We start from the raw sequence: 115,343 nt of genomic DNA, 5'->3' as shown, positions 1-115,343 counted from the left end.
CAGGGCCAGCTGGATGGCCCGCTGGCCGAGCGGCGAGTCGTCGCTGAAGTTGCGGTAATGCCTTGCCTCCCACACCTTGGTTGCCTTGCCATGCCGGCCCTCGCCTCCCATGCGGATCCCCTCGGGGTGGAAGCCGCCATGGCCGAACGGACTGCTGCCCCCGGTCCCCACCCACTTGTTACCGCCGGCGTGGCGCGCCTTCTGTTCACGCAGGCGCTGGTTGAGGGTCTCCAGCAGCTTGTCGAGCCCGCCGAGGGATCCGAGCAAGGCTTTCTCCTCAGAGCTCAGCAGCCGCTCGAACTCCTGGCGCAGCCAGTCATCCGGCAGCGTCTCGGGCAGCAAGGGGATGGCCTCCAGCCCCTGGTAGTACTCGGCGAAGGCGCGATCGAAACGATCATAGTGAGCCTCGTCCTTCACCAGCAGGCTGCGGGACAAGCGATAGAAGTCGTCCATGTCCACGCTGGCGAGTCCGGCCGCCAGGGCCCCGTGGAGATCCAGCAGCTCGCGCAGGCTGCAGGGCAGCTTGTGACGGCGCAGGTGAAGGAAGAAGTCGATCAGCATTCAGCCGCCGCGACGCGCCAGGAAGGCGAGCTTCTCGAAGAGGTGCAAGTCCTGCTCCGTCTTGAGCAGGGCGCCATAGAGGGCTGGCACCAGCTTGCCGGGCTCCCGGCTGCGCAGCGCCTCGGGGGCGATCTCATCGGCCAGCAGCAGGCGGATCCAGTCCAGCAGCTCGGAGGTGGAGGGCTTCTTGCGCAGCCCCTCCACGTTACGCAGCTCGAAGAAGAGATCCATCGCCTCGCCGAGCAGGCTCTCCTTGAGGTCGGGATGGTGCAGCTGGACTATGGCCTGCATCTCGGCCTTGTCGGGGAAACGGATGTAATGGAAGAAGCAGCGGCGCAGGAAGGCGTCCGGCAGCTCTTTTTCATTGTTGGAGGTGATGATGACCACGGGACGCTGGCGCGCCTTGACGCGCTCCCCTGTCTCATAGACGTCGAACTCCATCCGATCCAGCTCCAGCAACAGATCGTTGGGAAACTCGATGTCCGCCTTGTCGATTTCGTCGATGAGCAGCACCGGCCTCTGCGAGGCAGCGAAGGCCTGCCACAGCTTGCCACGGCGGATGTAGTGATTGATGTCCCCGACCCGCGGATCCCCGAGCTGGGAGTCCCGCAGCCTGGCCACCGCATCATACTCATAGAGCCCCTGCTGGGCCCTGGTGGTGGACTTGATGTGCCAGCTGATGAGGTCGGCACCGAGCGACTCGGCAACCGCCTCCGCCAGCACCGTCTTGCCGGTGCCCGGCTCACCTTTTATCAGCAGCGGCTTCTCCAGCACGATGGCGGCATTGACGGCCATACTCAGTGACTTTGATGCGAGATAGCGATCGCTTCCTGCAAATCCCATGGCGTCCGTTTCCTTGGTAACACAAGGCCCGCCCTGGGCCTAGGTAATAAAGAATAAGTTCTATATGTTGTAATAACATATTGTTATAACGATTCGTCACTTCTCATTCAGAAACCACAGGGTAATCTTGTTTCATCGCCTTAACAAACACAGGGATAGCACCATGAGCAAAATTTTTGAGGACAACAGCCAGACCATAGGCAACACCCCGCTGGTTCGTCTCAACCGTGTTACCAAGGGCCGCGTGCTGGCCAAGATCGAGAGCCGCAACCCGAGCTTCAGCGTCAAGTGCCGGATCGGCGCCAATCTCATCTGGGATGCCGAGAAACGCGGCGTGCTGACCAAGGGCAAGGAGATCATCGAGCCTACCAGCGGTAACACGGGCATTGCCCTGGCGTTCGTGGCTGCGGCCCGTGGCTATCCCATCACCCTGACCATGCCTGCCACCATGAGCCTGGAGCGCCGCAAGCTGCTCAAGGCGCTCGGTGCCAACCTGGTGCTGACCGAAGGCCCGCTGGGCATGAAAGGCGCCATCGCCAAGGCCAACGAGATCCTCGAATCCGAGCCGGGCAAGTATGTGCTGCTGCAGCAGTTCGAAAACCCCGCCAACCCGGAGATCCATGAGCAGACCACAGGCCCCGAGATCTGGGACGCCACCGACGGCGAAGTGGATGTGTTTGTGGCAGGCGTCGGCACCGGCGGCACCATCACAGGGGTCTCCCGCTACATCAAGCAGACCAAGGGCAAGGCCATCGTCTCCGTGGCGGTCGAACCCTCCGAGTCCCCCGTCATCAGCCAGAAACTGGCGGGTGAAGAGATCAAACCTGGTCCCCACAAGATCCAGGGCATAGGCGCCGGCTTCATTCCGGGCAACCTGGACCTGACCCTGCTGGACCGCGTCGAACAGGTGAGCAGCGAGGAGTCCATCGAGATGGCTCGCCGCCTGATGGAAGAGGAAGGCATACTGGCCGGTATCAGCTCAGGCGCCGCCGTGGTGGCTGCCGCCCGTCTGGCCGAGCTGCCGGAGTTCGAGGGCAAGACCATAGTCGTCGTGCTGCCGAGCGCCGCCGAGCGCTATCTCTCCAGCGCCCTCTTCGCCGGTGTGTTCAGCGAGCAGGAACTGCAGCAGTAATTGATCGTCTTACATCAAAACAGCGGCGCCCCAGGGGCGCCGTTTTCATTATGCGCTAAACTCAGTAGCCATCAGTGTCAGTCGACCCCTTATTTTTTGGGGTAAAATAACAAACTTGGGTCTGACAAAAAAAGCAGACATTCTGTGATAAATCTCATATCCTGTGCCGCGTCACGAGGTGTTTGCTGGCTAGGTATCACAAGGTAACAAAGTGTTATTTTTCGTTATAAATTAATTTCAGGCCAGTCCTGACGCGGCTTGCAGCCCGATAACGAAAAGACTTAGCCTGGACGCCGAATACTGCACAGAAAATTGACCTGGATTAAACCATTGCAGGTCTGATTTCGTTACTTTACAACATATCCATACTGACACGGTGAGACAGGAAGCCTCATTAGCGACCATCTCTCCACACAATATCAATAATATGGGGTGAAACCATGTACGAGAAGTCTGTTGTTATTACTGCTGAAAACGGCCTGCACACCCGTCCCGCAGCTCAGTTCGTGAAAGAAGCCAAAGAATTCCAAAGCGAGATCACTGTGGTCTCCGGTGGCAAATCCGCCAGCGCCAAGAGCCTGTTCAAGCTGCAGACCCTGGGCCTGACCAAAGGCACCAACGTGACCATCCAGGCCGACGGCCCGGACGCTCAGAAAGCCGTTGAGAAGCTGGTTGCCCTGATGGACGAGCTGGAGTAATCCAGCTTTATTCCTCCCCCACAGTCGTTTTAATAGGAAGGATTATGATATCTGGCATTCTTGCGTCCCCCGGTATCGCATTCGGTAAGGCGCTTCTTCTGAAAGAAGATGAAATCGTTATCAATCAGGGCAAGATTTCTGCTGACCAGATTGACGTCGAGATCAACCGCTTCCTCGAAGCCCGCACCAAGTCAGCCGCACAGCTGGAAGCCATCAAAGAGATGGCCGGTCGTACCTTCGGTGAAGAAAAAGAGGCCATCTTCGAAGGCCACATCATGCTGCTCGAAGATGAGGAGCTGGAAGGGGATATCAGATCCTTCATCAAAGACAACAAGGCGTCCGCCGACAAAGCCATCTATGAGGTGATCGAACAGTACGCCAAGATGATGGCCGAGCTGGACGACCCTTACTTGCGCGAGCGCGCCACCGACTTCCGTGACATCGGTACCCGTCTGGTGAAGAACGTGCTGGGCATCGCCGTTGTCAACCTGAGCACCATAGACGAAGAGGTCATCCTGGTCGCCAAAGACCTGACCCCGTCCGAAACCGCTCAGATCAACCTGAAATACGTGCTGGGTTTTGTTACCGACATCGGTGGCCGTACCTCCCACACCTCCATCATGGCCCGCTCCCTGGAGCTGCCGGCCATCGTGGGCACCAACGACATCACTGCGCGCGTCAACAACGGTGACATGCTGGTACTGGATGGCATCAACAACCAGATCATCATCAACCCGACCGCCGAGCAGCTGGCTGAAGCCAAGAAATTCCAGGCCCAGTTCCAGGCCGAGAAGGACGAACTGGCCAAGCTGAAAGACCTGCCCGCCATCACCCTGGATGGTCATCAGGTCGAAGTCTGCGCCAACATAGGTACCGTCAAGGATACCGAGGGTGCCATCCGCAATGGCGCCGAAGGCGTGGGTCTGTACCGCACCGAGTTCCTGTTCATGGATCGTGATGCGCTGCCGACCGAAGAGGAGCAGTTCAAGGCCTACAAAGAAGTGGCAGAGGCCATGCCGGATCAGCCGATCATCGTCCGCACCATGGACATCGGCGGCGACAAAGAACTGCCCTACATGAATTTCCCGAAAGAGATGAACCCCTTCCTGGGCTGGCGTGCAGTGCGTATTTTCTTCGATCGCGAAGACATCATGCACGCCCAGCTGAAGGCCATACTGCGCGCCTCTGCCTTCGGCAAACTGCGCATCATGTTCCCGATGATCATCTCCGTCGAAGAGTTCCGCAGCCTCAAGGCAACCGTGGAACAGCTGAAGGCCGAACTGCGTGCCGACGGCAAAGCCTTTGATGAATCCATCGAAGTGGGTATCATGATCGAGACCCCGGCTGCTGCCGTGATGGCTCATCATCTGGCCAAGGAAGTGGATTTCTTCAGTATCGGTACCAATGACCTGACCCAGTACACCCTGGCCGTCGATCGTGGTAACGAGATGATTTCCGCCATGTACAACCCGCTGTCACCCTCCGTCCTGACCCTGATCAAGATGGTAATCGACGCTTCCCATGACAATGGCAAGTGGACCGGTATGTGCGGTGAACTGGCTGGTGACGAACGCGCCACCCTGCTGCTGCTGGGTATGGGTCTGGATGAGTTCTCCATGAGCGCCATCTCTGTACCGCGTATCAAGAAGCTTATCCGCAACACCAACTTCGAAGATGTGAAGGCAATGGCAGACCAGGCACTGAGCTATGCGACCGCCGCCGAAATCGAAGCCTGTGTAGATAACTTTATTAAGCAGAAGGCAGTCTGCTAAGATCGGCTGCAAATAGCGACAATCATCTCTAGGAGCTTTTACTATGGGTCTGTTTGATAAACTGAAGAAACTGGTCTCCGATGACAGTTCTGACACCGGCGGCATCGAAATCTTTGCTCCGCTGTCTGGCGAAATCGTGCCGATCGAAGATGTGCCTGACGTTGTCTTCGCCGAGAAGATCGTCGGTGACGGCATCGCCATCAAGCCGGCTGGCAACAAGATGGTTGCACCGTGCGACGGCACCATCGGCAAGATCTTCGAGACCAACCACGCGTTCTCTCTGGAATCCGACTCTGGTATCGAGCTGTTCGTTCACTTCGGTATCGACACCGTCGAGCTGAAAGGCGAAGGCTTCACCCGCATCGCCCAGGAAGGTCAGAAGGTCAAGCGCGGTGATACCATCATCGAGTTCGATCTGGCCGTACTGGAAGCCAAGGCGAAGTCTACCCTGACTCCGGTCGTCATCTCCAACATGGACGAGATCAAAGAGCTGATCAAGATGACTGGCGCCGTGACCGTGGGTGAGACCCCGGTTATCCGCATCAAGAAATAATGCGCCGCTGGCTGGTGCCAGCTGCCGCAACAAAAAACCGAAGCCCCAGGCTTCGGTTTTTTTATGGGCGGCGCTCGGCGCTCGCCCCTCTCCCAACAAAAGGCCCCGGTGACAGGGGCCTTTTGCCATGGACGCACATCATCCTCAGGGCAATACCACCCGGCTCTCCCCCCCACCGAGGGCCTCGACCCTGATTTGCACGCCGATCCGCTCCACCAGAGTCTGAACGTGGGAGATGACCCCGATCTGGCGGCCCGCTGCCTGCAGGGAGTCCAGGCTGGAGAGCGCCAGATCCAGGCTGTCCGGATCCAGGGTGCCAAACCCCTCGTCGATGAACAGCGACTCGACCTGGGTCTGGCGCGACGACAGGCTGGAGAGTGCCAGCGCCAGGGCCAGCGACACCAGGAAGCTCTCGCCGCCGGAGAGGGAGTCCACAGAGCGCACCTCGTCCCCCATGTCCAGATCCACCACCTGCAGCGCCAGATCCGTACCGGGCACCCGCTCCAGCCGATAGCGCGGCGACAGCTCGCCGAGCTGGGCATTGGCCTCCAACAATAGACGTTCGAGCGTGAGGCTCTGGGCGAAGGTGCGCAGCTTGGCGCCGCTGGCGGAGCCGATAAGCTCGGACAACTGCAGCCAGTGATCCGCCACCGCCTGCTGGGCCGCCAGCGCCTCCTGCAGGCTGCCCGCCTTCAGTGCCGCCGCCTCGGCCTGGGCCAGGGTGCTCTTGCACTGGAACAGCTGCTCTTCCAGCTCGCGGCAATGGGCCTCGCAGGCCCCCAGACGCTCGGCAAGGGCCTCGGCCGTGAGGGCGGTCAGCTCCCCATGATGCTCCCTATAGCGCGCCAGCTTGGCCTCCTCCTGGGCCAGCGCCCGCTGACGCTCGGTCAGCCGGGTGCGGGCCTCGGCCAGGGCATCGTCCAGGCGCTGCAAAGCGGTGCGGCGAGACCTGAGCTCATCCGGCGTGATGGCCAGCAGTCGACGCAGATCATATTCGGCGATGCCGAGGGTGCCGGCATGGGCCGCCCAACGCCCCAGCGCCTCACGGCGACGACGGCTGCTCACCTGCTTGTCCTGCTCGAGATGGGCCAGCCTGGCCTTGAGCTCGGTCTGCTTCTCCCGGGCTACCCGCAGCGCCGTCACCGCCTCCTCGAGCTGACTGGCCGCCAGCTGCAGCCGCTGCTGCCACTCCTGCTCGATCAGGGCGATGGCACGACCACCGAGGCAGGCCTCCCGGCTGGCGAGCAGCCCCTGACGCTGCTGCTCATGCTCCTTGTAGTCGCGCTCCAGCTTGTGCAGCAGCTCGTTCTGGCTCTGCACCCTCGCCTCCTGGGCGCTCAGGGCCGGGGTCAGAGTGGCCAGCTCGCCGCCCAGCTGCTCCCACTCACTCTGCCCGCGCAGATACGCCTCGCAGGTCTGCTGCCACTCCTGCCATTGCCGGCTGCCAAGCCACTGGCGCCAGGGCTCGGCCCCCATCTGTTCATCGAGGCGGGCCTCCCCCAGTGCCAGGCGCTGGCGCAGTGACGCCTCCTGCTCGGCCAACGCCTTCAGCTCGGCCTCCCACTCAATCCTTTGCCGCTCGGCCTCCTGCCACTGCTGCTCAAACTGCTGATAGCGGGCGGTCAGCTCGGTCAGCTGGTTGCGCAGCCCCAGCAGCCTCTGCTGCCCCTGCAGGGCCTGCTGCAGTTTCTGCTGCCCGGCCACGAGATCCGACTCCAGAGCCTCCCCCTGTGCCAGCAGGCGAGCCAGCAGCTCGGTCCACTGCGCCGGGCTTTGCCGCAAGTGCAGCTCCTGCCCCGGCAGGGCATCCCCTCCCAGTTGCAGCCAGCGCTGGGCAAACTGCTCGGACCGTGCCTCCAGCTCGGGTTGATGCTGCTGGCGGACGGCCAGCTGACGCGCCAGTTCGACCCGTTCGCTCTCCCCCTGAATATGCTGATGGTTGAGCTGCTCCCACTCCAGATCCAGCTGGCGGACACGCTCGGCCAGTTGCGCCAGTATGCCGGCCACCTGGGGCTGGCTTCGGGTGTAGGGATGCTCCTCGGCACCGCAGAGCGGGCAGGGCGTCCCGTCGCTCAACACGTGACGATACTGCTCGAAGCTCGCCACGGCGCGGGCCTGCTCCAGGGCATGGCGTGCCTCCCCGCGCTGGGTGGCGAGCCGCGCCAGCGCCGGCGCCAGCTCTTCGTGCTGGGCCCTCAGCCGGGCAAGATGCAGCTCGAGCTGCGCCATCTCCTGCTGCAAGCGCTCCTGCTGTTCGCTGTGGTTGCGGCCCGCCTGGGCCAGCTCCAGCAGTTGGCGAACCCGGGCCAGTTGCTCGGTCCGGGCCTGACGCTGCTCCTGCGCCCTGGCCACCTCGGCGTCCCACTCCTGCCCCTGCAGCTCATCGTGCTGCTGTTGCAATCGGGTACGCTCCTGCTGCCAGTAGTCACGCTCCTGCTGCCCCAGCGCCAGCCGGCTGACGAGATCCCGCAGGGCATGGCCCTTGTGCTCGCGGCTTTGCAGCACGCGCTGCAACTGCTCTCTGTCCGCCGCCCAGTCCTGGATGGCCGCGAGCAAGGGTTGCCACTGACGCGCCAGCGGGGCCAGGGCCTTGCGCTCCTCAAGCCAGAGAGCCCACTGCTGACGACGCACCGTCAGGGCCTCGACCCGGCTCGCCTGCTGCTGCCACTCCTGCTGCAGCGCCTGTTGCAGGGCGCGTGCCTGGGTCCCCTGCTGCCGGGTCTCCTGCAACTGCTGGCTCTTCTCCTTGAGCCGGGTATCGAGCTCCTGCGCCCGCTTGAGCTCGGGTTGCAGGGCGCCCCACTCCCGCTCTGCGGCAATCTTGTCGGCCAGCAGCTGCTGCTCGCGCAGCGCGGCCTGCTGCAATACGGGTTCAACCTGCTCCAGCTGGGACGCAAGCTGGCCTATCTGCTGCTCCTGCTGCTGCACCTCCAGGGTGAGGCGGGCAAGTTCGTCGTGATCGGCGCGGGCCACCTGGGCCTGCTCGGCGCGGGCAAACTCTTCCCGCCCGGGCGCCGCCTCGCCGTGGGCCGCCTCGGCGGCGGCCAGCGCCTCCTGCCCCTCCCGGCAGGCCTGCAACTGGGCAGCAATCCGTCCGTTGAGATCCCGCAAGTCCTGCAACAGCTGACGCTGCTGCTGCTCGTGCTTGAGGCTGGTGGAGAGACTCAGCTGCTGGGCGACCCAGTGCTCGCGTGTCTCATCATCCATCAGGGCCACGTCGCCGAGCCGCTGCTGTATGGTCGCCAGCGCCTGCTGCTCGGCCCGCGCCCGCTCATGGGTCTGGATGGAGATGGCGGAGTAGAGCTCGGTGCCCGTCATCCGCTCGAGCAGGGCGGAGCGCTCATCGGCGCTCGACTTGAGGAAGGCGGCGAACTCCCCTTGGGGCAGGATGACGGCGCGGCGGAACTGCTCCCAGGAGAGGCCCACCAGCTCGTCGATGCGATCCTGCAGCTCCCGCTTGCTGCCACTGAACACCTGCCCCGACTCGACGTCGGTCAGGCTGCGCTCCTGGGCCTGGAAGCGTCCCTCCGAGCGATTGCGGGCACGGCGCACCGCCCAGCGCGCCAGCCAGATGCGGCCGTCGCAGCCGCGAAACTGCACCTCGGCACAGCCACTGGCGTGGCCACGGCTCAAGATGCCGCGCACGTCGTTCGCCTTGAGCTTCTCTTCGTCATCCGCCCTGCCCACTTCGGCCACATGCTTGCGATTGGCGATAAAGCGCGGCATCTCGTCATAGAGGGCGAGGCAGATGGCGTCGAGCAAGGTGCTCTTGCCCGCACCTGTATTGCCGGTGATGGCAAAGAGCCCGGCGGCGCCCAGCGCCCCCTTGGTGAAGTCGATGGTGAAAGCCCCGGTCAGGCTGGCCAGGTTCTCCCCTGCCAGAGACAAGATTTTCATGAATGGCACTCCTTCATCCGCATCTCTTTATGCTCAGGGCGGCTTGCTCCCGCCTGGCCCTCACCGGAGCGCAACAAGATTTTCATGGGTTGGACTCCTTCACCTGCTCCAGGATCTCTTCAAACGACGCCACCAACTCGGCCGCCGGCTCCCCCTCGAACTGCCGCTGATAGCAGAGGCGAAACACCTCCGTGGGAGCGAGCTCATCCAGCCTGCGCCGCTCGCGTCCATCGGCCAGCCCCGCCCCCGAGCCCTGATACTGGGTGCTGATGCGGGCCAGACGCACCGGCTTGCCCGCCATGGCCGCCAGAATGCGCTCGCGGATGCGCGCCTCGGGTTTGGGCAGCAGCAGCCGCACCTCGAGGAAGGGCTGCGCCTCCTGGGGACAGTCGGGCAGGGAGAGCGCCTCTATGGCGTTCAGCGCCTCCTCGAGTGTGCCCTGGGGCAGGCGGATCATCTCCACCGCACGGGGCACGGGGATCCGCTCCAGCCCCGCCAGTGTGCCCCCCTCAAACCTGACCTCCAGCACCTGGTGGTTGTAGTTGGCCTCGGCCAGGGAGAGCGGCAGCGGCGAGCCGCTGTAGTGCACCCCCTCGGCCGGGCTCTGGGCCAGATGGAGGTGGCCAAGGGCCGTGTAGTCGGCGGCGGCGAAGATGTCGGCAGGCAGGGCGTGCTGGTTGCCCCCCAGCACCCGCCGTTCGGAGAGCTCCGAGAGCTGGCCCGCCGCCAGGTAAGCGTGGCCCATGGCGATCAGGGCCTGGCCGGGCTCGCAGCGCGCGCGGCCTTGCGCCAGCACGTCCTGGTAGATCTGGCGAACCCCCTCGATCAGCCGATCCTGCCCCTCCTCGAGCGGCTCCACCCGCAGATCGCTGCTGCGAAGAAAAGGCACGGCGGCGCACCAGGCGGCCACCTTGCCCTCCCTGTCTTGCAGCGGCACCAGCAGGCGATCGGTTTCGAGCTTGCCCTCCCCGTCCCGGCTGATGCTGCCCACCAGATGCAGGTCGAAGGCCCGCAGCAGTTCGTGGGGGGCGTCCAGCTTGGAGGGGGAGTCGTGGTTGCCACCGATCAGCACCATGTTGAGGCGGGGCATCTCGGCGCGCAGCCTGGCCAGGAAGCGATAGAGCTGCTGCCAGGCGCTGGCGGGAGGATTGGCGGTATCGAACAGATCCCCTGCAACCAGCAGGGCGTCGATCTGCCGCGTCTTGATGGTGTCGGTCAGCCAGTCGAGAAAGGCATCGTGTTCGAAACGGCGCTCATGGCCATGGAGTTGATGGCCAAGGTGCCAGTCGGCTGTGTGCAGGATCTTCATGAAAAACGGCTCGAAAGATAAGAGGGGAGGTGCCAGTGGTACCCGATGAGGACAAGATGAGGATACGCCCCTCTTTTTTCAAGCAAAACAGGCCGCTGACGTCAGATTCAGACGGGCTGGCAATGCATCTCATACTGGGGATGACCGGTCAGGGGATCCGAGACTTCATTCCCGATCCTGAATCCGTGGCGGCGATAGAAGCGCACCGCCGGCTCGTTTTCCACGAAGACCCGGGTATGGAGCGCCCCCCCCTGCTGCTTGGCCTCCTGCAGCAGGGCATGGCCGACCCCGCGCCCCTGGCGGTCGGGTCGCACGAAGAGGGCGGCCAGGTAGTCATCCACCAGGGCCATGAAACCGAGCAGCTCGCCGCGCTCCTCGAACACCCAGATGCGGGCATGGTCGAGGTAGCGGGTACGCAGCTCCTCCTGAGCCTGCCACCAGCAGGAAGCATCAACGAAATCATGGGCCTGCAAGGATGCCAGCAGCCAGATTTCGACGATCTCTTCCATGTCTTCCGGCCGGCTCGCTCTCAACATATTCGCATCCTTGTTAACAATTTGAACACTCGCAGTCTAGGGGAGTTCGATGACAAGACGGGCGGTCAAGATGAGGCCATGTGAAGTCGATCGCCCTTTATTTAGCGAGAATGATTGGCTGATCACAAAGCGCCTCTCTAGTACAATGCCCGCCGGACAATCTATGAGACCGAGGACGCCATGTGGTTTAAAAACCTGCAGATTTATCGCTTTACCCGCCCCTTTGACCTGACCGTGGATCAGCTGGAAACCCAGCTCGAGGCCTGTGCCTTCACCCCGTGCGGCAGTCAGGACATCTCCCGGTTCGGGTGGGTCAAGCCCCTCGGTAAATTCGGCTCCACCCTGACCCATTCAGCCTCCGGTCACATCCTGCTCTGCGCCCGCAAGGAAGAGAAGATGCTGCCGGGCACAGTAGTCAAGGAGATGCTGGCGGAGAAGGTGGAAGCGATCGAATTCGAGCAGGGCCGCGCCCTCAAGAAGAAGGAGAAGGAGGCTCTGAAGGAGGAGATCATGCATACCCTGCTGCCCCGCGCCTTCAGCCGCACCAGCCAGACCTTCGCCTGGATAAGTCCCGCCGACAACCTGATGGTGGTGGACGCCGGCTCCGCCAAGAAGGCGGACGATCTGCTGGCACTGCTGCGCAAGAGCATAGGCACCCTGCCGGTGGTGCCGGTGGCCCTCAAGAACCCGCCCGAGATCACCATGACCGAGTGGCTCAACGAGGGCAATCTGCCCGCCAGCTTCACCCTGGAAGACGAGGCCGAGCTGCGCAGTGCCATGGAGCACGGCGGCATCATCCGCTGCAAGCAGCAGGATCTCATGAGCGAGGAGATCAAGAATCACCTGGCCAATGACAAGCTGGTGACCAAGCTGGCCCTGAACTGGGGCGAGACCCTGAGCTTCGTGCTGGGGGACGATCTCTCCATCAAGCGCCTCAAGTTCAGCGAAGAGCTGCGCGAGCAGAACGACGACGTCACCAGCGAGGATCCCGCCGCCCGTCTGGATGCGGACTTCGCTCTGGTGACCGCCGAGCTGGCCCAGTTCATCCCGGCGCTGTTTGCCGCCCTGGGTGGCGAAGAGCAGTCCCTCTGAGTTGTCCCTTGCCTGTAAAAAAACCGCCTGATGGCGGTTTTTTTTTATTCCGGGCGGCCCCGCCGGCGGGGCAGGAACACCGCCCTCATAGCGCGCCGCGGGCCTGCAACAGCCGGTGCAGCCGCTCGGCCAGGGCGCCATATCCCTGCGCGTTCAAGTGCACGGCGTCGGACTTGAGCCCGGGAGTACGCAGCAGCTCGCCAAGGCTGTCGTTGTCCAGCACCAGCCCGTACTGCTCTGCCAGCTCCCCGTACAGGGGGGCGCCGTCGGCAAACAGGGACTTGCGAGGCACGGCCACCAGCAGCACCTGGGCACCGCTGCCCTGCACCGCCTCTATCATGGCGGCGAGATTGGCCTTGAGCGCCCCCTCCCCGCTGCCGTGCAGTATGTCGTTGCCTCCCTCCAGCAGTATGACCAGAGCGGGCCTGTGCTCGGCCAGCAACCCGGGCAGGCGGGCCCGCCCGGCACGGCTCAACTCCCCCGAGACCCCGCCATTGATGACGGGGTGACCGCTCAGGCTAGCCAGTACGCTGGGGTAGCTCTGGGCCGGGTTGACCCCGCGCCCCTCGGTCAGGCTGTCTCCGAACGCCAATATGGTCTCCCCCGCCGCCAGGGGTCTGAACCCTGGCTCCCCGCAGGCGGCCAGCAGCAGGCAGAGCAGCCCCGTCACGCAACGTCTCACCAGCCCCTCTCTGTGCATCCTGGGCTCCTCCTTGATATTTTTGTAACCATATGAGTATAAAGACAATCTTTCAATCGGGCTCCAACTGTGCCACATTTCGACGGGTGTACAAGAAACCGACAAGGAGCCTGTCATGTCCCTCAAACCCCTCGCCCTGCTGGTCGCCTTCGGCCTGCTCACCGGCTGCGCCCCCCAGAGTGCCTTTCATTATGTCCCCCCTCCCCAGACACTGATCGCCCCGGAGGCGGCCAGCGGCTGGACCGACAAGCCGGGCTGGCAGGGGCGCGACTTCATGGTGGCCGCGGCCAACCCGCTGGCGGTGGATGCGGGCTACCAGATCGTCAAGGCGGGAGGCAGTGCCGTCGATGCGGCCATCGCCGTCCAGCTGGTACTGACCCTGGTGGAGCCGCAATCCTCCGGGATCGGCGGCGGCTCCCTCATGCTGGTGTGGGATGGCAAGCAGGTGGCGGCCGTGGATGGCCGTGAGACGGCCCCGGCGGCGGCCACGGATCAGCTGTTCATGAAGGATGGCAAGCCGATGGCGTTCTACGACGGCGTGGTAGGCGGTCGCTCGGTCGGCGCCCCCGGCACGGTGCGCGCCCTGGCCCTGGCCCACGAGCGCTATGGCAAGCTGCCCTGGGCCAGCCTGTTCGAACCCGCCATCACCCTGGCAGAGCAGGGCTTTGTGATAAGCCCACGCCTGACCACCCTGCTCGCCAAGGATCCCTATCTGGCCAAAGACCCCGAGGCCAGGACCTACTTCTACCAGGCGGACGGCAGCCCCAAGGCGGCGGGCACCCGCCTCACCAACCCGGCACTGGCCGGGGTACTCAGGACGCTGGCACGGGATGGTGCCGATGCCTTCTATCGAGGACCCATCGCCGAGGCCATGGTAGCCAAGGTGCACGCCCATCCCACCAACCCCGGGGTGCTGAGCGCCGCGGATCTGGCCAGCTACAGCGCCAGGTTGCGGGACGGCCTCTGCTTTGACTATCGCCAGAGCGAGGTGTGCGGCTTCCCGACCCCCTCCTCGGGCACCCTGGCCCTCGGCCAGATCTTCGGCATGCTGGAGAGCCGGGACATGGCAGCGCTCAAACCCGTGCCCGGGCCGGACGACCGGCTGGCCGCCTCGAGCGAGGCAATCCACCTTTACAGCGAGGCGGCGCGGCTCGCCTTCGCCGATCGCAACCAGTACGTGGCCGACGGCGACTTCGTCGCCGTGCCGGTGCGCGGCATGCTCGACAAGGGCTATCTCGCCGAGCGGGGTCGACTCATCGGCGCCAGGTCCATGGGCGTCGCCCAACCGGGCACCCCGCCGCAGGCACTGGCCCGTGGCCAGGATGCCACCCCCGAGCTGCCCTCCACCAGCCACGTCTCCATCGTGGATCGAGACGGCATGGCGGTCTCCATGACCAGCTCCATCGAGGACGGCTTCGGCTCCCGGCTGATGGTCAACGGCTACCTGCTCAACAACCAGCTCACCGACTTCTCCTTCACCTCGGTGGATGCCACCGGCCTGCCGGTGGCCAACCGGGTGGAGCCGGGCAAGCGCCCGCGATCCTCCATGTCGCCCCTGCTGGTGTTCGACAAGCAGAGCAAGCAGCTGGAGATGAGCCTGGGCTCCCCGGGTGGCTCGGCCATCATCAACTACGTGGGCAAGGCGCTGCTCGGCACCCAGGACTGGGGGCTGAACCTGCAGCAGGCCATCAACCTGCCCAACTTCGGCAGCCGCAACGGCCCCACCGAGCTGGAGCAGGGGCGCACGCCCGAGGTCGTAATCCAGGGACTCAAGGCCAGGGGTCACGAAATCGTGCTCAGCGAGCAGACCTCGGGCTTGCAGGGGGTACAGCGCAATGCCGGCGGCTGGTTTGGCGCCGCAGATCCGCGCCGGGAGGGGATTGCCAGGGGCGAGTGATCCCCTGGCGCACATCAACGGGGGCGGCGCGCTCTGTGTCAGCTGGCAAGGCCCCTGGCAGCCCCTAGCTCGCATCCACCGCCCCACCGGTTTGCGCACATTTTCACCAATAAAAACCCGGGCCTGTGGCCCGGGATCTGGCACTGAACGGCGTGGGGCAAGGACCGCCATGCACGCAATGACGGGGACTACAGCAGATCGTGCTTGTCCAGCAGCCGGTAGAGGGTGGCGCGCGAGATGTCGAGGGTGCGCGCCACCTCCTCCAGCTGGTCCGGGAAACGGGCCAGCGTCCGTTGCAGCGCCTGGCGCTCCGCCGCCTCACGCACGGCCTTGAGCGATCCATCGAGCAGCAGGGAGTCCATGTTGGTCAGCTCCATGTCATCGGCCTCGATGAAGGGGCCAGAACACATCACGGCTGCCCGCTGCACCCGGTTGCGCAGCTCCCTGACATTGCCGGGCCAGCCATAGGACTGCATGGCCTGACGCGCCTTGTGGGTAAAGCTCAGCATTCTCCCTCCCCGCACTTCTGCCAGGATGTCATCGGCAAGCAGCTGGATGTCCTCGGCCCGTTCGCACAAGGCAGGGGTGCGCAGCCGCACCACATTGAGCCGATAGTAGAGGTCCATGCGAAATCCGCCGCTGGCCACCGCCTGCTCCACATCGATATTGGTGGCGGCAATGACCCTCACATCCACATTACGAGTCAGATGACTGCCCACGGCCTCTATGCTCTGCTCCTGCAAGAAGCGCAGCAGGGTCGCCTGATCCTCCAGTGGCAACTCCCCGATTTCGTCGAGGAACAGGGTGCCGCCATCGGCCGCCTCAATCTTGCCTATCTTGCGGCTCTGGGCACCGGTGAAGGCGCCCTTGACGTGGCCGAACAGCTCGGACTGGATCAGCTGATGGGGCATGGCGCCGCAGTTGACGGCCACAAAGGGACTGTCTTCGCCGAAGGTGCTGTAGTGCAGCTCACGAGCCACCAGCTCCTTGCCGGTGCCGCTGGGCCCGGTCACCAGCACGGGCAGGCGACAATGTTGCAGCCGCATGATCTGCTCGCGCAACTGGCGAATGGCGCTGCTCTCCCCCTGGATGAAGCGCAGCTGAGCCGGCATCTTGGGGCGATGGCGCCGGATGAGCTGTGCCATCCCCAGCGCATGACCCAGGCTGTGGGAGAGTCTGTCCTGATCGAGCGGGAAGGTGTGAAAATCATGAAAACAGGCTGCAAGCAGGTTGCGCAGGGCCTCGCTGGCCAGGCAATCACGCTCGATCAGGCCAATCCACAGGCTGCTGGAGTGTTGGCCAATCAGGGAATACAAGGCGTCATGCTGCTCCGGCTTGATCACCACCAGCACCAGGGGATAAGCCTTTTCCTGCAATTTCTGTTCTGCCACCGCCAGGGAACTCGCCTGCTCCACTTGCCACTCGCTTTTTACCAGCAGGCTTTCCAGTACGGCACATGAATTGATGAGTAACAATGCCGTTTCTGTCATAGGGAAACTCCTTGTTATCGCCTCTGCACGAGAGAGTCTGACCATTGCTCTTTGAGGCTCACTCCTTCATCTGGACAAAGCATGACGTTCATCAAATGACGCCAACTCAAGGTAGCCAGACGATGATAACTATAAACCATCCCGCATTTAGACTGATGACACCACAATAATGAGACAGCAAAATTAACGGTGAGAAAAAATAAAGTCATTGATAAACAATGTGTTGATGAATCATATAAAAGTTCATTATCAAACCTGAGACTTAAACACAAATAACTCAAATACAAAAACAATACATATCAATAAGTTACCAATTGGCACACTCATTGCTCTCTCTAATAAGCCCTCCTGGCATATGGAGACAGAGAATGAAAACATATATTGCACTGGCAATTATTCCTCTTTCCGCATTCGCACCTCAGTCACAAGCAGAGAATCGGGTTGATCTCGGCTCGCAAGCACTCAGCAACATTCGTGGCGCCATGGGTGTCAATATGGTTGCCGGTAATAACAACCAGCAGGGCAACCTCGCCGCCATCGCCCTATCAGGGCCGGCCATCGTTCAGTTTAGCCAGCAGAATCAATCCACTACCAATCTCAATGGCAACCAGAGCGTTGCCATTCTGGGCTCGGCGCTGAGCCAGAGCCAGGGGCTGGTCGGGATCAATCAGGGCGCAGGTGAAGCCAACCAGCAGCTGAATGCCTTTGCCTTGTCGCTGGATGACAGCGGCATCGGCGTGGTGACCGACATCAACCTCAGCACCAGTGTGGCAAAGACACCTTCAGGCAAGGTGCCCTCCAACACCACCACCAGCATCTATCTGGATGACAACGCCCTGACGGGCAGCAAAGGCGTCATCCAGGTGAACCAGGTCACGGGACAGGGAAACCAGGCAGTCAACATGGTCTCCCTGCCTCTGGCTGGCGCAGTAACGACATCCCCATGATGTCGCAGGGATCGGAAGCCGAGTCCGGGGGCTTAGATTCAGCCGATGGGCAAATCTTCCACAGAAAGTTCAATGGAGAGACTCATTATGCGTGGACTTATTTATAGCTCATTAGCCGCTGCGGTTGTCATGGCCATGTCGGGCACCGCCTCCGCCGATTACCGCGGTGACAGGGATGAGACAGGGGCAACCTTGACCAAGAAGGTCAAGGCAGAGGTCGATGTGGAATACGAAGGCAGAGTCAATGTCGGCGGCTACATCAACGTCAACAAACTCGGCATGGCGGTGGTGGACAACCAGCAATCCAGCTCCATGATCGGCACTGCTAACTCAAGAACAGAAAACACGAGCAAAATTGACGGCTCGTTCAAGGGTGCATCCGGTAACGTCGGCGCCAACGTGGCAGCCGGTGACTCCAACGTACAAGGCAACAGCGCTTCTCTGGCAGCCTATGACGAAGTCGATGCCGAGTTCATCATGGGTCGTGGCCAACAACATGGCATGGCCGGTGGTTCTTCGGATGCCGAGATCTTCTCCTCCCAAAGCGCCAGCCAGAACTGGACTACCAACCACGGTCATCAGAACAAGGCCGGGATCGGCGATGGGGCATTCAAGGATGCCGCGGGCAACATAGGTGCCAACGTGACGTCTGGCTCGGGTAACGTTCAGGCCAACAACATGGCGGCCTCGGTGTCCACCGGCAACATGGCCGTGGCCACGGTGGCAAACAGCCAGAGCGTGACCCAGAACATGACCGAAAACAAGAGCCTGAGCGCCACCAAGACCGTGGACTACAACCCCATCTTCCTCAAGCTCAAAGCCGAGGGTGAGTACGAAGGGACGAGCAAGCAGACCAACAACGTCTATCCGGAAATCTGGAAGGATGGTGATCATCCCAATGGCGGCAGTCTCTGGGGCCACATCGACTATGACAATCAGGACGATGATGGCAGCAAGGACTCCAAGTTCAAGTTCGAGGAAGAGGGTGATATCAAGCTGAGCGGTTATGCCACTGGCTTCATACCCGTGGTCAATACCTACACCAGCCGCGAAACCTTCAACCGGGCAACCATCGATGGCGGCGCCTTCAACGGTGCCGTGGGCAACATCGGGGTGAACGTGTCGTCGGGCACCAACAACCTGCAAGCGAACAACCTCTCGCTGGCCGCAGGCTTTGCCAAGTAATGCACTTCAGAGGGGGCCTTTGCGCCCCCTTTTTTCAGGACATGGAGGTCTCAATGCGCTGGCTACTGCTGTTGTTATTCTGCCCTGCTGCCTGGTCGGCCAATATGCCATTGGGAGAACATCTCCCGGCACTGGGGGATCTCAACAAACCGGTACAGAGCATTCTGGAGCGCCGTTATGCCAATATCGAGCGCCAACATACAGATTTCAGCTGTGGGGCCGCCGCAGTCGCCACCATACTGCGCTACTCCTACGGCCATGCAACGAATGAACGCTGGGTGATGGATGGCATGCTGGCCATGGCTGACCCTGAACAGGTCAAGAATTTCGGCTTTTCCATGCTCGACATGAAGCAATATTTGCAGATGCTCGGCATGCGTGTCAGAGGCTATCGCCTGGGAGATGAAAAATTGCGGCAGGTGAGAGTCCCCACCATAGTGCTGCTCAATATTCGCGGCTACCAGCACTTTGCCGTGCTGCGCGCCATCGATCGCCACGACCGTGTCTATCTGGCAGACCCCGCCCTCGGCAATCGAGTGATCACCTTCAAGGAGTTCAAGGAGAGCTGGAACGGCATACTGCTTGCCGTGATCGGCGCTGGCTATCGGCCTGATGCGCCCCTTGCCAATCCTGCACCTCCCCTGTCTGCCAGAGGAAAAGATGGGCTGTTCGCCCCCCTCAATGAAACATCCCTGCTGGAATTTGGTTTTCAGCACAAAGAGCTAATGTGAGGTCATCATGAATACCCGACCCGCCATATGCCTCATCTGCAGTCTGGGTGGCTTTGCCTCTCCGCTGCTGGCCGCCTCGGATCCTCTGGCGCTGCTGTCAGACAGCTTTGCCCCCGAACTGGCCGATGGGGAACTGGCCCATCTGCGTGGCCGCTACGTCAGCAGCCACGGGATCAGCTACTTCGGCATCGAGTTCATCTCATCCCTGACCACGGCCCAGGCCCAACAAACGGCCGCCATGAACCTGGCGCTGAGCGTGGTGCAAAACAAGCCCAAGCTGGATGTCCGCATCAAGGATGAGGTCAAGGCTGTCACAACGACGCCCCAGAGTGCCTCCGTACAAGGCGCAGGCCTGGTGCAGGTAGTGCAACTGGAGGGGAGCGGCAACAGCTCGGTGAACCAGGCGGGTATTACACTGACGCCCCCCGCAATGACGGGGCAGATCGTCTCCGCGGGCAATTACGAGCACCAGGGGGATCTTGGCACAGCCAGTTACCGGGTCTCGGGCAATTACGCCGGGTTGCAACTAAACTCCTCCGACGGACGAGTCCTGCTGGAACAGAGCCTGAGAGGCACCGACTTCAGCCGCGGTCTGCTGCAGTTCAACAAGGTCAGGGGAGACGGATTGCAGACCCTGAATCAGACCCGGATCTGGTTCTCTCGCTAACAGCAGGTGAATCCCATGGGTTGAACTATAAAAAAGGATAATAAACAACAAGGACGTATCTCGATGAAACAGTCGACCATGCTGTTGATTGCACTGACCCCCTTCACCTGCTGGGGCGCAACTGCAGAAGAAGAGGCCCTGCAACAACAGCTGGATCAGTTGCGTCAGCAATTGATCCAGCAAAATCAGGCCCTCCATCAGTTACAGGCTCGCCTGGAGGCCGTCAAGGCCTCGGGGGCCACGCCTGCCGCCACAGCAGGAGGAGCAAGCGGGGCCGCCGTCGCAGCCTCCTCCCAACCCGATACGACACGGCGCACACCGGAAGTCGGTCGCAGTACCGAAGACCTGATGATCGAGCAACACAACGTGTTCGATCGTGCGCTGACCCTCGACTTCGGCCTCTCTTACCAGCACTACAACCGCAAGGATCTCGCCCTGCGCGGTTTCCTGGCGCTGGACGCCATCTTCCTGGGCGAAATCAACCTGGACAGGGTCCGCTCGGATCAATGGACCGCAGACCTGGTGACCCGCTACACCCTCAATGATCGCTGGCAGCTGGAACTTGCGGTGCCCTATATGTATCGCAACACCAACTATCAGAGCACCGGCAAGGAGAACTCCAGCCGCGACTTTGAGGAGCAGAGCGTCAGCGATGGCGGGCTCGGCGATCTCAGTCTCGCCATCTACTACAGGGTCCTGGCCGAGGATGAAGATTGGCCGGATCTGGTCTGGAACCTGCGGGCCAAGGCGCCGACCGGCAAGGATCCCTACGGGATAGAGCTCATTACCTCAGAATCTGGCAACCTGATGGTCCCCAAGGAGCTCGCCACCGGCAACGGGCTCTGGCAGCTGTCCACCGGCTTCTCCCTGGTCAAGACCCTGGATCCCGCCATCCTGTTCGCCAACCTCAACTATGGCCACAGCCTCAAGCAAGACTTTGACGATGTCTCCTACCAGCCCGGCGATCAACCCGGCAGCATCCAGCTCGGTGACTGGTATGAATATGGATTGGGGGTCGCGTTTGCACTGAACGAGCGCTTCAGCCTCTCCTTCAATATCAACCAGCGCATCACCCTCGAATCCAGCCAGGGAGCCGAAGGCTTTGACATGGAGAAGGTGACCGGCTCCGATGCCAATGCGGCCAGTTTCGGTATGGGGTCCACCTGGGCCATCACGGACAAGCTCTCCATGGCAGTCAACTGGTCGGCAGGGCTCACCACGGATGCGCCTGACTACAGCATAGGGCTGCGTTTCCCCTATAGGTTCTGAGAGCGGCGAGTCGATGCAGCCTGAGCGGGCAGATGATAGTCCCATGCCATTGAAGCGGATCCAGGTTGTTCACCCATCACAGAGGGAGGCACTATGCCTCCCTCTGTCGTTCTGCCTCCTGGCTGCCAGCGACCACCTGAGGGCAGCCACGTCCCCTGAGAGGAGTGCCGGGACGCCCTCGCTGCGATACAGGGAATCGCTTATCCCCCCCTTTTCGACAGCCGAATCACCAGAAGCTCACGTCCTTCACCACTCGGCCATCATGACGCGATAACTCAGTCGCCGTTTATGGGCATCACACCCCCAGCCTGTCTCGCAGGGTATACCAGGCGGCTCCTGCGGCGGTGAAGGGGATGCGCAGCAGGCGGCCGCCCGGGAAGGGGTAGTGTGGCAGCCTGGCGAAGGCGTCGAAGCGCTCCGCCTGACCGCTCAGCACCTCGGAGAGCAGCTTGCCCGCCAGATGGGTACAGGTAACGCCGTGGCCGCTGTAACCCTGCATGTAGTAGATGTTGGGGCCGATACGACCAAACTGCGGCAGACGCGACAGGGTGAGCAGGAAGTTGCCGGTCCAGGTGTACTCCACCTTGACGTCTTTGAGCTGGGGGAAGGTCTTGAGCATCTTGGGGATGATCAGCCGCTCTATGTCCGCCGGATCCCGCGCCCCATAGACAACGCCGCCGCCGTAGATCAGCCGGTGATCCCCTGTGGTTCTGTAGTAGTCGAGCAGGTAGTTGCAATCTTCCAGGCAGTAGTTCTGCGGCAGCAGGGCGCGGGCCCGCTCCTCCCCCAGCACCTCGGTGGCGATGACCTGGGTGCCGCACGGCATGCTCTTGCTCGCCAGCTCGGGCACCAGGTTGCCGAGGTAGGCGTTGCCAGCCACCACCACGAAGCGCGCCTTCACCGCCCCCTTGGCGGTCTTGACCAGAGCCGGTTGACCGGGAGTGATGCTGGTGACGGCGGACTGCTCGAAGATCTGCCCCCCCTGCATGCGGATGGCTTCTGCCTCTCCCAGCGCCAGGTTGAGGGGGTGAATATGACCGCCGCGCTTGTCCAGCAGGGCACCGACGTAGCGATCGCTTGCCACCACCTCGCGCACCCCGTCGGCATCGAGCAGCTCCAGCTGATCGTTGCCCCACTTCTGCCAGCGGGCATGTTGTGCCTTGAGCTCGTGGAGCTGCTTCTCGGTCTCGGCGGCAAAGACGCCCCCCTGCTGCAGATCGCACTGGATGTTGTAGCGCTGGATCCGCTCGCGGATGATCTCTCCCCCCTCAAACAACATGGAGCCGAGCAGCCTGGCCTGATCCGGCGGGCAGTTCGCTTCTATGGTGTCGATGTCGCGGCTGTAGGAGTTGACGATCTGGCCGCCATTGCGACCGCTGGCGCCGAAGCCGACTCGCGCCGCCTCCAGCACCACCACCTTGTAGCCCTTCTCCACCAGATGCAGGGCACTGGAGAGGCCGGTATACCCGGCCCCGATGACGCAGACGTCGCACTCAAGCTGCTCGGTGAGCGTGGGATAGGGGGCGTGTTTGTTGGCACTGGCTGCGTAGTAACTCTTTACATGTTCGGTCATGATCCCTGTTTCCTTACCGGTTCGTTTCCAATATTCGCGCTGTTCAATGTCAAAAGCTGGCGGGGGTGTGGGCGCTGACGATGCGGCAGACCTGCCCCGACGGATTGCTGAAGCTGTGGGGCTCGCCGGTGTCGATCACATAGCTGTCCCCGGCGCTGAGCTGATAGGTCTGCCCCGCCAGGCTCAGCACGACAGAACCTTCCAGCACAGTGCCCACCTCCTCCCCCAGGTGCTTGACCTGGCCCCCGGTGTCCGTGCCGGGGGCATAGGTCTCCAGCATGAAGCCGAGCTGGCGACGATTGTTGCCGTTGTGCACCAGCTTCATGGATACCCCCTGGCTGCCCAGCTCGATGAGCTGCTCCGCCTTGATCACCACGCTCGGCGCCCGCGCCTCCTCCTCGGCGAAGAAGCGGGAGAGCGGCAGCTCGTAGACGCAGAGCAATTTTTGCAACGAGGCGACCGAGGGGCTCACCTTGTTCTGCTCTATCATGCAGATGGCGCCGTGGGTCAGCCCGCTCAGCTCGGCGGCCCGGCGCTGGGAGAGCCCGAGACTACGGCGAAGGAGGGCGAGCCGCTCCCCCATGGTTTTATCCATCCCTTTGTCAGACAAGGGGTTATCCGTCATGGTCTGCCACTGGACCTCACCTTGTGGTTGCTGCATCCCCACCTCCTTGTATGGCCATTCGAATACCTTGTGGCGGCTGGTTAATATAATGCGTCAATCCCGGCACCCTGTTCGCTATCCTGCACAGCTGAGAGCGTTCATTATTTTGCACACCCAACACAATGAGAAACGCTAGAATCGTCCTGAGAGCCCCATTTTTAGCATGCAGCGCCCCGTTCACTCAAATATATTTAACACTTGAAAAACATTTCGGCTCACTTTATGGTCGTTAGGTGCTTATTATTCTATACGGTGGCACCACGGGATGAGTCGGCCACCCAGACCCACAATCGAGGCTTCCTATCTATGTCAGCATCACAACCCGCTCTCTCCCTGATCAAGTCCCTTGCCTATATAGATGGCCGCTGGTGCGAGGCCCATGGCGGACAACGCTTCGAGGTCCTGAACCCGGCGACCGGCCAGCTCATCACCCAGGTACCCGACATGGACGAGACGGACACCCGGCTCGCCATCGCGGCGGCTCACAATGCCCAGCCCGCCTGGGCCGCCCTCACCGCCAAGGAGCGCGGCAGCCGGCTCCACGCCTGGTTCGAGCTCATCATGGCCAGTCAGGATGAACTGGCCCGCATCATGACCTGCGAGCAGGGCAAACCGCTGGCGGAAGCCAAGGGCGAGGTGGCCTACGGCGCCAGCTTCATCCAGTGGTTCGCGGAAGAGGGCAAACGCGCCTATGGCCGCACCATCCCGGGTTTCAGCGGTGACCGGCGCCTGGCCACCATCAAGCAGCCGGTGGGCGTGGTGGCCGCCATCACCCCCTGGAACTTCCCCATCGCCATGATCACCCGCAAGGCGGGCCCGGCACTCGCCGCCGGTTGCACCATCGTCATCAAGCCCGCCGCCGAGACCCCCCTGTGCGCGCTGGCGCTGGCGGCCCTGGCCGAGCAGGCGGGCATCCCCGCCGGGGTCATCAACATAGTCACCTCCCATCAGGCGGCGGCCGTGGGTAATGAGCTGTGCAGCAACAAGACGGTGCGCAAGCTCTCCTTCACCGGCTCCACCCGCATCGGCAAGCTCCTGATGCGCCAGTGCGCCGACACCATGAAGCGGCTCTCCCTGGAGCTGGGTGGCAACGCCCCCTTCATCGTGTTCGACGATGCGGATCTGGACGCCGCCGTGGCCGGGGCCCTCGCCTCCAAATACCGCAACGCCGGCCAGACCTGCGTCTGCGCCAACCGCATCCTGGTGCAGGCCAGCGTCCATGACGCCTTCGCCGAGAAGCTGGCCGCCGCGGTGCGCGCCTTCAAGGTAGGAGATGGCATGGGGGAAGGCACCCAGATAGGCCCCCTCATCAATGCCGCCGCCGCCGACAAGGTCGCCTCCCTGGTCAACCAGGCCGAGGCCGCCGGTGCCAGGGTTCTGGTGGGGGGGCAAGCCCACCCCGCCGGCCCGCTCTTCTACCACCCCACCATCCTGACCGGCGTGACCCCGGACAACCCCATACTGCAGGAGGAGATCTTCGGGCCGGTGGCGCCGCTGGTGCGCTTCGAAACCGAGGCCGAGGCCATCGCCATCGCCAACGACACCCCCTATGGCCTGGCCGCCTACTTCTATGGCCGCGACATCGCCCGGGTGTGGCGGGTGGCCGAGCAGCTGGAGTACGGCATGGTGGGGATCAACGAGGGGATCATCTCGACCGAACTGGCCCCCTTTGGCGGCATCAAGGAGTCGGGGCTGGGTCGGGAAGGGGCGGCAGAGGGACTGGAGGAGTACCTCGAGACCAAATACCTCTGCTTCGGCGGCATCCGCTGATACCCATGACCCGCAGAGGCCTCGCCAAAAAAGATGCCTCTGACACCCGTCCATCGTTTTTATAGATAGACATGGGCGCCCGCCCGGCCTCACGAGAGCGTCGACGGCGCCCTGCGGCACGCCACCCGTGCACCGCACCGGACCTGCCGCCCTGCCAGATGGCAGCGCGGTTCAATCGATGAGCAGATTGCACAGGAATATCAGGGGCCCATGCCCCTCAGGGAGGAAAGATGAGTCAATCAGAACAGCATTCAAACCAGGCGTGGCAAGCCCGCCGTGAAGCGGCCGTGGTACAGGGGGTCGGCACCCTGCTGCCGGTCTTCATCGACCGGGCGCAAAACGCCGAGCTGTGGGACGTGGAGGGCAACCGCTACATCGACTTTGCCTCCGGCATCGCCGTGCTCAACACAGGTCACAACCACCCCAGGGTGGTCGCCGCCGTGCGCGAGCAGCTCGAGAAGTTCAGCCACACCTGCTTCCAGGTCACCCCCTACCCGGGCTATATCGAGCTGGCCGAGAAGCTCAACGCCCTGGTGCCGGGCCCGACCCCCAAGCGCACCCTCTTCCTCTCCACCGGCGCCGAGGCGGTGGAGAACGCCATCAAGATCGCCCGCGCCCACACCGGTCGCAGCGGCACCATCGCCTTCAAGGGCGGCTTCCATGGCCGCACCATGATGGGGATGGCGCTCACCGGCAAGGTGGTGCCCTACAAGACCGGCTTCGGCCCCTTCCCGGGGGAGGTCTATCACCTGCCCTTCCCGGCCGACTACCTGGGGGTGAGCGAGGCCGATGCCCTGGCTGCGCTGGATCTCTGCTTCAGCGCCGACATCGAGCCGGCCCGGGTGGCCGCCATCATCATAGAGCCGGTGCAGGGTGAGGGGGGCTTCTATGTCGCCTCCCCGAGCTTCCTGCAAGCCCTGCGCAAGATCTGCGATCAGCACGGCATCCTGCTCATCTGCGACGAGATTCAGACAGGTTTCTGTCGCACCGGCAAGACCTTCGCCACCGAATACAGCGGCGTCGAGCCGGACATCATGACGCTGGCCAAGAGCCTGGCGGGCGGCTTCCCGCTCTCCGCCGTGGTGGGCAAGAGCGAGGTGATGAACGCCGCCAAGCCCGGTGGCCTGGGGGGTACCTATGCGGGATCCCCCATCGCCTGCGCCGCCGCCCTGGCGGTGCTGGAGGTCATCGAGGAGGAGCGCCTGAACCAGCAGGCCCTGGTGCAAGGAGAGCAGATCAAGGGGCGCCTGCACCAGCTGGCGGAGCGGTTTGACAGCATAGGCAACATCCGCGGCCCCGGCGCCATGGTGGCCATGGAGCTGGTCAAGGGGCGCGATGCCACCCAACCGGACCCGGATCTCACCAGGCGGCTGGTGGCAGAGGCAGGCAAGCGCGGCCTGGTGCTGCTGGCCTGCGGCGTGCGGGCCAACGTCATCCGCTTCCTCGCCCCCCTCACCGCCTCCCCGGCGCTGATCGACGAGGGACTCGACCTGCTGGAGCAGGCGCTGGCCGCCGCCAGTCAGGGTTAGTGCCCGCGGTTCTCGCTGGCACGAACAATATCGTCAGATAACGACAGGCCGTCCATCGCGGATGGCCTGCTTATACGGTATCATCTCGCCCCCAAAAAATGATGGCAGGAGCACTTGGCTCCCTCTGTGACCAGTCACCCTGTCATGGGGCCCTGTCCCTGCTCGGCAGGCGGGCCCTTCACCACTGCATTCTTAGGAGACAGGCCCCATGGCCCCACGCCCTGCGCGACTGAAACAAACCCTGACCCTGTGGCAAGTGGTCGTGATGGGCCTGGCCTACATGACCCCCATGGTGGTGTTCGATACCTTCGGCATCGTCACCGACATCACCCAGGGTCATGTCACCACCGCCTACCTGCTGGCCCTGGTCGGGGTGCTGTTCACCGCCTCCAGCTACAGCAAGATGGTGCGTCACTACCCGATCGCGGGCTCGGCCTACACCTATGCCCAGCGGGAGTTCTCCCCCGTGGTGGGCTTCATGGTGGGCTGGTCCTCCCTGCTCGACTACATCTTCCTGCCGATGATCAACATGCTGCTGGCCAAGATCTATCTGAGCGCCCTCTTCCCCGGCGTCGAGCCCTGGATCTTCATCCTCGGCATGACGGTGCTGATGACCGCCATCAACCTGCGCGGCATCGATCTGGTGGCTAACCTCAACGGCCTCATCATCTTCATCCAGGTGGCCATCATGCTGGTCTTCCTCGGCCTGATCGCTCATGGGGTCTACCAGGGGGAAGGGCTCGGCACCCTCAGCCTGCAGCCCATCTACAGCGGCAGCACAGAGATCTTGCCGCTGCTGACCGGGGCCACCATCCTCTGCTTCTCCTTCCTCGGCTTCGACAGCCTGAGCGCCCTCTCCGAGGAGACCCCGGAGGCCGGCAAGGTGATCCCCAGAGCCATCATCCTGACCGCCCTGCTTGGCGGCCTCATCTTCGTGGTGGTGGCCTATGCCCTGCAGCTCTACTTCCCGGACGCCTCCCGCTTCAAGGCGCCGGACGCCGTGCTGCCGGAGATCGCCCTCTATGTCGGCGGCAAGCTGTTCCAGAGCGTGGTGCTGGTCTGTGCCTGCGTGGCGGTGCTGGCCTCGGGGCTCTCCTCCCACGCCGGGGTCTCCCGCATCCTCTACGTGATGGGGCGGGACAAGGTGCTGCCCCAGCGCACCTTCGGCTACATCCATCCCAAGTGGCGTACCCCGGTGTTCAACATACTGCTGGTGGGCCTGCTGGCCCTGTCGGCCGTCAGCTTCGATCTGGAGATAGCCCTGGCGCTGATCAACTTCGGCGCCCTGGTGGCCTTCACCGTGGTCAATCTGTCGGTGATCTCCTGCTACTACGTGCGTCAGGGCCGCAACAAGACCTGGCAGGATCGCCTGCAATACCTGGTGCTGCCCCTGCTCGGGGCCGGAACCGTGACCATACTCTGGCTCAACCTGGAGCAGACCTCCCTGGTGCTGGGGCTGATCTGGGCCGCCATCGGCGGGATTTATCTGTTTTTGCGCACCACGGTCTGGCGGGTCTCGCTGCCGAGCCAGCAGGCGGCAAGCCTTGCCAGCAGCGGGCTGACCCCCCTGTCGTCGACACCTGAATAGGCGCGGTTTATTGATGTAAACCCTGTCCTTGTGCATTCTCTTGCCGGGAATGCCGATCCTGGCTTGTCATCCCCCCCCATCTGGGGCAAAATGCGCGCCGATTTGAATAACCGATGTGATCCTCACATCGGTTATTTTTCATTTTGAAAACAAGTGTCTACTTCGAGGCCGGAACCATTCCGGAAATGATATCTAGGTTCAGATGAACCTAATGCCGCAATGAGGAAAAACATGGGGCTCTTATTGGCTTTGTCTCCGGTTGCCACCGGAACCTGCTTTGGTCGCCGCGCGACCAACGTCTGTGGTTTGCATACCGCTTCGCTGCGGATGCGAGAAACCAGTCCCATGGCCTCACGCCATTCCACCTCCTGCCAGCCGTGCAAGGAGGGAGCCTGAGTGAGCCAGCAACCCGTTCGTCTGATAAAAACCCTCAGCATGTGGCAAGTGGTGGTGATGGGCCTGGCCTATCTGACCCCCATGGCCGTGTTCGACACCTTCGCCATCGTCGGTGACATCACCGAGGGCCGGGTCGCCACCGCCTACCTGCTGGCGCTCGGCGGCATTCTGCTGACCGCCTTCAGCTACGGCCACCTGGTGCGCCGCTTCCCCTCGGCGGGCTCCGCCTACACCTACGCCCAGAAGGTGTTCCACCCCTATGTGGGCTTCATGGTGGGCTGGTCCTCCCTGCTCGACTACATGTTCATGCCGATGATCAACATCCTCCTGGCCAAGATCTACCTGACCGCCATGTTCCCCGGCGTCGATCCCTGGATCTTCATCTTCGGCCTGGTGACCGTGATGACCTTCCTGAACCTGCGTGGCATCAAGCTGGTGGCGAACCTCAACGGCTTCATCGTGTTCATCCAGATCGCCATCATCCTCACCTTCCTCGGCCTCATCGCCTGGGGCCTGAGTCACGGTGAAGGGGCCGGCACCCTGATGAGCAGCCGGCCATTCCACGTGGAGTCCGCCAGCATGCTGCCGCTGTTCACCGGCGCCACCATCCTCTGCTTCTCCTTCCTCGGCTTCGACGGCCTGAGTTCGCTCTCCGAGGAGACCCCGAACGCCGGCAAGGTGATCCCCCGCGCCATCGTGCTGACGGCCCTGATCGGCGGCATCATCTTCGTCACCGTCTCCTACAGCCTGCAGCTGTTCTTCCCGGATCTGGCTCGCTTCAAGGAGCCGGACGCCGTGCTGCCGGAAATAGCCCTCTACGTCGGCGGCACCCTGTTCCAGAGCGTGGTACTGGTGTGCACCACGGCGGCCGTGCTCGCCTCCGGCATGGCGGCCCATGCCGGCGTGTCGCGCATCCTCTATGTGATGGGGCGCGATCGCATGATCCCGGAGCGGGTGTTCGGCTACATCCACCCCACCTGGCGCACCCCGGCCATCAACGTGCTGCTGGTGGGGGCCCTGGCCCTCTCCGCCGTGTCGTTCGATCTGGACATGGCGCTGGCGCTGGTGAACTTCGGCGCCCTGGTGGCCTTCACCTTCGTCAACCTGTCGGTCATCGGCCAGTTCTGGGTACGTGAGAAGCGCAACAAGAGCCTCAAGGAACACCTGCTGTTCCTGGTGTTGCCGCTGCTGGGCGCCGCCACCATAGGGGCGCTCTGGATCAACCTGGAGCAGAGTTCCCTGGAGCTCGGTCTCATCTGGGCGGGGATCGGGGTCACCTACCTCTTCCTTCGCCTGGCGGTGTTCCGCATTCCCTTCCGTCAGTACGAGGAAGTGGCCGACAGCCAGTAAGCACGGCCGGACGACAACCAAACAGAAGGGGAGCCATGGGCTCCCCTTCTTGCATGCAGACCTGTGGCGGGCTATCCCTCAGCCCTGGTTGATCACCGCGGTGGCGGCCGCCTTGACCGGGTCCCTGGCCACGGCGTTGACATCCTTGCGGGTCTGATTGACCTTGTCTTGCGCCTGTTTCAGCTCGGCACTCTGCTTGCCCAGGGTCGCATTGGTGTTCTGCTTTGCCTCTTTCAGACCCGCCGTCTTCTTGTCCAGCACGTCCGTGGTGTTCTTCTTCACCTCGGCCCTGGCCTTCTCCTTCTGCTGGTGCACCAGCTTGTCGGCATCGCAGTTGCCCTTGACCCCCAGGGTCGCATTCATCGCCTCGTTTCTGGCCGCCTTGTCGAGGTTGCACTCGGACTTGAACACGCTGGCCTGCGCACCGGCAGACAACAACCCCAGGGAGAGACACAAAACCCATGCACGCATCATCGCTTCCTCATTTTGAAGACAGGAAAGCGAGGCAGCATATAACCCTGGGATCCCAGTGCAAGACGGGATGCCGGTTATGAGCCGGATGACACCATATCGGCGTTTGCTCCGACACTTTTTGTCTGCGGCGCCCCCTGCCGCCCTGTCACCAAAACATCATAAAAGTGTCACGTTGTCATATTTCTGTCATGGAGCGCTGCTGTAATGCGCCCGTCCATTTCAACGCAGAACGACCCCAAGAGGCCATATGCACAGCACCGTATCTTCCGCACCCCAGCAGACCCGCCGTCCCGGCCCCCTGTTCAACTGGCTCGCGGTGATCACGCTGATCTACCTGATCCTGGTCGCCGTTGGTGCCGTCTCCCACGGCTTCAAGGGCTTCTCCGGCGGCGCCGAGGGCGCGGCCCAGATCTTCGCCTTCGCGAACAACCCCTTCGTCGCCCTGCTGCTCGGCATCCTGGCCACCGCCCTGGTGCAGTCCTCCAGCACGGTCACCTCGGTCATCGTCGGCCTGGTGGCGGGGGGCCTGCCCATGGAGATGGCCATCCCCATGGTGATGGGAGCCAACCTCGGCACCACCATCACCAACACCATCGTCTCCCTCGGTCACATCCGGGACAGAGAGGAGTTTCGCCGCGCCTTCGCCGCCGCCACCGTGCACGACTTCTTCAACCTGCTGGCGGTCTTCATCTTCCTGCCGCTGGAGTTGATGTTCGGCCTGCTGCAGCAGAGCGCTGAGTGGGTCTCCGGCCTGCTGATGGGCTCCGCCGACATGTCGATGAAAGGCATGGACTTCATGAAGCCCATCATCTCGCCGGCACTGGATCTCATCGATGGGGCCGTCGCCTTCCTGCCGGGCAAGGGCGCCGCCATCGCCACCATCTGCATCGGCATCCTGCTGATCCTGGGTTGCGTCACCACCCTCGGCAAGGTGCTGCAACGGGTCATGGTGGGCCGCGCCAAGGAGCTGTTGCACAAGGCTCTGGGCCGTGGTCCGCTGACCGGTATCGCCTCCGGCACCCTGGTGACCGTCATGGTGCAGTCCTCCTCCACCACCACCAGCCTGATGATCCCCCTGGCCGGCGGCGGTGTGTTCAACACCCGTCAGCTCTACCCCTTCACCCTGGGGGCCAACATCGGCACCACCATTACCGCCCTGCTGGCCGCCACCGCCATCAGCGGTGCGGGTGCCCAGCTGGCACTGACCATCGCCCTGGTCCACGTGCTGTTCAACCTGTTTGCAGTGGTGCTCATCTACGGGGTCCCCTTCCTGCGCGAGCTGCCCATCAAGGCCGCCGAGACCCTGGCCCGGGTCGGCAGCGAGAACAAGCTGCTGGCGCTGGGTTACGTGGGCGGGCTCTTCTTCGCCCTGCCCGCCCTGATGATGGTGGCGGTGAAGTAATCCGCCCTCATGAGACGAGGGGGCAGATCCTGGCCCCTCGTCGTCTGTCTGCCCCATCACATCCTCCTGCGTCCCGACTCGCCCTCCCTCCCCGACTGGGATAAGATGCCGCCTTCATTGCATTTAAGGAAAACCCGATGAAGTTCATTCTGATCGCCCTGCTGATCGCCGGCGCCGCCTACTACTTCTACTCCAGCAGCAATAACAAAAAACTGGCCGAAGAGAACGTGCGCAAGGGCGCCGAGTTCCTCGCCAGCAACAAGGAGAAACCGCTGGTCACCACCACGGCCTCCGGCCTCCAGTACGAGGTGCTGACCCCGGGCAGCGGCACGGTTCACCCCACAGCCACCAGCAAGGTGAAGGTGCACTACGAGGGCAAGCTGCTGGACGGCACCGTGTTTGACAGCTCCATCGCCCGCGGCGAGCCCATCGAGTTTGGCCTCAACCAGGTGATCAAGGGCTGGACCGAAGGGGTGCAACTGATGGTGGAAGGGGAGAAGACCCGCTTCTACATTCCCGCCAATCTCGCCTATGGCGACCGCGCGGCCGGTAAAATCCCACCTGGCTCGGTGCTGATCTTCGACGTGGAGCTGCTGGGTATCCAGTAAGGTTTCTGGCTCGAGCACCAGCAGACGAGCTCCCGCCGGGCATCCTGCAATACCCGGCACATGAAGAAAGCAGGGCCAGCATGGTGATGCTGGCCCTGCTGTTTTAGGGTCATCTCCCGCCTTCATCTATCAACTCATAGTGAACAGTGCTTATACATATAGCCGCATTGTTAACTTCCTAGCCGAGGCAGATAATGACCCCATCGTCAGTGGCCCCTTGCCCTGACCCGGCCATGCGCTGCGTGCCGGCATCATTGATAGGAGTCTCGCTATGGCTATCGCCCCCGTCTGGTTTATCTCCCACGGCGCCCCGGATCTGGTCCTGCGGGATCAGCCTGCTACCCGGTTCCTGAAACAGCTGCGCCTTGAGGGCAGCAGGGGGCTGGTGGTTCTCTCGGCACACTGGTTCAGCCGCAGCGAGCTGCAGCTCAACGTCGAGCCGAGCCCGGCATTGATGTACGACTTCTATGGCTTCCCCGAGCCCCTCTATCAGATCCGCTGGCCAGCGAGGAGCCCCCAGTGGCTGCAGGAGGCGGTGGACGATCAGCTGCTGCTGGCCGGCCTGCCCGCCACCCCGGTGCATCGCGAGCTGGATCACGGAGTCTGGTCACCCCTCTCCCTGATGGATCCCCAAAGCGAGATCCCCCTGGTGCAGCTCTCCATTCCGGCCGGCTTCACCCCGGCCCAGCTGTGGCAACTGGGGGAGGCGTTGCAGGGCCTGCGCGCACAGGGCATAGGCATCCTCGCCTCCGGCGCCATCACCCACAACCTGCGGGCACTCGGGCCGGACGACAGCCCGGTGCCGGGCTGGGCGAGCAGCTTCGTCAGCTGGCTGGAGCAGACCATGGAGCAGGGGGACAGAACGGCGCTGGAAGATTATCGGGCCCGGGCTCCGGGCGCGGTGGAATCCCATCCGCACGACGATCACCTGCGTCCGCTGTTCGTGGCACTCGGGGCGGCGGGAAGCGACAGGCCAACTCGACTGCACCAGAGCTGGGACTATGGCAGCCTCTACATGGGGGCCTACCGGTTCGGCTGATCCCGGCACCGCCCAGGGCGGCAGATCCTGGGCACAGATGGCGGATCAGGCCGCCATTTTTGTGCCTTTCATGCCTGCTGCGTCCAAACAGGGGACTCGTTATAGCCATTTTCCGGTAGAATGACCGCCTTTGGGTGAAATGCGGCAAGGATGGCTGCCCCGTTCCTGGTGGCATGATGAATCTCTATCGATCACTGATCCTGCTCTGTCTGCTGATCATCCAGCCTGCGCTGGCGTTGACGCTGCACAGCCGTCACGACTCCGAGATAGCCCCTCCCGGCTGGTCCAAGGCCGAGCAAGACTGGCTGCGGCAAGCCAAGTTGCTGCGAGTCGGCCTCCTCGAGCAGGACTATCGCCCCTTCAGCATGATCGTCTCCCAGAGTCGATTCGAGGGGATCTCCGCCGATTACCTCGGCATCCTCGCCAAGATGCTGCACAAGCCACTGGCGCTGTGCCCCTTCGCCGACAAGGAGAGCGCCCTGCTCGCCCTGCGCCGGGGAGAGATCGATCTGGTCAACCTCGGCAACCTGACCCTGGCGGACACGGAGGCCTCCGGGATCCGGCTCAGCAGGCCCTACTTCAGCAGCCCCCTGGTCTTCTCGGCCCCCAAGCCGCACCAGGGCCCCCTGCTGACACCGGGCCAGCGCGTCGCCGCCGTAAAGGGCCAGATAGACGCGCAGCGATTCAGGCTCTACTACCCCACTCTCACCCTGGTAACCCATCCCTCCAATGCGGAGGCTTTCGACGCCGTCTTCTTCGGCCGCCAGGAGATACTGCTCAGCGACGCCCACGCCATGCACTACCTCAACAGCGAGCGCTTCGACCACCTCAGGCAACGTGGCGAGGCACAGCCCAGTCTGGCTCCGGCCGACTTTCGCTTCGCGCTCGCCACCCGCTCCCCGGCCCTGCTCGGCCTCATCAACCACGGCCTGGACGCCATCGACGAGGGAACCCGCAATGCCATCTTCAGTCAGTGGAACGGGCCCATTCGTGACATGAATGACGGCGCGAGCGAGCGCTATGACGCCGTGGAGCTTGCCTGGATGCGCCAGTCGCCCCCCATCAGGGTGTGGCTGATGGACAACCTCTACCCCTATGGCGCCCTGGATCACGACGGCCAGCTCACCGGCATGACGGTCGACATGCTGGCCAAGGTGAGCAAGCGCACCGGCCTCTCCTTCGAGTTCATCCGCTTCGACTCCGACCGGCAGCGGGACGAGGCCATCCGCTCGGGGCGCCTCGATCTCATCGGTGCCATCTCCCGGCCCGTGGCCGAGCGCTATGGCCTGCGCCCCTCGGTCCCCTATGCCACGGACGACATCTACGTGATCCTCACCCATCAGGGCGAGGAGAGCATGGGCTCGCTGCAGGGTCTGGCGGGCAGGCGCGTAGGGATGACCCGCTACAATCCACTCGCCGATGAGCTCGAGGGCAGCAGGCTCATCACCATGGAGAGCGCCGAGGAGGCAATGCAGGCCGTCGAGGGAGGCAGACTGGACGCCGCCATAGTCCCGCTCTATTTTGCCCGCCATGCCCTGGACAACGATCCGCAAACCCGGCTGCGCATCGCCGGCCCCGCCGATGAGGAATCCATCCTGATGGGCTTTGCCAGCCTGCCCGGCAACGAGATGCTGATGGGGATCCTCGACAAGACTCTGCTCGCCATCCCGCCCAACGAGCTGGCCATGGTGAGCTACGAGTGGCGCAACCGCAAACTGCCGAAGCCCGGCTTCATGGAGCGCCACGCCCACGCCTTCTACCTGTTGTTTGCGGTGCTCTTCGCCCTGGCGCTGGTGCTGTTCTATCGCAACCTCATGCTCAAGGGGCTGGCCCGCGCCGAGCAAGCCTCCCGCCAGCAGTTGGAGGCCCAGGTGAGATTCATCCGGGCGCTGGGGGAGAGCCAGCCCCACCCCATAGTGGTGCGGGACAAGGTCGGCAAGGTATTGCTGTGCAACAGCAAATACCTGGCCCAGCTCGGTGCCCGTCCGGAAGACGTCATGGGGCACCCCTTCGTCCAGGGACTGGAAGGGCGGATCGACCCCCAGAGCATCGCCGCCCTGGAGCGGGACTTCGCCAAGGTGCTGCAGCAAGGCCAGCCCATCTTCGCCGATCGGATTTTCAACCGCGAAGGGAGGCAGATCGACATCTATCACTGGATGGTGCCCTACTTCGATGCCGAGGGCACCATCAGCGGGGTGATCGACGGCTGGATCGACATCACGGACCGCAAGCAGCTGGAAGAAGCCCTGCGCCAGGCGAAGCTGCAGGCCGACAGCGCCAGCCGGGCCAAGAGCGACTTCCTCGCCACCATGAGCCACGAGATCCGTACCCCCATGAACGCCATCCTCGGCATGCTGGAGCTGGCCACCGAGGATCCCGCCCTCAGTCGTCACAGCGCCGAGCTGCTGCGCATCGCCGCGGACTCGGCCCACGGTCTGCTGGATCTGCTGGGGGATACCCTGGATATCGCCAGCATAGAGGCGGGCCAGATGATCCTGACCCCGACCCCCTGCGAACTCACGCCGCTGCTGGAATCGGTCACCCGGGTATTCCGGGGCATGGCCGGGCAGAAAGGAGTGCGCTATCGCGTCGAGTTGCCCGACGCCCCCCTGCCGACCGTGATGATCGATGCCCTTCGGCTGCGCCAGATCCTTTTCAACCTGATCGGCAACGCCATCAAGTTCACGGAGCAGGGCGAGGTGAGCATCAGCGCCACCCTGGCGGGAGACACCCTGCCCGCCCCCGTGCTGCACCTCGTCATTGCAGATACCGGGGTCGGCATTGCGGCGGACAAGCTGCCCCGGTTGTTCACCCCCTTCTACCGGGCGCACTCCCCCGAGCAGTACCCGGGCAGCGGCCTCGGTCTGAACATCGCCCGGATCCTGTGCCAGATGATGGGGGGAGAGATAGGTGTCGACAGCGAGCCGGAACGGGGGACCCGCCTCGAGATAAGGCTGCCCCTGACGCTGGCGGCGCCGGGTCTCCCGCTGGTGATGGCTCCCCTCCCCCCCCGGGAGCCTGGGCCCCGGCTGCGGATACTGGTGGTGGATGACAACCATGCCAACCAGATCCTGCTGCGCCAGCAGCTCAAGCACCTGGGACACGACGTCTGCGTGCGCAGCAACGGGCTGGAGGCCCTGCGCGCCGTCGGCAGCCACCCCTTCGATCTCGTTATCACCGACTGCCAGATGCCGGTGATGGATGGTTTCGACCTGACGCGCAACCTGCGTGCCCGTGGCCATGAGTTGCCAGTCTGGGGCTTTACCGCCCACGCCTTGCCCCGGGAGCGGGAGCTCTGCCTGGCCGCCGGCATGAACGACTGCCTGTTCAAACCCATAGGTCTCGCCCGCCTGCGCGCGGCGCTGGCCGAACTCGGCCGGGAGGCATAGGCGCCATTTCGCAAGAGAAGCGGTTGTCCGGCGGGGCAAGGAGCACGACCCGCCCTGAAGACAGGGCTGCGCCTTGGGCGGTGCATGAACCAGAGCTGGCTCAGGCACGGCTGACGGTACAGCTGAAACAACCCGGGCTGGCATTGTGTACCTGCATGTACGCGACCGCCCCATTCGACAGCTGCTGACGAATGGCTCGCTCGAATTCACTGCCTTGAATGGTCTGGGCGTGGATCATCATGTGCGCCCTGTCATAGGACCTGACCGAGAGCAGGCGCCCAGGCAGGATCTCCGGTATCTCATTGACACCCAGCACCGCAGTGTCGGCGTGTTCGCGCACAAAGATGGGTCCCCCTGCCCGATAGGGAGAGTCGACGTCATGGTGCAGGAAGTGGATCAGCAGTACCCTCTCCCCCGGCATGGCATCCTGCAGGGAAACCCGGCACGGGTAACCGGGTCTGGCATCGGCCGTCACCCATCTTGCGTTGATGCCCTGCAGCTCCTCCTCGCTCATCGCCATGAAGCGTGCAAACAGACCCTTCTCTAACCCCTGAATCCTGAAATCGGTGTTCATCGCGGCACTCCCTCTGATCAAAGACACCATGTTAGCCATGGCGTGGCCCTATGCTGGCCATTTCCGGTCAGGCAATCCTATTTCTGCCGGCACCCGAATGGCGCGGGCTCTGCTGTGCGGTACTTGGCGGCCCCTTCTGAGGGGTGGAGTGAAGAGAGCGAAGATGGGATGAGATGGGAGCCAGCGCCGGGCCTGCGACCAGCCGCAAGGCGTACTGTGGCTGTTCGATACCCATAAAAAAACCGACACCAGTGGTGTCGGTTTTTTGTATCGGGAGGTGCGTCCTGCCTTCCTTTTGCGCCGGCATAGGCCGGGCGAGGCAGGTCACGCGACGGGGATCAGTAGAAGATCCGCTCACCCCGTTCGCTCATCTTGAGCCACACCGGCTTGGTGCTGGTCTTGTTCCAGATCCGGTGCAGGTAGCTGTAGAAGCGGGCGCGATCGCGGCGAAACAGCATCACAGGGAAGGCGAGCAGACCCACCATCAGTACGAAGATGCGGCGAAGGATTATCTGAGTCAGGGAGAAGGGATGAAACATGATTTAACGCCTCGCTGGTAAGACCACTGAGCAAAGATTACTCCACAATCTGTAGGATTACTACACCAACAAGCCCACTTTTTTATAAAAAAACCGCCTAAAAACCAGAAAGTGAAACTGGGTTACATTATTTAACCAAAGAGTAACAAGGCTGGCAAAAACCACGCCTTGGGCAAGAGTTAGAACATGGGTAGGTTAATGGGGGGAGAAGCGCATGAAACTGGCAGACATTGCTGTCCTGAGCGTACTGGGTCTGCTCGCCTGGTCACAGTGGCAGGAGTGGCGGCTCAACCAGAACGACGCCATCACGCTGGCGTATCAGGGGGTGCCTGTCGTCAGCCTGTGGCAATGCGGTCAACTGAAGCAGAAGATGGCCGATCTGACCGACCACGCCGCCGAGCTGCAACTTCAGTATCGGGGGCAATCCCTCGACGAGATAAGTCACTATCTGCAAAGAGAGTGGCGCCATCAGGGCTGCGAGCTGTTATTGACCCAGCAAGGATATTGAACGCAAGGGGATATGCCGAAAGAGGTTCTTGGGATGAAACCTGGCATGGAACAAGAATGAAACCGAGGAAGAAGATGGAGGCACGTTCCGGAGTCGAACCGGACTAAACGGATTTGCAATCCGCTGCATAACCGCTTTGCTAACGCGCCATGCTGACAAGACTGATTGTCTTGAAAGTGAGTTCCATCGTTGGTGCGATGGAAAATTGGAGCGGGAAACGAGACTCGAACTCGCGACCCCGACCTTGGCAAGGTCGTGCTCTACCAACTGAGCTATTCCCGCCTGACTGCATGATGCCAGTTGCCTGACAACGAGGCGCATTATACGTACCCCGAGCCCGGGCACAACCCTTTTTTATGACTTTGAGCGCTTTTTTGGAGCGTTTGCTCAGGCTTTAAACGCCTTGGTCGAAATTCCCGCCATTCCCTGTGACCCGACGAGCGAATTTAAGATAAAGCCATTGAAATAGTTAGTCTTTAGTCAGAAACTCAAGCCGCTTAGTAACTGGATTCTCAATTGAAATTCACACCATGAAATGGATCTTCAGGCCTCGTGGGCTCAGACCGCAGCTGATGCTGGCTTTCTTCATGTTGGGCCTGGTGCCTTTCCTGGTCGTCACCCTGTTTTTCCTCTACAGCCACGGCAAGGATCTCACCACCCAGACGTCCAACCATCTGGTGTCGGTGCGCAACATCAAGAAGAGCCAGCTGGAAGACTACTTCGGCAACCTCAAGGAGCAGATCATCAACTTCTCCCAGCAGGACTTTGCCGGCAACAGTATCGGTCGCTTCTACGGTTTCACCGGGGCCTTCGAAAAGCTCGGCACCACGCCGCAGGAGGCCCGCGCCCGCGCCCAGGCCCGCTATGTGCCCGGCTCCTGGGACAAGCTGCAACAGCCGGACAGCCAGGTGGACATAGAGCCGTCCATCAGCGCCCTGATCCTCGCTGACGAGATGTATGGCCGGGTGCACCAGCGCTTTCACCGCGGCTACGCCGACATGGTGCGCAAGTCCAACTACAGCGACATCTTCCTGGTGGATCTCAACGGTGACGTAGTCTACTCGGTCACCAAGCACCCCAACTTCGCCACCAACCTGCTCTCCGGCCCCTATCAGGCCAGCGGTCTTGGCAACACCTTCGCCAAGATCAAGCGTCGCCTCGACGGCGGCCAGAAGCCCCAGCAGATCTTCGAGTTCACCGACTTTGGCCGCAACGAGCTGACCGGCCAGGTGGTCGCCTATCTGGCCGCCCCCGTGATGCAGTACGACTATGTGCGCGGCGTGGTGATCTTCGAGCTGCTGCCGGACAAGCTCAACCAGATCATGGCGGAGCGGGAGGGGCTCGGCGAGACCGGCGAGACCATCCTCATAGGCCCGGACAAGCGGATGCGCGCCAACGCCTGGCTGGCCCCCGAATTCAGTGTGGAGAACAGCTTCAGCCCCAACTTCCGGCCGCTGCAGACCCCGCTCGTCATCAAGGCCCTCTCCGGCGAGCAGGGGGTCGGCCCCTTCCTCTCCTATCACGACGACGAGGTGCTGGCCGCCTACACCCAGGTCAAGGTATTCGACACCGAGTGGGCCTTCATCGCCGAGATCTCCACCAGCGAGGCCTATGCCCCCATACGCCAGCTTGAGACGCTGGTGATCCTGCTGGGGGCGGGCTCATTGCTGCTGCTGATCCTCTTCTCCCGCTGGCTCTCCCACTCCATCACGGCGCCCCTTCGCTCCCTCACCGCCGCCGCCGAGCAGGTGGCGGATGGCGCCCTGGAGCACCCCATCACCATACCGCGCACCGACGACGACATAGACCGCCTGGCCCAGGCGTTCCGCCACATGCAGCGCTCGGTGAAGGACAAGATAGAGCTCATCGAACGCCAGACCCAGGAGCTGCAACAGCAGGTCAAGCTGACCCACAAGCAGAACCTCAGCCTGCAACAGGCGGACAAGCTCAAAGACGAGCTCCTGGCCAACACCTCCCACGAGCTGCGCACCCCCATCCACGGTATCAAGGGGATGGCCGAGTCCATGCTCGCCAGCCAGCAGGATCTGACCGAGGGGCAGCAGAAGCAGCTCGGCCTCATCATCAAGAGCGCCGACGGCCTGGCCCGGCTGGTGGACGATCTGCTCGACTACCACCAGATGCGCTACGGCCAGCTGGAGATCCACCCCCAGCCCGTCTCCTCCAAGGGGGTGATCCGGCTGGTGCTGGATCTCTGCCAGCACCTGGTGCAGGCCAAGCCCCTCACCCTGGTGGACATAAGCCCGGCGGAGCTGCCTCCGGTGCTGGCGGACGAACAGCGCCTCGAGCAGGTGCTCTACAACCTGGTGGGCAACGCCATCAAGTACACCCCCCAGGGCAAGGTGGTGCTGAGCGCCCTGGTGGAGGGCAACTTCCTGCGCATCAGGGTGACAGACACCGGCATCGGCATCGCCAAAGATCATCTGGAACACATCTTCGAACCCCTGGTGCAGATGAGCCCGGAAGTGAGCAAGCAGGGGGCGGGCCTTGGCCTCTCCATCACCCGTCAGCTGGTGCACCTGATGGGGGGTGAGCTGTTCGTCGAGAGCGAGCCGAGCGTCGGCTCCACCTTCGCCTTCACCCTGCCGCTGGCCAGCGGCAAGGCGGGCAGCCTGACGCTCGACAGCCGCCAGATAGAGCATCAGCTGATGCGCCAGCAGCCCCTGATACTGCCGGACTGGGAGAGCGACGATCTGCCCCCGCCCCCACCTGGCGCGCCCCTCATCCTGGTGGTGGATGACGAGCCCATCAACCTGCATATCCTCCGCCACCTGCTGCAACCCTGCGGCTACCGCATACTGCCGAGCAGCGACGGCCACGACGCCCTGGCCAAGCTGGCCCAGGAGCCGGTGGACCTCATCCTGCTGGACGTGATGATGCCGACCCTGTCGGGCTTCGACGTCTGCCGCCGCCTGCGCCAGCAGCATCCCAAGGACAAGCTGCCGGTGCTGCTGCTCACCGCCCTCAACCAGCCCAAGGAGATCGAAGAGGGCTTCAACGCCGGGGCCAACGACTACCTGGTGAAACCCTTCTGCAAGGAGGAGCTGTTTGCCCGGGTCAGGGCCCTGCTGGAGGCCAGCGCCGGCCGCGCCTCCCTGGTGGAGAATCACCTGCTCAAGCAGGAGATAGAGCACCGCCTGCGGCTGCAGGCCCAGCTGCATCAGGATCAGGAGCGGCTGCTTGCGCTGCTCGGGGAAGGGGCCGACCCCATGGTCTTCATCGACGAGCAAGGGGTGGTGCTGTTTGCCTCCCGGGCCCTGGCCCGCCTGCTGGGCCAGGAGCCGGAAGCCATGGAGGGGCTGCCGCTGGACGAGTGGCTGGCGACCCCGCTGGCGAGCCAGTGGCCCGACATGGCGGCGCGGCCGGAGCAGGATCTGAGCTTCCTGGTGGCGGGCCAGAAGGACGGGCTCAATGCCCGTGCCCTGCCCATCAGCCTGGGGGGTCAGCACGCCTTCGCCCTCACCCTCAGCACCGAGCAGCGCCAGGACGACAACAGGGTGATGGCTCTGGAGAACGCCCTCAAGAGCCTGTCGCGCCAGGCCATCATCGAAGACGGCCAGTTGCTGGGAGAGCTGAGCCGACTGGGCGGCGAATTCCGATCGCTGGCGGACAACCTCATTCGCCAGCAGGATGACGAGCCCCTGCGCCGGGCTCTGGTGGACACCATGCGCCTCACCCTGGAGACCTGGCAGCAGAGCACCGGCAAGGGCAAGATAGTGCTGGCGGAGAAGAGCAAGCTGTGGCGAGTCTACATGGACAGATCCAGTCCCCAGACCCGCACCCTCGACAAATACCTGAGCCTGGACACCCTGCCCAAGGCGCCCCGCTGGAAGACGGTGGTGGCCAGCGCCGAATACGTGCTCAAGCAGTGCCCCTTGAGCGAAGTGCAGCAGCAGAGCCTGCACCAGAGCACCCAGCTGCTGCGCCAGCTCGCCAGCCGCAAGGGCTGAGGTTCTGCTGCTATCTCGGGTGGCCTCTCTTCCGTTGACGACATGAGCCCGAGATATCGAGCAGATGACATGCCAAAAACACCACACCCGCGAATGACGCGGGTGTGGTGTTTTAGACGTTGTGCCATTGGGGCTAAGGGGCTGCTCCGGCGCTGCGACTCAGCAAGCGGTCCGGCACATCCCGAACGAGGGCATACAGCCTACCCGATGTCAGCCAACGCTCACCTCCCCCCAAGGGTGCCGGTAGCCCAACGCCCATGGGATGAGGCTGTTCACTCAGGCCTATCCCCTGTCACCCGGCTTATGGCTTATGGCTTCAATTCTCTATTCACCTGGGCGAAGGATTTGGGCCAGGGCTGTGCCTTCCGCAGAGCTGGCGACAGCTGGCGAACGGCTGCCTGCGCCTGGCTCAGGCCGACATAATCCCCTTTCAGCACCACATACCAGGGACTGCCATGGTAGTTGGTGCGATAGATCCACACCTGGTCGGCGAGCCGATTGACGCGCACAAACTGCGCTACGGCATCCAGACTGCTCGCTCCCATCAGCTGGATGCTGAGGTGGGTGATGTTCTTCTGGTGCAGGACGCTGGCGGGCGTCAGGTTGACCTTGCCGGGCGCCTTGCCTTGCGGCTCGGGCACGGTGGCTGGTTTAGACTGCGATTTCGCTGCCGGCTTGGACACAGGCTCCGGGGCAGGCGTGGACACGGGCTCGGGGATTGCGGCAGGCTCGACCTCAACCAGAGGCGCCGAGGGGGCAGCTATTGGCGGCTCAGGCTGCACGACCTCTTCGGCCACGATCGGCAGGGCGCCGCTGGCCGGCATACCCAGCATGGGGGTCGGCTTGCCAGCCGCACCGTCGACCTGCCGTTCGATCGACTCGGGAGCAGAAGGCAGGAACCCGGTTTCAGCCGGCGGGATCAACGTCGCTCTGGCGCCACTGACCTGATCCGTAGCGGCCTCCCCCACCTCGGGCTCGTCCTGCCGAGCCGTGGGGCTCACATAGCTCAACATCAGCAAGCAGAGGGCGCCTGCCGCCAGACCTATCCCTATCTGGCGAATGAGGGAGGCAGGGTTGCACTTGCGCAGATGGCCTTCGGTCATATGTCCTCCTGGACGGCATGAGAATGAGGGGCGCCGGTGCGGCAGAAAAAGGTCGTGGACCGGCATGGGGGCGGCCGCTCGGCGCGGCAGAAAATGGGTGTAGTCCGTGAGAGCAGGCCCGGATCAGGATGTCACCCCATAGCCGTTCCCCCGCGCCCTGGCGGGCTTGAAGAGAAACGGGCAGGGCTCGGCTTGCAGCCACCTCGCTTGCCATTCGTTGCCTCCCATCGACGCCGAGCACCATACCGGAGTCGCGCTGAACTTGGCCTGAATCCTCCCCCCATCCGGGGGCCTTGGCCCTGTCCAGGGGCTTGTTTCCTCTGGCATTTACCCCAGACGCTCTCCTCTGCTCCATGCGCCTTGAGAAGGCGCCAGCGAGCCGTTCGGGAGCCAAGGTGTCGGCCCTGCAAGCGGACGGCAAAAGGCCGCCAGCAGCCTCTTCGCCACGACCTCGTCACCGCCTGCGTTGACGAGATCACGGCCAGGTTTCCATTTAGCGCTTGATGGTCCTGGCGCTTAGTGATAGTTAAATAACCAGAAAAATCAGTCATGTCGGACACATGACCACGCCAGCGACCTCGATGCCGAGCGGCAGGGGAGCACCATCCCGGACACTGGCAAGCAGCCAGATCCGGGGTGATACAGGATCAAGGAGCGATCAGTGAGGGAGAGGCGTAATCAGGGCGGGTTGCCGCGCAGGGTCATGACAGTCTTGTTATCCGCCCTCTGGGGGGGGATCTGGTGTATCGCCACCCTGGCCCATGCCGTAGCGGAGCCAACCAGCCCAGGTCAGCTCCCTCGGCTGGCCGCCAAGGCCGAGGGTTATGCCGCCGAGGCGAGCTGCCTCGGTTGTCACGACAGCCAGGTGGCCCAGTGGAAGGGGTCCGACCATGCCTGGGCCATGCGCCACGCCACCCCTGACAACGTGCTGGGGGATTTCAACGACGCCCATTTCGACGAGGCTGGCGTCAAGGCCCGCTTCTTTCGCAAGGGAGAGGACTATTTCGCCAATCTCGAGGGGGAAGACGGCAAGCCGGTAGACGTCAAGATCCTCTACACCTTCGGCCATGATCCGCTGCAGCAATACCTGGTCGCCCTCTCCCGCGGTCGGCTGCAGGCCCTGACCCTGGCCTGGGATAGCCGTCCGAAAGAGGAAGGCGGGCAGCGCTGGTTCTCCCTCTATCCCGGTCAGCGCTTTGCCACCAGCGATCCCCTGCACTGGACCGGGCGTTACCAGAACTGGAACGCCATGTGCGCGGATTGCCACTCCACCGCCCTCGACAAGGGCTACGACGACAAGCACGACAGCTTCACCACCATCTGGCACGAGCAGACCGTCGGCTGCCAGGCCTGTCACGGCCCGAGCCAGAGCCATGTGACCTGGGCCAATCAGCACAAGGCGGGCGGCAGCGCCAAGGCACCGGATGATCACTATGGTCTCGGCGTCGATACCAGAGCGCTCGACAGCAAGGGACAGGTGGAGCAGTGCGCCTTCTGCCACAGCCGGCGGCAAGGGCTGGGAACCGGTCAGCAGCCGGGTCATCCGCAGCTGGATCAGAGCCTGCCCACCACGCTGCGGGCCTCCCTCTATCATGCGGATGGCCAGATAGATGGCGAGGTTTACGAGTTTGACTCCTTCGTCCAGAGCAAGATGTCCGCCGCCGGGGTGGGCTGCACCGATTGCCACAACCCCCACACCACCAAGGTCAAGCTGGAGGGCAACGGCCTCTGCCTCCAGTGCCACAATCCCCAGCCCCCGACCAGCCGCTTCCCGAGCCTGCAGTCCAGGGAGTACGACAGCAAGGCCCACCATCACCATGAGCCGGGCAGCGCCGGAGCCCAGTGCGTCAACTGCCACATGCCGACCAAGACCTACATGGTGGTCGACCCGCGCCGTGACCACAGCCTGCGCATCCCGCGCCCTGATCTCGCAGCCAGGACCGGCAGCCCGGATGCCTGTACCGCCTGTCATCAGGACAAGGAGCCCGCCTGGGCGGCCAAGGCCATCGACACCTGGTATGGCAAACCCAAACGGCCCCCCCACTACGGGGAGAGCTTCCACGCCGTGCAAAGCGGCCAGGGCTCTCCCCTTGCCCTGCTCCCCCCCTTGCTGGCGGACAAGAACAAGCCCGCCATAGTGCGGGCCACCGCGGCCGAGCAGCTGGCCGACCTCGGCTTGCCTGCCATCCCTGAGCTGCGTCTCGCCCTCAAGGACGAGAGTGCCCTAGTGCGGGCCTATGCCGTCTCCGGCTTTGCCAACACGCCCCCCATGGCGCGACTCGACGACCTCCTCCCCTTGCTGCGGGACCCGACCCTGGCGGTGCGGGACGAGGCCATCAGGGCTCTCGCCGACATACCGCCGGAGCGCTTGCCCGAGGCCGAGCGGGCAGGATTCCAGCACCAGCTAGCCGACTATGAGCGGCGCCTGCGTGGCAATGCGGATCTGCCGGGCGGGCGCCTCAATCTGGCGGTGCTGCTCTCGCGCCAGGGGCGCCAGCAGGAGGCGATGGACGAGTATCGCCAGGCCCTGCGGATGGATCCCTACTTCGTGCCTGCCCGGGTCAACCTGGTGACCCTCGCCAGCGCGGCCCAGCAGCTGGATGAGGCGGAAACCCTGCTGCGCGGCGGCGTCGCCCTGGACAAGATGCCCATCGCCGACCATGGCAATCTCGCCTACATGCTGGCGCTGCTGCTGGTGGAGCGGGGCAAGACCGAAGAGGCGGTCGACTGGCTGGACAAGGCCGCCACCGAACTGCCGGGCAACGTGCGGATCCGCTACAACCAGGGTCTGCTGCTCTCCCAGCTGAACCGGCGCGAGGAGGCGCTGGCCGCCCTGCGGGCAGGGCTGGCGCAGGCGCCGGACGATCCCGACTTGCTCTACACCCTGATCTACCTGCATGCCATTGCCGGTGAACAGGAGGAAGCCTTCGGATACGTCAAGCGGATGCGCAAGGCCGCCCCGCAGGATCCCAGGCTGCTGGCCATCGAGCCCTACTGGACCAAGTGATCCTCGGAATGGGGAGCATTCATACCCCATTCTGCGTCCCCCTGGCGACCTGGCCTGGCGCGAACCTGGCGTCTGCGTCAGTACTCGGCGTCACAAATGGGTAATTGAGAAACAGTAATGTTCTCACTACGATAGCGCCGAGATGCTGTGTTATGGTTGTTCAGTTGTTAACAAAAAGCTTGTTAGTCTGGATCTGACGGCTCATCGCGCCGTCCCATGGGGATGCCGTCGATGAGCGAACCTCACTCTGCCAAGGAATGGAATGGTGACGACACGCGAACAGATTGCCCAGCTGGAGGCCAATGTCGCCGAGCTGGTATTCGGTCAGGCCGATACCATACGCCACGTGCTGCTTGGGCTCCTGGCCAACGGCCATGTGTTGCTGGAGAGCCTGCCCGGGCTCGCCAAGACTCGCACCGTCAAGGCACTGGCGACCCACCTCGATGCGCAGATGAGCCGCATCCAGTTCACCCCGGATCTGCTGCCCTCCGACATCACCGGGGGCGAAATCCTCCAGCAGACCCCCAGCGGCAACAGGATCAGCTTCCAGCAGGGCCCCTTGTTTGGCAACGTCATCCTGGCCGACGAGATCAACCGCGCCCCCGCCAAGGTGCAGGCCGCCCTGCTCGAAGCCATGGAGGAGCGCCAGATCACGGTGGCGGGGCAGAGCTACCCCATGCCTTCTCTGTTCATGGTGCTGGCCACCCAGAACCCCATAGAGCAGGAGGGCACCTATCCGCTGCCGGAAGCCCAGATGGATCGCTTCCTGATGAAGCTGCAACTGGACTACCCGAAGGTGGAGGACGAGATCCGCATCCTGCGCCTGATCCGGGGCGAGGATCGGCAGCAGGCGGGGGAACATCCCCAACCGAGCCACCTGCCCCAGGAGGTCATCTTCGCGGCGAGGCGCGAGGTGGCGGCCATCCATGTCTCCGAGGCCATCGACACCTACCTGATGGCCCTCATCAATGCCACTCGCCACCCGGCCGAGGTGGATGCCGATCTCGCCCGCTGGATCGCCATCGGCGCCAGCCCGCGGGGCGGGATCAGCCTGGACAGGGTCGCCCGGGCGCAAGCCTGGCTGTCAGGGCGCGAGTTCGTCTCGCCCGATGACGTTCGCGCCGTGGTGCACCCGGTGCTGCGCCACCGGCTGCAGCTCTCCTACGATGCCATCGCCGACGGGGTCAATGGGGATGATGTCATCGACCGGCTGCTCGACAAGGTGGCCATTCCGGCCTAGGGAGCACCATGACAGCAGAGACGGGTCTGCCCCCGCCAGATGGCTTCGTATATGCCTCCCTTCCCCAGCTTATGGCGCTGGAGCACCACAGCCGCGGGCTCAGCTTCCTCTCCCGCCAGCCCCTGTCGAGCATTCTCTCGGGCGCCCATGCCTCCCGCCTGCGGGGGCGCGGCCTGAGCTTCGACGAGCTGCGCAACTACACCCCCGGGGATGACCTTCGTCACCTGGACGCACGCGCCACCCTGCGTTACGGCAAACCCTTCGTGCGCACCTTTACCGAGGAGCGCGACCGCCCGGCCCTGCTGCTGGTGGATCAGCGGATGAACATGTATTTCGGCTCCCGCCACTGCTTCAAGTCGGTGGCGGCGGCCCAGCTGGCCTCCCTCTGCGCCTGGATGGCATTTCATGCCGGCGACAGGGTCGGTGGCCTGGTCTTTGGCGATGAGACGCTGGAACATATCCGCCCCCAGCGCAGCCGCGCCCGCATCGAAGCCCTGTGCGCCGCCGTGATCCGCGCCAATCACGCCCTCCATGCCGCCCTGCCGGAGGCCGGCCAGCCGGACAGGCTAGACACGGTATTGCGCCACTGCCTCGCCAGTGCCGGCCACGACCACCTCATCTGCATCATCAGCGACTTCGCCGGTGCCGGCGATCAGACCTTGCAGCTGCTGCGCCAGCTCAGCGCCCACAACGACGTGATCGCCATGCAGGTCTATGACCCCATCGCCCTGCAATTCCCCGACAAGGGCAGGATCACCATCACCCAGGGCTCGGTGCAACGGGAGCTGCAGGTGGACAAGCGCCAGGTGCACGGGCCGCTCGGCGACTTCCTCTCAGGTCGTTTGCGGGACGTGGCCGAGCTGCTGCGTCGCAGTCGGGTGCCCCTGATGATGTTCAGCACGGGGGAGGAGGTGCTGGGGCAATTGCGCCTGGAGCTCGGCCGCCTGACCGGGAGCGCGCGATGACGGCCCAGGTCCCCGACATAGCCCAGCTCAGGGAGCTGGCCATTCCCACGCCCCCGGTCAGCTATCTGCCCCAGACCTGGGGCTGGCTGCTGTTGCTGCTGATCGTCCTCTCCCTGCTCCTGCTCTGGGGAGGGCGCCGCTGGTGGCAATGGCGGCGCGATCGCTACCGCCGGGAGGCGCAGGCACGGCTAGAAGAGCTGCGTCTTTCCCTCGCCGATCCCCAATCCCGTCTGGCGGCACTGCGGGCACTGCCCGGTCTGCTCAAGCGGGTGGCGATCTCCATGCCCGGCGGCGAGGGTGCCCGGCCGCTCGGTGGCGACGCCTGGATGGCATTCCTGGCCCGCAGCGCCCCCTTCCCCCTGCCCTCCCATTTTGCCGAGGATCTGTTCACCCTGGCCTATGCCCCGTCCAGCCGGGTGCTGGACATCCCCCACGGCCGCATCGATGAGATCTTCCAGCTCAGCCGACGCTGGATAGGAGAGCATCATGTGGCAGTTTGACGCCCCCTGGGCACTGCTCCTGCTGCCCCTGCCCTGGCTGGCCTACCGCTATCTGCCCCCCTATCGCGCCGCCCGCAGTGCCCTGCGCGTGCCCTTCTTCGCCGCCATGGACCAGGCCCTGGGCCAGTCTCCCCGCACCCTGGGCGGGGGGCGCTGGCAGCTTGGCCTCAACCTGCTGGTCTGGGCGCTGCTGGTGACGGCCTGCGCCCGCCCCGTGCTGATCGAGCCCCCCATTCGCCATGACAGCCCCACCCGCGACATCATGCTGGCCATCGACATCTCCCAGTCCATGGAGACCCGGGATTACACCACCCCGGATGGCCGCCAGAGCGATCGCCTGAGCGCGGTGAAGGGGGCGGTGCAGGACTTCATCCAGCGCCGCAAGGAGGATCGCCTCGGCCTCATCGTCTTTGGCACCGGCGCCTACCCCCAGGCGCCGCTGACCCTGGATCACGCCAGCCTGCAACTGCTGCTCGATGAGGTCGGCATCGGCATGGCGGGCCCCAATACGGCGCTCGGGGACGCCATTGGTCTGGCCATCAAGCTGCTGGAGAAGACCCGGGAGAGAGAGAAGGTGCTGATCCTGCTGACGGACGGCAATGATACCGGCAGCGCCATCACCCCGGCCCACGCAGCCCAGCTGGCCCGTGACCGGGGGATCAGGGTGCACACCATTGGCATAGGCGATCCGGCGGCCAGCGGCGATGCCAGGGTCGACTTGCAGGTGCTGATGGAGATCGCCAACACCACGGGCGGACGTTTCTTCAGGGCCGACGATCGCCAGGCGTTGCACGCTGTCTATGCCGCCCTGGACGAGCTGACACCCCATAGGGTGAAGACCTTCAGCCACCAGCCCAAGCGCGACCTGTTCTGGTGGCCGCTGGGGGCCAGCCTGCTGTTGCTGCTGGTGTGCCACCTCCTGGCCGCCCTGCTCGGCAGGCGCACGCCCCCCTCCCGTATCGAGGAGGAGTCATGACGATCGATCTGGCGGCCTTCCATTTCCTGCGCCCCCTCTGGCTGCTGCTGATGGTGCCGGGGATAGTGCTGCCGCTGCTCTGGCTGCGTCGCCACGACATCAAGCGGCAGCTGCGCGGCATCATAGCCCCCCATCTGGTGGCATCCCTGGTCATCACCCCGGCCAGGGAGCGCACCCTGCATCCCATACACCTGCTGGCCAGCCTGCTGGTACTGGGGGGGCTGGCCGCCGCCGGCCCCACCTGGCAACAAGATATCCCCGATTTCCTCGACGATCGGGCCCCGCTCATCCTCGCCGTGGATCTCTCCGCCTCCATGGATGCCGATGACGTACCGCCGACCCGGCTCGCCGCCATCCGCCACAAGCTGCACGACCTCGTCCAGCGCCGGGCCGGTGCCCGCACCGCCCTCATCGCCTATGCCGGCAGCGCACACCTGGTGTTGCCCGCGACCGAGGATCCGGCCCTGCTGGACACCTTCGTCCAGGCGCTGGCCACCGATCTGATGCCCAGTCCCGGCAAGGACGTGCTGGGGGTGATCGATGAGGCCCAGCGCTTGCTGGCCGCCGAGCACTCCCCCGGCACCCTGGTCCTGCTGACCGACGGCGCCGACCCCAGCCAGTTTGATGCCATCCGTAAGCGCCTCGCGGGCAGTCAGCTTCAGGTGCTGGTCCTGGCGGTAGGCAGCCAGGATGGCCCCCTGATCCGCGATGCGAAGGATCAGCCCCGCACAGGGCCTGACGGCCGCCCCCTGGTGAGCCGCTTCGACGAGTCCGCCCTCAAGGGGCTGGCCAGCGCCGCCAATGCCCCCCTGGGCAGCCTGACCCTCGACGATGACGATCTCGACTGGATTGGGCTGCACGCCCAGCAGCATTTTCAGGCGGCCCAGGGAGATGATCAGCAGATCCACTGGCAGGATGCCGGTTACTGGCTGTGCTGGCCCCTGGCACTGATCGCCCTGTGCTGCGTGCGCCGGGGCTGGCAGGTGCACTGGCTGGGGGGCGTGTTGCTGATGCTGCTCCTGGGCACGGCGTCTGCGCCGACGCACGCCAACGCCCTGGCCGACGCTTTCTTCACCCCGGATCAACAGGGCCGCTGGGCCTTCGAGCAGGGTCACTATCCCGAGGCGGCGGCCCATTTCAAGGATCCCTACTGGAAAGGGCTCTCGGCCTACCTGGCCGCCGACTTCGATCTCGCCCAGGCCAGCCTGGCCCGGCTGGACACGGCCAATGCCTACTTCTACCTCGGCAACACCTATGTGAAGCTGTTCAAGTTCCCGGAGGCGATCCTCGCCTATCAACAGGCCCTGAAGCAGCAACCCGACTTCCCCGAGGCCAAGGCCAACCTGGCGTTGGCCCGGGCGCTCCAGCAGGATCACGAGGATCAGCAGGAGGCCGGCACGCCGGATGAGAAGGCCGACCAGACCCTGGAGGACCAGACCCCATCCAAGGGCGGCAAGGCGCAACAGCAGCAGACCCCCCAGGCCAGCTCGGATCAGCTCTGGCTCGACAACCTCAGCACCTCGCCGGCCCAGTTCCTCAGGCGCAAGTTCCTGCTGCAGGATGCGGCCAGCGCGCGCACGCCGGAGCCTGCCCCATGAGAGCCCTGCTGCTCATCCTGCTGCTCGGCCTCGGCGCCCTTGCCCAGGCAGCCGAGCCCGAGGTCCGCATTCAGAGCAGGCTGGTGCCCGCCGACGGCGTGAGCGTGGGCGGCACCCTCAATCTTGAAGTGGATCTGCTGGTGGACACCTGGTTTACCGCCGCCCCCGTGCTGGCGCCCCTCCAGCTGGCGGGGGCCGTGGTTGCCCCCCCCAGCAGCGAGGCCAGCCATCTCACCGAGCAGATCGATGGCAAGACCTTCTTTGGCATGAGGTTCACCTACCGCATCACCCCTCAGCTTGCCCAGACATTCGAGATCCCTCCCCTGCAGTTCCAGGTTCAGCCCGGGCAGGGCTCGGGGCCGGTCAGCCTCAGCAGCCCGCCCCTGAGCTTCCAGGCCAGGGCCCTGCCTCATGGGGGCAAGACGCCCCAGCTGGTCGCCAACGAGGTGCGCTTCACCCAGCAGATCCAGCGCTCTCACACCCCGCTGCGGGTGGGTGACAGCGTGCAGCGTCAGCTGCGCATCGAAGCGGAGGGGGCCCAGGCCATGTTGCTGCCGGTGCCGCACTTCGCGGCGGTGAAGGGGCTCAGGCGTTATGTGCAGACCCCCAGTGTGATGGCCATGGACGACGGTCGCGGGACCACCACGGGGGGCGTGCGCGAGGACAAGGTCAGCTATGTGATAGAGCAGAGCGGCCACTTCACCCTGCCCCCCATCCGGCTCATCTGGTGGGATGCAGGCAGCGGCCAGTCCCGGGAGCTGACGGTCCCCGAGGTCGCCCTGAGCGCGGCAGCTGGCACCTATCAGGCCCCCTTCTCCATCAGCGAGGATCTGCACGCCCTGGGGCAGCAGGCCCGCATCACCCTGGCCGGCAAGGGAGTGCTGCTCGCTGGCCTGGGGCTGATGGCGGTCGCCCTCCTCTGGTTGGTGCGGCCCCGGCTGCAAGCCTTGTGGCGCCGCCTCCAGCGGTGGCGGGCAAGCCGCCGGCTCGCCTGGCTCGACTCCCCCGACTACGCACTGCGCCTCGCACGCACCCAGTTGCGGCAGCAACCCGCCGAGCTGGGCGGACTCTATCTCTGGGTGAGGCGGCGCAGCGGGCTGCTGGCCATTGCCCCCTTGCTGAAGAGCGGCCCGACGAGTCTCCTCCACCCTGTGCTAGCCTTCTTCAGACTCAACTACGGCCTTGACAACAAGCCCTCGGGAGAGGACGCCACCGCCGCCCTCGTCGAGGAGATAGTGCCGGCCCTCGAAGGGGCCATGATGGAAGCAACCGATCGCCGATCCCGGCCCCATGCCTTGAAACCACTGAATCCTGGGCTGGATGAACCGGATCATCGTCGTCATACAAGGAGGTCATAATGCGTCATCCCCCCATGCTGTCGTTCATGCGCTGGTGTGCCTTGCTGCTGCTCGTACTGCCGTTGCTGGCACGGGCCGCCGATCCGCTCCCCTCCTGGCAGGATGGCCCCTCACGCCAGGCCATCGAAGCCTTCGTCACCGCGGTGACGACGGAAGGGGGCAAGGATTATGTGGCCCCCGCCGAGCGGATCGCCGTGTTCGACAATGACGGCACCCTGTGGAGCGAGCAGCCCGCCTATTTCCAGGTGCTGTTTGCCCTGTCCGAGCTCAAGCGGATGGCGCCTGAGCACCCGGAATGGAAACAACAGCAGCCCTTCAAGGCCGCCCTGGAGGGGGATCAGCAGACCCTGGCCAAGAGCGGCATGGCGGGCCTGCTCCAGATAGTGCTCGCCACCCACAGCGGCATGAGCTCGGCGCAGTTCATCCAGAATGCCCGGCATTGGCTCGACACCGCCCGCCACCCCACCACGGGGCGCCGTTTCAGCGAGATGGTGTTCCAGCCCATGCTGGAGCTGCTCGATTACCTGCGGGCCAACGGCTTCAAGACCTACATAGTGTCGGGGGGCGAGGTGGTCTTCATGCGCGCCTTCGCCGAGGAGGTGTACGGCATCCCCCCAGAGCAGGTGATAGGCACCACCCTCGGCAGCCGCTTCGAGGAGAAGGCGGGTCGCCTCAGCATCCAGCGTCTGCCCAAGCTGGTGCACAACGACGACGGCGTCGGCAAGCCGGAGAGCATAGACCGCATCATAGGTCGCCGCCCCCTCTTCGCCTTTGGCAACTCGGATGGCGACCTGCAGATGCTGCAATGGACCATGGCGGGGGCAGGCAAGCGCTTCGCCGGTCTGGTGCATCACACCGATGCCAAACGGGAATGGGCCTATGACAGGAACAGCAAGGTTGGACGCCTGGACAAGGCGTTGAGTGCAGCGAACAGGGGTAACTGGACCGTCGTGGACATGGCCAGAGAGTGGCGCCGTGTCTATCCGTTCGAGTCGCCCAGGTAGAGTAAGTGCAAGTAGAGAAGGACCGCAGGATGTCTCGGGATGACGCACCGTCATCAGTTTTCCGGCACTCGCCGTCGCGGACAAGGACTGTAGCGTGATACGGAGAAACAACTATGACATTTGCAAGAAAATGGATGCCAGGGCTGGCACTGTCCATCGCGACGGCCCTGGGGGCCTCGGCCGCCATGGCGGCAGACAAGCCCAACATCCTGGTGATCTTCGGTGACGACGTTGGCCAGACCAACATCAGCGCCTATGGCAAGGGGGTCGTCGGTTATCAGACTCCCAACATCGACCGCATCGCCAAGGAAGGCATGATGTTCACCGACTATTACGCGGAGAACAGCTGCACGGCGGGACGCTCGACCTTCATCACGGGTCAGACCATCTTCCGGACCGGTCTGTCCAAGGTGGGTCTGCCCGGCGTGCCTGTCGGATTGCAGGCCCGTGATGTCACCATAGCCCAGGCCCTCAAGTCCCACGGCTACGCCACCGGCCAGTTCGGCAAGAACCACCTGGGGGATCGTGACGAGTACCTGCCGACGGCCCATGGCTTCGACGAGTTCTTCGGCAACCTCTACCACCTCAATGCCGAGGAGGAGCCGGAGCGCGAGTGGTGGCCAAAGGATGACGAGAAATTCGTCAAGAGCGCCTCGCCGCGCGGGGTCATCCACTCCACCGCGGACGGCAAGATCGAGGACACGGGTCCGCTGAACAAGAAGCGCATGGAGACCATAGACGACGAAACCACCCAGGCCGCCATCAACTTCATGGAGAAGCAGGTCAAGGCCGACAAGCCCTTCTTCGTCTGGATGAACACCACTCGTATGCACCTCTTCACCCATGTCCGGGACTCCATGAAGGGGCAGAGCGGCATGCCGGGCAACGAGTATGCCGACGGCATGATCGAGCACGATGGCCATGTGGGCAAGATCCTCAAGGCGGTGGACGACCTGAAGATCGCGGACAACACCATAGTGGTGTACACCACGGACAACGGGCCGAACCAGTTCTCCTGGCCGGATGCGGCTACCACGCCGTTCCGCAACGAGAAGAACTCCAACTGGGAAGGGGCCTACCGGGTACCTGCCATGGTGCGCTGGCCGGGCCACATCAAGCCGGACACTGTCTCTACCGAGATGTTCTCCGGTCTTGACTGGTTCCCGACCCTGCTGGCCGTTGCGGGTGACACCGACATCAAGGAGAGACTGCTCAAGGGCACCGATCTCGGTGGCAAGAACTTCAAGGTGCACCTCGACGGCTTCAACCAGCTGGACTACATCACTGGCAAGGCCGACAAGGGGGCTCGCAATGAGTTCTACTACTTCAACGACGATACCGACCTGGTGGCCATGCGCTTTGGCAACTGGAAGGTGGTGTTCTGCGAGCAGCGCATCCCGGGCGGCATGAGGGTATGGAGCGAGCCTTTCGTCTGCCTGCGCTTGCCGAAGATCTTCAACCTGCGCATGGATCCGTACGAGCGGGCTGACATCGTCTCCGATCAGTACTATGACATGCTGACCAAGAACGTCTTCATCACGGAACAGGCGACCCAGCGGGCCGCTGCCTTCCTGCAGACCTTCGTGGACTACCCGCCCAGCCAGCGTCCTGCCAGCTTCAGCATCGACCAGATCCGCGCCAATGTGGACAAGCAGATCGAAGCCAAGATGAACCAAAAACAATAAGTATCGTGCCTGGTGCCCGCCCCGGCGGGCACCTTTTTATCTCTTCTGTTCGTGCGGATAGTCCCGCCCGATAAGGCTAATTCGATGTCCAAAGCCGCCCATTCCCCCGTTGCCAACCGCCGTGACAAGGTGGAAGCACCCTGCCGTCAACGGGCCTCTTTGAAGATGCTGCTTCCCGCCGCTCTCCTGTTCGCCTCCGGCGGCGCGGCCCTGATTTACCAGGTACTCTGGGTCAAACAACTCTCTCTGGTGGTGGGGGTGGAGGTCTATGCCGTCACCACCGGCATCAGTGCCTTTTTTGCCGGCCTTGCCCTCGGTGGTCTCTATTTCGGTCGCAGAGCCGACCGACTGCAGGATCCGGTGCGCCTCTACGCCTGGCTCGAGCTGGCCGTGGCGCTGCTCGGCGTTGGAGCCACCTTGGCCCTCTCCCACCTGGCCGAGCCGTTCGCTCGCCTGGAAGCGAGTCTGGGCCTGCTCGCCTGGGTGCTGCCCTTCGTGCTGGTCGGCCTGCCCGCCGTGCTGATGGGGGGCACCCTGCCGGTCCTGGTGCGTGCCCTGACCCCTGCCAGTGACAGGGTGGCGAGCGCCGGGGGCAGCCTCTATGCGGCCAACACCGCAGGGGCCATCCTCGGCACCCTGCTGACCGCCTTCCTGCTGCTACCCCGGTTCGGTGTCCATGGCAGCGCCTTCGCCGCCGCCACCCTGAATCTGCTGGCCGCCCTCGGCGCCTGGCTCTGGTGTCGCAAGGCGCGCACGCCCCTCCCCGTCGCCCCGCCCCAGGACAGCCCCTCGCCCCGGGCCAGAGTGGCGGTCGCCCTCTATTGCGTGGCCGGGGGCATAGCCCTCGGCTACGAGGTGGTCTGGAGCCAGTCCATAGTGCAGTTCATGAGCACCCGCACCTTTGCGTTCGCCGTGGTTCTGGCCACCTATCTCACCGGCCTGATGCTCGGCAGCGCGCTCTATGCGAGGCGAGCCGAGCGCATCCAGAACCCCTGGGGCCTGTTTGGCCTGCTGATCACTGCGGCCGGCCTGCTGGCGCTGTTGCAGGTGGCCGGCCTCGGTCGCTGGCTCGTGATGGCCCAATCCCAGATGGAGCTCTGGGCCCTGCAAGTGACTGGCAACGAGCTGGCCGGCATGTGTGCCCGCTTCCTCACCGTGGCCCTCTCCACCGTCTTCCTCCCCACCACCCTGCTCGGCGCCGCCTTTCCACTGGCCCTGCGGCTGGCGGCCACCAGCTCGCAGATAGGGCGGGACGTGGGCACCCTGGTGGCCCTCAACACCCTGGGGGGCATCGCCGGGGTCGCCCTGACCGGCTTCCTGCTCATCCCGAGCCTTGGCCTGGTGCGCACCCTGGCACTCCTGGCCGTGCTGGCGGCCCTGCTTGGCTGCATTGCGACCTGGCAGAGCCCGGCTCCTCGCCGCTACCTGGCCGGAGCCACATTGGCCATGACGCTGATGACGATCCTCCTCGGCGCGCTCACGCCGCCGGAGCGGCTGGCCGAGCTGTTGCCCGGGGCCAGAAACGGACACCTTGCCTACTACCATGAGGGCAAGGGGGGCACTGTGGCCGTCGTCACCCAGGGACAGGGGGAGCGCCGCTTCCAGCGTCTCTATATTCAGGGGGTCTCGAACACCGGGGATGCCATGCCCTCGCTGCGCTACATGCGGCTGCAAGCCCTGCTGCCGCTGCTGATCCACGGCCAGCAGCCGGATTCGGCCCTGGTCATCGGGTTTGGCACCGGCATCACGGCCGGCGCCATGCTGCGCGACCCCGGCCTGACCCGCCCCGTGGTGGCCGAGCTGCTGCCTGAGGTGCTGGAAGCCGCCCCCCTCTTCAAGGGTAACTACGATGCCGTCCATGATCCGCGCCTCGACATCAGGCTGCGGGACGGGCGACGGGAGCTGCTGCGCAGCGACGAGCAGTACGATCTCATCACCCTGGAGCCGCCCCCCCCCTCGGCGGCCGGGGTGGTGAACCTTTACTCCCGTGACTTCTATCAGCTGGCCGCACGGCGCCTGCATCGGGGAGGCATGGTGGCCCAGTGGTTGCCGCTGCCCACCCAGAACAGCGAGGAGAGTCGCTCCCTGGTGCGCAGCTTCGTGGAGGTCTTTCCTCACGCCACCCTGTGGACGACCGAGTTTCACGAGATGCTGTTGATAGGATCCCTCGACCCGCTGGCGCTGGATGTCCCCCGGATAAGGGCGCGCTTCGCCGAGCCCGGGGTGGCCGCGGCCCTGACCGAAGTCGGCATAGACACACCCGCCGCCCTGCTGGCCACCTGGGTCACGGACAGGGATGGCTTGCTGCGCTTTGCCGGTGACGCCCTGCCGGTCACCGATGACTGGCCACGCATCGAATACGCCCCCTGGGTCAGGCGCAACGAGATCACCCGGGTGCTGCCCGAACTGCTGGCGCTGCGCTCACCGCCCCCGCTACAGCAGGCGGATGCGGCCTTCAAGGGAGAGGTCGAGCGCCAGTGGCAGTCGCTGGATCACTTCTACTCGGTGGCCTTCTATGCCTATCAGGGAGACAGGGACGCCTGGGCTCGCGGGGTAGGCCAGATGACCCCAGAGGAGCGGGCCAACCCCTACTACCGCTGGTTTATCGGTCACTGACCCCCAGGCCAGTCCGTCGGGCTGGCCTGCTCTAGAGACAGCCCTGCCTGACCCTGTGCGGCCCGATCAGGGCGCCGGATCAGCCTCGCTTTTTGTGGTGGTGGCGACACGACAACCCCGGCCATGGCGTAGCCTGGAGGGTCGCTGCAGCCGCATAGCGCGCCATAGCCACCTCTTCTTTGATACGGACGGTTCAACCGGCCGATCGAGGTCACGCTTTGGCTGCGATGGGGGTTGCCCTGAGACTGGCCAACAAGCAGCAGGTGCTTGACGTGCGCACTGTCACTGCGCAGACACGAGACACGACGGTGATCCCATGCTGGAGTGGCAAGGCCCGGGAAGAGGGTGTGCTCTGAACGGGTGTTAAGGCTCAGATGAATTTCCCTGCTGTGTCACATTTGAGCGGGGCATATCCTTGTATATTCAGCATATTCCCTTCACAACGCGCCTGATTGGACAACTGCGGTGAGCCATCCCAGCGACCTTTCGGCATGGAGCATGTCACATGAACATCACCCCTATCGCCATCGCATTGCTGGCGGCCAGTTCGGCCCATGCCGCCAGCCCAGCCAACCCCACCGCCCAGACCATTTATCTCGGTGGCGATATCGTTACCGTCAATGATGCGGCGCCGACGGCGCAGGCGCTGGCCATCAGGGATGGCCGCATTCTGGCGCTGGGCAGCGAGCGCGACATCCTCACGCTGCGAGATGGCGAAACCCGGGTAGTCGACCTGCAGGGCAAGACCCTGATCCCGGGCTTTATCGATGCCCATGGTCATGTGTTCAACACCGGGATCCAGGCGCTCTCCGCCAATCTGCTGGCCCCGCCGGATGGAGCAGTGACCAGCATTGCGACCCTGCAACAATCGCTGCGAAACTGGGTCGCCAAACCGCAAAACAAGGCGCACGGGATCATCCTGGGTTTCGGTTATGACGACTCCCAGCTCAAGGAGGGGCGCCACCCCACCCGTCAGGAGCTCGATGCCGTATCGCAAGAGCTCCCGGTGCTCATCATTCATCAGTCCGGTCACCTCGCGACACTCAACAGCAAGGCACTGGCGCTGGCCGGATTCGGGCCCGACAGCCAGGATCCGGAAGGGGGCAAGATCCGCCGTGAAGCGGACGGCAAGACGCCCAACGGGGTACTGGAGGAGACCGCCTTCTTTGGCGCCTTGCTGCCGATGTTCGCCAAGTTGAACGACAGGGAAAACGAGGCGATCTTCAAGGCTGGCATGGCGCTCTACGCCAGCTTCGGTTACACCACGGCTCAGGAGGGACGCGCCTCCACCTCAGCGGTCAAGACCATGTACCAGCTGGCCCAGAAAGCCAGGCTGCCCCTGGATGTCGCGGCCTATCCCGATATCCAGATTGCGCGGGATGTCATCGCCCCTCCCTACTACTCCAGCCACTACCAGAACGGGTTCCGGGTCGCGGGGGCCAAGCTCAACCTCGATGGCTCTCCTCAGGGCAAGACTGCCTGGCTGACCCAGCCCTATTTCGTTCCCCCAGCCGGGCAAAAGGCCGATTACAAGGGCTATCCCAGCATGAGCGACGAGCAGGCCGCCCACTACATCGAACTGGCCCAGCGCAACGGCTGGCAGCTGCTTACCCACGTCAACGGTGATGCGGCCATCGATCAGCTGATCAAGGGGATTGAGGCCAGCGAGAAGCAACACGGCAAGCCGGATCGCGGCTTCGTCGCTATCCATGCCCAGACTGCCCGCAAGGATCAGGTCGCCTCATTCCAGCGACTCGGCATCTTCCCCTCCTTCTTCCCGATGCACACCTTTTACTGGGGGGATTGGCACAGTGATTCCGTGCTCGGCAAGGAGCGGGCGCAGCATATCTCTCCCACCGGATGGGCCCGTGAACTGGGGATGATCTTCACCTCGCACCACGACTCCCCCGTGGCATTGCCTGATGCCATGCGGGTCTATTATGCGACCGTCAACCGGATCAGCCGTACCGGCCGCCCCATCGGGCCGGATCAGCGGGTCTCCGCCCTGGATGGACTGAAGGCCCAGACCCTGTGGGCGGCAACCCAATACAAGGAGGAGCACGACAAGGGGTCGCTGGAAGTCGGCAAGCTGGCAGACCTGGTGGTGCTCTCGGCGAACCCGCTCAAGGTGAAACCGGAAACCCTGGCCGATATCCGGATCGAAGAGACGATAAAGGAGGGGGTCTCCATCTACCAACGTGACGGGCAGAGCGCTCAGGAATCGACCGCCTGCACGGATTCCACTCGCTGCAGTGCGGTAGCCACGACAGCCATGGTGGCCGCAGGGCTATTACATCATCAGCCACACTAGACCCCATGGCCTGACGCTTCGCAGCCTTGGGCCATCTATTGAACATCATGGCTGACTCAATAAATGGGACCTTCCCCACACCTTGAGCCAGCCATATCAACAGTTAAAACTGTCTTATTTTGCCTCTGCAACTTTCAGCGCCATGCCTTTTTTCTGGTTTAGCAAGATGCTGACCAATGCCAGGACAGAAAATACCAGGCTAGAGATAAACAGATTCTCAACGCCTAACCTGGAAATAAACCACCCAGCGACAACAGAACCAATCGTGATACCCAAGTTTGAGAAAGAGATATACAGGCTATTGGCAAACACCTTCGCATCCCCCGCATTATCCATCACCCACGTCTGGCTGACAATCAAGCCGGCTGAGTGGACTGCGCCCCAGAAAGCAATCATTGCGATCATGAAGTAGAAAGAAAAACCCATTAGATAAATAGCGACAAAGATCAAGCTCAGGATTATTGGGTAGATGATGACGGTTTTCTTCATATTTTTGCCAATCAGCTTCCCAAAAATGAAGTTGCCCAAAATACCAAATACACCAAAGACCATCAGCATGGCGCTGATCCAGGAACCATTCATATTCGTCACCATACTCAAGTACTGTGTGATGAAACTATATGAAGAGAACATCGCGGAGAATACAAACACAACTGTGAATAAAGAAAGCCACATCGACTTACTGCGCAAAATGTTTACTTGTGACCCAAAAGACATCTTCTTCTCGACGGGGGAGTCTTCCATTAGGAACATGACGCTCACCAGAGCTACTGCACACGACGCCAAGCCAAAGTAAAATGCATAAGTTAGTGAGTATTGTTCAGCCAGGAAGGAGCTGACAGGAATACCAAAAACCAGGCCTATAGCAACCCCGGCAAACACTTTGGCAGCTGCGTTGCTTTGCTCCGCTACCGGCACAATGGAGGTTGCGGCAACAAGCGCTACCGAGAAGAAGACCGCATGGACCAGTGCTGGCAGGACGCGGAAAGTCATCATCGTTGAGTAATCCTGAGTAAGGGCATACACAAGATTAGAAACCACGAACAGTGCAAGTATTCCCATCAATACATACTTTTTATTCCAGCCAGACATCATCAGCGTAATGAATGGGCCGCTGATAGCAACAACAATGGCATAGACGCTTACCAAAAGGCCTGCCTGTTGAACATCGATCTGGAAGTTGTTCATCACCTGAGGAAGCAAACCAATTATTGCCAACTCTGTCGTGATAACCCCAAACACAGCCAAAGATAACGCGAACAAAAATAGACTTTGTTTTTTCATTTTCTCTCAACTTTAAATTAATTAACAAATATGATGGTTATAAAAGCCACATCATCAGTATCGTTTCAAAAAACACTACCCAAGCGACATGAAACGCGTGATTAAAATATATTTACCAGTAATCAACAACACGCCACCAATGGCGTGGCTTGATACGGCCACCATATCAAAATCCGTGTTTATAAAAATGATGTTATTGCTTTCCGCTTGTCTTAATATTTTTTAAAACGGCATTGCAAGCAACCTTTAAATGGCATCCCGTTTTTCTAATCCCATAATTGGCCGCAACCATTCCAACAATCCTTTTCTTCATGCCAGGCTTACAGGCTTCATAACAATAATCAAGTTGAAATGTACGCTGACAGTCAAGGCAGCGAAACCGCTGAAAACAATTGGGGCTATACCCATGCCTGATAACCCCGCCACTTTTACTACAGAAGCGGCAAGGTATTTCAGTTGTAGTCATTTGACGTTTATCAAAGAGCCCGACAAGCAATATGCAACCAATGGCTTCTACATTTAATTGAATAGTGGAAGAGGCGAGTCACTCTCTTGACCGTGATGAGAGCGTTCAGAACAGTTGCCAGTCGGTGATCTCGATGCGCCGCGCCAACGGCGCATCGAACTCATACCTGATGCGTTACTTCCAGAGCCGATACACTCGGCTGTTATGCCTTAAGCGGAGAAACCACCGTCTATGGTCAAGCTGGCGCCCGTGATATAGCCGGCTTCCGGTCCTGCCAAGTAAGCAACGAAGCTGGCAATCTCTTCATCCTTGCCATAGCGGGCCAAGGCTATCAGCCCCTTGATATACTCCGCCGATTCCCCGTCTGCCGGGTTCATGTCGGTATCAACCGGACCTGGCTGCACGTTGTTCACCGTAATCCCCTTGGGGCCCAGATCACGCGCCATGCCTTTGGTCAAACCGACCAGTGCCGACTTGCTCATGGCGTAGATGGAACCACCCGCCATGGGAATGCGTTCGGCGTTGGTGCTGCCGATGTTGATGATGCGCCCCCCCTTGCCCATGTGGTGCGCCGCCTCCTGGGAGGCCACAAATACACTGCGGATGTTGACCGCCAGAGTGCGATCGAGATCGTTCAGGGTCAGCTCCTCCATGTCGCCCCATACCAGTACTCCGGCACTGTTGACGAGGATGTCCAGTCGACCGAAGGTGGTGACTGTCTGGCGGATGGCTTGCTGCAGAGAGACTTCATCTGCACTGTCGGCGCGAATAGCCAGCGCCTTGCCGCCAGCAGCCGTGATAGTCGCGACTGTCTCTTCTGCCTTGTTGGTAGAAGAGACATAGGTGAAGGCCACGGCAGCGCCGTCGCGAGCGAGGCGTTTTACGATGGCGGCACCGATGCCGCGTGAGCCACCTTGAACGAAAGCAACTTGTCCACTGAGGGGTTTAACGGTCAACATCTGAACTCTCCTGTCTGAAATGAAGTCATGTCTGAGCGAGTCGGGAACTAGAGCCCATTCAGCCAGGGAGCAAAAGTGGCGTTGAATGAACCTGTGAGCAGTGTGATTGATTCCTTGGAATTGATTAAGTAGCTATTATTCCAATCTCTATTTCCCTCAAGGACCGAATAGATGGCCACACAAGATCCCTTTCTGAGCGTCAGACACTTTGTCACTGTGGCGCAGTCAGGCAGTTTTACCGCTGCAGCATTGGCGCTGGGGATAACAGGCTCGGCGTTGAGCAAGAGCATAGTGCGCCTGGAAGCACGGCTGGGGGTCAAGCTGTTGCACAGAACAACCCGCAGGGTAAGCCTGACTCTGGAAGGGGAGGCGTATCTGGCCAGCTGTCTCCAAGCGATCAGGTTGCTGGAAGAGACTGAAAACAGTTTTGCATCAGGAAAGCAAAATCCGTCTGGTCGTGTGCGTATCGATCTTCCTGCTGCTTTTGGCCGCAGGCATGTACTGCCGATCTTGCTGGAGCTGGCCGGCAAGCACCCACAGCTGGACCTGTCTGTGACCTTCAACGAGCGTAAGGTTGACCTCATTCAGACCAACATCGACCTGGTGGTACGGATCGGCACGCTGGAAGATCAGGCAGATCTCGTCGCCCGCCGTCTGGGAGAGCAGAAGCTCGTTATCTGCGGGTCCCCCTCCTATTTGACCAGGCGCGGGGTTCCCTTGACCCCGGATGAGTTGTCACGGCACGACTGCATCATCGACTGGCGATCCGGGCATCGTCATAGCTGGCTGCTCAGGGATAGTGTTGGCAAAACGGAAGCTTACGACATCCCGGTGCGATACGAGATGGGGGATGGTGAAGCCGTGCTGGCTGCTGCTCTGGCTGGTCTTGGGCTGGTTCAGGCGCCAACCTGGCTGGTGAGCGAACAATTGGAGTCAGGAGCCCTGATCCCCGTACTCAATGACCAATCCGGCGGTGAGATGCCGATCAATCTCATCTGGGCTAGAAGCCAGCATATGCAGCTCAAGTTACGTGTCGTCATCGATGCCCTGTTACTGGCTGCACAAGAGAGTGGTAGCGGTTTCCGGGCAATGTGAACTAACCAGTCACAATTTAGGCCCACCTGGGGCTCTGTTGGTACCCCGCTAGCTGCACGCATTACAGGAATATATTGAGCCAGCACACTGAGCGTGATCATCTGATGTGCGGCATTCTCTTAACCCCATTTGCCCCTCATGTATCTGCTTTCCTCGCTCAGGCCAGCAGTATGGATAGTGCCAAATATGGACATAAAGTAGTTATATTTCAACTATTTAACACCGATACCAATACCGGAAAGGAACACGCCATATTCCCCCAGCGGCATCACATGCATGGTCAGTTCGAATCCGACTGGCTTGCTCAAGTCTCTATTGATCGATAGGATATGCACCATTCAACAGGGTAGGGCCAGCATGATTTTGCGACAACGCGTAGCGACAAGATTACTGCTGCTGGTCTGTATTCTGGTGCTCAACTGTGCGGCCCAGCCGCTGGCCAGGCTGGCTCAGCTCGACATGGCCCTTAGTTGTCAAATGCTGCCCATTCCATCCTCCGGTGTCGAAGCCGACGAGGGGCAATCCGCAACGCCCCAACCCAGTAGTTGCCAGCTCAACGGCAAGTGGCTCAGTGCCGCCAACCTGCTCTGCGCCGAGCAGATCTTCTTTGCCATCGCATTCGTGATTGTCCTGCTGGCCCCCCTGTCGCGTCGCTCCCCCAGGCTCCCCCCACCCAGAAACATATCGCCGCCAGAACGGCGACTTCATCTCACCCTCTGTGTCTGGCGAGAATGAGTTAGCCGCGGTTTACACCACCCTAACTTTCATTTTCAAGAGACAGAAACATGTCAAACATCATCAAGACTGCCCTGTTGATGGGCGGTCTGCTGTGGCAATCAGTGGGATTGGCCAGCGATACCGGCTGGCTGACCAGCCCCCGAAACGATCACGCGCAAGTTCGGCTGCAAGCAGATACCCGCGATCCAGCCCACACCCGCGTGTTGCTGAGCCTGGAGCTCGAGTCCGGCTGGAAAACCTATTGGCAGAATCCAGGCGAAGGGGGTATTGCCCCTGAAATTTTTTGGGATGACCCCCAACTCATCCAGCAGTGGCACTGGCCTGTGCCAGAGCGATTCGATGTCAGCGGTATCTCGACCCAGGGATATCAGAAGGCCGTCAGCCTTCCCATCAGCCTGACCCATGGCAACAGCAAGGCGTTGACAGGCACGCTACGCCTTTCGACCTGCAGCAACGTCTGCATCCTGACGGACTACTCCTTTAGCCTCCCATTGGATGGCTCGGTGCCAGAAGGGTTTGACTTTGCCTATGCACAGGCAATGAGCAAACTGCCACAAGCCATGCCGGACACCGTCGCCCTCAAGGCGGGTTATCGGCAAAACCAGCTGCAGCTGACCGCCGACAACCCTCAGGGCTGGCAGGATCCACAGATTTTCCTCCAGCGGCTGGAGGGGGCTGAATTCGGCGAGCCCAGCCTGGACGTCCAGGGCAACACTCTAGTCGCCCGTATTCCGGTCAGCGATGGCTGGCAGGGGGATGCACCAGATATCCGCCACCAGCAGATCGGATTCGTACTGGTCAATGGTGAAGAAGCCTGGCAGAGCGACGCCAAGATAGGTGAACCGCTGAACCTCCCAAGTGGCGGCCACTCGCTGATCTGGTTGCTGGGGGCCGCGCTGCTGGGCGGGCTCATTCTCAATCTGATGCCCTGCGTGCTGCCGGTGCTGGCGCTCAAGCTGGGGTCGGTACTGCAGATGGAAACGCGAGAGCGTCGTCCGGTTCGCCTGCAATTCCTGGCGGCCAGTGCCGGCATCCTGGTCTCCTTCTGGGCGCTGGCATTGATGAGCACCCTGCTGCGCGCCACCCAGGGGGCGGTCGGCTGGGGGATCCAGTTCCAGAGTGTCTGGTTTATCGGCTTCATGGTAGTCGTCACCCTGTTGTTCTGTGCCAACCTGCTGGGGCTGTTCGAGATCAGGTTGTCCAGCAACCTCAATACCCGTCTGGCAACTACGGGCGGCAACGGCCTGGGTGGTCACTTCCTGCAGGGCTGTTTTGCCACCCTGCTGGCGACCCCCTGCTCCGCCCCTTTCCTCGGTACTGCGGTCGCGTTTGCGCTCGGGGCGCCACTCGGTCAGCTCTGGCTTATCTTTACCGCGCTGGGGGTGGGCATGAGCCTGCCCTGGCTGCTCATCGCCGCCTTCCCCCGCCTCGCGCTCTGGCTGCCGAAACCGGGCCGCTGGATGGGGCGCCTGCGCGTCCTGCTGGGCCTGATGATGTTGGGCTCCAGCCTCTGGCTGCTCAGCCTGCTCGGCAACCATATCGGTCAGTTCTGGATGTTGAACCTGATGGCGCTGATGCTCGCCGTCATGCTGCTGGCCGTCGTGTGGCGCCATGGCATCCGTGGTGTGACCCTGGGGTTGACCCTGGGTTACTTGCTGGGGGCTGCACTGCTGCTCGGCGGTGCCTTCACCCTGGACGGCAAACCCCAGCAGGACAAAGTCGACTGGCAACCACTCACGGAGCAGGCCATCGAGCTGGCTCTGGCCCAGAACAAGCGGGTCTTCGTCGATGTGACCGCCGACTGGTGCATTACCTGTAAAGCCAACAAATTCAATGTGCTGCTGCGAGATGATGTGCAACAAGCCCTGAGCGCCCCCGACGTGGTTGCCCTGCGCGGGGACTGGAGTCGCCCCTCCGACAGCATCGCCAGCTTCCTGCGGCAACGGGGCAGCGTGGCCATTCCGTTCAACCAGATCTATGGCCCCGGGCTACAAGGTGGCGAGATCCTCTCTCCTCTGCTGGACCGTTCGACCCTGCTTGCCACTCTGGAACAAGCCGGTATTGCCCCCTCTCAAGGAGACACCCAATGAAACCGACTCTGCTCGCCCTGACCCTGCTGGGCACCTTGTTGACCCCGGCCCTGCACGCGGCCCCCTTCAGCCCGGAGCAGGAGGCCCGTATCAAAGAACTGGTCCGCGAGACTCTGGTACAGAATCCGACAATTCTGGAAGAGGCGGCGCAATCCTGGGAAAAACAGAATGCAGCCACCCAAGCGGCCCAGATCGACAAATTCCTCAAGGACAATGAGGATGTGTTGTTCAATAGCCCGACCAGCCCGCGCCTGGGCGCCAAAAACCCCAGGCTGACGCTGGTATCCTTCTCCGACTACAACTGCCCCTTCTGCAAGCAGTTCGATCCTCATCTGGCCAAACTGCTCAAAACCTACCCTGACGATATCGCACTGGTGATCAAGTTGTTGCCATTCAAGGGGCAGACCTCCGCCAAGGCGGCAGAGTACAGCCTGAGCCTGTGGCAGCAGGATCCGGCACGCTTCCTCGCCCTGCACGACAAGCTGATGAGCAAGCAGGGCATGCTGACCGAGGCGGACATCAACAAGGCGCTGGCAGCCACCGGCAACTCGGACCTCAAGCTTGACGACAAGGCGACGGAAGAGCTGCGTAGCAGCCTGAAAATTGGAACCCTGATGGGTGTGCGGGGCACGCCTGCGACACTGGTCGGCAACCAACTGGTCTCTGGCGCCATTCCTTACGAAGAGCTCGAGGAGATAGTGAAAGCTGAACTGGCCAGGAAGGGGTGATCATGGAGACCAAACCATCCCTCACTCCCCGTCTGCGGCGCTGGGGCAAGGAGGCGCTCTGGCTGCTGCTGTTTGCTGTGATCATCTCGACAGCGCTGGATCTCTGGCGCAGTCCTGCTCTGCCGGAGGGCAGCCCGCTGCCAGTGCTGACCCTGCAAGATGGCACCCAGGCCGACCTGCAGGCAATGAGTCGGGACAGGCCACTGCTGGTCTATTACTGGGCCAGCTGGTGCGCCGTCTGTCGCTTTACTACACCGACAGTGGAGCAGCTATGGCGAGACGGTGAAAACGTGCTGACGGTGGCGCTGCGCTCCGGCGACGCGACCAGGTTGCAGCAGGGCATGGCCAAGAAGGGGCTGACCTTCCCGACCCACAATGATGAGCATGCCGATCTCGCCGCCCGCTGGCAGGTGAGCGTCACCCCCAGCTTCCTCATCGTCAAGGATGGCAAGGTAGTCAGCACCACCACGGGCTGGAGCTCGGGCCTGGGGCTGAAACTGCGGCTGGCCTGGGCCAACCTCGGCTAAATCAGCCTGATAAGAATCGCCCCTCTTCCTGGTGAAGGGGGGCATCTATCGGCTCATTTATCATCGCGATAGAGGTGGCGTTGGCCCAGAGGGTACTCGCCGACTTCTATCACCCATCAATTTCACATCCTCATTCAATTACAGGAGTGGATATGACATCCATCATCGCCCGTTCGCTGTCGACCCAGGTTGGGCGCTATTTCTTGCCTCTGACACTGATCCGGATATCGTTCGGCCTTTTCTTCTTTGCGTCTGGTTTGAATAAGCTGATCCAGCCAGATAATCAGCAGGCCATGCTGCATACCATGATCGAGGCGGGGCTCCCCTACCCTGCCTTCATGGCAACATTTGTAGCGGGTAATGAAGCCCTATTCGGCTTGCTGCTGGTCTTTGGCCTGTTGAGCAGATTGTCTGCATCGGTGCTGCTGGTGATCAATATCGTCGCCCTGATGACCATCGGCATTCACCAGATCCCGGCCGATGTGACTGGCCTCGAGTGGTATAGCTGGCTGCTCTATCTCCCCGAGTCCGTTTATATCCTGCTGTGTATCTTGATCTCAGTTCAGGGGTCTGGCCCATGGGGGCTGGATCGTCGTCTGTTACCCGCGACAGGGCGTTGACCACAGACAACGGGCCCTCATCCCTATAAATAATCTTGCGCCCGGCTCTGCCGGGCTCTTCGCTTCTGGTACCTGCAACCAGAATGAGCGATGAGGCTTTCAACATGTGCCCGGGTCAGGGCTGGCGAGCTGGACTGGGTATCAGGAATGGGTCATGAAAGGATCAGCAGCCCCTTTCTATCATCAAGCGACCGAAGGGAAGTGCTGCGGATGCCCAAAGCCGTTCATCCAGGTAGCATGCCAGCCAACACCTAATGGCATACCAGAAGAAACACATAAATAAAAAGCCCAACTGATTCAATCAGTTGGGCTGTATAAGTGGCGGAGAGACAGGGATTCGAACCCTGGGTGGCATTGCTGCCACAATTGATTTCGAGTCAATCCCGTTCGGCCACTCCGGCATCTCTCCGCGGGCCCTCATATTGACCCAACCCGAGTCGGGAAATCAACGTAAATCTCGTTGCAGATCAGACGACTGGCTATTAAACCGTCAGCCTGTCGCGGCCCTCCCCTTGCCGGGCCCAGGCTGGCTTGCCGACGTGCGACGCCAAGGTGTCGGACCTGGTCCCAGGGACGACCACCCCGGCGCCGATCCAGGCTTATTCCCCTTTCCCCGACAAACCGGGGGCAGAGGGCCGAAAATCCCCCTCGACATGCCGCAATACGGCCCGGGAGAAGCACGGTCTGGCGCTGGTAATCCCCGGTCGATTGGTTGACAATCTCCGCTCATTTTTGGGGAGGGAAGCACTTCCCTCGAGAACTGCCGATAGGAAAAACCATGCGCAATATCCGTATCGTCTCACTGCTGCTGGCCGCTGCCAGCCTCTGGACCACACCGGCCTGGTCGATAACCTATCCGCTTCCACCGGCGGGCAGCCGTCTCATCGGTGAGCTGGAAGATTACATAGTCCAACCTGGCGATCATCTGGAGCTGGTCGGCAAACATACCCAGATTGGCTTTTTGGCGCTGCTCGAGGCAAATCCCGGGGTAGATCCCTATTTGCCCACACCCGGCACCCGGCTGACCCTGCCGACCCAGATGCTGCTGCCCGATGTGCCGCGGGAGGGCATCGTCATCAACCTGCCGGAGCTGCGCCTCTATTACTTCCCCAAGGACAAGGCGGAGGTGATGGTGCTGCCCATCGGCATAGGTGACATAGGCCGCGAGACGCCCGAGATGACCACCACTGTCATCGCGAAGAATCCGAACCCGACCTGGGTGCCAGGCCCCATGGTGCGCAAGTCCTGGCTGGAGCAAAAGGGCATAGATCTGCCGGCCGTGGTACCCCCGGGCCCGGACAATCCCCTCGGCAAGTTCGCCATGCGCCTCGGCTATGGCAACAAGGACTACCTCATTCACGGCACCAACAAGGAGTTCGGGGTCGGTCTGCGGGTCAGCGCGGGCTGTATCCGGCTGCGCCCGGATGACATAGAGACCTTGTTCAGCCTGGTGCCTGTCGGTACCCGGGTGCAGGTGATCAACCAGCCGGTCAAGATGGCGGTCGAGCCCGATGGCCGCCGCTGGCTGGAGGTGCACTCTCCCCTCTCCCGCACCGAAGCGGAGATGGCCGAGGGTGCGCCCCTGGTGCTCTCCCCCGAGGTCGAGCAGTTTATCGCGGCCCCCGAGATAGACGGCGCCCGGGTGACGGCCCTGCTCGACCACAAGAACGGGCTGCCCCGCCCCATCAGCGGCTAAGATCCTCCCGGAGATCACCATGACGAGATGCGGCCTTCCCCTGCTGGCGCTCCTGTTGACCCTGCTGCCCGGCTCAGCCGCGATGGCGGACATACTGTGGATGCAGAACGGCGATCGCCTGACCGGCACCATAGAAGAGATCACGGACGATCAGATCCGCATCAAGCCATCCTATAGCAAGGCCCTGACCGTCCAGCGCCATGCCATCAAGCGCTGGCGCCTGGACAAGCAGGAGCAGCCAAAACCGCTGACCAAGACGGGGATCCCCTTGCTGGACGCTCCTGACGAAGTGAATGCCTGGCTCCTGACCGGCACCAGCGATCTGAACATCAAGCTCAAGGAGAACACCAAGAAGACCAACAACGTCAACCTCAAGGTCTCCACCGAGCTGGCCAATCTGGACTGGCGTTACAGTCTGGATGGCGAGTACATCTACGAGACGGCGAACAACATCACCGACAGCCACGAATACAAGCTAAAACCCAAACTCGACTTCTTCTTCGACGATCACTGGTTCCTGAGCTCCTCCATTGACATCGACTACAACCTGATCGAAGCGGGCTACCTGGAGATTGACTATGCCTCTGGCCCCGGCTACCGCTTCTGGAATGACAAGCGGCGCCGCCTGGAGTTCATCACCCAGCTGGGTCTGGAGCGGGCCTATTTCAGGCCGGAGGTGTGGAGCAATTCGGACATTTTTGACGACAGGATTATCAATTACCCCTTCGTCAACCTGGGCTGGGACTACCGGCAACCTCTCGCCTTCTGGGAGGAGAAGTTCGAGTTGTTCAGCAAGGGGAGCTATGAAAAGTTCGTCGATCAGCCCTCCCCCTACCTGACCAGAAAACAGTCCGTCAGCGGCAGCCTGGGGCTCAGGTACTACTTCAACGATCACCTGCGTCTCTCCTGGTCGAGCGAGCTGGATTGGGACGATGTCTGGTTCGACTACCACGGCCTGGACATGGATGTGAGCGAGAAGGAGTGGCGTCACATCATCACCCTGGGCGCCAGCTTCTAGCCCCCAGAAACGACACAGGCCCACCGAAGTGGGCCTGTGTATCGCCGTGAGGGACGGGCGTCAGAAATAGATACGGGTGACCGACTCGATGACGCAACCAGGGCGGCGGATCCCCTCGATCTCTATCTTGATCTCCTTGAGCAGCTCGATCCCCCCCTTGATGGGAGTGACTCGCGACAGCCTGGTACGGGCACGGATGTTGCTGTCCACCTTGATGGGATAAGGGAAGCGGACCTGCTCCAGACCGAAGTTCACCACCATGCGGGCGCTCGGGAATTCCGGCGTCGCCTCGTCCACCGAGCCGGTGAGCTGGGGCAGCAGGGCCAGGGTCAGGAAACCGTGGGCAATGGTGGTCTTGAATGGCGACTCGGCTGCCGCACGCTCGGGGTCGGTGTGGATCCACTGATGGTCACCGGTCACGGCCGCGAACTGATCGATCAACCCCTGATTTATCTGCAACCACTCACCCACATGGGTCTCTTCCCCGATCCGGGCCTGCAGCTCGGCATAGAGGGTGGCGGCTTCGCCACTCAGCTCAACCGGGTTCTCTTCGATCAGGGTCGGTTGGCTGTTGACCGCCTGAGCCTGGGATGCGCGCTGCTGCCGCACCAGTGACTGGTCGGCCTGCAGATCCAGCACTCGACCCAGCAAAGGGTGAAGGTGTGCCTTTTGCTGAAACTCACGCCAGTAGTCACGGATCGCCGGAGAGAGCCAATCCTTGAGCTCAAAGGGGTGTTGCGCCAGGATTTCGCGCTTGTGCTTCAGAAAATCGACAACTTTCATGTACCGATCCCTATTCGATTCAAAGCCTGTAAAGAGGTCTAACCAGTCCCATTTTATGAAAGTTTCACAGGTAAGTACAAAAAAATCTCGGCGTACAACTGTACCGGGGATGAAAGTGGTCACTAACACGCAGGGAAAAACGGACAGGTATAAAGCGGAAAAACGATTGCAACGAGGGGAACGAGACGGAAAACCTCGAGGCTGGCAAAGGGCGTGGTTCGGGGTGTTTTTGCTCTCAACACCCCTTTTTTCCTCAGCGGCCGGGAGCAGACCACCAGGCGGTTCGGCTCGCCTCGTCCAGGAAGCTCCAGGCCAGGATCCGGCTCACCTTGTTGCCCTGCGCCATGTCGATCACCCTGACATCCTGAGCCCCCACCCGAGCCAGCGCCTTTCGTGCGGCAGGCAGATTCTCCTTTTTTGACACCAGCGAGCTGAACCAGAGACACTGGCCGGCAAACTCCTTGCTCTGCTCTATCATGCCGGCCAGAAACGCCGCCTCGCCGCCCTCGCACCAGAGCTCCGCCTTCTGTCCGCCGAAGTTGAGCACGGGAGCCCCCGTCAGCGCCTTGCCCTGGCCCTTACCCAGGTTGCGCAGCTTGCGCTCCGTCCCCTTGCTCGCCTCCGCCAGCGAGGCGTGGAACGGCGGGTTGCACAGGGTCAGGGCGAAGCGCTCCTTCGGCCCCAGGACGCCGCGAAAGATCTGCTTGGGGTTGTCCTGATGGCGGCACGCTATCTGGCTGCCCAGGCCATTACTCGCCGCCAGCAGGGTCGCCGCCTTGACCGACACGGGATCGATGTCCGATCCCACGAAGCGCCAACCATACTCACGGGCCCCCAGCAGGGGATAGATGCAGTTTGCCCCGACGCCTATGTCCAGCACCTGCACCCCCTTGCCCCTTGGCACCTCCCCCGCACTCTCGGCCAGCAGATCCGCCACCCGATGCAGGTAATCGACCCGGCCCGGAATGGGGGGACAGAGGTAGCCCGGCGGCAGATCCCAGTGCTGGATGCCGTAGTGCAGCGCCAGCAGGGCCCGGTTGAGCGCCTTGACGGCGGCCGGATCGGCGAAATCCAGGGTCCGGGTGCCATGCTCGTTGACGAAGACGAAAGGCAGCAGCTCGGGAGTGCGCTGACAGAGGGCGTCAAAATCGTAAGGGGTCTGATGGCGATTGCGCGGGTGCAATCCGGATTTGTGCTGGGTCTTCATGCTGGGCCTGCCGAGGGTCGAGGGGGCCACACTATAGAGAGTCGGCCAGGGAAAGTCTAAACGAGGACCATAAAAAACCGGGCCTCCAGGAGCCCGGTTCAAGTGAGGTTGGAAAAACAGTCCGTACTGCGAGCCGTTTGTCCAGCCTGACTCAGATCTCGATCCGGCGTGCCTGCCAGAACTTGCTGCGCCAATAGGAGTTGTCGAGCTTGGAGCGGGTCACCCCGGCGCGGGTGGAGGCGTGGATGAATTCACCGTTGCCGACATAGATGCCCACATGATTGAGGCGGCGGTTGATCTTGAAGAAGACCAGATCCCCTTCCACCAGATCCTGCTTGGAAACGCGGGTGCCTTCATGAACCTGGGAGCGGGTATCGCGGGGCAATTCGATGCCGACGGCATTGCGGAACACTTCACGGGCGAAGGCGGAGCAATCTATGCCTCGCTGGCTGCTGCCCCCCATGCGGTAAGGGACGCCACGCCACTCTTTGTATACGGTCAGGATTTCGTTGACATCTGGTGTGGGTGAAACTTCGGGTTCAATCACGGGTTCCATCATGGAAACCTCGATCTTGCTCGCGACCTCGGGCTGGGGTGCAGAAGCACAACCCACCATTCCGAGCGCGACCAGCAGTAGCATCAGGTGGCGCAATCCTTTATCCCCGCAAATAGAGTGAAACTTGTTAAAATGCAGCCCGACAGGGCAATTTATAAGGCAACAGCACCCGACTATATCCAAGAATTCTATCGAGGCAAGCGAAAATCCCTATCGACCTCACATTTTTGCAAGGAAATGCACTGTTTTGCATGATTAATGTGATCATGGCCAAACAATATACAATCGCAAAAGTAGCGGTTTTGCCCTGTCAAAACGGATCGTTATCGCTGTTTCGACCTCATTTTAAAGTGAAATATTATGCTCTATGCGGATCTCTATTTGTTAAAACCGGCGCTCATCGACGCCGAGCAGTTGAGCGGGCTGCAATCAGAGCTCTCGCCGGACGAATATCGCCATTGGCATGAGATCCGCCAGCCTAGCCGCCAGCGCGAGTACCTGCTCGGCCGGATACTGCTGCGCCGCCTGCTGGCCGAGCGGCTTGGCTGTCCGCCCGATGCGCTGGTGTTTCGCACCAGCGAGCACGGCAAGCCCACCCTGATCAGCCATGACTGGCAGTTCAATCTCAGCCACAGCGGGGACTGGCTGGTGCTCGCCCTCTGCCAGCAAGGCCCCCTCGGCGTGGACGTGGAGATGGGCTTGCGCCGGCGCCCCGTCCTGCCATTGGCCCGGCGTTTCTATGCCCCTGAGGAATATCAGTGGCTGCTTGCCCTGCCATCCCGGGAGCAGGCCTCGGCCTTCTATCGGCTCTGGTCACGCAAGGAGGCGGTGCTGAAAGCCCAGGGGGCCGGCATTGCCGCGGGGCTCGACAAGGTGCGCTTTGTACCGGAAGAGGGGTGGCGGCTGGACAACCGGCTCGATACCCGGAGCTATCAGGTGCTGGACTGGCATGTTGGCAGCGGCTGGCTGAGCCTCGTCGCCCCGACTCGCCAGATCAATGGCTACCTGCTGGATGAGCGCTTGAAATCCACGCCCCTGGACCCCATGTTGATCCACACCATTTTCCGAGAGTCAGCCTCATGATCGTCGACATCAATCCCCAGAACTTCCACGCCGAACTGATCGATGCGTCCATGAAAAAGCCGGTCGTCATCTATTTCCACGCCCCGCAGATGCCAGAATGCCAGGGCATGACCCCGCTGGTGGAGACCCTGGTCGGCCCGGCCAATCCCGCGGTCACCCTGGCCAAGGTCGACATGAACGATCCCCAGCTGCAACCCCTGGCCAGCCAGCTGGGTCTGCGCGCGCTGCCCGCGCTGGTGCTGTTCCATCAGGGGCGCCCGGACGAGCAGGCCATCCTGGAAGGCCCGCAAGATGAGGCCACCCTGCGCCAGTACTTCGCCGCCTTCGCCCCCAAGGAAGAGGAGCTGCTGCTCGAGAAGGGTCAGCAAGCCCTGACTGAGGGTCAGGCAGATGTGGCCCATGCCCATCTCAGCCAGGCCCACCGACTGGCCCCCGAGCGTCACGATATCAGCCTCTGGCTGGTGCAGGCGGCGCTGGATCTGGCTCTGCTGGATGAGGCGCAGGCCCTGCTCGCGACCATCCCCATGGTGGCGCAGGATGATCACTATCAGACCCTGAGTTCCCGCCTGGCCCTGGCGCTGCAAGCCAGCGACAGCCCGGAGCTGCGCGCCCTGGAGCAGCGTCACGCAGAGACACCGGACGACGACGCCCTCACCCAGGAGCTGGCGGTGCAGTACAGTCAGGTTGGCCGTCAGGAAGAAGCCTTGGCGTTGCTGTTCAACATTCTCAAGCGCGACATGGCGTTTGGCGATGCCAAGAAGATCTATCTCGATATTCTGACCACCATGGGAGCACACCCGGCTGCGCAGAGTTATCGCCGCAAGCTCTACAGCCTGCTTTATTGATCGATGAAGATATCAGGGGATGCCGAGCAATCGGCATTGCCTTGTTCAGGCAGGCAGTGCAGTAATTAAGGGAAATGACGAATTTCAGACAAAAAAAAATGGCGCATTGAAATGCGCCATTTTTTCGCATGGATTACTTCTTGTAGGAAGTAGCCATGTTGTCGATGCGCTGGTTAGCACGAGCTGCTTCTTGGTTAGCAGTTGCGATATCAGCAGCCATCTTGGATTGATCAGCACGAACTGCGCTAACATCTTGAGCCAGTTGGTCAACTTTGTTAGACAGATTCTGAACGGAAGTTTCCAGTTCGCTGGTGTTTGCACAACCGCCCAGCAGGGCAGACAGACCAACAACACCTACCAACAACATTTTCTTCATTTTTAAAGCTCCCTTTAACTCGCCAGACGTTTAGCAAGCGGCGTGATTATGGCACAAATAAATACGAGTTTGGATAGGCCCCATCACAGATAAATGCATTAAAACCCTCATTTTTTTTTAAACGCACACTTTTTGTGCAAATCTAAGTCAAAAACGAGTGCCCTGGATGAGGTTCGCACCAAGCGTAACCAAAAAATGCCCTTAATACAATTTCGTATGAAGCTTAAGCCGAACGTTCAGACAGCATTTGACGATATTGCACCAGATCTTCGATGGTCAGCACCGGCATCCGGTGCAGGCGACCGAAGGTCACCAGATCCGGCAACCTGGCCATGGAGCCATCGGCCTTGGTCAGCTCGCACAACACCCCGTAAGGCTTGAGACCGGCCAGCTGCATCAGGTCCACCGTGGCTTCGGTATGACCGCGCCGGGTCAGCACGCCGCCGGTGCGGGCACGCAGCGGGAAGACATGGCCCGGGCGATGCAGATCAGAGGGTCGGGCGCCGTCGGCGATGGCGGCCTGGATGGTGGTGATGCGGTCGGCGGCGGAGACACCCGTGGTGACGCCCTGGGCCGCTTCTATGGTCACGGTGAAGGCGGTCTGATAATGGCTGGAGTTGGCCTCCACCATCATGGGCAGCTCGAGCTGGCGTACCCGCTCGTCGGTCAGGCAGAGGCAGACGATGCCGGAGCATTCGCGGATCATCATGGCCATCTGTTCGTTGGTCATGGACTCGGCGGCGAAGATGAGGTCACCCTCGTTCTCCCGATCTTCATCATCGGCCACCAGCACCCCTTGACCGGCACGCAATGCGGCCAGCGCGGCTTCGACGCGGGCAATGGGATCACCAAATTCACTGAGTAGAGACTGATTCATGGTAAGACTCCTAAACAAGACAAGGACCAGAATCAGGGCATGGAAAGGCAGACAGAGATAGGTATGCAGCAGCCGGCCCATAGGGAGCCAGGAGTGCAGTATCTGTCTTATCCTCTTTCATCCGGACTGTGACCGTCGGCTCCGGCATCTCACCGGATCTGCTGACCCCGACCCCGGTTTCAAACCTGGATCGGGCGCTCGCGGGCTCCCCGAGTCAGATCGGGATACCGCCGGTGGGGAATTTCACCCCGCCCTGAGAATAAGCGCAGACAGCCTAAAGAAAAAAAACCCAGGATACCAGCCCAAAACCCATCAAAGATGAATAGGATGCAGTGCACTGCCCCCCGCTGGCGACTTGCCACTCAGCTGCACGGCGCGCTGTCCTTTCTGATTTTGTTTATGGCATAGTGCCAGCAAAAACGTGCAGCCCGCGCAGACACGGGCGCCAACACCACAAACGGAATCATGACAGAGATGGAAAAGAAAATACTGCTGACCGATTGCCCCGACGCCAAGGGACTCATCGCCAAGATCACCAACATCTGCTACAAGCACCAGCTCAACATCAACAAGAACGACGAGTTCGTGGATCACGAGAACGGCCGCTTCTTCATGCGTACCGAACTGGAGGGTCGCTTCAACGACGAGACCCTGCTGGCGGATCTCGACGACGCCCTGCCGGCGGGCGCCCAGCGCCGTCTGGTCAAGGCGGGCAAGAAGCGCATCGTCATCCTGGTCACCAAGGAGACCCACTGCCTCGGCGACATCCTGATGAAGAACTACGCCGGCGCGCTGGACATGGACATAGTGGCGGTGATCGGCAACTACGACACGCTCGCAGAATTGACGGGCAAGTTCGACATCCCCTTCCATGCCGTGAGCCACGAGGATCTCAGCCGCACCGAGCATGAAGAGCAAGTACGCGCCCTCATCGACGGCTACCAGCCGGATTACGTGATCCTGGCCAAGTACATGCGGGTGCTGACCCCGAGCTTCGTGGAGGCCTATCCGCGCAAGCTCATCAACATTCATCACTCCTTCCTGCCCGCCTTCATCGGTGCCCGCCCCTATCGTCAGGCCTTCGATCGCGGGGTCAAGCTGATCGGTGCCACCGCCCACTTCGTCACCGACGATCTGGATGAAGGCCCCATCATAGAGCAGGACGTGATCCACGTGGGCCATACCTTCAGCGCCGACGACATGGCCAAGGCGGGACGGGATGTGGAGAAATCCGTGCTGAGCCGTGCCCTGGAGCTGGTGCTGAACGAGCGGGTCTTCGTCTACGGCAACAAGACGGTGGTGTTCAAATAACCCAGCCCGTCGTTCGACGCCCAGCAAAAAGGCTCCCGAGGGAGCCTTTTTCGTCTGCCTGCGCTTATTGAGGCAGGGGCAGACCGTTGATGGTGACCACTCCCTTGTCGAGCTTGAGCTCGGCATTGAGGTGCGCCGGTTCCGCCTTCAGATAACCCAGGGCCGTGAACTGGGCCAGCATGGGCGCCAGCTGCGGCACCGCCTTGCCCAGCTGGTCGCCGAGACTGGCATTGAGCAGCCCGGACAGGGCCTGCATCCCCTCCTCGCTTCCCATCAACTGTGCCAGGGTCGTTGGCGCCAGCTTGGCCTCCCCTTTCAGGCTGACGGGCTCGCCGTTGAGCTGGGCGCTGAGATCGGTCAGCTCCAGCGTGGCGCCCCGTTGCAGCATCTTGTCCAGCGCCTGCTGGATAACCGCCTCGTCCACCCGCTGGCTGCTGGCCTCCTGCAGGGTCTGATAGCCCTCCAGATCCAGCCCCTTGAGCGCCAGATCCAGACTTCCCTGGGTCAGCGCCAGGCTGTCGCTCTCGTTCTCCAGATTGAGGGTCGCCACCTTCATCTGATAACGGCTGGAGAGGGTCTGGGCATCGTCCCCCGCCAGCTGGGTGTTGGTGCTGACCCCCTGCAACGAGAGCTTGACGCTCTCCGGCAGTTGCAAGGAGAGGGCGGACAGCGTCATCTCGCTGTTAGGAGAGAGCCAGATGCCGCTGATCTCGGCCATGTCGGCGCTGCCCTTGAGATCCGCCAGGGCCAGATCCATCTTGCTCTGCGCATCGTGGACCGTCATGCCCAGCCACTGGAAGACCAGGTGACCATTGCCATCGAGATCCCCGCGATAATCCCCGCTCAGTGGCAGGAAGCTGAACTCGTTGAGCCCCTCCTTGACCTTGAAGTCGCTGGCCCAGAAACGGGAGCTGTTGCTCATGGTCCAGAGGCTGCTGGCCGACTCCAGGCCAAGCTGCCATTGCTGCATGCCGAGGGCGGTGAAGACCGGGGCCAGGGTTCCCGCCGAGGTGTCGAGCAGCATGTTGCTCTTGATATAGAGCGGCAGCAGGCGGCTGTTGACGCGCAGCTGCAGCTCGATGGGGTCGCTTCCCGCCATCTGGGGATCGAAACTCGCCAGCGTCTCCTGTGTCACCACCACCTTGAGCACCCCATCACGGGTGAACAGGTTCTCGCTGGTGGGCAACCAGGTGATCTCGACGCCGCTCTCCTGCTTGGCCCTGGCGATCTGCTCCCCCAGGATGCGATCGAAGGCATTGCCCGTGTACCAGCAGGCGCCCAGCCCACCCACCACCAATGCCGCTCCGGCAGCCATGGCCACTGTCTTTTTCATCTGCTCTCTTACTCCTGATTTTTCTATGGCGGGTGCCTAGGCGCACTCTACGGGGAGTATGGGAACACAAGCAAGCCAGATCCCGGCTCATGGCCCATTCTCGACTGTCACAGCAAGGGGCTGAACAGGTAGAAGATGTTCTCCAGCAATTTTTTGTACCAGGGGCGGGCCCGCCACTGGGTCAGCGACATGGGGGTCGCCTCCAGCATGTAGCCCTGCACCAGCTGATTCATCTCGGCAACAAACACCGGGTTGTCGATGAGCAGGGTGATCTCGAAATTGAGCCAGAGGCTGCGTCTGTCGAGATTGACCGTGCCCACCAGGGCGAAGTCGTCGTCCACCAGCACGCTCTTGGTGTGCAGCAGACCGGCATCATAGCGGTAGATTTCGACCCCGGCCGCCAGCAGATCCTCCATGAAGGAGTTGCTCGCGTGGTTGGCCATCAGGGAGTCGTTGCGCGCCGGCAGCACCAGCTGCACCAGCACCCCCCGCGCCGCCGCCGAGGAGAGCGCCGCCGCCAGGGGATCGTCCGGTACGAAATAGGGGGTGGTCAGCACCAGGTGGTGGCGCGCCTGATAGATGGCCAGCAACAGGCTCTGCTGGATGCAGTCACCGCCGACGAAGGGGCCGGAGGGAATGAGCTGGGCCCGATAGTTGGTTTGCGGCCAGGCCTCGGGTTCGTGCTGCAGGCTGTCGAGCAGCCGCTCGCCGGTCTCCATCTCCCAGTCCCAGACGAAGGTGGACCACATCAGAGGCACCACGGGGCCCTGCACCCTAATCATGATGTCGACCCACTGACCGACACCGGCATCCTGCTTGAAGAAGCGGGGATCCACCATGTTCATGGAGCCGGTGTAACCGACCCTGTCATCTATCACCACCAGCTTGCGGTGCATGCGCAAGTCCTGGCGCTGGAACGGAATGCGCCAGGCCCCCACCGGCAGCACCTCCACCACCTTGACCCCGGCCGCGCGCAGCGACTTCGGCCATGGGGAGCGGAAGAAGGTCTTGCTGCCGACGGAATCGAGCAACACGCGACAATCCACGCCGCGCGCCGCCACCTCGACAAGGGCCTCGCACACGGCGTCCACATCCCCGCCGGGATGCCAGATGTAGAACTCCAGGTAGCAGGACTGGGAGGAGCCGCGAATGTCGCGCACTATCTCCTGAATGATGGTGTCGGGCTTGTGCAGCAGCGTCATCCGGTTGCCCGAGAGCATGGGCATGGCCAGCCGCCCCTGGATCAGATCATGGAGCGGGCGCGCCTTGCTGCCCACCTCGCAGCAGTGCTGAGGGAAGAGGCGGGCGAGCTGACGGATCCAGATGGCATAAGGGCGATACATGGCCTGGGCGCGTTCGGCCCGCTTGCGGCCGAGCCGTATCTCCCCAAACAGCACATAGAAGCCGACCCCGGCGAAGGGGATGGCATAGATGAGCGCCAGCCAGGCGAGGGAGACGCCGATGGGGCGCCGCTTCATCACCACTCGCAGGGAGATCCCCGCCACTATCACGGTGTGAAACAACAGTAACAGCCAGCCAAGAAAGCGGGAGAACAGCAACTGAATGTCGTATTCCAGACCGTCGAGCAAGACGACTCCTTGGTGTAATGGACAAAGGGCATGGGCAGATCCCGCAGGGCCACAATGGTATGCTGTGGGACAAACCCATTCTATCAGGTCGTTAGCATGATCCTGCAATCTATGCTGCTGAGTCTGGCCATGCTAGGTCAAGGCTCATATGACATCAATGAGCAACAGATAAACCAGTACCTGCAATCCCAGGTGCAAGTCGACAAACAGCTGGAGTTGCCCGGCATCATCAAGGCCCATGTCCAGCTCGAGCAGAGCGATGTCCAGATCGGTCGCCAGAGTCCGGATACCGCCAGGGTCTTTGGCAAGGGGAAACTGAAGATCTCCCTGCCGGACCAGACCCAGTACGACGCGCTGCTGAACATGACCTATGAGGCCAGACCCCGTTACGACAAGGCCCAGAGCGCGCTCTTCCTCGACAACATGAAGCTGATTGACTACAAGCTGGAGCCGGCGGCGGCGGAGCAGAAGTTCGGTTTCATGCTGAGGATGCTGCTGCAGAGCATGGAGAAGCGGCTGGAGACCCAGCCCGTCTACAAGCTCGACGACAAGGATCCCAACCAGGCCTGGCTCAAGGAGAATCTGCTGGGGCTGGAGCTGTCACCGGGCAAGATCCGCCTGCTGACCAAGCCGAAGGATCAGTTGTAGACAGGGGCCGTCGCCTGACGCACCAGCAGCTCGATCTGGTAACCCTGTTCGCGCTGCTGGTGATAGAGGGTATGAAGCGGTCCGTCGAGTTCATGCAGGGGAAGGTGGGCAAAGCCCGCCTTGAGGTAGAAGGGTTTCTCGAAGGGCAAGGCGTGGCAGATCACGGGTTTGTCCAGCAGATCGCTGCAGGCATGCTGCAGCAACCGGGACCCCAGCCCCAGTGACTGGTAGTGCGGCAACAGCCGGAAACCGCACAGGTGGTAATAGTCCTGTTCGTCGCGCAGGCGCACGGCCCCCACCAGCCAATGGGCATCACGTACCACGAAGATCCGCTCGGCCAGATCCGGTACATAGTGGGAAAACGTCGTCTCGTAATAATCCCTGATCAGGGAAAGATCCGCATCACAGTACTCTTCGAATCTGAGCTCCATCGCCCGCCTGCTTATCATACCCATTTCGCTCTGGCCACCTGGCCCTCTCTTGCCCTATCAACCGGCCCCACGAAGAGATCAGGCCAGAGTGGAGCAACAGCAAGATAACACGCCTTTAACTTACAAAAAAGCCAATAGCCAGCTGGGGAGTTGCGCCGCCATCCATTGCCCCTTGCGGGGCTGCGTCATCCACCTCGGGGGGCTATTGGCGCCCTCTGCCCGGGCTTTTCTTGCGACTCGTCGCCGGGGCCCTTGTTCTGCCTCGCCCCGGATGCTTTACTCAACGTGGCTAACAAGGCTTAAGGAGCAAGCCGTTGAAAGCATGGATGTTGCTGGGAGCCATTTCGCTGTTCCCCCTCAGTGCCTGGAGTCAGACGCCGCCACCGGCCGAGGTGGTGGTCCTGACATCCGAGTCGATCCCGTCACCCAGGGTGGCAGAGCCCGCATCGGTCCCCGCCACTCGCCAGATCCAGGTCTACAAATCGGTGCAAAAGAATGGTGTGGTACGCTATTCCGACATGATGCCGGAGCAAGGTCATTACGAGCTGCTGCTGTTCAACGACTGTTACGCCTGCGATCCCGCCTCCAGGGTCAACTGGCGCACCACCGGCCTCTTCCTCTACGACTATGCCAGCACCATCACGGCGGCGGCCAAGACCTATCAGGTGGAGCCCGCCCTCATCCGGGCGCTGATCCACGCCGAATCCGCCTTCAACCCCCTCGCTGTGTCCCGCAAGGGGGCCATGGGGCTGACCCAGCTGATGCCGGCGACCGCCCGCGAGCTCGGGGTCGGCAATGCCCTGCTGGCGGAGCAGAACATCTTCGGCGGGGTGAAATACCTGGCGGGGCTGCTCAAGCAGTATGACGGCAACGTCGCCCTGGCCACGGCCGCCTACAACGCCGGGGCCGGTGCGGTGCAAAAACACGGTGGCATACCGCCTTATGCAGAAACCCGGGCCTATGTGGCACGGGTCAAGCTGTTGCACCAGCGCTATAAAGAGATGCTGAGCGCCCGGGGCCTGTAAGCCCTGTGCAAGAACAAGCACGGCGGCATCCCCTCCCATCCTTGCCGAAACCCGGGCCTAGGTGGCACGGGTCAAGCTGTTGCACCAGCGCTATAAAGAGATGCTGAGCGCCCGGGGCCTGTAAGCCCTGTGCAAGAACAAGCACGGCGGCATCCCCCCCATCCATGGCCGAAACCCGGGCCTATGTGGCACGGGTCAAGCTGCTGCACCAGCGCTATAAAGAGATGCTGAGCGCCCGGGGGTTATAAGCCCCTCCTTTTCTCTTTAGAAAACAGATAAAACCGGGGTCATCCCGGTTTCGCTGCCCTCCAGAAACAAAAAAACACGCCCTCAGGCGTGTCGATACCACACGTAGTTCAGTAACAGCTCACTCTTTGGTGGCGATCACGCGATAGGCCAATGCCCCCAGAATGGCACCGACGATGGGAGCGACCCAGAACAGCCAGAGCTGGCTGACGGCCCAGTCACCCACAAAGAGCGCCACACCCGTGCTGCGCGCCGGGTTCACCGAGGTGTTGGTCACCGGAATGCTGATGAGGTGGATAAGGGTCAGGCACAGACCGATGGCGATGGGGGCAAAGCCCGCCGGTGCACGGCTGTCGGTGGCCCCCATGATGACGAACAGGAAGAAGCCGGTCATCACCACTTCACACACCAGTGCCGCCAGCAGGCTGTAACCGCCCGGTGAGTGCTCACCATAACCGTTGGAGGCAAAGCCGGCGCTCACGTCAAACCCGGCCTGGCCGCTGGCGATCACATAGAGCACGCCGCCCGCCGCAATCCCGCCAAGGACTTGAGCCACTATGTAAGGCACTACGCCCGATGCCGGGAAACGGCCACCGGCCCACAGACCCAGGGTCACGGCCGGGTTCAGGTGACAACCAGAGATGTGACCTATGGCGAAGGCCATGGTCAACACGGTCAGACCGAACGCCAGGGCCACACCCAGCAGGCCTATCCCCACATTCGGGAAAGCGGCAGCCAGCACGGCACTGCCACAGCCCCCCAGCACCAGCCAGAAGGTGCCCATAAATTCAGCTGCAAATGGTTTCACTCTCATATCTCCCGATGATGACTAGAACAGGAGCCTGGAAAAGGCTCATACGGACACTGCTATTCAACAGGCGCCATATTATGGGAGTGTGGTGGCATAAGACGAAGCTGGCTTATTTTACGCAAAATGTGTGATGCATATCACAAGTTGTTGATTCAGTGGGAGCTTCCTCTCCCGCGCCGTCCCCACTTCTCATCAGAGTCCCCCCTGACCGTGCGACAGGTTGTGACCCAATCAGCGCTTTTGAGAACAGCACGCCTGGCAACAGGGTGGTGCCAGGCACTATGGGCGTCCTTCCAGAGCCCGCCAGGGATCAGCGGTAACGGCCACGTACCGAGCCGGTGGCACGTCCCGCCATCTTGATGAGGCTCTGGCGGGTGTGGAAGTGACAGAGCGCCACCCCGAGGGCATCCGCCGCATCCGCCTGGGGAGTGGCAGAGAGCTTGAGCAGATGGGTCACCATGTGCTGCACCTGCTCCTTGGCCGCCCCGCCCGTGCCCACCACCGCCTGCTTGATCTGGGTCGCCGAGTATTCGCTCACCGGCAGCAGGGCGTTGACCGCCGCGACGATGGCGCTGCCCCGCGCCTGACCTAGCTTCAGCGCCGAGTCGGCGTTGCGGGCCATAAAGACCCGCTCGATGGCGAACTCGTCCGGCTTGAACTGGGTGATGATCTCGCTCACCCCGTCATACACCTGCTTGAGGCGTGACGGCAGCTCGCCCAGGTCGGTGCGGATGCAGCCCGAGCCCAGGTACTCCGCCTTGCCGGAGACGATGCGGATGACGCCGTAGCCGGTGATCCGCGAACCGGGGTCTATGCCCAGAATAATGCTCATGAAGGGATCACCTTGTCCGCCGCGACCGGGCGCTCATCACGGGCCCGTGGCAGGCCAGGTGCCATTTGCGAAACGTTGCTCATCACACTCTGTTGCTCTGCAGGTCTTTCATGGGCGCCAAGATAGCAAACAAGCGCCCCCTTGGCTCGCGCGGCGGCGCCCTCCCCGGTCAACCGCGCAGGGATGCGTCATCTTGTACAGTACTCTGGTTGTTTTCTCACCCCTGCACTCCATCGGCGGCCCATGGGAAGGGCGAGCCGGGCTCACTCCCCCGCCAGCTCAACCAGTCGCTCCGCCAGCCGGTGGCTGTGCAGATAGCTCTCGATAAGTCCCCCATCGGCCCTGCCCGTTTCAATTTGCTGATACCAGTGGGCCAGCATGGCGACAAAACCCCGGCTTGCCAGCACCGGCTGCCAATCATCGGGGGCCAGGGTCTGCACCACCTTGTCCTGGGCCAGGGTGCCCCGGGTGCAGTTCTCGATATGCAGGGAGAGGTTGTCCCCATAGGCGTCGATGCGCTCCTCGGTGAGACCGGCGCTGCGGTTCATGCTGCCGCTCACCGCCGCCTGCCCGCTCTGCCAGGCGACGCTCACCCCGGCCAGCAGCCCGGGCTGCTGACTGCTGCGCCTCATTACCGCATGCAGCTCCCCGCCTGGCATGCCGCCATAGCAGCAGAGGCTGTCGAGCACATGGATAAAGTCGTCGAACAGGAACTGGCGCGGCAGCCCCGGCAGCGCGTGTCTGTGCTTTTGCCAGTGGAGCTCGGTAAGCGGCTGCGCCCGGGCGGCGGCCATGGCGGGCAAATAGCGGCGGTTGAAGCCCACAAACAGCGGGCAATCCTGCGCCAGGGCGAGGTCGGCAAGCGCCTCCACTTCGGCTGCGTTGTCACAGAGCGGCTTGTCGACAAAGGTGGGAATGCCGGCGCGCAGACACTGCTCAGCCAGTTTGCCATGCACGGCGGTGGCGGCGTGGATCATCACGGCGTCCGGGCGGCTCCCTAGCAGCGCATCCACCTCGGTAAAGCACTCGGCTATACGGTACTGGCGGGCCAGCTTGCCGAGCACTTGAGGGCTGCGGGTGCAGAGCAGCGGGGTGATCCGCTCGTCGCTCGCGAGCAGCGGCAGATAGGCCTTCTGGGCGATATCACCCAGGCCAATCAGGGCAATGCGCATGGGAACTCCTTGTCATGAGTGCGATGGCACAGGGTAACATCCGCCGCTTTCTATTCGAGCTCTTTCGAGAGCCCCTTGGCCTGCTCTCTGGCATCCAGCCATTTGCCCACTCTGGCCCCCAACTCGGAACAGAGCATGGCGCTGACCGCAGCCCAGAGCAGCTGGTTGAAATCAAAGTTCGCCTGCTTCTTAAACAGCAGGGGCACCATGAGGTTGAAGGCAATGATCCCGATCACCAGCCCGAGCCCGCTGCCCATCTTCTCTCTTCTGGATCTGACCTTAACCGCCATTTATCTCTCCCAATGCAGATAAGCCTGCTGAAGTGTTCGTGAAGGATTTACAAGAGAGGCAAACATACAGCCGCTCCCTTTATCGATATTATCCGGCAGCACAAGATATCAACGCCGCTACGGTTCGACATCCCTTCTCGATAATTAATTCACCAACTGCGATCAATGCCATGTTTTATCCTGTTGATGCATATTTTTTCGCCGACGCATCGCGATAATGATGCCAGATGCCATCGCCTCTTCCCCGTCTTGCCATGCCGCGATCCAATACGGCACAACGGCAGATCTCCCCCTCGGATGCAGCCTGACAACCACTCGCCTCCCGTTATCACCGAGAAAGAAACAGCTTGGTAACATAATTTAAAAAACGATGTTTTTCTGATGGTTGCATCATTTTTACGCTCGCTTGATCAGCCTCGTTTGGCTTATCATTGCCACTCGATACCTATTCAACTACCTGGGCGATTGCCTCAGCTGACAAATAGGGCAAACAGGAAGCCGTTATTTACGAGAATTAGAGCGTTGTGGCTGATATTCATAAAAACTCACCACTAATGCCTTTCATGTCAATAATCGTCGATTATTTTACCGCGTATTGAGAAATCACTTTCTCTGCGCATTTTTTGCATGCCTGAATCTCGGCATTAAATAAGAATGGCAAGGAATAGCTATGGATAAATCGTTTCGTCTTGCGCCCCTCAGCTGTGTATTGATTGCTGCCGTTGGTTGCAGCTCTCAGCAGATGCAGAGTTTCAAATCGACGGTCAATGACATCGGCAAAGATTATGGTATGCCCGTGCTCTGTGGCGCAGGCATGATCGCAGGTGGGGCAGCGGGTTACGCTCTTAACGGGCAAAAAGGGGCCGTCGCAGGGCTAGCCATTGGCGGCGTATTGGGCTGTGCAGCAGGCTATGTATGGCAATCCCGGCTGCAAGAGCTTGACCGTATCGCGAAGGAAGAGAATCTCAAGATCACCACCGAGCAGCTGACCCTTGCCGAGCCCGCGGTTGCGACCAATGTGCCTCAGAATGCGGGTCTGGTTGCCCAGATACCCGATTCGGGCATGTTCGCCATTGGTTCTGACCAACTGACGGAAAGCGGTCAACGGGTGGTGACCAAACTGGCTCAGGTGTATGCCAACCCCCCTGCCGCCACTCAAGCCGAGGCATCCACTGAGCGTCAAGAGCGCCGCATTCTCCTGGTAGGTCATAGCGATGCGACCGGCCCTGCAGAATTCAACCTGAAACTCTCCGAGCAACGGGCCAGGGCTGTCGGCAAGGTCCTGGTAAAAGCGGGGATCCCGGCCACTTCCATTTATTACCAAGGAGCGGGCTCTTCGCGCCCCATCGCAGACAACAGTGACCCCTTGCTGCGCGGTCAGAATCGCCGGGTCGAGATCGTTGAACTCGCGAACGAGCAGGCTCTGGTGATGCGGGCCCAATCCGAAGAGGGCAACACCAGATATCTGCGTTATGGCGCTTCAGATGCTGCCAAGCCTCGTGTGGCTGCGGCCAAACCCGCGGCCCAGTCCGCAAGCAGTGCAAGCAAGGTGGCTGCCACGTCGAAAACCACCCCTCGTCAAGCCACGGCCAAACAGAGCGCACCTGACACCAACACAGTCAAGACTTCGCCCAACGCCAAGGCTGCGGTGGATTTCGGCGGCAAGCCTGCCGACACCTATCAGTGGAACATGGCCCAGAACATCAAGCCCAAGGCGAGCGGCTTTGCGCTGATCAGCAGCGCCTACGCGAGCGACATGCCGATGTCGAGCTGTGAGGCGGATAAGCCGCGCAGTGCGGGCCAGGTGCTGAGCATGGCAGACGACAAGCCCCTCGCACGCCATGCCACCAAGGAGTACATGCCCGGCTACAACAATCGCGTCTGGGCCAATACCGTCAACGGCCACCTGGTGACTGTCTCTCCGGTTTCCATCCTGCGAGATAGCGCCAAGGTCGATCGCCAGCCGATCCTGCAAGTTGTTCAGGGATACCAATCCTCAAGCAAGAAGAAGGCCCAAACCCTCAAGGCGGTGGCCAACACCTACGAGGGCGAGAGTGAAGTGCTTTACCGCGTCTTCACCAGCGATCCCAAGGCGCCCGTCTCCTGCATGGATCTCGTGTTCAGTAAAGGCAACGCCAAAGTCAGCCAGGGAGCTCTGTTCTATCCGGCAGGTTCCGAGGCTTATGTGGCTTCCTACATGCCCATTCCCGCCACCCATTCCAAATAAGAAAACGGAGAAACTTAGTGGAAGACTTTTCTTTAGCAGCGCTCAAAGCGCTGATCCTCGCCAACCAGATGCTGACCGTTGGCATTATTTCATTCCTCATCAGCGCCGTTGTGGTGTGGCGGCATTGGGAGAATGTCTCCTACTTCCTGATCCGGGTATGGCACAGCCTGCCTCTGATCGGCACTGTGGCTCGCCTCGCGCGCAAACCCGCCTCGGTCGATGGTGATGGCTGGATCAACCATGAAGTCACCCTGTCGAATGTGTACTACCGCGAGTACAAGAAGCACCTGAAGGGGCCGGATGCCTACAATGCCTCCCTCGACTACCTGGCCAAGGCAGGAGAGGCTGGTCGCTCCCCGCGTCCGGCGTGGGTACTTGCCCTGGTGCTGGTACTGGTGCTGGTCGAGGCAATGGGGTTTGCCTACGTGCTCGCAGGCTGGATGAACATGGACGCGTCAACCAATGACCGTCACCTGCTGACGGCAGGTACGGCACTGCTGCTCGCCGTCGCATCGGCGTTCTTCGCCGAAGTGGCCGGTCACTCCCTGCATCACAACAGCCTGATCGCCCGCGCCCGCCACTGGTGGCAGGGGGAAGAGCCTTCCAAACGCTCTCGTACCCTCAAGGCAAACAAGGCCATCAATCTGGAAGACTCCTTCTCGGACTCTGACAAACCCGACTATGAACAGCTGCTGGCACGGCTGAAAGATGTGAACTCGGGGGTTACCCGCAAGTTTGTCTGGCTGATTGTCTGCGCTGTATTTGTCAGCTGCATGGCCGTTGGTGCCTTCGTGGTCCGTTCAGCCACCCTCGACAGCATAGAGACCGAGATGGTGAACAGCATGCGCGCAGAGGCGACGGCACAGAGCGACAGCAGCATGGCGTCCCCCTTTGATCTGCCGGAGGAGTCCCAGGCAATCAACAGCGAGGCGGAAGAGGCCACCATCGACGACAAGATGCAGGCCATCCGTGAGGCCAGCCTGACCACCTACGTCATGCTGTCGCTCATCTACATCGCCATCCAGGGGATCAGCATCTGGCTTGCCAGCAAATACTACTTTGCCGGTACTCACTCACAGACTGCCTGGCGTCTGACTCACGAATACGCGACCGCCGAGGAGATGCTGGACGCCATGGACCAGCAACGCACCGCCATCGCCAGCCATGCCGATGACAAGCTCCGCCGCTTGCAGACCCTGCTGTCGAGCCGTGACCACACCAACTCAGGTGTGCTGGGTGCGCTGGAGGGGGAGAAATCCGCCCATCGTAACTTCCTGGCCTTTATCGAGTACAAAGCGGACACTGTGCCACCCAAGCCAACCCCTCAGGTGCCTCAGGCAGCACAGACTGTGCAAGCCGAGCCGGCGCCTGCCGTGCAACCGGCAGTTGCTCAGGCAGAGGCGGCGCACCCGTCCACCACAGATGCCCCTGGCCAGGCCGGATCTGTCGTCAAGGCCGCCGATTTCCATGATGTCACAGGCCTGCCCGAAGAGAGCCTGGCCGCGGCCAGCCGCGCGCTGGGGGTGGACGAAGCGCAGTTGCGCGATATCCGTGAACAGCAGATGGCCCTCAAGACCCTGGGCCTCTTCCCCACCAAGCAGAGTGCCTAACCGTGAAGATCACCCAGGTATTACTACTGGCGTTGACGCTGCCTTTCGCAGCCTTGGCCGCCGACCGTAACGACATACAGAGCTGCTATGAGCGCAATGGCCTGACCGACATCAAGCCCGCGGGCACAGGTCGCGAGCTGGTGGTCATCATCGACCAGACCATTCCGATGCCCGACGATCTGCAACGCAGCAGCTGGGGGCAGATCGAACGGTTCGTGCAGGCCGGTGATCGCGTCAAGCTCTATACCTTCTCCGCCTTCCTGCCTGGCGAGTACCTTCGCCTGGCCTACGCGGGGCAACTGGATATGCCGCTGAACGGAGAGATCCGGGACGATGTCAACATGCGCAAATTGCGCAGTCTGGACAGCTGCCTGGCGACACAGACGAAAGTCTTTCGTAACGGCTTTGGCAAACAGTTCGTGAAAGCGCTGCGTGATGCCCGCCAAGACATCCCCAAGAGCGAGATCATGAACTCGCTGCGAAAGGTGGGCGAGGATATGAAGGCCGAGCAAGGCGTCAACGATCGGGTCGTGTTCCTTATTTCGGACATGCTGGAACACTCCGATTACACCAGCTTCTATGCCACCAACAAGATCAAGCAGCTCAATGTCGGTGAGGAGCTCAAGCAGGCCAAGAGCAAGGGGCTGTTTGCCGATCTGCAAGGGGCTCGCGTCTATGTCACGGGGGCCGGGCTGGTGACCGACGCGGTGAAACACGCCTATCGTTCCGGTAAGACCATGGATGCCCTCGGTGACTTCTGGTCACAGTACTTCGAGCACTCCCATGCCAGTCTGGTGAACTTCGGTGCCCCCAGCCTGAGCACAGATTTGCAATAAAGAGTGATATTCAAGGGCGAGCCTCGCGCTTCAACCTCATAACATCAAGGGCGACCATCTGGTCGCCCTTGTTCTTTCCAACGCTGCCCATATTCGAGATATCGGCGAGCCAGCCGCCTGGCATCAGGGTTGATCATGTGATCAAGAGGTGGGCACCCCATATTTGTCGACTCTCACAAAAGCTCCGCAAGGGAGGCCATCATCCAACCCCTCCCTTCCCCATAGGCCGAAAGCCACACCAGCTTGCCCGCCTTTATCGCACCTGCTTACGCGCTTTGATGACCTGGCTCAAAAAACGATGACTTCCTGATGGTTGCCTCCGTTTTGTGCTCACTGGCTCAGCTTCGTTTGACTTACCATAGCCATCCAGAACCTGTTGAACTGCGATGGGTTGCTGCCCTCGCTGGTCAATGGAGCATTTTGGAAGCTGTAATCCACGGGCGGTAGCGTATTTTTGTAGATAGAAGTTTGGCGAGGAGCGCGAAGCCCAACAAGTAAAAGTCATCATATCTGATAGAGCGAATTAAAAATTGGGTGGTGTAGATCAGCCTACCGAATGTAAAAATGAATTTTCACTGTAAACATTAGGGTCCACTCGGGTGTAAACTGAGGTGTTAATTGATAGTGTAGGTAAGTACTGCGCTTACGAAGTCAGACATACGAGATAATATAAGGCACAAATTAATGACAATAAAACTGAGAGCGACATGATTAAAAGCTATATTTCAGATTTTATGAAATTTGACTTTACTAACGATTACTACTCTGGTCTTGATGGAGATAGTATTTATACTGTTATTGTTGGTAAAAATGGAACTGGTAAGAGTCGGTTGTTGAGAAATATCATTACTGAACTGATGGATGGACGAAATGATGATTATTCTTTCCAAAGAGATATAACCACAAGGGTAGCTTCTTTCCCTCGTGGTTATATTGATATGAGTTTTATTCCTGAGAAAATAATTGCAATATCTACTAGCCCATTTGATAAATTTCCTATCCCTAGAAACTACAGCTCGAATAACCGATATAGTTATCTAGGACTTAGAGGACTCCCAAGTAATAATTTGGGGCTATCGTATATGTCAAGAATTATAAAATCATTAATAGAGTCAATATTGAATGATCCTAAAAGGGCTGACTGCATAGCTATTGTATTAAACTACTTAGGATATTCTGCCTTTATTGAGGCCAGATTTCATATGTCTCCCTCCATAAGAAAAATGGAAGAGATTTTGTATTCAAACAACCCCCAACAAGAATTGCTTGACTTTATAAGGTCCAGTCCATCTAATAATGTTAATCATGAGTTTTTTTTAGGATCTGAAAACAGATTTTATTCTGATAGAATTGATGAGGCTTTAAAATGCTTTGAAAGAGTTGTCCATACAACTAACAAACCAAGATTCGATGTTGAAATATCTCGCTATGGTATCAAAGTGATTGATAGCTTATATCATATTAATAGTGATTTTCTGTTTTTAATTCAATCTGGATTTGCCAGGTTGAGAGATGTGACTCTAGAGAAGAAAGAGTTTTACCAAAGAGTCAGAATTAGTGATGCTAGCTCAGGAGAACAATCTGTTGTAATGAGCTTTTTGGGGATAGCTAGTCAAATTGTGGATAATAGCTTAATTTGTATTGATGAACCAGAAGTGTGTTTACACCCAGAGTGGCAAGAAAAATATATAGAGTTGCTAATGTCCACTTTTGAACATTATAAGTCTTGTCAGTTTTTAATTGCGACTCACTCACCTCAAATCATCGCTAATCTGAAAGCAGATAATTGTTATATAATGTCAATGGAAGATGGTGAAGTAAATAGCGCAGATGACTTTGTCAACAAATCAGCAGATTATCAACTAGCAAAAATTTTCAAAACTCCAGGTTTTAAAAATGAATATTTAAATCGAATAGCTTTAAATATTTTCAGTAAAGTTAGCCGGCGAAAAAAATTTGATGAAGTCGATATAGAGAACTATTCTTTTTTGATTGAAAACCATCATTTAATTAATCTTGAAGATCCATTACATGGTTTAATCATTGCATTAAAAGAGATGTTTAGTCGCTATGGCTGATATTAATTCATGTGTGGTTTTTTCGGCTGAAATATTCACATTAATAGCTGAAAAATTATCTGACAATGGATTTAGCCATGAATGCTGGGGAGATGACTCCTTACTCCCATTGCGTCAGGCTGTCCGTAATCATTATAGAGAAGTGCAATTAGGAAAATGTTCATACTGTCAAAATCCAGTGTCACTAAGATCTGCCAGTAATTGCCATGTAGAACATATTGCACCAAAATCAAAATATTTAAATTTTATATTTGAACCGAAAAATCTTTGTGTGGTTTGTGCGGATTGCAATGAAATAAAAAGAGAGCAAGAAGTTTTAAATGAGGTTCCTGATACCATTGTAAATGGAGATCAACGGATTCAATACCCTCGCTCCTCAAATGCATTTAAAGTCGTTCATCCTCATTTTGACAAATATGATGAACACATTGTTATTTTCAATGGCTATTATGTGGACTTAAGCGTTAAAGGACATTTCACCATTGGTGCTTGCAAGTTAAATCGCCATTTGCATGAATTCGGATGGGAACAAGATTGCATTAACGAGGATGATATATCAGAACAGATGAATACTTATTTGGAGTCAGTGGATACCATTGATAAACATCGCGCATTAGATGCCTTGAAACGTATGTTGATACGATTATAATAAAAACAACCACCTCCGAAATATATTTTCGTATTTTTATCTATCTCAAAAAAATAACGTTAATTAAAGAGTGGAAAATACAAACTTTTTCCACCTATTTATTGTCCCTCGTGAGGTTAAGTGTCAATCCACAAGCATATATATTAAAGGCGACCATTCGGTCGCCTTTTTATTTCTATCGCTTTCCAATCAGCAAACATCACCTTGCCGGTCGCTTGGCGCCATTCCCTTTGGCCGCAGGCTTGCCGCCCTGGGCTGCCGGTTTGGCTGAGCCAGCGCGAGTCGGGGCTTTACCCTTGTGCACGGGCTTCCCCTGCCCTGCGGGTTTGCCCTGACCTGCGCCCTGCGCGGTAGGTTTGCCGTTGCCAGCCCCTTTGCTGAGCTGGGAGCCTACTGGCTTGCCATTGCCCGCCTTGCTGCCCTTAGGGGTGTCGTTGCGAGCCTTGCCTTGCGAGGCGACAGCCACTGCGCCCTTACCGGCAGAGGCGCCCTTGCCAGCCCCATTCCCACGCTGATGCACGATATTGCTGTGACGAGTCAGGGCAGGCTTGAGGCCCTTGTTGCGGCTGCGCTCGGCCTTGGCTTCGCCACGGCCTTCCGGCGGCACCAGGCAGTCGGGGCCGTTGCCGATAAGGTGGCCCTTGCCCATCTCCAGCAAGGCTTCGCGGATCATCGGCCAGCCGGCCGGATCGTGGTAGCGCAGCAGCGCCTTGTGCAGGCGACGGCGACGCTCCCCCTTCACCACGAACACGTCCCCGCCCTGGCGGCTCACCTTGTTGAGGGGGTTTTTCTCGGTGTAATACATGGTGGTGGCGTTGGCCAGCGGCGACGGGTAGAAGTTCTGCACCTGATCGAGCTTGAAGCGGTTGGTCTTGACCCAGAGCGCCATGTTTACCATGTCTTCATCCGTGGTGCCCGGGTGGGCGGAGATGAAGTAGGGGATCAGGTACTGCTGCTTGCCCGCCTCCTTGGAATACTTGTCGAACAACTCCTTGAAGCTGTAGTAGCTGCCCATGCCCGGCTTCATCATCTTGGAGAGGGGACCCTCTTCGGTGTGCTCGGGCGCGATCTTGAGGTAGCCACCGACGTGGTACTTGGCCAGCTCCTTGATGTAGCGCGGATCTTCCACCGCGATGTCGTAACGCACCCCGGAGGCGATCAGTATCTTCTTGATCCCCTTCACATCCCGCGCCTTGCGGTAGAGGTTGATGGTCGGGGTATGGTCGGTGTCCATGTGCGGGCAGATGGTCGGCCAGACGCAGGAGGCGCGGCGGCAGGTCTGCTCGGCCTTGGGGCTCTTGCAGCGTAAGCGGTACATGTTGGCGGTGGGGCCGCCGAGATCCGAGATGACGCCGGTAAAGCCCGGCACCTTGTCGCGGATCTCTTCGATTTCCTTGATGATCGACTCTTCCGAGCGGCTCTGGATGATGCGCCCCTCGTGCTCTGTGATGGAGCAGAAGGAGCAGCCGCCGAAGCAGCCACGCATGATGTTGACCGAGGTCTTGATCATCTCGTAGGCCGGGATCTTCTCGTTGCCATAGGCCGGGTGCGGCACCCGCTGGTAGGGCAGGCCGAACACGCCGTCCATCTCGTCGGTTTCCAGCGGGAAGGCGGGCGGGTTGACCCAGATGATGCGATCGCCGTGGGCCTGGGAGAGCGCGCGGGCGCAGCCCGGGTTGGTCTCGTGGTGCAGGATGCGCGACGCATGGGCGTAGAGCACCTTGTCTTCCTTCACCCGCTCGAACGCCGGCAGCTTGACGTAAGTCTTCTCCCAGGGTTTCTGCTTGGGGGGCTGCACCAGGATGGGCTTGGCCTCCTGCTCCACCGGCGCCGTGCCTTCATCGTCCGAGCAGGGCGCCCCTTCCATATAGGGGTTCATGATGGGATCGATGCGGCCAATCTGGTCGAGCTTGCTCGAATCCACCCCGCGCCAGCCCGGCAGCGGCTCACGACGGATGACGGCGGTGCCGCGAATGTCCTGCATGGTGTCGATGGTCTCGCCACCCGCGATGCGGTGCGCCACCTCGATGAGCGGCCGCTCGGCGTTGCCGTAGATGAGGATGTCGGCCTTGGCGTCCAGCAGGATGGAGCGGCGTATGGTCTCGGACCAGTAGTCGTAGTGGGCGATACGGCGAAGCGACGCCTCTATGCCGCCGATGACCACAGGGACCTCTTTATAGGCTTCCTTGCAGCGCTGGGTGTAGACCAGAGTGGCTCTGTCCGGCCGCTTGCCGCCCACGTCGCCCGGGGTGTAGGCGTCGTCGTGGCGCAGCTTCTTGTCGGAGGTGTAGCGGTTGATCATGGAGTCCATGTTGCCCGCGGTCACCCCGTAGAAGAGGTTCGGCTTGCCCAGACGCATGAAGTCATCCTTCGATGACCAGTCCGGCTGGGCGATGATGCCGACCCGAAAGCCCTGGGATTCGAGCATGCGGCCGATGACCGCCATGCCGAAACTCGGGTGATCCACGTAGGCGTCGCCGGTGACCAGCACTATGTCGCAGCTGTCCCAGCCGAGCTTGTCCATCTCCGCTCTGGACATGGGCAGGAAGGGCGCAGTGCCGTAGCACTCGGCCCAGTAGCGGGGATAGGAGAAGAGAGGGGTAACCGGCTGCATTTTGAACACCTGGAACAATTCGGGTCGCGCATTATACCGGCAGAGCAGAGCGGGGGCGATGGCTTTTTGCCCCCATAGAACAAGGGGAGAATAGACCGACCTCAGAGAGAGAAGCGGGCCGGCATGAACCTGTGGTGGTGACGCTGCAGCAACTGATAGCCGCCGAGCAGGCACCAGATGCAGGCTGGCGCCAGGAAGACGGGGTGAGTGGCGAGGCGCAGCATCAGCACCCCCAGCAGGATGAGGGCGAAGGGGCGGCTCTCGTAGAGCCAGTGCGGCCAGGCCTGTCGCCGCGTCTGGCGCGACTTGTCTGGCCTGCGATGGGCACTTCGCCTGAACCAGGCGAGCGACCCGGCCAGATAGAGGGCCAGCCCGGCCAGCAGCAACGCAGGTTGCCCGGCAAGGCTCAACAGCAGCAAGCCGCTGCCCAGATAGAGAAAAGGCAGCGGCTCGTAGATGGCGGATGGCAGCATGAAAGATGACCCCTGTGGGAACTGGTCATATGCTAACCAGCCCGGCCTCGGCTGCCATCCTCTTTTGCATCCCGCCCCCCGGATGGGGGGACGGCTCAGGCCGCCGGCTTGTCCCGGCTCTCGGGGGCGGTCTCTACACCCGGGGGGGTCCCCTCGGCCAGCGCCTCGTCCACCAGCCGATCCCGCGCCCCCGTCATCCCCGCCCGTCTGGCGATCAGGTGATAGATGGCGGGCACTATCAGCAGGGTGACCAGGGTTGCCAAGGAGAGCCCGAAGAAGACCACGGTGCCCACAGCCATCCGGCTCTCATACCCCGCCCCCATGGAAACCATCAGCGGCACGGCGCCTATGATGGCGGTCAGGGAGGTCATCAGGATGGGCCGCAGACGGCGCACCGAGGCGGCGATGATGGCCTCCTCGAAGGATTCCCCCCGCTGGCGCAGCTGGTTGATGAACTCCACGATGAGGATGCCGTTCTTGGTCACCATGCCGATCAGCATGATCATCCCTATCTGGCTGTAGATGCTGAGCTCCTGCCCCGTCAGCCAGAGGCCGAGCAGGCCGCCGAAGATGCCGAGCGGCACTGTCACCATCACCACGGTCGGGGTCAGCAGGCTCTCGAACTGCGCCACCAGCACCAGATAGACCACCAGCAGGGCGAGGCCGAACACCATCACCATCTCCCCCTGATTGTCGCGATAATCCTTGGACTCACCGGCGTAATCCACCGTCATGCCGCTCGGCAGATGCTCCCCTGCCCAGCCATCGAGGAAGTCGAGCGCCTCCCCCAGGGTGTGGCCTGGGGCCACGTCCGCTGTGAGGGCTATGGCCTTCTGGCGCTGGTAGTGGTTGAGCCGCTGCGGGCTCGCCACCTGGGTGACGGTGGCCAGGGTGGAGAGGCTCACCATCTCGCCATTGGCGGCCTTGAGATAGATGCGGCTGACATCCGAGATGCCGTTGAACTGGGTCTGGTTGGCCCTCAGGTAGACGTCATACTCCTCGCCCCTGTCCACATAGGTGGTCTGGCTGACGCCGCCGAGCAGGGCCTGAAGCGAGCTGGCCACGGTGGAGACCGGAATGCCGAGCTGGCTGGCCCGCTCCCGCTCTATGGTCACCTGCAGCTCAGGGGTCTTCTCGGCGTAGTCGAGATCCGGGGTCAGCATCAGCCCGCTCTGGCCGGCGGCCTGTTGCAGCGCCAGCCCTTGCTGATAGAGCTCCCCATAGTCGGAGCCCTGCAGCACGAACTGCACGGCGGCGGTGGAGCCGCCCCTGAATCCGGGCTGGAAGGTGCGGATCATCACATCCGGAATGCCGGCCAGCCGCCCGCTCAAGCTGCGGCCAAACTCGGTGGCGGTCTCGTCCCGCACCGCCCAGTCGGTGAGCTGGATGATGACCATGCCGGTCTGATCGCCGCCGCGCCCGAAGGCCGGGGTGCTGAAACTCATGGCCTGCACCACCCCCTTGCCGAGCAGCGGCATGATGGCGGCCTCCACCTGCTGCATGTTGCGCTTCATCCGCTCTATGCTGGTGCCCTCGGCCCCTTTCACGAACACATAGATAACCCCCCGATCTTCGGTGGGGGTCAGGCTCGCTGGCAACTTGCCAAACAGGGCGCCGATGCCGCCGAGGCAGAGCAGCAGCACCAGCGGCATCCAGACGGATCGGCGCAGCACGGCGCCCAGCAGGCGGCGATAGAGTACCTCCACCCGGCCGAGTCCCCGATCCAGCGCCGCCGTCATGGCATTGGGCTTGTCGACGGTACGCATCAGCCAGGAGCCCATGGCCGGGGTCAGGGTGAGCGCCACCAGGGAGGAGAAGAGCACCGCCAAGGAGAGCAGGATCGCAAACTCGGTAAAAAGCCGCCCGACCATGCCCTCCATGAAGGCGATGGGCACGAACACCATCACCAGCACGGCCGTGGTGGCCACTACGGCAAAGCCCACCTCCCGGGTGCCGTGCCAGGCCGCCATCAGGGGGGATTCCCCTCGCTGCAGGTGGTGGTGGATGTTCTCCACCACTACTATGGCGTCGTCCACCACCAGGCCGATGGCGAGAATGAGCGCCAGCAGGGTGATGAGGTTGATGGAGAAACCGAGATACCAGGCGCCGATGAAGGCCGAAATGAGCGACACCGGCACCGTGATGGCAGGAATGAGCGTGGTGCGCCCCTGCCCGAGGAAGAGGTAGAGCACGGCCACCACCAGCACGGCGCTGATGGCCAGCGTCTCGTACACCTCGTCGATGGCCTGCTTGATGAAGACGGTGGAGTCGTAGTCCACCTCCAGGGTGGCGCCTTCCGGCAGGAAGCGCTGCATCTCTGTCATCTTGCGCTCTATGCCCTGGGCCACCGCCAGGGGGTTGGCGGTGGATTGCGCGACTATGCCTATCCCCAGGCTCTCGCGGCCGTTGCGCTGATAGGCACTGTCTTCATTCTTGGCCCCCACCTCCACGTCGGCGATGTCCGCCAGGTAGATGCTCTGGCCATTGACGGCCGTCTTGACCGGCAGGGCGCGAAAATCCTCGGCGCTGTGGTAGAGGCGGGCGATCTGCACCGCCATTGTCATGCTGTTGTTGCGGATCTCCCCCCCGGGCAGCTCTATGTTCTCCCGCTTGAGGGCATCCTGCACGTCGGCCACCGTGATGCCGCGGGCCGCCATGTCGGCGGGGCGCAGCCTCACATACATCACCTGGGTCAGATCGCCGGAGAGTTGCACCTCGCTCACCCCGTCCACCAGGCTCAAGGGATCCACCAGCATGCGATTGGCGTAGTCGGTCATGGCGGTGCGGTCCATCTGGGTGCTGCTGAAGTTCAGCCAGATCGCCACGTCACCGTTGCCGTTGTCCTTGGTCACCATGGGCTCGTCCGCCTCGTCCGGCAGCTTGGGTCTGGCCCGGGAGATGGCGTCACGCACATCCGAGGTGCCCTCCAGCATGTTCCAGCCGAGCTTGAACTCCACCGTGATGGAGGATCGTCCCTTGCGGGTCACCGAGTTGATGTTCTTGATGCCGCTGATGCCGGAGAGCTGATCCTCGATGGGCTTGGTGACCTGACTCTCCATCACCTCGGGGGCCGCCCCCTCATAGGTGGTGGTGATGGAGACGGACGGCGTCTGCACGTCCGGCATCTCCCGCACCGTCAGCTTGGCGAAGGCCACCAGGCCGAATACGGTGAGCAGGGCACTGATGACCACCGCCACCAGGGGGCGGCGCACTGAGATATCGGAGAGCCACATCAGCCTTTTACCTCGGTCAGGTCGCGGACCAGGGCACCGTCACGCAGGTTGACCAGCCCCTCCACCGCGATGCGATCGCCGACGTTCAGCCCCTTGATGACCCACACTTCCTCGCCATGGGTATCCCCAAGCTCCACCGGAATGCGTTTCACCCGGCCGTCCGCCTCCAGGCGGTAGACGAAGCGAAGCTCCCCCGCATACTCCACCGACTGGGCGGGGATCAGGGTCATCTTCTGGGCTGGCAGAGAGAGATCTACATTCATCAGCATGCCGGGCCTCAGCTGGCCGTCCGGGTTGGGAAGGATGACCCGCGCCTTGATGTTCTGGGTATCGTTCGAAACGCGACTGTCGAGGGTTTCCAGCACGCCTGAGAAGGATTGATCCGGCCAGGCCGAGCTGGTGGCCGTCACCGTCATGCCGGGTTTGAGGAGGGAGAGGTAGCGCTCCGGCACCGCCAGATCGAGCCGCAATCTGGCCAGCTCGTCCAGGTGGAGCAACACGTCGCCGCTGTTGACCAGGGCCCCTTCGCTGAGATCGATCAGGCTGACGGTGCCGTCGAAGGGGGCAGCCAGGGTGCGCAATGACAGCTCATAGCGCGCCGCGTCGACCCGGGCCTGGGCCTGGGCCACGGTCGCCTCCTGCCCTTCCAGCTCGGAGGTGGTGATGGCACCGCGCGCCACCAGCCGGCGCATGTCCCGCAGCTTGCGGCTCTCGTCGCGCACGCTGGCGCTCTGCTCGGCGAGTTCGGCCTGCTGCTTGCCCGCATCCAGGGCGATCAGGGTCTCCCCCTGCTTGACCCGCTGACCGGAGCGCACCGCAATCCTGACGATGCGTCCCGTGACCTCGGGGCTGACCACCACGGAGCGATTGGCCGCCAGCTTGCTGACCAGCTTGATGGAAGGCTCCGCCAGGCTCTGCCTGACCGTTTCCGCCCTGATGTTGACCTGTCTGGGCTCGGGCTTGCTGACCGGTTTGGCCTGCCGGAGAGCCCAGGTGCCGGCCCCCAGCAGCAGGAGAAGAGGAACAAGCCACAGCCATACGCGCATTTTCATCAAACAATCCATGCAAGGTAAGAGATAAGAAGAAGAGGGAACTTCATCAATGATGGCACCATGTTACCCCCTGACTATGCCGTTACTATGTATAAATGTGACAAAACGTAACAGCCCATGGGATAGATCATCAAACTCGCCACTGACGGGGACGCTGAGACGTTTCTGCCCTAAACTGATGCACCGATATCACTCATGGTCCCGGTCTGCCCATGTCCAAACTGTCTCATCCCCTCGCCCGGTATCGCCGTCTGCAATGGCTGGTGCTGGTCTTGGTGACACTCCTGCTGGCACTCTCGCTGCAACACACCTTCACCCAGATCACCGACCTGAATCGACGCGACACCATCCACACGGCGGCCCGGTTGGGATCCCAGTTCCAGCAGATGGAGACCTTTCTTGAAGCCATGCGTGGTCAAGCCGAGGAACGCCTGCGCAGCCATTCCCAGTCCCCCCTGACCCACCAGCTCTACCGGGCTCTGCAGGTCACGCCTGCGCTCGGGATCACGCTGGACAAGGTGCCTGCCGATCTGCCTGCCGGCCTCACTGGCAATCTGACCGGTCAGGGCCCGCTGCCGGCCCCAGGCAGCGAGCGAGAAGACAGATTTCATCTGGCGCTCAGCCTCTCTCCCCTGCTCTCGACCACCAGCAAGATACTGGGCAAGGAGGCTGCCTGGATCTATTTCACCGGGGTGGATCATTTTATCTACCTCTATCCCTGGGTGCCCTCGAGCCAGTTTCGTTTCGATCCAGCCATCTATCAGAAGTCCTTCTGGCAAGACGCCCTGGCACAGCAATCCCACACCCGGAACGCCACCCTGTCACGCCCCTATCAGGATCTCGCCGGACAGGGGCAGATGATCACCCTGTCCCAACCCATTACAAAGGCACAGACCCTGGTCGGGGTGATCAGCATCGACATCCTGCTCGGTCGCCTCGAGCAGCATCTGCGTCAACCCGCCCCCCAGGCGGGTACCCTGTTTCTGGTCAACCAGCACAGGCAGATCCTGGCGCGCAGCCAGCCGGGTACGGCGCCGCCCCTGACCCCTGACGAGGCTCAGGACGGCTATCACTGGCAACAAGGAGCCTTCCAGCTCACCCATGCCATTCCCGGCACCCCGCTGACCCTGATCCACCGAATTCCTCTATTGCCCCTGCTGCAGACACTGATCTGGCAGTCCGCCACGGCGCTGCTCACCCTGCTCTGCCTGGTGGTGGCCGCCATCTCCAGCCTCAGAGCCCGTTTGCTGAACCGGCAGCTGAACTACCTGTCCCGTCACGATGCCCTCACCGGCGCCTTCAATCGCCACCATTTCAACGCCTTCGAGCAACGGCACGCCCTGGCTGGCACCACCCATATCGGCGCCATCATGTTCGACTGCGATCACTTCAAGCTGGTCAACGATCGCTTCGGTCACGGGGTGGGCGATCAGGTACTGATCCAGCTGGTGCGGATATGCCGACCCTTGCTGGGGAGAGGCAGCATCCTGGTCCGCTGGGGCGGCGAGGAGTTTCTGCTGCTGGTCGCAGACAGGGATCTCCCCCTGGCTCAGCTTGCCGAACAGTTGCGGCTGCGCATTGCGGAACACGACTGGGCCGAGATAGCCCCCGAGCTGAGGGTGACCGTCAGCCTGGGCCATTGCCGCCAGGGCCCCGGCGTTCGCCTGCAGGAGGTCATCCGCCGTGCCGATCTCGCCCTCTATCGGGCCAAGGCCAATGGCCGCAACCGCAGCGAAGGCTGGCAGGATGACGCACAGGAGAAGCAGGAGTAAGCTGGAACCCCAACTTACAACAGGAGACGCACAGTGGCACGAAAACCCCGCCTTGGCCTGGCCCTTGGCAGCGGCGCAGCCCGCGGATGGGCGCACATCGGCATCATACGGGCGCTGGAGCGCCTCGGAGTCAAACCGGATCTGGTGGCCGGCTGCTCCATCGGCAGTTTCGTCGGTGCCGCCTATGCCGCCGGCGAGCTGGACAAACTGGAGTCCTGGGTGCGCGGCTTCAGCCGCTTGCAGGTGATGGGGTTGCTCGATCCCGCCCTCTCCGGCGGCCTGTTCCGCGGTGACAAGGTGTTCGGCATCGCCGCCAGCCACCTGGGGGATCCCGCCATCGAGAGCCTGCCGCTGCCCTTCGCCTGCGTCGCCACCGAGCTCGATACCGGCCGCGAGATCTGGCTGCAAGAGGGGCCTCTGCGCCAGTGCGTGCGCGCCTCCTGCGGCATGCCCGGCATTCTGACCCCGACCCGGGTCGATGACCGCTGGCTGGTGGATGGCGCCGTGGTCAACCCTGTGCCCATCTCTCTGGCCCGGGCCATGGGGGCCGAGGTGGTGATCGCCGTCAACCTCAACACCGACCTGCATCAGCCCTGGACCGACGAGCCGGACGAGCCCGCCCCGGGAGGGATCTTCAGCCAGTGGCTGGGCCGGGGAGAACCCAGCACCCCCGGCATGTGGGGGGTGATGACGGGCTCCATCAACATCATGCAGGAGCGGATCACCCGGGCCCGCATGGCCGGGGATCCCCCCGAGATCCAGCTCTGCCCGCGCCTTGGCAGCCTCTCCATCATGGACTTCCACCGTGCCAGCGATGCCATCAACGAGGGGGAGGCTTGCGTCGAGCGCAATCTGGACCAGCTCAAGGAGGAGCTCTCCCGACTCGGCCTGATATGAGGGCACCATAGGGGCACCCAATGAAAAAGAGCGCCATCAGGCGCTCTTTTTCTGTCCGGACCGCGAGGTCAGAACAGCCCCAGTCCCTTGAGCATGACGATCAGGATGAGCGGCGGCGACACGTAGCGGATGATGAAGAACAACGGCTTGAGGATGGCCAGCTCCAGCTCGCCCCCATTGGTCAGCGCCGCCTTCATCCGCTCGAAGCCCCAGACCCAGCCCACGAACAGGCAGAGGAAGATGCCGCCAAGGGGCATCAGCACATTGGAAGAGACGAAGTCGAACAGATCGAAGAAGGTCTTGCCGGCTATCTGCACGTCCGCCAGCGTGCTGTTGGAGAGCGCACAGGTCGATCCGACCGCCCCCAGCACCAGCAGGTTGATCAGGGTCGCCCTTCTTCGGCTCATGTGGAAACGCTCCGAGAGCACCGAGACCGGCACTTCCAGAATGGAGAGCATGGCCCCCGTGGCCGCGATGGCGGAGAGCACGAAGAACAGCACCATGAAGAGGTGGCCGAACGGTATGCTGGCAAACACCGCCGGAATGGTGATGAACAGCAGGGAGGGGCCGGCGGTCGGCTCGAAGCCGAAGGCAAACACCGCCGGGAAGATGGCAATCCCCGCCAGCATGGAGACGAACAGATCGGCGCACATCACCCGGACCGTGGTGAGCGGTATGTGCTGATCGTCCCGAAAGTAGCTGCCATAGGTCATCATGCAGCCCATGCCGATGGAGAGCTTGAAGAAGGCCAGCCCCATGGCCGTCAGCACCACGCCGGCGGTGACCTTGGAAAAATCGGGGGAGAACAGGAAATTCAGCCCCTCGCTCGCCCCGGGCAGGGTCAGGCTGCGAATGCCGATCACCAGCAGCAGGATGAAGAGCACCGGCATCAGCCGCTTGGTGACGGCCTCTATCCCCTTCGACACCCCCATCAGCAATATGCCTCCCATCAGCGCCAGCACCAGCCACTGCCACAGCAGGCTCTGCAAGGGATCCGTGATGAGCGAATTGAAGGCCGCCCCCGTGACGGCGGGATCGGTCGAGAGGATCTCGCCGCTGGCCGCCTTGAAGATGTAGGCAAACACCCAGGCCGCCACTTCGGAGTAAAACGACATGATGAGGAAGGCCGCGCTCACCCCCATGGCCGCGATCAGCCACCAGGGTTGTCCCTTGGGTGCCAGCTTGATGAGCCCGCTCACCGCATCGGATTTCGCCTGACGCCCCAGCATGATCTCCGAGATCATCACCGGCAGCCCCACCAGCAGGGTGGCGATGACATAGACCAGCAGAAAACCGGCGCCCCCGTTTTCCCCGGTCAGATAGGGAAACTTCCAGATGTTGCCAAGGCCGACCGCCGAGCCCAGGGTCGCGGCAAGCACGCCGAAGGTGCTGGTAAAGCCATCTCTGGCTTTGGGAAGGGTATTGCTCATGCGTGTCTCGCTTTGTGGATCAGGGGCCTGAAATTAAAGGGTCGGAATTTTCCGGGGATTAATCCAGCTTGCCAAGGTGATTTAGTTGAAATCGCCACATGAAGCACACAACGCACTCTTTATTTAAATAAATGCCTGTTTTGACAAATAAAAAATGCCGCCTAGCGGGCGGCATTTTTATCAAGGCTCAGGCAATCAAGCCTTGGCAATATCGTCCGGACCGATCTGACCGATTTCGGCGACTTTCTTGTCGGCCAGCAGCCAGAGGGTGAACTTGTGCAGTTCCGGGTGATGAGCCAGGGCGACCAGGAAGGCGCCTCCAACTTCACGGTAACCCAGTTCATAGTTCTTCAGGGTAGTCGGGGGGACGCCCAGCAGATCGGCAAACTTGGGACGGCTCAGGCCAACCGCTTCGCGGATCTGACGGATCTTCTTGCCAACAGTTACGATATTTGAATTCATGTGTTCCATACTCCGTTCGGCGGATTCACTCCACCTTTATTTTTCGCGACGACTCGTAGTCAAGTGTATCAGTTTTGAACGGACTCGTTATGGTCGAGCCTCTATCTTTAATAAGCGTCTTTCGACGACAACCCTAACAAACCTCGGGGATGGTAATCGCAGAGTCGCCTCAGGTAAACAGTCTCGAAGAGAAACCTTTATTGTTGCCACGGCCATAACTCGTATAATTCGCCGGTTATCCCTTAAAGAGTATTCAGCATGGCATTTCCCGGCATCATCTCCCGACTTCACCCGGATTCAGACCCCGATTCCCTCCCCCGCCAGCTCCGTCAGAGTCAGCAAACCCGGGCCGAGGCTCTCTGGCTGCCCGCCGCCATGCAGAGCGAGGCCGCATCCGTACTGACTTCCCTTCCGGACAAGTGCGGCCTCTATCTCGAGCAGGCCGCCCCCCTGCCCCTGCGCAGCCACGACGGCGTCCTGCAGCCAGATGGCAGCCTGCTGCTCGGCAATGGTAACCGCATGACACTGGCGACGGAAAAAGGGGATGGTGGGCTGGTGCCCGAGCAGGGCCTGCAGGAGATGGCCCAGTGGCTTGAAGCCGGCCATCAACATTTCATCTGTTCAGCCGCGATTCAGCCGGTGGCCAGGGCCATCCTCAATATCTGGCCCCTGGACCCCTATCTCGCCCGCCATTTTTTACTCGGCTTCACACCCTTGCTGTGCGAAGCAACCGAGGCCGACTATCTCGCGGTGTTTGCGGCCAGGGACGCTATCGCCACCCCGCAGCACGCTTGGGTTGAGGCCTATATGAAGCTTGAGCGAAAGCTGCATCGCGCCTACTTGGATCACTAATAAATCCAGATAAACAGCCAGTTATCCATACGACACAATCTGCCCCACAGATTATCTGTGAGCTTGATCATGTTTTGAAATGAGCATAAAGTGCGCCACGTCATCGGAATGACATCGGCTGTTCGTGGCGAAGTATGCGCTCTCGATAGTGCAACTCGCCCACCTGTGCACCCAGATAACGTGCCTCCTGGATGGATCTAGGATCCCTGCTCGGCGCAACCCTTGTTGCCCGGCAGAGCCAGCAGCTTACATAAATTACAAAGTGCGAAGCACGTGAACAACGTGCCATCTCAACGAGGATTAATTTTATGATGAAAATGGCTCCTTCCCTGATCGCCATCGCCATGGCTGCCATGGGTGCAACTGCTGCACACGCCGCTGATGATATCTACTTCGGTGCCGGTGTCGGTGCAACTCACTTCAACGGTCTGAACAAGATCGAAGGCGTGAACACTGGTGAAGAAGACGCGGCTGCTGCCAATGCCTTCGTTGGTTACAACTTCAACGAGTACTTCGGTTCCGAACTGGGCTACCAGTACACCGGCCGTGGCAACACCGATGGCAACCGTTACGAGAGCCAGGGTGCCACCCTGTCCGGTATCGCTCGTCTGCCGCTGGGCAACGACTTCTCCCTGTTCGGTGAAGCTGGCGCCTACTGGGGCCACACCGACGGTATGGGCACCAGCGATACCAAGGTATCCCCGCTGGCCGGTGCCGGTGTGACCTACAAGGTCAACGACGCGCTGGATCTGCAAGCTCGTTACCGCTACATGTGGGACGTGGCTGACCTGCACGCCGACAACGTACGCTACAAGTCCAACCAGAGCGTTGCGACCCTGGAAGCCGTTTACCACCCGTTCCGTACTTCCTACGTAGCGCCGGCTCCGGCTCCTGTTGTTGAAGAAGCGCCGGCTCCTGCTCCGCAGATCGTTGAAAAGAACTTCGCCCTGAACTCCGACGTGCTGTTTGCCTTTGGCAAAGACAGCCTGAAGGCCGAAGGCGTGGAAGCCCTGAACGCTCTGTACCAGCAGATCGTCGAGTTCCAGCCGAAAGACGGCAACGCCGTTGTTGTTGGTTACACCGACCGTATCGGTTCCGACGCTTACAACCAGAAGCTGTCTGAAGCCCGTGCCCGCACCGTTGCCAACTTCCTGGTCAGCAAGGGTATGGCTGCCAGCAAGGTTGCCATCGAAGGTCGTGGCGAAGCCAACCCGGTTACCGGCACCAAGTGCAACGGCGTAACCGCCAAGGCTCAGCTGATCTCCTGCCTGGCCCCGGACCGTCGCGTAGAAGTGCGCGTATCCGGCGTACAGGAAGTTCAGCAGTAATCTGACTCCGCTCAGATAACGCGAAAAGGGGATGCCACGGCATCCCCTTTTGCATGTCTGTCGCCTCAAACGTCACCCTCTGTCTCATCACACTCTCCCCGCCCCCTCTCTGATCAGGCCGCGCCCCGTCGCGCCAGCGCTGCATATCTGACCAGAAACTTGATCAAGCCGATTCAAAAGAATACAGTAGCAACGCTTGTAAGACATTGGATGAACTATTAAAAGTCCCCATTGCCCGGTTAGTTGTCCATGGAGAAACAGCTTCATGAGAATCCAGGTTACCATCCATTTTTTATTCAAGCCGTCCGTGACGAGATCACGGAATCGCAACATGACAACATGAAGTGTCATCTGCGATCGGTATAACAAAGAGTGCGCAGTACGCCCATAGCACGGCAACTCAACGAGGATAAAATGATGAAAATGAAAGTGGCTCCAACCCTGATTGCTCTGGCTATTGCAGCCATGGGAACTTCCACCGCCCAGGCGGCTGATGACTGGTACACGGGTATGGGGGCAGGTTGGGCTTATGGCCATGACCTGGACTCCTTCGGTCTGGATGCTGACAAGGACGCCACCGCGATCTCCCTGTTCGGCGGTTACAACTTCAACGATTACTACGCGGCCGAGCTCGGCTACCTCTACGCAGGCAAGGGTGGCGTCGATGGCGTCGACTTCAAGACCCAAGGTGCGACCCTGTCCGCCCTTGGCCGTCTGCCGCTGGGTGACATCTTCTCCGTGTTCGCCGAAGGCGGTGCCTACTTCAACCATGTCAACGGCAATGGCGAGAGCGACAACGGCACCTCGCCCCTGGCCGGCCTGGGTCTGACCGCCAAGGTCTCCGATCTGCTCGATCTGCAGGCCCGCTACCGCTACATCTGGGATCTGGGTGACGAGCAGAAGACCTGGAAGACCGACATGAGCGTCGCCACCGTGGAACTGGTGATGCACCCGAACCGCAAAGCCTATGTAGCTCCAGTGGCCGCACCGGCTCCCGAGCCGGTTCCCGAGCCCGTCATGGTCGACAAGAACTTCTCCCTGAGCTCTGACGTGCTGTTTGCCTTCGGCAAATCCACCCTGAAGCCGGAAGGGACTGCCGCCCTCAACACCCTGTATCAGCAGATCGTTGACGTTCAGCCGAAAGATGGCAGCGCCGTGGTAGTCGGTTACACCGACCGTATCGGTTCCGACGCCTACAACCAGAAGCTGTCCGAAGCCCGTGCCCGCACCGTGGCCGACTTCCTGGTCGGCAAGGGTCTGCCGGCAGGCAAGGTCGCCATCGAAGGCCGTGGCGAAGCGAACCCGGTCACCGGCACCCAGTGTGACGGCGTCAAGGGCAAGAACCAGCTGATCGCCTGCCTGGCACCGGATCGCCGCGTCGAAGTGCGCGTCACCGGCGTGCAGGAAGTCCAGCAGTAAGCGGTCAATCCGCACCTGAAAAAAAGGGGCCGTACGGCCCCTTTTTTTTGTTGTCCTCCACGCCTGCCCAAGGCGCCACACTTGCCTGCTTCCTCACAAATTTTCCATATAGATGCGCCACTTAAGTGGTTAAACCTCTTATATCGCCTATACATAATGGTGGCTATACATAACAAAGGGCTGGGAGCCCTATAACACCCAACATCGACGAGGATACGCGATGAACATAAGACTGAAACCCGTGTGGATTGCATTGGCATTGGCGACGAGTGCCGCCCAGGCGGCGCCTATGCACGACTGGTATATAGGGGCAGGGGGAGGCTGGGCCATCGCCCACGACATCAATGATTTCAGCCAGGGGGTCGACAAGGACGCCACCGCCATCGATGCCTTTGTCGGTTACAACTTCACCGAAAACCTGGGCGCCGAGCTCGGCTATCTGTCGACCGGTGACTGGGACATCGCCGGCAACGACTTCAACAGCCAGGGTGCCACCCTGTCGGTGATAGGCAGACTGCCCCTTGGCGACATCTTCTCGGTGTTCGCCGAAGGTGGCGGCTATCTCTACCACGTCGACTCCGTCAACGGCGGCGACGACAACCTGGCCCCGCTGGCGGGTCTAGGGCTGACCGCCAGGCTCACCGACTGGGTCGACATCCAGGCGCGCTACCGCTACCTGGTGCGGGTCGGGGACGATCCTGACAACGACAAGCTGGGCAGCGGCACCCAACGCTGGGTCAGCGACATCAGCACCGCCACCCTGGAGCTGGTGCTGCACCCCAACCGCACCGTGGCCGCAGTGCCGGTGGCCGCCCCCCTGGTGGTGACCCCGCCGCCGCCCCCCGAGCCGGTGGATCAGACCTTTAACCTGAGCTCTGACGTGCTGTTTGCCTTCGGCAAGGCCGAGCTCAAGCCAGAAGGCATGGCCGCCCTGGACGATCTCTACCAACAGATAGTCGACGTCAAGCCCAAGGATGGCAACGCCCTGGTGATGGGCTATACCGACCGCATCGGCTCGGATGCCAACAATCAGGCACTGTCGGAGGCCCGCGCCAGCACGGTCGCCAACTTCCTCATCGGCAAGGGGCTGCCCGCCGACAAGGTGAGCATCCAGGGCAATGGCGAGAGCAATCCGGTCACCGGTACCCAGTGCGATGACGTCAAGGCGAGAGCCGCCCTCATCGACTGCCTGGCCCCGGATCGCCGGGTCGAGATCCGGGTGACCGGCGTGCAGGCCGCCGCACCAGAGGCCACCGAGCCCGCGGCCGAACCTGCTGCCGAGGAACCGGCACAATAACCCCTCATCCGCCTCTGCCGTGCACAAAAAAAGGGATGCTTGCGCATCCCTTCTGCTTTTGCGGCCTCTTCGATCAGAACGAGGTGCGACGATAGCGGCGGTATTCCGGCCGCCAGAAGTTCGCCTCTATGGCCTGATCTATCACATCATCCGGGGTCTGTACCGCCTTGCCCTGCAGCATGGCGGTCTTGGCCACCATCTTGGCGATGTAGCGGGAGACCCGATGGATATCCGCCAGATCCGGCAGCAAGGAGCCCTCCTCTCCCTTCACCAGCGGCGAGCACTCCGCCAGCGCCCGGCTGGCAGACATCAGCATGGCGTCGGTCACCCGGGTGGCGCCCGAGGCGATGACGCCAAGGCCTATCCCCGGGAAGATGAAGGAGTTGTTGCACTGGGCGATGACGTAGCGCTTGCCCTTGTACTCCACCGGCGCGAACGGGCTGCCGGTGGCCACCAGCACCTGGCCGTCGGTCCAGCGGATGAGATCCGCCGGCGTCGCCTCCACCCGGGAGGTGGGGTTGGAGAGCGGGAAGATGATGGGACGAGCACAGTGCTTGTGCATGGTCTTGACCACCTCTTCGGTGAACAGGCCAGGCTGGCCGGAGACCCCGATCAGGATGTCCGGACGGCCGTGCTCCATCACCTCCAGCAGGGAGATGTTGTCCCCCACCGGCCACTCCTTGATCCGCTCCAGCGGCTGGGAGAGCTTGCGCTGGAAGTCGAGCTGGTTGGGGATCTTGTCGGTGATGAGGCCGAAACGGTCCACCATGAAGACCCGGCCGCGGGCCTCCGCATCATTCAGCCCTTCGGCCTTCATCTGCGCCACTATCTGCTCGGCGATGCCGCAGCCGGCGCTGCCCGCACCGAGGAAGGCGACCCGCTTCTCGGAGAGCTTGGCCCCCGAGGCCTTGCAGGCGGCGATCAGGCTGCCGAGGGTCACCGCGGCCGTGCCCTGGATGTCGTCGTTGAAGCAGCAGAGCTCATCCTTGTAGCGGTTGAGCAGAGGAGTGGCGTTGCCCTGGGCGAAGTCCTCGAACTGCAGCAGGATATCGGGCCAGCGGCGTTTGACCGCCTGGATGAAGGCGTCGACGAACTCGTCGTACTCCTCCCCCGAGATGCGCGGATTGCGCCAGCCCATGTAGAAGGGATCGCTGAGCAGCTGCTGGTTGTTGGTGCCCACGTCCAGTACCACCGGCAGGCAGTAGGCCGGGGAGATGCCGCCGCAGGCGGTATAGAGCGACAGCTTGCCGATGGGGATGCCCATGCCGCCGATGCCCTGATCCCCGAGGCCCAGGATCCGCTCGCCGTCGGTGACCACTATCACCTTGACGTTCTGCTTGGTGGCGTTTTGCAGCATGTCATCGATCCTGTCCTTGTCCGGATAGGAGATGAACAGCCCGCGGGCGCGGCGATAGATGTTGGAGAACTCCTCGCACGCCTTGCCCACGGTCGGGGTGTAGATGACCGGTAGCATCTCGGGCAGGTGGTTGGTCAGCAGGCGGTAGAACAGGGTCTCGTTGGTGTCTTGAATGTTGCGCAGGTAGATGTGCTTGTCCATGTCGTTGCCAAACGCCATGAACTGGCGATAGGCGCGCACCGCCTGCTCTTCGATGGTCTCGATGTTCTGGGGCAACAGGCCTTCCAGGTTGAAGCTGCTGCGCTCCTCGCTGGTGAAGGCGCTGCCCTTGTTGAGCAATGGGGTCTCCAGCAGGGCCGGGCCGGCGTAGGGGATGTAGAGAGGACGTTTCTGATTATTATCTTCAAACATGGATCTGTACCTTGACTGTGTGGCCCGCCGATCCTATGGGCTTGCGTCCTGAATTTCAAAGAGTTTGCACATCCGTTGCAAAAGGTTTGCGACCCAAGCGACGAAAGGCCCCAGGGGTCTGACCAGTGAGGCTGCGAAAGCGGTTCGCGAAGTTGGCCCCATCGCTGTAACCGACCCGGCTGGCGAGTTCACTCAAAGGCCAGTTGGTGTAGAGCAGCAGCTGGCGCGCCTTGTTCATCCGAAGCTGGGTCAGCCAGGCCATGGGACCCATGCCGAACGCCTGTTGGCAGAGCCTGTGCAGGTGAGGCACGGAGCAGGCCATCTGATCCGCCAGCAGGGCCACGCTCCAGGGCTCGTCCAGACGTGCCTCCACCCGCCGAAACAGCGCCTGCAGCCTCAGCTCGGGGGTGCCGCGCACCTCCCCCTGCAAGGCTCTGTCCAGCAGGGCCAGCAGCAGGCTCAGCAGCTGGGGCTGCAGGGGGGATCTCACCCCTTCCCCCTGCATCAGGCTGAGCAGATGATAGAGCTGCTCCCCCTCCTCCCCCAGCCAGATACGGTGGCCGAGCCGATGCAGGTGGCGCCAGCGCGGCACGTCGTCCAGCAGGATCCAGCTGGTCTGCCAACTCTCCCCCGCGAGGCGCAGCCCCCCCGGCACGGCGGCGGGCAGGAACACCAGGGCCCCAGCCGGTATCGGCTGCTCCCCCGCCTCGGTGAGCAAGACGCCCCCCTCCCCGTGGCTCACCATCAGGATGTGAAACTCGGGTCTGTTGCGGCGGATCAGGTAGTGATCCCGCAAGCGGGAGAGGCCGGTCAGGAAGATGCCCGCCTCCCCGAGCAGGGGCAACCCCTCGCGCCCCAGCATCCGTTCGTCACAGCCCGGTGCGATTTCCAGGCACTCGCTCGCAAAGCTCATGGCACCTCAACAAGATAGTTTTGCACAAGAAAGCCGAGAGTCGCTCACAGTGGGAACCCTCGCAACACCCCCTATCATACCTCCGATGAATATCATCTTTTACCAACCCGGTTAACAGATATGAATTATTGGCAAGCGATTTTAAAACAAACCACCGATCGCGAGTTCATGACCCGATTGTGGCGCCTGGCCCTGCCGGTCTCGCTGCAATCCATGATGTTCTCCCTGCTCGGCCTCATCGACATCATGATGGTGAGCCAGCTTGGCACCACGGCCGTGGCGGCCGTCGGCTTGGGTAACCGGGTTTTCTTCTTCAACCTGCTGGTGATAGCGGGGCTCTCCGGCGGGGTCTCGGTGTTGGCGGCACAATACTACGGTCGCGGGGAGCTGGCGGGGGTGCGTCGCTCCCTGGCGCTGGCCCTGGTGGGCGCCCTGCTGGTGAGCCTGCCCTTTGCGCTCGTCTACGTGCTCGCGCCGGGCAGCGTGCTGGGCTTCGCCAGCCAGGATCCCGTGCTGCGCCCCCTGGCGGACGAGTTCCTGATGATCACGGGGGCCACCATCCTCTGCACCGCCGTGGTGGTGCCCCTGGAGGCGGCCCTGCGCTCCGTGGGCAACGCGGCGGCACCGACCCGCATCGGCATCATCGCCATCATCGCCAACGTCATCCTCAACTACGCCCTCATCTTCGGCAATTTCGGCTTCGAGGCCATGGGCGTCGCGGGCTCGGCCTGGGGGACAACCATCTCCCGTCTGCTGCAAACCGCACTGCTGCTGGCCTATGTGC

93 protein-coding genes, 3 tRNA genes and 1 riboswitch (2 of these 97 only partly in view) are annotated in these 115,343 nt (G+C 61.5%); of the genes, 57 read left to right on the top strand and 39 right to left on the bottom strand.

The window, feature by feature from the left end:
• Window positions 1-561: the start of a vWA domain-containing protein gene (locus AC1IN8_RS09280; protein ID WP_479758689.1), read on the bottom strand. The gene continues 603 nt to the left of window position 1, outside the view; only the first 561 of its 1,164 coding nucleotides appear in the window; the start codon lies at window positions 559-561; its stop codon lies off the left edge, out of view.
• Window positions 562-1,404 (bottom strand): AAA family ATPase, encoded by an 843-nt coding sequence (locus AC1IN8_RS09275; RefSeq protein ID WP_479758688.1) that lies wholly within the window; start codon window positions 1,402-1,404, stop codon window positions 562-564.
• 163 nt (window positions 1,405-1,567) lie between these two features.
• On the opposite strand from AC1IN8_RS09275, the gene cysK reads away from it, so the two are divergent.
• The 4 genes from cysK to crr all read left to right on the top strand — a co-directional run bounded on the left by cysK (window position 1,568) and on the right by crr (window position 5,559).
• Entirely contained in the window at window positions 1,568-2,536 is a 969-nt protein-coding gene (gene cysK / locus AC1IN8_RS09270) for a cysteine synthase A (protein WP_202046831.1), read from the top strand.
• A gap of 440 nt (window positions 2,537-2,976) precedes the next feature.
• Window positions 2,977-3,234 (top strand): HPr family phosphocarrier protein, encoded by a 258-nt coding sequence (locus AC1IN8_RS09265; RefSeq protein WP_005303128.1) that lies wholly within the window; start codon window positions 2,977-2,979, stop codon window positions 3,232-3,234.
• A 44-nt stretch (window positions 3,235-3,278) separates the two neighbouring features.
• Window positions 3,279-5,006, top strand: a complete 1,728-nt coding sequence (gene ptsI / locus AC1IN8_RS09260; RefSeq protein ID WP_139437541.1) for a phosphoenolpyruvate-protein phosphotransferase PtsI — start codon at window positions 3,279-3,281, stop codon at window positions 5,004-5,006.
• 43 nt (window positions 5,007-5,049) lie between these two features.
• Window positions 5,050-5,559 (top strand): PTS glucose transporter subunit IIA, encoded by a 510-nt coding sequence (crr, locus tag AC1IN8_RS09255; protein ID WP_005325875.1) that lies wholly within the window; start codon window positions 5,050-5,052, stop codon window positions 5,557-5,559.
• 144 nt (window positions 5,560-5,703) lie between these two features.
• Here crr and AC1IN8_RS09250 read toward each other — a convergent pair whose 3' ends face one another.
• The 3 genes from AC1IN8_RS09250 to AC1IN8_RS09240 all read right to left on the bottom strand — a co-directional run bounded on the left by AC1IN8_RS09250 (window position 5,704) and on the right by AC1IN8_RS09240 (window position 11,301).
• Window positions 5,704-9,456, bottom strand: a complete 3,753-nt coding sequence (locus AC1IN8_RS09250; protein ID WP_479758687.1) for an AAA family ATPase — start codon at window positions 9,454-9,456, stop codon at window positions 5,704-5,706.
• Window positions 9,457-9,538: 82 nt separating this feature from the next.
• Window positions 9,539-10,765, bottom strand: coding sequence for an exonuclease SbcCD subunit D C-terminal domain-containing protein (locus AC1IN8_RS09245; RefSeq protein ID WP_479758686.1), 1,227 nt, complete (start codon window positions 10,763-10,765; stop codon window positions 9,539-9,541).
• 107 nt (window positions 10,766-10,872) lie between these two features.
• Complete coding sequence (locus AC1IN8_RS09240) at window positions 10,873-11,301, bottom strand: GNAT family N-acetyltransferase (RefSeq protein WP_005331882.1); 429 nt, start codon at window positions 11,299-11,301, stop codon at window positions 10,873-10,875.
• A 180-nt stretch (window positions 11,302-11,481) separates the two neighbouring features.
• On the opposite strand from AC1IN8_RS09240, the gene rdgC reads away from it, so the two are divergent.
• Window positions 11,482-12,393 (top strand): recombination-associated protein RdgC, encoded by a 912-nt coding sequence (rdgC, locus tag AC1IN8_RS09235; protein WP_139437535.1) that lies wholly within the window; start codon window positions 11,482-11,484, stop codon window positions 12,391-12,393.
• Window positions 12,394-12,478: 85 nt separating this feature from the next.
• Here the strand turns inward: rdgC and AC1IN8_RS09230 are convergent, their stop codons facing one another.
• Window positions 12,479-13,093, bottom strand: coding sequence for a GDSL-type esterase/lipase family protein (locus AC1IN8_RS09230; RefSeq protein WP_319918204.1), 615 nt, complete (start codon window positions 13,091-13,093; stop codon window positions 12,479-12,481).
• Window positions 13,094-13,208: 115 nt separating this feature from the next.
• Here AC1IN8_RS09230 and ggt point away from each other — a divergent pair, with 115 nt between their 5' ends.
• Window positions 13,209-14,990: a gamma-glutamyltransferase gene (gene ggt, locus AC1IN8_RS09225; protein ID WP_479758685.1), complete on the top strand. Its 1,782-nt coding sequence runs from the start codon at window positions 13,209-13,211 to the stop codon at window positions 14,988-14,990.
• Window positions 14,991-15,178: 188 nt separating this feature from the next.
• On the opposite strand, the gene AC1IN8_RS09220 is transcribed toward ggt, so the two are convergent.
• Window positions 15,179-16,480, bottom strand: a complete 1,302-nt coding sequence (locus AC1IN8_RS09220; protein WP_319913249.1) for a sigma-54-dependent transcriptional regulator — start codon at window positions 16,478-16,480, stop codon at window positions 15,179-15,181.
• 368 nt (window positions 16,481-16,848) lie between these two features.
• On the opposite strand from AC1IN8_RS09220, the gene AC1IN8_RS09215 reads away from it, so the two are divergent.
• From AC1IN8_RS09215 to AC1IN8_RS09195, 5 genes are all read left to right on the top strand, one after another.
• A complete protein-coding gene (locus tag AC1IN8_RS09215) occupies window positions 16,849-17,427 on the top strand; it encodes a hypothetical protein (RefSeq protein ID WP_233721003.1) in 579 nt (192 codons plus the stop codon).
• Window positions 17,428-17,619: 192 nt separating this feature from the next.
• On the top strand, window positions 17,620-18,612 hold the full coding sequence (locus AC1IN8_RS09210) for a hypothetical protein (RefSeq protein WP_265436331.1): 993 nt from the start codon (window positions 17,620-17,622) through the stop codon (window positions 18,610-18,612).
• A 53-nt stretch (window positions 18,613-18,665) separates the two neighbouring features.
• Entirely contained in the window at window positions 18,666-19,343 is a 678-nt protein-coding gene (locus tag AC1IN8_RS09205; protein ID WP_319913248.1) for a C39 family peptidase, read from the top strand.
• A gap of 7 nt (window positions 19,344-19,350) precedes the next feature.
• Window positions 19,351-20,010 carry a hypothetical protein gene (locus AC1IN8_RS09200; protein ID WP_265436333.1) on the top strand — a complete coding sequence of 220 codons (660 nt, stop codon included), beginning with the start codon at window positions 19,351-19,353 and terminating at the stop codon, window positions 20,008-20,010.
• Between the two features lie 63 nt (window positions 20,011-20,073).
• Entirely contained in the window at window positions 20,074-21,279 is a 1,206-nt protein-coding gene (locus AC1IN8_RS09195; protein ID WP_479758684.1) for a transporter, read from the top strand.
• A gap of 295 nt (window positions 21,280-21,574) precedes the next feature.
• Here the strand turns inward: AC1IN8_RS09195 and AC1IN8_RS09190 are convergent, their stop codons facing one another.
• The gene (locus AC1IN8_RS09190; RefSeq protein ID WP_265436334.1) at window positions 21,575-22,852 is read right to left on the bottom strand and encodes an NAD(P)/FAD-dependent oxidoreductase; all 1,278 of its coding nucleotides are present in this window, start codon (window positions 22,850-22,852) and stop codon (window positions 21,575-21,577) included.
• 49 nt (window positions 22,853-22,901) lie between these two features.
• On the bottom strand, window positions 22,902-23,513 hold the full coding sequence (gene puuR, locus AC1IN8_RS09185; RefSeq protein WP_005331862.1) for an HTH-type transcriptional regulator PuuR: 612 nt from the start codon (window positions 23,511-23,513) through the stop codon (window positions 22,902-22,904).
• Between the two features lie 309 nt (window positions 23,514-23,822).
• Here puuR and AC1IN8_RS09180 point away from each other — a divergent pair, with 309 nt between their 5' ends.
• The 4 genes from AC1IN8_RS09180 (at window position 23,823) to AC1IN8_RS09165 (ending at window position 30,149) form a co-directional block, all read left to right on the top strand.
• On the top strand, window positions 23,823-25,286 hold the full coding sequence (locus AC1IN8_RS09180; protein WP_479758683.1) for an NAD-dependent succinate-semialdehyde dehydrogenase: 1,464 nt from the start codon (window positions 23,823-23,825) through the stop codon (window positions 25,284-25,286).
• A gap of 230 nt (window positions 25,287-25,516) precedes the next feature.
• Window positions 25,517-26,815, top strand: coding sequence for a 4-aminobutyrate--2-oxoglutarate transaminase (gene gabT, locus AC1IN8_RS09175; protein WP_319913244.1), 1,299 nt, complete (start codon window positions 25,517-25,519; stop codon window positions 26,813-26,815).
• A gap of 208 nt (window positions 26,816-27,023) precedes the next feature.
• The gene (locus tag AC1IN8_RS09170) at window positions 27,024-28,403 is read left to right on the top strand and encodes an APC family permease (protein WP_479758682.1); all 1,380 of its coding nucleotides are present in this window, start codon (window positions 27,024-27,026) and stop codon (window positions 28,401-28,403) included.
• Window positions 28,404-28,838: 435 nt separating this feature from the next.
• On the top strand, window positions 28,839-30,149 hold the full coding sequence (locus tag AC1IN8_RS09165; protein WP_479758760.1) for an APC family permease: 1,311 nt from the start codon (window positions 28,839-28,841) through the stop codon (window positions 30,147-30,149).
• Between the two features lie 78 nt (window positions 30,150-30,227).
• On the opposite strand, the gene AC1IN8_RS09160 is transcribed toward AC1IN8_RS09165, so the two are convergent.
• A complete protein-coding gene (locus tag AC1IN8_RS09160) occupies window positions 30,228-30,620 on the bottom strand; it encodes a hypothetical protein (protein WP_218409041.1) in 393 nt (130 codons plus the stop codon).
• Between the two features lie 250 nt (window positions 30,621-30,870).
• Here AC1IN8_RS09160 and AC1IN8_RS09155 point away from each other — a divergent pair, with 250 nt between their 5' ends.
• The 4 genes from AC1IN8_RS09155 to AC1IN8_RS09140 all read left to right on the top strand — a co-directional run bounded on the left by AC1IN8_RS09155 (window position 30,871) and on the right by AC1IN8_RS09140 (window position 37,061).
• Window positions 30,871-32,025 (top strand): sodium:phosphate symporter, encoded by a 1,155-nt coding sequence (locus tag AC1IN8_RS09155; RefSeq protein ID WP_005331846.1) that lies wholly within the window; start codon window positions 30,871-30,873, stop codon window positions 32,023-32,025.
• Between the two features lie 137 nt (window positions 32,026-32,162).
• Window positions 32,163-32,633 (top strand): BamJ family beta-barrel-assembly machinery protein, encoded by a 471-nt coding sequence (bamJ, locus tag AC1IN8_RS09150; protein ID WP_043130150.1) that lies wholly within the window; start codon window positions 32,163-32,165, stop codon window positions 32,631-32,633.
• 271 nt (window positions 32,634-32,904) lie between these two features.
• Window positions 32,905-33,672 (top strand): DODA-type extradiol aromatic ring-opening family dioxygenase, encoded by a 768-nt coding sequence (locus AC1IN8_RS09145; protein WP_479758681.1) that lies wholly within the window; start codon window positions 32,905-32,907, stop codon window positions 33,670-33,672.
• 176 nt (window positions 33,673-33,848) lie between these two features.
• On the top strand, window positions 33,849-37,061 hold the full coding sequence (locus tag AC1IN8_RS09140) for an ATP-binding protein (protein ID WP_479758680.1): 3,213 nt from the start codon (window positions 33,849-33,851) through the stop codon (window positions 37,059-37,061).
• Window positions 37,062-37,161: 100 nt separating this feature from the next.
• On the opposite strand, the gene AC1IN8_RS09135 is transcribed toward AC1IN8_RS09140, so the two are convergent.
• Window positions 37,162-37,635, bottom strand: a complete 474-nt coding sequence (locus tag AC1IN8_RS09135; RefSeq protein ID WP_479758679.1) for a DUF1203 domain-containing protein — start codon at window positions 37,633-37,635, stop codon at window positions 37,162-37,164.
• A 338-nt stretch (window positions 37,636-37,973) separates the two neighbouring features.
• The gene (locus tag AC1IN8_RS09130; RefSeq protein ID WP_025327782.1) at window positions 37,974-38,174 is read right to left on the bottom strand and encodes a YbfA family protein; all 201 of its coding nucleotides are present in this window, start codon (window positions 38,172-38,174) and stop codon (window positions 37,974-37,976) included.
• A gap of 214 nt (window positions 38,175-38,388) precedes the next feature.
• Here AC1IN8_RS09130 and AC1IN8_RS09125 point away from each other — a divergent pair, with 214 nt between their 5' ends.
• Window positions 38,389-38,682 (top strand): hypothetical protein, encoded by a 294-nt coding sequence (locus tag AC1IN8_RS09125; protein WP_202046854.1) that lies wholly within the window; start codon window positions 38,389-38,391, stop codon window positions 38,680-38,682.
• A gap of 75 nt (window positions 38,683-38,757) precedes the next feature.
• On the opposite strand, the gene AC1IN8_RS09120 is transcribed toward AC1IN8_RS09125, so the two are convergent.
• Window positions 38,758-38,831, bottom strand: a tRNA-Cys gene (locus AC1IN8_RS09120).
• A gap of 57 nt (window positions 38,832-38,888) precedes the next feature.
• Window positions 38,889-38,964: transfer RNA gene (locus tag AC1IN8_RS09115), tRNA-Gly, on the bottom strand.
• 248 nt (window positions 38,965-39,212) lie between these two features.
• On the opposite strand from AC1IN8_RS09115, the gene AC1IN8_RS09110 reads away from it, so the two are divergent.
• Window positions 39,213-42,650: an ATP-binding protein gene (locus AC1IN8_RS09110; RefSeq protein WP_342058153.1), complete on the top strand. Its 3,438-nt coding sequence runs from the start codon at window positions 39,213-39,215 to the stop codon at window positions 42,648-42,650.
• A 308-nt stretch (window positions 42,651-42,958) separates the two neighbouring features.
• On the opposite strand, the gene AC1IN8_RS09105 is transcribed toward AC1IN8_RS09110, so the two are convergent.
• Window positions 42,959-43,753, bottom strand: coding sequence for a hypothetical protein (locus AC1IN8_RS09105; RefSeq protein WP_479758678.1), 795 nt, complete (start codon window positions 43,751-43,753; stop codon window positions 42,959-42,961).
• Between the two features lie 703 nt (window positions 43,754-44,456).
• On the opposite strand from AC1IN8_RS09105, the gene AC1IN8_RS09100 reads away from it, so the two are divergent.
• The 11 genes from AC1IN8_RS09100 (at window position 44,457) to AC1IN8_RS09050 (ending at window position 61,013) form a co-directional block, all read left to right on the top strand.
• Window positions 44,457-46,760 (top strand): tetratricopeptide repeat protein, encoded by a 2,304-nt coding sequence (locus AC1IN8_RS09100; RefSeq protein ID WP_479758677.1) that lies wholly within the window; start codon window positions 44,457-44,459, stop codon window positions 46,758-46,760.
• A gap of 262 nt (window positions 46,761-47,022) precedes the next feature.
• A complete protein-coding gene (locus AC1IN8_RS09095; RefSeq protein WP_479758676.1) occupies window positions 47,023-48,000 on the top strand; it encodes an AAA family ATPase in 978 nt (325 codons plus the stop codon).
• Window positions 48,001-48,008: 8 nt separating this feature from the next.
• A complete protein-coding gene (locus AC1IN8_RS09090) occupies window positions 48,009-48,965 on the top strand; it encodes a DUF58 domain-containing protein (RefSeq protein ID WP_479758675.1) in 957 nt (318 codons plus the stop codon).
• Complete coding sequence (locus AC1IN8_RS09085; RefSeq protein ID WP_479758674.1) at window positions 48,962-49,465, top strand: DUF4381 domain-containing protein; 504 nt, start codon at window positions 48,962-48,964, stop codon at window positions 49,463-49,465. The genes AC1IN8_RS09090 and AC1IN8_RS09085 overlap by 4 nt, the downstream gene beginning before the upstream one ends.
• Window positions 49,452-50,441 (top strand): vWA domain-containing protein, encoded by a 990-nt coding sequence (locus tag AC1IN8_RS09080; RefSeq protein WP_247626982.1) that lies wholly within the window; start codon window positions 49,452-49,454, stop codon window positions 50,439-50,441. Before AC1IN8_RS09085 ends, AC1IN8_RS09080 begins: the two co-directional genes overlap by 14 nt.
• Window positions 50,438-52,039, top strand: a complete 1,602-nt coding sequence (locus tag AC1IN8_RS09075; protein WP_479758673.1) for a vWA domain-containing protein — start codon at window positions 50,438-50,440, stop codon at window positions 52,037-52,039. The genes AC1IN8_RS09080 and AC1IN8_RS09075 overlap by 4 nt, the downstream gene beginning before the upstream one ends.
• Window positions 52,036-53,397 (top strand): hypothetical protein, encoded by a 1,362-nt coding sequence (locus AC1IN8_RS09070; RefSeq protein ID WP_479758672.1) that lies wholly within the window; start codon window positions 52,036-52,038, stop codon window positions 53,395-53,397. The genes AC1IN8_RS09075 and AC1IN8_RS09070 overlap by 4 nt, the downstream gene beginning before the upstream one ends.
• Window positions 53,397-54,401 carry an HAD family hydrolase gene (locus tag AC1IN8_RS09065; RefSeq protein ID WP_479758671.1) on the top strand — a complete coding sequence of 335 codons (1,005 nt, stop codon included), beginning with the start codon at window positions 53,397-53,399 and terminating at the stop codon, window positions 54,399-54,401. Before AC1IN8_RS09070 ends, AC1IN8_RS09065 begins: the two co-directional genes overlap by 1 nt.
• Window positions 54,402-54,514: 113 nt before the next feature.
• Window positions 54,515-56,086 carry an arylsulfatase gene (locus tag AC1IN8_RS09060; RefSeq protein WP_139439660.1) on the top strand — a complete coding sequence of 524 codons (1,572 nt, stop codon included), beginning with the start codon at window positions 54,515-54,517 and terminating at the stop codon, window positions 56,084-56,086.
• Between the two features lie 84 nt (window positions 56,087-56,170).
• On the top strand, window positions 56,171-58,702 hold the full coding sequence (locus tag AC1IN8_RS09055; RefSeq protein WP_479758670.1) for a spermidine synthase: 2,532 nt from the start codon (window positions 56,171-56,173) through the stop codon (window positions 58,700-58,702).
• Between the two features lie 505 nt (window positions 58,703-59,207).
• Complete coding sequence (locus AC1IN8_RS09050; RefSeq protein ID WP_479758669.1) at window positions 59,208-61,013, top strand: amidohydrolase; 1,806 nt, start codon at window positions 59,208-59,210, stop codon at window positions 61,011-61,013.
• A gap of 114 nt (window positions 61,014-61,127) precedes the next feature.
• Here AC1IN8_RS09050 and AC1IN8_RS09045 read toward each other — a convergent pair whose 3' ends face one another.
• The 3 genes from AC1IN8_RS09045 to AC1IN8_RS09035 all read right to left on the bottom strand — a co-directional run bounded on the left by AC1IN8_RS09045 (window position 61,128) and on the right by AC1IN8_RS09035 (window position 63,722).
• Entirely contained in the window at window positions 61,128-62,297 is a 1,170-nt protein-coding gene (locus AC1IN8_RS09045) for an MFS transporter (protein ID WP_479758668.1), read from the bottom strand.
• Window positions 62,298-62,490: 193 nt separating this feature from the next.
• Window positions 62,491-62,763, bottom strand: coding sequence for an IS1-like element transposase (locus tag AC1IN8_RS09040; protein WP_479758667.1), 273 nt, complete (start codon window positions 62,761-62,763; stop codon window positions 62,491-62,493).
• Between the two features lie 209 nt (window positions 62,764-62,972).
• Entirely contained in the window at window positions 62,973-63,722 is a 750-nt protein-coding gene (locus tag AC1IN8_RS09035; RefSeq protein WP_139438281.1) for a 3-oxoacyl-ACP reductase family protein, read from the bottom strand.
• A gap of 171 nt (window positions 63,723-63,893) precedes the next feature.
• On the opposite strand from AC1IN8_RS09035, the gene AC1IN8_RS09030 reads away from it, so the two are divergent.
• From AC1IN8_RS09030 to AC1IN8_RS09005, 6 genes are all read left to right on the top strand, one after another.
• Window positions 63,894-64,817 carry a LysR family transcriptional regulator gene (locus AC1IN8_RS09030; RefSeq protein WP_319918226.1) on the top strand — a complete coding sequence of 308 codons (924 nt, stop codon included), beginning with the start codon at window positions 63,894-63,896 and terminating at the stop codon, window positions 64,815-64,817.
• A 357-nt stretch (window positions 64,818-65,174) separates the two neighbouring features.
• Entirely contained in the window at window positions 65,175-65,552 is a 378-nt protein-coding gene (locus AC1IN8_RS09025; RefSeq protein WP_247626991.1) for a hypothetical protein, read from the top strand.
• 50 nt (window positions 65,553-65,602) lie between these two features.
• Window positions 65,603-67,645: a protein-disulfide reductase DsbD family protein gene (locus AC1IN8_RS09020; protein WP_319913224.1), complete on the top strand. Its 2,043-nt coding sequence runs from the start codon at window positions 65,603-65,605 to the stop codon at window positions 67,643-67,645.
• Window positions 67,642-68,373: a DsbA family protein gene (locus tag AC1IN8_RS09015; RefSeq protein ID WP_479758666.1), complete on the top strand. Its 732-nt coding sequence runs from the start codon at window positions 67,642-67,644 to the stop codon at window positions 68,371-68,373. Before AC1IN8_RS09020 ends, AC1IN8_RS09015 begins: the two co-directional genes overlap by 4 nt.
• Window positions 68,374-68,375: 2 nt before the next feature.
• Window positions 68,376-68,900 carry a protein disulfide oxidoreductase gene (locus AC1IN8_RS09010; protein WP_319913222.1) on the top strand — a complete coding sequence of 175 codons (525 nt, stop codon included), beginning with the start codon at window positions 68,376-68,378 and terminating at the stop codon, window positions 68,898-68,900.
• Between the two features lie 152 nt (window positions 68,901-69,052).
• The gene (locus AC1IN8_RS09005) at window positions 69,053-69,520 is read left to right on the top strand and encodes a DoxX family protein (protein ID WP_479758665.1); all 468 of its coding nucleotides are present in this window, start codon (window positions 69,053-69,055) and stop codon (window positions 69,518-69,520) included.
• A gap of 319 nt (window positions 69,521-69,839) precedes the next feature.
• Here the strand turns inward: AC1IN8_RS09005 and AC1IN8_RS09000 are convergent.
• Window positions 69,840-69,929 (bottom strand) — tRNA-Ser (locus AC1IN8_RS09000).
• Window positions 69,930-70,298: 369 nt separating this feature from the next.
• On the opposite strand from AC1IN8_RS09000, the gene AC1IN8_RS08995 reads away from it, so the two are divergent.
• Window positions 70,299-71,216: a L,D-transpeptidase family protein gene (locus AC1IN8_RS08995; RefSeq protein ID WP_139438264.1), complete on the top strand. Its 918-nt coding sequence runs from the start codon at window positions 70,299-70,301 to the stop codon at window positions 71,214-71,216.
• 19 nt (window positions 71,217-71,235) lie between these two features.
• Complete coding sequence (locus AC1IN8_RS08990) at window positions 71,236-72,234, top strand: DUF481 domain-containing protein (RefSeq protein WP_139438261.1); 999 nt, start codon at window positions 71,236-71,238, stop codon at window positions 72,232-72,234.
• A 60-nt stretch (window positions 72,235-72,294) separates the two neighbouring features.
• On the opposite strand, the gene AC1IN8_RS08985 is transcribed toward AC1IN8_RS08990, so the two are convergent.
• From AC1IN8_RS08985 to AC1IN8_RS08975, 3 genes are all read right to left on the bottom strand, one after another.
• Window positions 72,295-73,017, bottom strand: coding sequence for a MaoC family dehydratase (locus AC1IN8_RS08985; protein WP_247626998.1), 723 nt, complete (start codon window positions 73,015-73,017; stop codon window positions 72,295-72,297).
• A gap of 253 nt (window positions 73,018-73,270) precedes the next feature.
• Window positions 73,271-74,224 carry a 23S rRNA (adenine(1618)-N(6))-methyltransferase RlmF gene (gene rlmF / locus AC1IN8_RS08980; RefSeq protein WP_479758663.1) on the bottom strand — a complete coding sequence of 318 codons (954 nt, stop codon included), beginning with the start codon at window positions 74,222-74,224 and terminating at the stop codon, window positions 73,271-73,273.
• Window positions 74,225-74,375: 151 nt separating this feature from the next.
• Complete coding sequence (locus AC1IN8_RS08975; RefSeq protein WP_162519271.1) at window positions 74,376-74,864, bottom strand: C40 family peptidase; 489 nt, start codon at window positions 74,862-74,864, stop codon at window positions 74,376-74,378.
• Between the two features lie 276 nt (window positions 74,865-75,140).
• Between AC1IN8_RS08975 and AC1IN8_RS08970 the strand changes: the two genes are divergently transcribed.
• On the top strand, window positions 75,141-75,863 hold the full coding sequence (locus tag AC1IN8_RS08970) for a 4'-phosphopantetheinyl transferase family protein (RefSeq protein WP_479758662.1): 723 nt from the start codon (window positions 75,141-75,143) through the stop codon (window positions 75,861-75,863).
• Complete coding sequence (locus tag AC1IN8_RS08965; protein WP_479758660.1) at window positions 75,860-76,708, top strand: tetratricopeptide repeat protein; 849 nt, start codon at window positions 75,860-75,862, stop codon at window positions 76,706-76,708. The genes AC1IN8_RS08970 and AC1IN8_RS08965 overlap by 4 nt, the downstream gene beginning before the upstream one ends.
• Before the next feature lie 133 nt (window positions 76,709-76,841).
• On the opposite strand, the gene AC1IN8_RS08960 is transcribed toward AC1IN8_RS08965, so the two are convergent.
• A complete protein-coding gene (locus tag AC1IN8_RS08960; protein WP_025327798.1) occupies window positions 76,842-77,084 on the bottom strand; it encodes an Lpp/OprI family alanine-zipper lipoprotein in 243 nt (80 codons plus the stop codon).
• 223 nt (window positions 77,085-77,307) lie between these two features.
• Window positions 77,308-77,961 carry a 3,4-dihydroxy-2-butanone-4-phosphate synthase gene (gene ribB, locus AC1IN8_RS08955; RefSeq protein ID WP_139438249.1) on the bottom strand — a complete coding sequence of 218 codons (654 nt, stop codon included), beginning with the start codon at window positions 77,959-77,961 and terminating at the stop codon, window positions 77,308-77,310.
• A gap of 105 nt (window positions 77,962-78,066) precedes the next feature.
• Window positions 78,067-78,226: riboswitch (FMN riboswitch) on the bottom strand.
• A gap of 209 nt (window positions 78,227-78,435) precedes the next feature.
• On the opposite strand from ribB, the gene purU reads away from it, so the two are divergent.
• Entirely contained in the window at window positions 78,436-79,272 is an 837-nt protein-coding gene (gene purU, locus AC1IN8_RS08950; protein WP_043131177.1) for a formyltetrahydrofolate deformylase, read from the top strand.
• 64 nt (window positions 79,273-79,336) lie between these two features.
• Here purU and AC1IN8_RS08945 read toward each other — a convergent pair whose 3' ends face one another.
• Window positions 79,337-80,605 carry a DUF945 family protein gene (locus tag AC1IN8_RS08945; protein ID WP_479758657.1) on the bottom strand — a complete coding sequence of 423 codons (1,269 nt, stop codon included), beginning with the start codon at window positions 80,603-80,605 and terminating at the stop codon, window positions 79,337-79,339.
• 107 nt (window positions 80,606-80,712) lie between these two features.
• Window positions 80,713-82,194: a cardiolipin synthase gene (gene cls, locus AC1IN8_RS08940; RefSeq protein ID WP_139438243.1), complete on the bottom strand. Its 1,482-nt coding sequence runs from the start codon at window positions 82,192-82,194 to the stop codon at window positions 80,713-80,715.
• A gap of 96 nt (window positions 82,195-82,290) precedes the next feature.
• On the opposite strand from cls, the gene AC1IN8_RS08935 reads away from it, so the two are divergent.
• Entirely contained in the window at window positions 82,291-82,842 is a 552-nt protein-coding gene (locus AC1IN8_RS08935) for a YceB family lipoprotein (RefSeq protein WP_161507403.1), read from the top strand.
• Here the strand turns inward: AC1IN8_RS08935 and AC1IN8_RS08930 are convergent.
• Entirely contained in the window at window positions 82,833-83,273 is a 441-nt protein-coding gene (locus AC1IN8_RS08930) for a GNAT family N-acetyltransferase (RefSeq protein WP_226989643.1), read from the bottom strand. The two genes, AC1IN8_RS08935 and AC1IN8_RS08930, sit on opposite strands and share 10 nt — an antisense overlap.
• Before the next feature lie 326 nt (window positions 83,274-83,599).
• Between AC1IN8_RS08930 and AC1IN8_RS08925 the strand changes: the two genes are divergently transcribed.
• The gene (locus AC1IN8_RS08925; protein ID WP_479758759.1) at window positions 83,600-84,298 is read left to right on the top strand and encodes a lytic transglycosylase domain-containing protein; all 699 of its coding nucleotides are present in this window, start codon (window positions 83,600-83,602) and stop codon (window positions 84,296-84,298) included.
• Between the two features lie 367 nt (window positions 84,299-84,665).
• On the opposite strand, the gene aqpZ is transcribed toward AC1IN8_RS08925, so the two are convergent.
• The 4 genes from aqpZ to AC1IN8_RS08905 form a co-directional block, all read right to left on the bottom strand.
• Window positions 84,666-85,352: an aquaporin Z gene (gene aqpZ / locus AC1IN8_RS08920; protein ID WP_025327805.1), complete on the bottom strand. Its 687-nt coding sequence runs from the start codon at window positions 85,350-85,352 to the stop codon at window positions 84,666-84,668.
• A gap of 313 nt (window positions 85,353-85,665) precedes the next feature.
• On the bottom strand, window positions 85,666-86,187 hold the full coding sequence (gene ruvC, locus AC1IN8_RS08915; RefSeq protein WP_139438236.1) for a crossover junction endodeoxyribonuclease RuvC: 522 nt from the start codon (window positions 86,185-86,187) through the stop codon (window positions 85,666-85,668).
• A gap of 263 nt (window positions 86,188-86,450) precedes the next feature.
• Window positions 86,451-87,359 carry a Gfo/Idh/MocA family protein gene (locus AC1IN8_RS08910; protein WP_479758655.1) on the bottom strand — a complete coding sequence of 303 codons (909 nt, stop codon included), beginning with the start codon at window positions 87,357-87,359 and terminating at the stop codon, window positions 86,451-86,453.
• Window positions 87,360-87,409: 50 nt separating this feature from the next.
• Window positions 87,410-87,649, bottom strand: coding sequence for a hypothetical protein (locus AC1IN8_RS08905; protein ID WP_479758654.1), 240 nt, complete (start codon window positions 87,647-87,649; stop codon window positions 87,410-87,412).
• A gap of 670 nt (window positions 87,650-88,319) precedes the next feature.
• On the opposite strand from AC1IN8_RS08905, the gene AC1IN8_RS08900 reads away from it, so the two are divergent.
• The 5 genes from AC1IN8_RS08900 (at window position 88,320) to AC1IN8_RS08880 (ending at window position 95,049) form a co-directional block, all read left to right on the top strand.
• Window positions 88,320-89,876, top strand: a complete 1,557-nt coding sequence (locus tag AC1IN8_RS08900) for an OmpA family protein (protein ID WP_479758653.1) — start codon at window positions 88,320-88,322, stop codon at window positions 89,874-89,876.
• A 17-nt stretch (window positions 89,877-89,893) separates the two neighbouring features.
• A complete protein-coding gene (locus tag AC1IN8_RS08895) occupies window positions 89,894-91,486 on the top strand; it encodes a hypothetical protein (protein ID WP_479758652.1) in 1,593 nt (530 codons plus the stop codon).
• A 2-nt stretch (window positions 91,487-91,488) separates the two neighbouring features.
• Window positions 91,489-92,322, top strand: a complete 834-nt coding sequence (locus tag AC1IN8_RS08890) for a hypothetical protein (RefSeq protein ID WP_479758651.1) — start codon at window positions 91,489-91,491, stop codon at window positions 92,320-92,322.
• A gap of 707 nt (window positions 92,323-93,029) precedes the next feature.
• Complete coding sequence (locus tag AC1IN8_RS08885; protein WP_479758650.1) at window positions 93,030-94,400, top strand: AAA family ATPase; 1,371 nt, start codon at window positions 93,030-93,032, stop codon at window positions 94,398-94,400.
• Window positions 94,393-95,049, top strand: a complete 657-nt coding sequence (locus AC1IN8_RS08880) for an HNH endonuclease (protein ID WP_479758649.1) — start codon at window positions 94,393-94,395, stop codon at window positions 95,047-95,049. Before AC1IN8_RS08885 ends, AC1IN8_RS08880 begins: the two co-directional genes overlap by 8 nt.
• A 199-nt stretch (window positions 95,050-95,248) precedes the next feature.
• Here AC1IN8_RS08880 and AC1IN8_RS08875 read toward each other — a convergent pair whose 3' ends face one another.
• From AC1IN8_RS08875 to AC1IN8_RS08860, 4 genes are all read right to left on the bottom strand, one after another.
• The gene (locus tag AC1IN8_RS08875; protein WP_479758648.1) at window positions 95,249-97,663 is read right to left on the bottom strand and encodes a YgiQ family radical SAM protein; all 2,415 of its coding nucleotides are present in this window, start codon (window positions 97,661-97,663) and stop codon (window positions 95,249-95,251) included.
• A gap of 101 nt (window positions 97,664-97,764) precedes the next feature.
• A complete protein-coding gene (locus tag AC1IN8_RS08870; RefSeq protein WP_479758647.1) occupies window positions 97,765-98,136 on the bottom strand; it encodes a hypothetical protein in 372 nt (123 codons plus the stop codon).
• Window positions 98,137-98,231: 95 nt separating this feature from the next.
• Window positions 98,232-101,369: an efflux RND transporter permease subunit gene (locus tag AC1IN8_RS08865; protein WP_479758646.1), complete on the bottom strand. Its 3,138-nt coding sequence runs from the start codon at window positions 101,367-101,369 to the stop codon at window positions 98,232-98,234.
• Window positions 101,369-102,421: an efflux RND transporter periplasmic adaptor subunit gene (locus AC1IN8_RS08860; protein WP_162852240.1), complete on the bottom strand. Its 1,053-nt coding sequence runs from the start codon at window positions 102,419-102,421 to the stop codon at window positions 101,369-101,371. Before AC1IN8_RS08860 ends, AC1IN8_RS08865 begins: the two co-directional genes overlap by 1 nt.
• A gap of 212 nt (window positions 102,422-102,633) precedes the next feature.
• Between AC1IN8_RS08860 and AC1IN8_RS08855 the strand changes: the two genes are divergently transcribed.
• Both AC1IN8_RS08855 and AC1IN8_RS08850 read left to right on the top strand, forming a co-directional pair.
• Window positions 102,634-104,193 (top strand): sensor domain-containing diguanylate cyclase, encoded by a 1,560-nt coding sequence (locus tag AC1IN8_RS08855; protein ID WP_479758645.1) that lies wholly within the window; start codon window positions 102,634-102,636, stop codon window positions 104,191-104,193.
• A gap of 33 nt (window positions 104,194-104,226) precedes the next feature.
• Window positions 104,227-105,090 (top strand): patatin-like phospholipase family protein, encoded by an 864-nt coding sequence (locus tag AC1IN8_RS08850; protein WP_139438218.1) that lies wholly within the window; start codon window positions 104,227-104,229, stop codon window positions 105,088-105,090.
• A gap of 68 nt (window positions 105,091-105,158) precedes the next feature.
• Here AC1IN8_RS08850 and AC1IN8_RS08845 read toward each other — a convergent pair whose 3' ends face one another.
• On the bottom strand, window positions 105,159-106,520 hold the full coding sequence (locus AC1IN8_RS08845) for a sodium-dependent transporter (RefSeq protein ID WP_139438216.1): 1,362 nt from the start codon (window positions 106,518-106,520) through the stop codon (window positions 105,159-105,161).
• Window positions 106,521-106,715: 195 nt separating this feature from the next.
• The gene (locus AC1IN8_RS08840) at window positions 106,716-106,982 is read right to left on the bottom strand and encodes a helix-turn-helix domain-containing protein (RefSeq protein ID WP_005298604.1); all 267 of its coding nucleotides are present in this window, start codon (window positions 106,980-106,982) and stop codon (window positions 106,716-106,718) included.
• Between the two features lie 258 nt (window positions 106,983-107,240).
• Here AC1IN8_RS08840 and AC1IN8_RS08835 point away from each other — a divergent pair, with 258 nt between their 5' ends.
• The 4 genes from AC1IN8_RS08835 to AC1IN8_RS08820 all read left to right on the top strand — a co-directional run bounded on the left by AC1IN8_RS08835 (window position 107,241) and on the right by AC1IN8_RS08820 (window position 111,878).
• Complete coding sequence (locus AC1IN8_RS08835; RefSeq protein ID WP_319913207.1) at window positions 107,241-107,834, top strand: hypothetical protein; 594 nt, start codon at window positions 107,241-107,243, stop codon at window positions 107,832-107,834.
• Between the two features lie 308 nt (window positions 107,835-108,142).
• Window positions 108,143-109,162: a porin OmpA gene (gene ompA / locus AC1IN8_RS08830; protein ID WP_041206213.1), complete on the top strand. Its 1,020-nt coding sequence runs from the start codon at window positions 108,143-108,145 to the stop codon at window positions 109,160-109,162.
• A 417-nt stretch (window positions 109,163-109,579) separates the two neighbouring features.
• On the top strand, window positions 109,580-110,581 hold the full coding sequence (gene ompA / locus AC1IN8_RS08825; protein WP_139438212.1) for a porin OmpA: 1,002 nt from the start codon (window positions 109,580-109,582) through the stop codon (window positions 110,579-110,581).
• 220 nt (window positions 110,582-110,801) lie between these two features.
• Complete coding sequence (locus tag AC1IN8_RS08820) at window positions 110,802-111,878, top strand: OmpA family protein (protein ID WP_479758644.1); 1,077 nt, start codon at window positions 110,802-110,804, stop codon at window positions 111,876-111,878.
• A gap of 73 nt (window positions 111,879-111,951) precedes the next feature.
• Here AC1IN8_RS08820 and AC1IN8_RS08815 read toward each other — a convergent pair whose 3' ends face one another.
• Both AC1IN8_RS08815 and AC1IN8_RS08810 read right to left on the bottom strand, forming a co-directional pair.
• Window positions 111,952-113,646: an NAD-dependent malic enzyme gene (locus AC1IN8_RS08815; RefSeq protein ID WP_479758643.1), complete on the bottom strand. Its 1,695-nt coding sequence runs from the start codon at window positions 113,644-113,646 to the stop codon at window positions 111,952-111,954.
• A 55-nt stretch (window positions 113,647-113,701) separates the two neighbouring features.
• Entirely contained in the window at window positions 113,702-114,559 is an 858-nt protein-coding gene (locus tag AC1IN8_RS08810) for a helix-turn-helix transcriptional regulator (protein WP_479758642.1), read from the bottom strand.
• Window positions 114,560-114,679: 120 nt separating this feature from the next.
• Between AC1IN8_RS08810 and AC1IN8_RS08805 the strand changes: the two genes are divergently transcribed.
• Window positions 114,680-115,343, top strand: partial view of an MATE family efflux transporter gene (locus tag AC1IN8_RS08805; protein ID WP_479758641.1) — the beginning only. The gene runs 716 nt beyond the window's last position; the window shows 664 of its 1,380 coding nt (coding positions 1-664); it begins with the start codon at window positions 114,680-114,682; the stop codon falls past the right edge of the window.

The sequence above is a fragment of the Aeromonas sp. 130281 genome (assembly GCF_056642115.1).
This window is presented reverse-complemented; position numbering and strand designations above follow the sequence as displayed.

What these genes read in the sequence shown, in the direction of transcription:
- AC1IN8_RS09275 (WP_479758688.1), bottom strand. Translation starts at nt 1,404, where the DNA reads ATGGGATTTGCAGGAAGCGATCGCTATCTCGCATCAAAGTCACTGAGT.
- cysK (WP_202046831.1), top strand. Translation starts at nt 1,568, where the DNA reads ATGAGCAAAATTTTTGAGGACAACAGCCAGACCATAGGCAACACCCCG.
- AC1IN8_RS09265 (WP_005303128.1), top strand. Translation starts at nt 2,977, where the DNA reads ATGTACGAGAAGTCTGTTGTTATTACTGCTGAAAACGGCCTGCACACC.
- ptsI (WP_139437541.1), top strand. Translation starts at nt 3,279, where the DNA reads ATGATATCTGGCATTCTTGCGTCCCCCGGTATCGCATTCGGTAAGGCG.
- crr (WP_005325875.1), top strand. Translation starts at nt 5,050, where the DNA reads ATGGGTCTGTTTGATAAACTGAAGAAACTGGTCTCCGATGACAGTTCT.
- AC1IN8_RS09250 (WP_479758687.1), bottom strand. Translation starts at nt 9,456, where the DNA reads ATGAAAATCTTGTCTCTGGCAGGGGAGAACCTGGCCAGCCTGACCGGG.
- AC1IN8_RS09245 (WP_479758686.1), bottom strand. Translation starts at nt 10,765, where the DNA reads ATGAAGATCCTGCACACAGCCGACTGGCACCTTGGCCATCAACTCCAT.
- AC1IN8_RS09240 (WP_005331882.1), bottom strand. Translation starts at nt 11,301, where the DNA reads ATGTTGAGAGCGAGCCGGCCGGAAGACATGGAAGAGATCGTCGAAATC.
- rdgC (WP_139437535.1), top strand. Translation starts at nt 11,482, where the DNA reads ATGTGGTTTAAAAACCTGCAGATTTATCGCTTTACCCGCCCCTTTGAC.
- AC1IN8_RS09230 (WP_319918204.1), bottom strand. Translation starts at nt 13,093, where the DNA reads ATGCACAGAGAGGGGCTGGTGAGACGTTGCGTGACGGGGCTGCTCTGC.
- ggt (WP_479758685.1), top strand. Translation starts at nt 13,209, where the DNA reads ATGTCCCTCAAACCCCTCGCCCTGCTGGTCGCCTTCGGCCTGCTCACC.
- AC1IN8_RS09220 (WP_319913249.1), bottom strand. Translation starts at nt 16,480, where the DNA reads ATGACAGAAACGGCATTGTTACTCATCAATTCATGTGCCGTACTGGAA.
- AC1IN8_RS09215 (WP_233721003.1), top strand. Translation starts at nt 16,849, where the DNA reads ATGAAAACATATATTGCACTGGCAATTATTCCTCTTTCCGCATTCGCA.
- AC1IN8_RS09205 (WP_319913248.1), top strand. Translation starts at nt 18,666, where the DNA reads ATGCGCTGGCTACTGCTGTTGTTATTCTGCCCTGCTGCCTGGTCGGCC.
- AC1IN8_RS09200 (WP_265436333.1), top strand. Translation starts at nt 19,351, where the DNA reads ATGAATACCCGACCCGCCATATGCCTCATCTGCAGTCTGGGTGGCTTT.
- AC1IN8_RS09195 (WP_479758684.1), top strand. Translation starts at nt 20,074, where the DNA reads ATGAAACAGTCGACCATGCTGTTGATTGCACTGACCCCCTTCACCTGC.
- AC1IN8_RS09190 (WP_265436334.1), bottom strand. Translation starts at nt 22,852, where the DNA reads ATGACCGAACATGTAAAGAGTTACTACGCAGCCAGTGCCAACAAACAC.
- puuR (WP_005331862.1), bottom strand. Translation starts at nt 23,513, where the DNA reads ATGCAGCAACCACAAGGTGAGGTCCAGTGGCAGACCATGACGGATAAC.
- AC1IN8_RS09180 (WP_479758683.1), top strand. Translation starts at nt 23,823, where the DNA reads ATGTCAGCATCACAACCCGCTCTCTCCCTGATCAAGTCCCTTGCCTAT.
- gabT (WP_319913244.1), top strand. Translation starts at nt 25,517, where the DNA reads ATGAGTCAATCAGAACAGCATTCAAACCAGGCGTGGCAAGCCCGCCGT.
- AC1IN8_RS09170 (WP_479758682.1), top strand. Translation starts at nt 27,024, where the DNA reads ATGGCCCCACGCCCTGCGCGACTGAAACAAACCCTGACCCTGTGGCAA.
- AC1IN8_RS09165 (WP_479758760.1), top strand. Translation starts at nt 28,839, where the DNA reads ATGTGGCAAGTGGTGGTGATGGGCCTGGCCTATCTGACCCCCATGGCC.
- AC1IN8_RS09160 (WP_218409041.1), bottom strand. Translation starts at nt 30,620, where the DNA reads ATGCGTGCATGGGTTTTGTGTCTCTCCCTGGGGTTGTTGTCTGCCGGT.
- AC1IN8_RS09155 (WP_005331846.1), top strand. Translation starts at nt 30,871, where the DNA reads ATGCACAGCACCGTATCTTCCGCACCCCAGCAGACCCGCCGTCCCGGC.
- bamJ (WP_043130150.1), top strand. Translation starts at nt 32,163, where the DNA reads ATGAAGTTCATTCTGATCGCCCTGCTGATCGCCGGCGCCGCCTACTAC.
- AC1IN8_RS09145 (WP_479758681.1), top strand. Translation starts at nt 32,905, where the DNA reads ATGGCTATCGCCCCCGTCTGGTTTATCTCCCACGGCGCCCCGGATCTG.
- AC1IN8_RS09140 (WP_479758680.1), top strand. Translation starts at nt 33,849, where the DNA reads ATGAATCTCTATCGATCACTGATCCTGCTCTGTCTGCTGATCATCCAG.
- AC1IN8_RS09135 (WP_479758679.1), bottom strand. Translation starts at nt 37,635, where the DNA reads ATGAACACCGATTTCAGGATTCAGGGGTTAGAGAAGGGTCTGTTTGCA.
- AC1IN8_RS09130 (WP_025327782.1), bottom strand. Translation starts at nt 38,174, where the DNA reads ATGTTTCATCCCTTCTCCCTGACTCAGATAATCCTTCGCCGCATCTTC.
- AC1IN8_RS09125 (WP_202046854.1), top strand. Translation starts at nt 38,389, where the DNA reads ATGAAACTGGCAGACATTGCTGTCCTGAGCGTACTGGGTCTGCTCGCC.
- AC1IN8_RS09110 (WP_342058153.1), top strand. Translation starts at nt 39,213, where the DNA reads ATGAAATGGATCTTCAGGCCTCGTGGGCTCAGACCGCAGCTGATGCTG.
- AC1IN8_RS09105 (WP_479758678.1), bottom strand. Translation starts at nt 43,753, where the DNA reads ATGACCGAAGGCCATCTGCGCAAGTGCAACCCTGCCTCCCTCATTCGC.
- AC1IN8_RS09100 (WP_479758677.1), top strand. Translation starts at nt 44,457, where the DNA reads ATGACAGTCTTGTTATCCGCCCTCTGGGGGGGGATCTGGTGTATCGCC.
- AC1IN8_RS09095 (WP_479758676.1), top strand. Translation starts at nt 47,023, where the DNA reads ATGGTGACGACACGCGAACAGATTGCCCAGCTGGAGGCCAATGTCGCC.
- AC1IN8_RS09090 (WP_479758675.1), top strand. Translation starts at nt 48,009, where the DNA reads ATGACAGCAGAGACGGGTCTGCCCCCGCCAGATGGCTTCGTATATGCC.
- AC1IN8_RS09085 (WP_479758674.1), top strand. Translation starts at nt 48,962, where the DNA reads ATGACGGCCCAGGTCCCCGACATAGCCCAGCTCAGGGAGCTGGCCATT.
- AC1IN8_RS09080 (WP_247626982.1), top strand. Translation starts at nt 49,452, where the DNA reads ATGTGGCAGTTTGACGCCCCCTGGGCACTGCTCCTGCTGCCCCTGCCC.
- AC1IN8_RS09075 (WP_479758673.1), top strand. Translation starts at nt 50,438, where the DNA reads ATGACGATCGATCTGGCGGCCTTCCATTTCCTGCGCCCCCTCTGGCTG.
- AC1IN8_RS09070 (WP_479758672.1), top strand. Translation starts at nt 52,036, where the DNA reads ATGAGAGCCCTGCTGCTCATCCTGCTGCTCGGCCTCGGCGCCCTTGCC.
- AC1IN8_RS09065 (WP_479758671.1), top strand. Translation starts at nt 53,397, where the DNA reads ATGCGTCATCCCCCCATGCTGTCGTTCATGCGCTGGTGTGCCTTGCTG.
- AC1IN8_RS09060 (WP_139439660.1), top strand. Translation starts at nt 54,515, where the DNA reads ATGACATTTGCAAGAAAATGGATGCCAGGGCTGGCACTGTCCATCGCG.
- AC1IN8_RS09055 (WP_479758670.1), top strand. Translation starts at nt 56,171, where the DNA reads ATGTCCAAAGCCGCCCATTCCCCCGTTGCCAACCGCCGTGACAAGGTG.
- AC1IN8_RS09050 (WP_479758669.1), top strand. Translation starts at nt 59,208, where the DNA reads ATGAACATCACCCCTATCGCCATCGCATTGCTGGCGGCCAGTTCGGCC.
- AC1IN8_RS09045 (WP_479758668.1), bottom strand. Translation starts at nt 62,297, where the DNA reads ATGAAAAAACAAAGTCTATTTTTGTTCGCGTTATCTTTGGCTGTGTTT.
- AC1IN8_RS09040 (WP_479758667.1), bottom strand. Translation starts at nt 62,763, where the DNA reads ATGACTACAACTGAAATACCTTGCCGCTTCTGTAGTAAAAGTGGCGGG.
- AC1IN8_RS09035 (WP_139438281.1), bottom strand. Translation starts at nt 63,722, where the DNA reads ATGTTGACCGTTAAACCCCTCAGTGGACAAGTTGCTTTCGTTCAAGGT.
- AC1IN8_RS09030 (WP_319918226.1), top strand. Translation starts at nt 63,894, where the DNA reads ATGGCCACACAAGATCCCTTTCTGAGCGTCAGACACTTTGTCACTGTG.
- AC1IN8_RS09025 (WP_247626991.1), top strand. Translation starts at nt 65,175, where the DNA reads ATGATTTTGCGACAACGCGTAGCGACAAGATTACTGCTGCTGGTCTGT.
- AC1IN8_RS09020 (WP_319913224.1), top strand. Translation starts at nt 65,603, where the DNA reads ATGTCAAACATCATCAAGACTGCCCTGTTGATGGGCGGTCTGCTGTGG.
- AC1IN8_RS09015 (WP_479758666.1), top strand. Translation starts at nt 67,642, where the DNA reads ATGAAACCGACTCTGCTCGCCCTGACCCTGCTGGGCACCTTGTTGACC.
- AC1IN8_RS09010 (WP_319913222.1), top strand. Translation starts at nt 68,376, where the DNA reads ATGGAGACCAAACCATCCCTCACTCCCCGTCTGCGGCGCTGGGGCAAG.
- AC1IN8_RS09005 (WP_479758665.1), top strand. Translation starts at nt 69,053, where the DNA reads ATGACATCCATCATCGCCCGTTCGCTGTCGACCCAGGTTGGGCGCTAT.
- AC1IN8_RS08995 (WP_139438264.1), top strand. Translation starts at nt 70,299, where the DNA reads ATGCGCAATATCCGTATCGTCTCACTGCTGCTGGCCGCTGCCAGCCTC.
- AC1IN8_RS08990 (WP_139438261.1), top strand. Translation starts at nt 71,236, where the DNA reads ATGACGAGATGCGGCCTTCCCCTGCTGGCGCTCCTGTTGACCCTGCTG.
- AC1IN8_RS08985 (WP_247626998.1), bottom strand. Translation starts at nt 73,017, where the DNA reads ATGAAAGTTGTCGATTTTCTGAAGCACAAGCGCGAAATCCTGGCGCAA.
- rlmF (WP_479758663.1), bottom strand. Translation starts at nt 74,224, where the DNA reads ATGAAGACCCAGCACAAATCCGGATTGCACCCGCGCAATCGCCATCAG.
- AC1IN8_RS08975 (WP_162519271.1), bottom strand. Translation starts at nt 74,864, where the DNA reads ATGCTACTGCTGGTCGCGCTCGGAATGGTGGGTTGTGCTTCTGCACCC.
- AC1IN8_RS08970 (WP_479758662.1), top strand. Translation starts at nt 75,141, where the DNA reads ATGCTCTATGCGGATCTCTATTTGTTAAAACCGGCGCTCATCGACGCC.
- AC1IN8_RS08965 (WP_479758660.1), top strand. Translation starts at nt 75,860, where the DNA reads ATGATCGTCGACATCAATCCCCAGAACTTCCACGCCGAACTGATCGAT.
- AC1IN8_RS08960 (WP_025327798.1), bottom strand. Translation starts at nt 77,084, where the DNA reads ATGAAGAAAATGTTGTTGGTAGGTGTTGTTGGTCTGTCTGCCCTGCTG.
- ribB (WP_139438249.1), bottom strand. Translation starts at nt 77,961, where the DNA reads ATGAATCAGTCTCTACTCAGTGAATTTGGTGATCCCATTGCCCGCGTC.
- purU (WP_043131177.1), top strand. Translation starts at nt 78,436, where the DNA reads ATGGAAAAGAAAATACTGCTGACCGATTGCCCCGACGCCAAGGGACTC.
- AC1IN8_RS08945 (WP_479758657.1), bottom strand. Translation starts at nt 80,605, where the DNA reads ATGAAAAAGACAGTGGCCATGGCTGCCGGAGCGGCATTGGTGGTGGGT.
- AC1IN8_RS08935 (WP_161507403.1), top strand. Translation starts at nt 82,291, where the DNA reads ATGATCCTGCAATCTATGCTGCTGAGTCTGGCCATGCTAGGTCAAGGC.
- AC1IN8_RS08930 (WP_226989643.1), bottom strand. Translation starts at nt 83,273, where the DNA reads ATGGAGCTCAGATTCGAAGAGTACTGTGATGCGGATCTTTCCCTGATC.
- AC1IN8_RS08925 (WP_479758759.1), top strand. Translation starts at nt 83,600, where the DNA reads ATGTTGCTGGGAGCCATTTCGCTGTTCCCCCTCAGTGCCTGGAGTCAG.
- ruvC (WP_139438236.1), bottom strand. Translation starts at nt 86,187, where the DNA reads ATGAGCATTATTCTGGGCATAGACCCCGGTTCGCGGATCACCGGCTAC.
- AC1IN8_RS08910 (WP_479758655.1), bottom strand. Translation starts at nt 87,359, where the DNA reads ATGCGCATTGCCCTGATTGGCCTGGGTGATATCGCCCAGAAGGCCTAT.
- AC1IN8_RS08905 (WP_479758654.1), bottom strand. Translation starts at nt 87,649, where the DNA reads ATGGCGGTTAAGGTCAGATCCAGAAGAGAGAAGATGGGCAGCGGGCTC.
- AC1IN8_RS08900 (WP_479758653.1), top strand. Translation starts at nt 88,320, where the DNA reads ATGGATAAATCGTTTCGTCTTGCGCCCCTCAGCTGTGTATTGATTGCT.
- AC1IN8_RS08885 (WP_479758650.1), top strand. Translation starts at nt 93,030, where the DNA reads ATGATTAAAAGCTATATTTCAGATTTTATGAAATTTGACTTTACTAAC.
- AC1IN8_RS08880 (WP_479758649.1), top strand. Translation starts at nt 94,393, where the DNA reads ATGGCTGATATTAATTCATGTGTGGTTTTTTCGGCTGAAATATTCACA.
- AC1IN8_RS08875 (WP_479758648.1), bottom strand. Translation starts at nt 97,663, where the DNA reads ATGCAGCCGGTTACCCCTCTCTTCTCCTATCCCCGCTACTGGGCCGAG.
- AC1IN8_RS08870 (WP_479758647.1), bottom strand. Translation starts at nt 98,136, where the DNA reads ATGCTGCCATCCGCCATCTACGAGCCGCTGCCTTTTCTCTATCTGGGC.
- AC1IN8_RS08865 (WP_479758646.1), bottom strand. Translation starts at nt 101,369, where the DNA reads ATGTGGCTCTCCGATATCTCAGTGCGCCGCCCCCTGGTGGCGGTGGTC.
- AC1IN8_RS08860 (WP_162852240.1), bottom strand. Translation starts at nt 102,421, where the DNA reads ATGAAAATGCGCGTATGGCTGTGGCTTGTTCCTCTTCTCCTGCTGCTG.
- AC1IN8_RS08855 (WP_479758645.1), top strand. Translation starts at nt 102,634, where the DNA reads ATGTCCAAACTGTCTCATCCCCTCGCCCGGTATCGCCGTCTGCAATGG.
- AC1IN8_RS08845 (WP_139438216.1), bottom strand. Translation starts at nt 106,520, where the DNA reads ATGAGCAATACCCTTCCCAAAGCCAGAGATGGCTTTACCAGCACCTTC.
- AC1IN8_RS08840 (WP_005298604.1), bottom strand. Translation starts at nt 106,982, where the DNA reads ATGAATTCAAATATCGTAACTGTTGGCAAGAAGATCCGTCAGATCCGC.
- AC1IN8_RS08835 (WP_319913207.1), top strand. Translation starts at nt 107,241, where the DNA reads ATGGCATTTCCCGGCATCATCTCCCGACTTCACCCGGATTCAGACCCC.
- ompA (WP_041206213.1), top strand. Translation starts at nt 108,143, where the DNA reads ATGATGAAAATGGCTCCTTCCCTGATCGCCATCGCCATGGCTGCCATG.
- ompA (WP_139438212.1), top strand. Translation starts at nt 109,580, where the DNA reads ATGAAAATGAAAGTGGCTCCAACCCTGATTGCTCTGGCTATTGCAGCC.
- AC1IN8_RS08820 (WP_479758644.1), top strand. Translation starts at nt 110,802, where the DNA reads ATGAACATAAGACTGAAACCCGTGTGGATTGCATTGGCATTGGCGACG.
- AC1IN8_RS08815 (WP_479758643.1), bottom strand. Translation starts at nt 113,646, where the DNA reads ATGTTTGAAGATAATAATCAGAAACGTCCTCTCTACATCCCCTACGCC.
- AC1IN8_RS08810 (WP_479758642.1), bottom strand. Translation starts at nt 114,559, where the DNA reads ATGAGCTTTGCGAGCGAGTGCCTGGAAATCGCACCGGGCTGTGACGAA.